The 114,242-nt window shown below is 75.0% G+C and carries 105 protein-coding genes (1 of these 105 running past the window's edge); 24 read left to right on the top strand and 81 right to left on the bottom strand.

Annotated elements, in window-relative coordinates; translation table 11 throughout:
* From E1O70_RS16615 to E1O70_RS16605, 3 genes are all read right to left on the bottom strand, one after another.
* Positions 1-473, bottom strand: the 5' portion of a protein-coding gene (locus E1O70_RS16615) for a CinA family protein (RefSeq protein ID WP_061267559.1). Its footprint begins 67 nt before the window's first position; 473 of the gene's 540 nt are visible here — the first part of the coding sequence; its start codon is at positions 471-473; its stop codon lies beyond the left edge, outside the window.
* A complete protein-coding gene (gene pgsA, locus E1O70_RS16610) occupies positions 470-1,099 on the bottom strand; it encodes a CDP-diacylglycerol--glycerol-3-phosphate 3-phosphatidyltransferase (protein WP_021483781.1) in 630 nt (209 codons plus the stop codon). Before pgsA ends, E1O70_RS16615 begins: the two co-directional genes overlap by 4 nt.
* Before the next feature lie 63 nt (positions 1,100-1,162).
* Entirely contained in the window at positions 1,163-3,997 is a 2,835-nt protein-coding gene (locus E1O70_RS16605) for an FtsK/SpoIIIE family DNA translocase (RefSeq protein ID WP_240696744.1), read from the bottom strand.
* 121 nt (positions 3,998-4,118) lie between these two features.
* Between E1O70_RS16605 and E1O70_RS16600 the strand changes: the two genes are divergently transcribed.
* Positions 4,119-5,024 (top strand): MBL fold metallo-hydrolase, encoded by a 906-nt coding sequence (locus E1O70_RS16600; RefSeq protein ID WP_061267557.1) that lies wholly within the window; start codon positions 4,119-4,121, stop codon positions 5,022-5,024.
* 80 nt (positions 5,025-5,104) lie between these two features.
* Here the strand turns inward: E1O70_RS16600 and E1O70_RS16595 are convergent, their stop codons facing one another.
* Positions 5,105-5,470, bottom strand: coding sequence for an Imm51 family immunity protein (locus tag E1O70_RS16595; protein ID WP_061267556.1), 366 nt, complete (start codon positions 5,468-5,470; stop codon positions 5,105-5,107).
* Positions 5,471-5,516: 46 nt separating this feature from the next.
* Complete coding sequence (locus E1O70_RS16590; RefSeq protein ID WP_061267555.1) at positions 5,517-5,927, bottom strand: hypothetical protein; 411 nt, start codon at positions 5,925-5,927, stop codon at positions 5,517-5,519.
* Between the two features lie 102 nt (positions 5,928-6,029).
* Here E1O70_RS16590 and E1O70_RS16585 point away from each other — a divergent pair, with 102 nt between their 5' ends.
* Positions 6,030-6,620: a TetR/AcrR family transcriptional regulator gene (locus E1O70_RS16585; RefSeq protein WP_061267554.1), complete on the top strand. Its 591-nt coding sequence runs from the start codon at positions 6,030-6,032 to the stop codon at positions 6,618-6,620.
* Positions 6,621-6,669: 49 nt separating this feature from the next.
* Here E1O70_RS16585 and E1O70_RS16580 read toward each other — a convergent pair whose 3' ends face one another.
* From E1O70_RS16580 to dapA, 3 genes are all read right to left on the bottom strand, one after another.
* On the bottom strand, positions 6,670-7,530 hold the full coding sequence (locus tag E1O70_RS16580) for a DUF4328 domain-containing protein (protein WP_061267553.1): 861 nt from the start codon (positions 7,528-7,530) through the stop codon (positions 6,670-6,672).
* Positions 7,531-7,613: 83 nt separating this feature from the next.
* Positions 7,614-9,299, bottom strand: coding sequence for a ribonuclease J (locus E1O70_RS16575; RefSeq protein ID WP_034655491.1), 1,686 nt, complete (start codon positions 9,297-9,299; stop codon positions 7,614-7,616).
* Positions 9,300-9,349: 50 nt separating this feature from the next.
* Positions 9,350-10,294: a 4-hydroxy-tetrahydrodipicolinate synthase gene (gene dapA / locus E1O70_RS16570; protein ID WP_021482387.1), complete on the bottom strand. Its 945-nt coding sequence runs from the start codon at positions 10,292-10,294 to the stop codon at positions 9,350-9,352.
* A gap of 137 nt (positions 10,295-10,431) precedes the next feature.
* On the opposite strand from dapA, the gene E1O70_RS16565 reads away from it, so the two are divergent.
* The 6 genes from E1O70_RS16565 to E1O70_RS19975 all read left to right on the top strand — a co-directional run bounded on the left by E1O70_RS16565 (position 10,432) and on the right by E1O70_RS19975 (position 15,086).
* A complete protein-coding gene (locus E1O70_RS16565) occupies positions 10,432-11,916 on the top strand; it encodes an NAD-dependent succinate-semialdehyde dehydrogenase (protein ID WP_061267552.1) in 1,485 nt (494 codons plus the stop codon).
* Positions 11,917-12,248: 332 nt separating this feature from the next.
* A complete protein-coding gene (locus E1O70_RS16560) occupies positions 12,249-12,815 on the top strand; it encodes a TIGR00645 family protein (protein WP_009862975.1) in 567 nt (188 codons plus the stop codon).
* Positions 12,812-13,681: an AzlC family ABC transporter permease gene (locus tag E1O70_RS16555; protein WP_082774400.1), complete on the top strand. Its 870-nt coding sequence runs from the start codon at positions 12,812-12,814 to the stop codon at positions 13,679-13,681. Before E1O70_RS16560 ends, E1O70_RS16555 begins: the two co-directional genes overlap by 4 nt.
* Positions 13,678-13,998 carry an AzlD domain-containing protein gene (locus E1O70_RS16550; protein ID WP_043658086.1) on the top strand — a complete coding sequence of 107 codons (321 nt, stop codon included), beginning with the start codon at positions 13,678-13,680 and terminating at the stop codon, positions 13,996-13,998. The genes E1O70_RS16555 and E1O70_RS16550 overlap by 4 nt, the downstream gene beginning before the upstream one ends.
* 40 nt (positions 13,999-14,038) lie before the next feature.
* On the top strand, positions 14,039-14,548 hold the full coding sequence (locus E1O70_RS16545; RefSeq protein ID WP_061267551.1) for a GNAT family N-acetyltransferase: 510 nt from the start codon (positions 14,039-14,041) through the stop codon (positions 14,546-14,548).
* A gap of 79 nt (positions 14,549-14,627) precedes the next feature.
* Positions 14,628-15,086 (top strand): hypothetical protein, encoded by a 459-nt coding sequence (locus E1O70_RS19975; RefSeq protein ID WP_061267550.1) that lies wholly within the window; start codon positions 14,628-14,630, stop codon positions 15,084-15,086.
* Positions 15,087-15,105: 19 nt separating this feature from the next.
* Here the strand turns inward: E1O70_RS19975 and E1O70_RS16535 are convergent, their stop codons facing one another.
* The 8 genes from E1O70_RS16535 to E1O70_RS16500 form a co-directional block, all read right to left on the bottom strand.
* Positions 15,106-15,636 (bottom strand): hypothetical protein, encoded by a 531-nt coding sequence (locus E1O70_RS16535; protein WP_370670909.1) that lies wholly within the window; start codon positions 15,634-15,636, stop codon positions 15,106-15,108.
* 2 nt (positions 15,637-15,638) lie between these two features.
* Positions 15,639-16,394 carry a 4-hydroxy-tetrahydrodipicolinate reductase gene (dapB, locus tag E1O70_RS16530; RefSeq protein ID WP_034656111.1) on the bottom strand — a complete coding sequence of 252 codons (756 nt, stop codon included), beginning with the start codon at positions 16,392-16,394 and terminating at the stop codon, positions 15,639-15,641.
* Between the two features lie 204 nt (positions 16,395-16,598).
* A complete protein-coding gene (locus E1O70_RS16525; RefSeq protein WP_061267549.1) occupies positions 16,599-17,930 on the bottom strand; it encodes a M16 family metallopeptidase in 1,332 nt (443 codons plus the stop codon).
* 1 nt (position 17,931) lies between these two features.
* Positions 17,932-20,157 carry a polyribonucleotide nucleotidyltransferase gene (locus E1O70_RS16520; protein ID WP_021479898.1) on the bottom strand — a complete coding sequence of 742 codons (2,226 nt, stop codon included), beginning with the start codon at positions 20,155-20,157 and terminating at the stop codon, positions 17,932-17,934.
* Between the two features lie 311 nt (positions 20,158-20,468).
* Positions 20,469-20,738 carry a 30S ribosomal protein S15 gene (gene rpsO, locus E1O70_RS16515; protein WP_021479897.1) on the bottom strand — a complete coding sequence of 90 codons (270 nt, stop codon included), beginning with the start codon at positions 20,736-20,738 and terminating at the stop codon, positions 20,469-20,471.
* Positions 20,739-20,890: 152 nt separating this feature from the next.
* Positions 20,891-22,837 (bottom strand): peroxidase family protein, encoded by a 1,947-nt coding sequence (locus tag E1O70_RS16510; RefSeq protein WP_061267548.1) that lies wholly within the window; start codon positions 22,835-22,837, stop codon positions 20,891-20,893.
* 306 nt (positions 22,838-23,143) lie between these two features.
* On the bottom strand, positions 23,144-23,782 hold the full coding sequence (locus E1O70_RS16505; RefSeq protein ID WP_061267547.1) for a response regulator: 639 nt from the start codon (positions 23,780-23,782) through the stop codon (positions 23,144-23,146).
* On the bottom strand, positions 23,779-25,266 hold the full coding sequence (locus E1O70_RS16500; protein ID WP_240696743.1) for a sensor histidine kinase: 1,488 nt from the start codon (positions 25,264-25,266) through the stop codon (positions 23,779-23,781). Before E1O70_RS16500 ends, E1O70_RS16505 begins: the two co-directional genes overlap by 4 nt.
* Positions 25,267-25,504: 238 nt before the next feature.
* Here E1O70_RS16500 and E1O70_RS16495 point away from each other — a divergent pair, with 238 nt between their 5' ends.
* Positions 25,505-26,626 (top strand): ABC transporter permease, encoded by a 1,122-nt coding sequence (locus E1O70_RS16495; RefSeq protein ID WP_061267546.1) that lies wholly within the window; start codon positions 25,505-25,507, stop codon positions 26,624-26,626.
* Positions 26,627-26,667: 41 nt separating this feature from the next.
* Entirely contained in the window at positions 26,668-27,414 is a 747-nt protein-coding gene (locus E1O70_RS16490) for an ABC transporter ATP-binding protein (RefSeq protein ID WP_061267545.1), read from the top strand.
* Positions 27,415-27,438: 24 nt separating this feature from the next.
* Here E1O70_RS16490 and E1O70_RS19970 read toward each other — a convergent pair whose 3' ends face one another.
* The 9 genes from E1O70_RS19970 to rimP form a co-directional block, all read right to left on the bottom strand.
* A complete protein-coding gene (locus tag E1O70_RS19970) occupies positions 27,439-28,980 on the bottom strand; it encodes a DUF6297 family protein (RefSeq protein WP_061267544.1) in 1,542 nt (513 codons plus the stop codon).
* A gap of 2 nt (positions 28,981-28,982) precedes the next feature.
* Positions 28,983-29,675, bottom strand: coding sequence for an ABC transporter ATP-binding protein (locus tag E1O70_RS16485; RefSeq protein ID WP_061267543.1), 693 nt, complete (start codon positions 29,673-29,675; stop codon positions 28,983-28,985).
* Between the two features lie 2 nt (positions 29,676-29,677).
* Positions 29,678-30,712, bottom strand: coding sequence for a bifunctional riboflavin kinase/FAD synthetase (locus E1O70_RS16480; protein ID WP_061267542.1), 1,035 nt, complete (start codon positions 30,710-30,712; stop codon positions 29,678-29,680).
* Positions 30,713-30,862: 150 nt separating this feature from the next.
* The gene (truB, locus tag E1O70_RS16475; RefSeq protein ID WP_061267541.1) at positions 30,863-31,843 is read right to left on the bottom strand and encodes a tRNA pseudouridine(55) synthase TruB; all 981 of its coding nucleotides are present in this window, start codon (positions 31,841-31,843) and stop codon (positions 30,863-30,865) included.
* A 4-nt stretch (positions 31,844-31,847) separates the two neighbouring features.
* Entirely contained in the window at positions 31,848-32,300 is a 453-nt protein-coding gene (gene rbfA, locus E1O70_RS16470; protein ID WP_043659091.1) for a 30S ribosome-binding factor RbfA, read from the bottom strand.
* 187 nt (positions 32,301-32,487) lie between these two features.
* Positions 32,488-35,337, bottom strand: coding sequence for a translation initiation factor IF-2 (gene infB / locus E1O70_RS16465; protein WP_061267540.1), 2,850 nt, complete (start codon positions 35,335-35,337; stop codon positions 32,488-32,490).
* A 157-nt stretch (positions 35,338-35,494) separates the two neighbouring features.
* Entirely contained in the window at positions 35,495-35,818 is a 324-nt protein-coding gene (locus E1O70_RS16460) for a YlxR family protein (RefSeq protein ID WP_076406459.1), read from the bottom strand.
* Positions 35,819-35,899: 81 nt separating this feature from the next.
* Positions 35,900-36,961, bottom strand: a complete 1,062-nt coding sequence (gene nusA, locus E1O70_RS16455; protein ID WP_021482697.1) for a transcription termination factor NusA — start codon at positions 36,959-36,961, stop codon at positions 35,900-35,902.
* Positions 36,962-36,963: 2 nt separating this feature from the next.
* On the bottom strand, positions 36,964-37,569 hold the full coding sequence (gene rimP / locus E1O70_RS16450) for a ribosome maturation factor RimP (protein ID WP_061267538.1): 606 nt from the start codon (positions 37,567-37,569) through the stop codon (positions 36,964-36,966).
* A gap of 147 nt (positions 37,570-37,716) precedes the next feature.
* Here rimP and E1O70_RS16445 point away from each other — a divergent pair, with 147 nt between their 5' ends.
* Positions 37,717-38,811, top strand: a complete 1,095-nt coding sequence (locus E1O70_RS16445; protein WP_128957526.1) for a DUF4439 domain-containing protein — start codon at positions 37,717-37,719, stop codon at positions 38,809-38,811.
* A gap of 168 nt (positions 38,812-38,979) precedes the next feature.
* On the opposite strand, the gene E1O70_RS16440 is transcribed toward E1O70_RS16445, so the two are convergent.
* On the bottom strand, positions 38,980-40,860 hold the full coding sequence (locus E1O70_RS16440; protein ID WP_061268940.1) for a proline--tRNA ligase: 1,881 nt from the start codon (positions 40,858-40,860) through the stop codon (positions 38,980-38,982).
* Positions 40,861-40,893: 33 nt separating this feature from the next.
* On the opposite strand from E1O70_RS16440, the gene E1O70_RS16435 reads away from it, so the two are divergent.
* Positions 40,894-41,817, top strand: a complete 924-nt coding sequence (locus tag E1O70_RS16435) for an Fpg/Nei family DNA glycosylase (protein ID WP_061268939.1) — start codon at positions 40,894-40,896, stop codon at positions 41,815-41,817.
* 40 nt (positions 41,818-41,857) lie between these two features.
* Here E1O70_RS16435 and E1O70_RS16430 read toward each other — a convergent pair whose 3' ends face one another.
* The 12 genes from E1O70_RS16430 to rpsB all read right to left on the bottom strand — a co-directional run bounded on the left by E1O70_RS16430 (position 41,858) and on the right by rpsB (position 53,675).
* Positions 41,858-42,823, bottom strand: a complete 966-nt coding sequence (locus E1O70_RS16430; RefSeq protein ID WP_082774741.1) for a GNAT family N-acetyltransferase — start codon at positions 42,821-42,823, stop codon at positions 41,858-41,860.
* Positions 42,824-42,830: 7 nt separating this feature from the next.
* Positions 42,831-43,970, bottom strand: a complete 1,140-nt coding sequence (ispG, locus tag E1O70_RS16425) for a flavodoxin-dependent (E)-4-hydroxy-3-methylbut-2-enyl-diphosphate synthase (RefSeq protein ID WP_021482273.1) — start codon at positions 43,968-43,970, stop codon at positions 42,831-42,833.
* 165 nt (positions 43,971-44,135) lie between these two features.
* The gene (locus E1O70_RS16420; RefSeq protein WP_061268938.1) at positions 44,136-45,446 is read right to left on the bottom strand and encodes a M50 family metallopeptidase; all 1,311 of its coding nucleotides are present in this window, start codon (positions 45,444-45,446) and stop codon (positions 44,136-44,138) included.
* A 58-nt stretch (positions 45,447-45,504) separates the two neighbouring features.
* A complete protein-coding gene (dxr, locus tag E1O70_RS16415) occupies positions 45,505-46,704 on the bottom strand; it encodes a 1-deoxy-D-xylulose-5-phosphate reductoisomerase (RefSeq protein ID WP_061268937.1) in 1,200 nt (399 codons plus the stop codon).
* 53 nt (positions 46,705-46,757) lie between these two features.
* A complete protein-coding gene (locus E1O70_RS16410) occupies positions 46,758-47,507 on the bottom strand; it encodes a class I SAM-dependent methyltransferase (protein WP_061268936.1) in 750 nt (249 codons plus the stop codon).
* A gap of 16 nt (positions 47,508-47,523) precedes the next feature.
* Positions 47,524-48,075: a DivIVA domain-containing protein gene (locus E1O70_RS16405; RefSeq protein ID WP_021482018.1), complete on the bottom strand. Its 552-nt coding sequence runs from the start codon at positions 48,073-48,075 to the stop codon at positions 47,524-47,526.
* Positions 48,072-49,217, bottom strand: coding sequence for a dual-specificity RNA methyltransferase RlmN (gene rlmN / locus E1O70_RS16400; RefSeq protein ID WP_061268935.1), 1,146 nt, complete (start codon positions 49,215-49,217; stop codon positions 48,072-48,074). The genes E1O70_RS16405 and rlmN overlap by 4 nt, the downstream gene beginning before the upstream one ends.
* Positions 49,218-49,276: 59 nt before the next feature.
* Positions 49,277-50,134, bottom strand: a complete 858-nt coding sequence (locus E1O70_RS16395; protein ID WP_061268934.1) for a phosphatidate cytidylyltransferase — start codon at positions 50,132-50,134, stop codon at positions 49,277-49,279.
* Between the two features lie 32 nt (positions 50,135-50,166).
* Positions 50,167-50,724 (bottom strand): ribosome recycling factor, encoded by a 558-nt coding sequence (gene frr, locus E1O70_RS16390; RefSeq protein ID WP_021482015.1) that lies wholly within the window; start codon positions 50,722-50,724, stop codon positions 50,167-50,169.
* A 75-nt stretch (positions 50,725-50,799) separates the two neighbouring features.
* The gene (gene pyrH / locus E1O70_RS16385) at positions 50,800-51,555 is read right to left on the bottom strand and encodes a UMP kinase (RefSeq protein ID WP_061268933.1); all 756 of its coding nucleotides are present in this window, start codon (positions 51,553-51,555) and stop codon (positions 50,800-50,802) included.
* A gap of 163 nt (positions 51,556-51,718) precedes the next feature.
* Complete coding sequence (gene tsf / locus E1O70_RS16380; protein WP_034652463.1) at positions 51,719-52,558, bottom strand: translation elongation factor Ts; 840 nt, start codon at positions 52,556-52,558, stop codon at positions 51,719-51,721.
* Positions 52,559-52,691: 133 nt separating this feature from the next.
* Entirely contained in the window at positions 52,692-53,675 is a 984-nt protein-coding gene (gene rpsB, locus E1O70_RS16375; RefSeq protein ID WP_034652460.1) for a 30S ribosomal protein S2, read from the bottom strand.
* Between the two features lie 431 nt (positions 53,676-54,106).
* On the opposite strand from rpsB, the gene E1O70_RS16370 reads away from it, so the two are divergent.
* Entirely contained in the window at positions 54,107-54,796 is a 690-nt protein-coding gene (locus E1O70_RS16370; protein ID WP_240696742.1) for a murein hydrolase activator EnvC family protein, read from the top strand.
* Between the two features lie 61 nt (positions 54,797-54,857).
* Here the strand turns inward: E1O70_RS16370 and E1O70_RS16365 are convergent, their stop codons facing one another.
* The 12 genes from E1O70_RS16365 to rpsP all read right to left on the bottom strand — a co-directional run bounded on the left by E1O70_RS16365 (position 54,858) and on the right by rpsP (position 64,413).
* A complete protein-coding gene (locus tag E1O70_RS16365) occupies positions 54,858-55,754 on the bottom strand; it encodes a tyrosine recombinase XerC (protein WP_061268943.1) in 897 nt (298 codons plus the stop codon).
* 252 nt (positions 55,755-56,006) lie between these two features.
* Positions 56,007-57,386: a DNA-processing protein DprA gene (gene dprA, locus E1O70_RS16360; RefSeq protein ID WP_240696741.1), complete on the bottom strand. Its 1,380-nt coding sequence runs from the start codon at positions 57,384-57,386 to the stop codon at positions 56,007-56,009.
* Positions 57,387-57,411: 25 nt separating this feature from the next.
* Positions 57,412-58,950, bottom strand: a complete 1,539-nt coding sequence (locus tag E1O70_RS16355) for a YifB family Mg chelatase-like AAA ATPase (RefSeq protein ID WP_061268931.1) — start codon at positions 58,948-58,950, stop codon at positions 57,412-57,414.
* A complete protein-coding gene (locus E1O70_RS16350; protein WP_061268930.1) occupies positions 58,950-59,309 on the bottom strand; it encodes a YraN family protein in 360 nt (119 codons plus the stop codon). The genes E1O70_RS16355 and E1O70_RS16350 overlap by 1 nt, the downstream gene beginning before the upstream one ends.
* A 113-nt stretch (positions 59,310-59,422) precedes the next feature.
* Positions 59,423-59,722, bottom strand: a complete 300-nt coding sequence (locus tag E1O70_RS16345) for a DUF2469 domain-containing protein (RefSeq protein ID WP_024840525.1) — start codon at positions 59,720-59,722, stop codon at positions 59,423-59,425.
* Positions 59,723-59,772: 50 nt separating this feature from the next.
* Positions 59,773-60,603: a ribonuclease HII gene (locus tag E1O70_RS16340; protein WP_370670925.1), complete on the bottom strand. Its 831-nt coding sequence runs from the start codon at positions 60,601-60,603 to the stop codon at positions 59,773-59,775.
* On the bottom strand, positions 60,600-61,415 hold the full coding sequence (gene lepB, locus E1O70_RS16335) for a signal peptidase I (RefSeq protein WP_240696740.1): 816 nt from the start codon (positions 61,413-61,415) through the stop codon (positions 60,600-60,602). Before lepB ends, E1O70_RS16340 begins: the two co-directional genes overlap by 4 nt.
* Positions 61,416-61,557: 142 nt before the next feature.
* A complete protein-coding gene (rplS, locus tag E1O70_RS16330; RefSeq protein WP_021483307.1) occupies positions 61,558-61,917 on the bottom strand; it encodes a 50S ribosomal protein L19 in 360 nt (119 codons plus the stop codon).
* Positions 61,918-62,190: 273 nt separating this feature from the next.
* Complete coding sequence (gene trmD / locus E1O70_RS16325; RefSeq protein ID WP_061268929.1) at positions 62,191-63,009, bottom strand: tRNA (guanosine(37)-N1)-methyltransferase TrmD; 819 nt, start codon at positions 63,007-63,009, stop codon at positions 62,191-62,193.
* A 1-nt stretch (position 63,010) separates the two neighbouring features.
* Positions 63,011-63,601: a ribosome maturation factor RimM gene (rimM, locus tag E1O70_RS16320; RefSeq protein ID WP_051876589.1), complete on the bottom strand. Its 591-nt coding sequence runs from the start codon at positions 63,599-63,601 to the stop codon at positions 63,011-63,013.
* A gap of 135 nt (positions 63,602-63,736) precedes the next feature.
* On the bottom strand, positions 63,737-63,976 hold the full coding sequence (locus tag E1O70_RS16315) for an RNA-binding protein (RefSeq protein ID WP_061268928.1): 240 nt from the start codon (positions 63,974-63,976) through the stop codon (positions 63,737-63,739).
* Complete coding sequence (gene rpsP, locus E1O70_RS16310; protein WP_021482888.1) at positions 63,976-64,413, bottom strand: 30S ribosomal protein S16; 438 nt, start codon at positions 64,411-64,413, stop codon at positions 63,976-63,978. The genes E1O70_RS16315 and rpsP overlap by 1 nt, the downstream gene beginning before the upstream one ends.
* A 258-nt stretch (positions 64,414-64,671) precedes the next feature.
* Between rpsP and E1O70_RS16305 the strand changes: the two genes are divergently transcribed.
* The gene (locus tag E1O70_RS16305) at positions 64,672-66,225 is read left to right on the top strand and encodes a M16 family metallopeptidase (protein ID WP_061268927.1); all 1,554 of its coding nucleotides are present in this window, start codon (positions 64,672-64,674) and stop codon (positions 66,223-66,225) included.
* 15 nt (positions 66,226-66,240) lie between these two features.
* On the opposite strand, the gene E1O70_RS16300 is transcribed toward E1O70_RS16305, so the two are convergent.
* The 20 genes from E1O70_RS16300 to E1O70_RS16205 all read right to left on the bottom strand — a co-directional run bounded on the left by E1O70_RS16300 (position 66,241) and on the right by E1O70_RS16205 (position 92,915).
* Positions 66,241-67,362: an amidohydrolase family protein gene (locus tag E1O70_RS16300; RefSeq protein WP_061268926.1), complete on the bottom strand. Its 1,122-nt coding sequence runs from the start codon at positions 67,360-67,362 to the stop codon at positions 66,241-66,243.
* 149 nt (positions 67,363-67,511) lie between these two features.
* Positions 67,512-69,125, bottom strand: a complete 1,614-nt coding sequence (ffh, locus tag E1O70_RS16295) for a signal recognition particle protein (RefSeq protein ID WP_061268925.1) — start codon at positions 69,123-69,125, stop codon at positions 67,512-67,514.
* A gap of 111 nt (positions 69,126-69,236) precedes the next feature.
* Positions 69,237-71,084, bottom strand: a complete 1,848-nt coding sequence (locus E1O70_RS16290) for a [protein-PII] uridylyltransferase (RefSeq protein WP_061268924.1) — start codon at positions 71,082-71,084, stop codon at positions 69,237-69,239.
* A 16-nt stretch (positions 71,085-71,100) separates the two neighbouring features.
* Complete coding sequence (locus E1O70_RS16285; protein WP_021483028.1) at positions 71,101-71,439, bottom strand: P-II family nitrogen regulator; 339 nt, start codon at positions 71,437-71,439, stop codon at positions 71,101-71,103.
* The gene (locus E1O70_RS16280; protein WP_021483029.1) at positions 71,436-72,749 is read right to left on the bottom strand and encodes an ammonium transporter; all 1,314 of its coding nucleotides are present in this window, start codon (positions 72,747-72,749) and stop codon (positions 71,436-71,438) included. The genes E1O70_RS16285 and E1O70_RS16280 overlap by 4 nt, the downstream gene beginning before the upstream one ends.
* 281 nt (positions 72,750-73,030) lie before the next feature.
* Positions 73,031-74,212, bottom strand: a complete 1,182-nt coding sequence (gene ftsY / locus E1O70_RS16275; RefSeq protein WP_061268923.1) for a signal recognition particle-docking protein FtsY — start codon at positions 74,210-74,212, stop codon at positions 73,031-73,033.
* 29 nt (positions 74,213-74,241) lie between these two features.
* Positions 74,242-74,625, bottom strand: coding sequence for a hypothetical protein (locus tag E1O70_RS16270; RefSeq protein WP_055725692.1), 384 nt, complete (start codon positions 74,623-74,625; stop codon positions 74,242-74,244).
* A gap of 151 nt (positions 74,626-74,776) precedes the next feature.
* Complete coding sequence (gene smc / locus E1O70_RS16265; RefSeq protein WP_205688664.1) at positions 74,777-78,331, bottom strand: chromosome segregation protein SMC; 3,555 nt, start codon at positions 78,329-78,331, stop codon at positions 74,777-74,779.
* Between the two features lie 135 nt (positions 78,332-78,466).
* A complete protein-coding gene (gene ndk, locus E1O70_RS16260) occupies positions 78,467-78,919 on the bottom strand; it encodes a nucleoside-diphosphate kinase (RefSeq protein ID WP_031317103.1) in 453 nt (150 codons plus the stop codon).
* Between the two features lie 76 nt (positions 78,920-78,995).
* Positions 78,996-79,490: a DUF4233 domain-containing protein gene (locus E1O70_RS16255; RefSeq protein WP_306303334.1), complete on the bottom strand. Its 495-nt coding sequence runs from the start codon at positions 79,488-79,490 to the stop codon at positions 78,996-78,998.
* A 4-nt stretch (positions 79,491-79,494) separates the two neighbouring features.
* The gene (locus E1O70_RS16250) at positions 79,495-81,216 is read right to left on the bottom strand and encodes an MDR family MFS transporter (protein ID WP_061269008.1); all 1,722 of its coding nucleotides are present in this window, start codon (positions 81,214-81,216) and stop codon (positions 79,495-79,497) included.
* A gap of 134 nt (positions 81,217-81,350) precedes the next feature.
* Positions 81,351-82,049, bottom strand: coding sequence for a TetR/AcrR family transcriptional regulator (locus E1O70_RS16245; RefSeq protein ID WP_082774758.1), 699 nt, complete (start codon positions 82,047-82,049; stop codon positions 81,351-81,353).
* Positions 82,050-82,115: 66 nt separating this feature from the next.
* The gene (gene dhaM, locus E1O70_RS16240; RefSeq protein WP_051028644.1) at positions 82,116-82,853 is read right to left on the bottom strand and encodes a dihydroxyacetone kinase phosphoryl donor subunit DhaM; all 738 of its coding nucleotides are present in this window, start codon (positions 82,851-82,853) and stop codon (positions 82,116-82,118) included.
* Complete coding sequence (gene dhaL / locus E1O70_RS16235; protein ID WP_061269007.1) at positions 82,850-83,494, bottom strand: dihydroxyacetone kinase subunit DhaL; 645 nt, start codon at positions 83,492-83,494, stop codon at positions 82,850-82,852. Before dhaL ends, dhaM begins: the two co-directional genes overlap by 4 nt.
* Before the next feature lie 69 nt (positions 83,495-83,563).
* Positions 83,564-84,559, bottom strand: coding sequence for a dihydroxyacetone kinase subunit DhaK (gene dhaK / locus E1O70_RS16230; protein ID WP_043658407.1), 996 nt, complete (start codon positions 84,557-84,559; stop codon positions 83,564-83,566).
* Between the two features lie 144 nt (positions 84,560-84,703).
* Positions 84,704-86,125: a bifunctional folylpolyglutamate synthase/dihydrofolate synthase gene (locus tag E1O70_RS16225; protein ID WP_061269006.1), complete on the bottom strand. Its 1,422-nt coding sequence runs from the start codon at positions 86,123-86,125 to the stop codon at positions 84,704-84,706.
* A complete protein-coding gene (gene ileS, locus E1O70_RS16220) occupies positions 86,122-89,583 on the bottom strand; it encodes an isoleucine--tRNA ligase (protein ID WP_061269017.1) in 3,462 nt (1,153 codons plus the stop codon). The genes E1O70_RS16225 and ileS overlap by 4 nt, the downstream gene beginning before the upstream one ends.
* Before the next feature lie 246 nt (positions 89,584-89,829).
* Complete coding sequence (locus E1O70_RS16215; RefSeq protein WP_061269005.1) at positions 89,830-90,078, bottom strand: hypothetical protein; 249 nt, start codon at positions 90,076-90,078, stop codon at positions 89,830-89,832.
* 340 nt (positions 90,079-90,418) lie between these two features.
* Positions 90,419-91,987, bottom strand: a complete 1,569-nt coding sequence (locus tag E1O70_RS16210; protein WP_061269004.1) for a molybdopterin-dependent oxidoreductase — start codon at positions 91,985-91,987, stop codon at positions 90,419-90,421.
* Between the two features lie 88 nt (positions 91,988-92,075).
* The gene (locus E1O70_RS16205; RefSeq protein WP_061269016.1) at positions 92,076-92,915 is read right to left on the bottom strand and encodes an SDR family oxidoreductase; all 840 of its coding nucleotides are present in this window, start codon (positions 92,913-92,915) and stop codon (positions 92,076-92,078) included.
* A gap of 196 nt (positions 92,916-93,111) precedes the next feature.
* Between E1O70_RS16205 and E1O70_RS16200 the strand changes: the two genes are divergently transcribed.
* Genes E1O70_RS16200 through E1O70_RS16190 form a run of 3 tightly spaced genes read left to right on the top strand, consistent with a single transcriptional unit; the run spans position 93,112 to position 96,076 of the window.
* The gene (locus tag E1O70_RS16200) at positions 93,112-94,167 is read left to right on the top strand and encodes a putative F420-0 ABC transporter substrate-binding protein (protein WP_061269003.1); all 1,056 of its coding nucleotides are present in this window, start codon (positions 93,112-93,114) and stop codon (positions 94,165-94,167) included.
* A complete protein-coding gene (locus tag E1O70_RS16195; protein WP_174526034.1) occupies positions 94,164-95,258 on the top strand; it encodes a putative F420-0 ABC transporter permease subunit in 1,095 nt (364 codons plus the stop codon). The genes E1O70_RS16200 and E1O70_RS16195 overlap by 4 nt, the downstream gene beginning before the upstream one ends.
* A complete protein-coding gene (locus E1O70_RS16190; RefSeq protein WP_441545325.1) occupies positions 95,234-96,076 on the top strand; it encodes a putative F420-0 ABC transporter ATP-binding protein in 843 nt (280 codons plus the stop codon). The genes E1O70_RS16195 and E1O70_RS16190 overlap by 25 nt, the downstream gene beginning before the upstream one ends.
* 7 nt (positions 96,077-96,083) lie before the next feature.
* Here the strand turns inward: E1O70_RS16190 and E1O70_RS16185 are convergent, their stop codons facing one another.
* The 4 genes from E1O70_RS16185 to E1O70_RS20180 form a co-directional block, all read right to left on the bottom strand.
* The gene (locus E1O70_RS16185; protein ID WP_076406409.1) at positions 96,084-96,509 is read right to left on the bottom strand and encodes a TIGR03667 family PPOX class F420-dependent oxidoreductase; all 426 of its coding nucleotides are present in this window, start codon (positions 96,507-96,509) and stop codon (positions 96,084-96,086) included.
* A 2-nt stretch (positions 96,510-96,511) separates the two neighbouring features.
* Positions 96,512-96,955 carry a CoA-binding protein gene (locus E1O70_RS16180; protein WP_174526033.1) on the bottom strand — a complete coding sequence of 148 codons (444 nt, stop codon included), beginning with the start codon at positions 96,953-96,955 and terminating at the stop codon, positions 96,512-96,514.
* Between the two features lie 67 nt (positions 96,956-97,022).
* Positions 97,023-97,490: an anthrone oxygenase family protein gene (locus tag E1O70_RS16175; RefSeq protein WP_061269012.1), complete on the bottom strand. Its 468-nt coding sequence runs from the start codon at positions 97,488-97,490 to the stop codon at positions 97,023-97,025.
* On the bottom strand, positions 97,487-98,422 hold the full coding sequence (locus tag E1O70_RS20180) for a Rossmann-fold NAD(P)-binding domain-containing protein (RefSeq protein WP_240696739.1): 936 nt from the start codon (positions 98,420-98,422) through the stop codon (positions 97,487-97,489). The genes E1O70_RS16175 and E1O70_RS20180 overlap by 4 nt, the downstream gene beginning before the upstream one ends.
* A 69-nt stretch (positions 98,423-98,491) precedes the next feature.
* Here E1O70_RS20180 and E1O70_RS16165 point away from each other — a divergent pair, with 69 nt between their 5' ends.
* On the top strand, positions 98,492-99,502 hold the full coding sequence (locus tag E1O70_RS16165; RefSeq protein WP_240696738.1) for an AraC family transcriptional regulator: 1,011 nt from the start codon (positions 98,492-98,494) through the stop codon (positions 99,500-99,502).
* Between the two features lie 4 nt (positions 99,503-99,506).
* Here the strand turns inward: E1O70_RS16165 and E1O70_RS16160 are convergent, their stop codons facing one another.
* A complete protein-coding gene (locus E1O70_RS16160) occupies positions 99,507-100,010 on the bottom strand; it encodes a metallophosphoesterase family protein (RefSeq protein WP_061269002.1) in 504 nt (167 codons plus the stop codon).
* Positions 100,011-100,060: 50 nt separating this feature from the next.
* Here E1O70_RS16160 and E1O70_RS16155 point away from each other — a divergent pair, with 50 nt between their 5' ends.
* The 4 genes from E1O70_RS16155 to E1O70_RS16140 all read left to right on the top strand — a co-directional run bounded on the left by E1O70_RS16155 (position 100,061) and on the right by E1O70_RS16140 (position 102,824).
* Positions 100,061-100,483 carry a PNPOx family protein gene (locus E1O70_RS16155; RefSeq protein ID WP_061269001.1) on the top strand — a complete coding sequence of 141 codons (423 nt, stop codon included), beginning with the start codon at positions 100,061-100,063 and terminating at the stop codon, positions 100,481-100,483.
* Between the two features lie 7 nt (positions 100,484-100,490).
* Positions 100,491-101,084, top strand: coding sequence for an HhH-GPD-type base excision DNA repair protein (locus E1O70_RS16150; protein ID WP_061269000.1), 594 nt, complete (start codon positions 100,491-100,493; stop codon positions 101,082-101,084).
* A 61-nt stretch (positions 101,085-101,145) separates the two neighbouring features.
* Positions 101,146-102,357 carry an AI-2E family transporter gene (locus tag E1O70_RS16145; RefSeq protein WP_082774757.1) on the top strand — a complete coding sequence of 404 codons (1,212 nt, stop codon included), beginning with the start codon at positions 101,146-101,148 and terminating at the stop codon, positions 102,355-102,357.
* 101 nt (positions 102,358-102,458) lie between these two features.
* Complete coding sequence (locus E1O70_RS16140) at positions 102,459-102,824, top strand: VOC family protein (RefSeq protein WP_061268999.1); 366 nt, start codon at positions 102,459-102,461, stop codon at positions 102,822-102,824.
* A 28-nt stretch (positions 102,825-102,852) separates the two neighbouring features.
* On the opposite strand, the gene E1O70_RS16135 is transcribed toward E1O70_RS16140, so the two are convergent.
* The 4 genes from E1O70_RS16135 to E1O70_RS16120 form a co-directional block, all read right to left on the bottom strand.
* Positions 102,853-103,242, bottom strand: a complete 390-nt coding sequence (locus E1O70_RS16135; RefSeq protein ID WP_043654766.1) for a hypothetical protein — start codon at positions 103,240-103,242, stop codon at positions 102,853-102,855.
* Between the two features lie 66 nt (positions 103,243-103,308).
* Positions 103,309-104,232: a coenzyme F420-0:L-glutamate ligase gene (gene cofE, locus E1O70_RS16130; RefSeq protein ID WP_061268998.1), complete on the bottom strand. Its 924-nt coding sequence runs from the start codon at positions 104,230-104,232 to the stop codon at positions 103,309-103,311.
* Positions 104,229-105,227, bottom strand: a complete 999-nt coding sequence (locus tag E1O70_RS16125; protein WP_021482522.1) for a TIGR03557 family F420-dependent LLM class oxidoreductase — start codon at positions 105,225-105,227, stop codon at positions 104,229-104,231. The genes cofE and E1O70_RS16125 overlap by 4 nt, the downstream gene beginning before the upstream one ends.
* 101 nt (positions 105,228-105,328) lie before the next feature.
* The gene (locus E1O70_RS16120) at positions 105,329-107,257 is read right to left on the bottom strand and encodes a DUF4914 family protein (RefSeq protein WP_061268997.1); all 1,929 of its coding nucleotides are present in this window, start codon (positions 107,255-107,257) and stop codon (positions 105,329-105,331) included.
* Positions 107,258-107,463: 206 nt separating this feature from the next.
* Here E1O70_RS16120 and valS point away from each other — a divergent pair, with 206 nt between their 5' ends.
* Entirely contained in the window at positions 107,464-110,271 is a 2,808-nt protein-coding gene (gene valS, locus E1O70_RS16115) for a valine--tRNA ligase (protein WP_128957528.1), read from the top strand.
* 75 nt (positions 110,272-110,346) lie between these two features.
* On the opposite strand, the gene E1O70_RS16110 is transcribed toward valS, so the two are convergent.
* Both E1O70_RS16110 and E1O70_RS16105 read right to left on the bottom strand, forming a co-directional pair.
* Positions 110,347-111,546, bottom strand: coding sequence for a baeRF2 domain-containing protein (locus tag E1O70_RS16110; RefSeq protein WP_061269477.1), 1,200 nt, complete (start codon positions 111,544-111,546; stop codon positions 110,347-110,349).
* Between the two features lie 185 nt (positions 111,547-111,731).
* Complete coding sequence (locus E1O70_RS16105; RefSeq protein WP_021482739.1) at positions 111,732-112,082, bottom strand: chorismate mutase; 351 nt, start codon at positions 112,080-112,082, stop codon at positions 111,732-111,734.
* 107 nt (positions 112,083-112,189) lie between these two features.
* On the opposite strand from E1O70_RS16105, the gene E1O70_RS16100 reads away from it, so the two are divergent.
* The gene (locus E1O70_RS16100; RefSeq protein ID WP_061269476.1) at positions 112,190-114,007 is read left to right on the top strand and encodes an AMP-dependent synthetase/ligase; all 1,818 of its coding nucleotides are present in this window, start codon (positions 112,190-112,192) and stop codon (positions 114,005-114,007) included.
* The last annotated feature ends 235 nt before the right edge of the window (positions 114,008-114,242 follow it).

Raw genomic sequence — 114,242 nt, 5'->3', positions numbered from 1 at the left:
GCGCGGACGGCCGCGCGGTCGCCCGCCAGGTGCAGCTCTCGCACCTTCGTGCCCCCCGGTCCGCTCGCGGCGACGAAGACGGTGCCCGGATCCTGGCCGTCCTGCGGGTCGGGACCCGCGACGCCCGTGGTCGCGATCCCGACGTCGGCCCCCAGCACGCCGCGCACGCGCTCGGCCATCTGGCGCGCGACCTCCGGGTGCACGGCCCCGTGCGCGGCGAGCAGGCCGCCGTCGACGCCGAGGACCGACTCCTTGACGTCGGTCGCGTACGCGACGACGGCGCCCCGGAGCACGCGCGAGGCGCCGGGCACGTCGACGATCGTCGCGCTGAGCAGGCCGCCCGTGAGCGACTCGGCCGTCGCGAGGGTCCACCCGCGGGCCTCCAGAGCGCCGAGCAGCTCGACGACGTCGGACCGGACGTCCGGGCCGGTGACCGACGAGCTCCCCGGCGCGACGGGAGCGTGGTCGGTCACGAGACGGGCGCGCCGTCCGTGCTCGGACCCCGCTCGACGACCCGGGCCGCGCGCACCGCGTCGCGGCGCAGGCGCCAGCCCTGGTACGCGTACTCCAGGCCGGTCACGACGGTCACGAGGATGGCCGCGGCGAGGACGATCCAGGCGACGACGCCGACGAACGCCGGCAGGTGCGCGAGCGGCAGCACGAAGAGCGTGATCGCGACGGTCTGCAGCACGGTCTTGAGCTTCCCGCCGCGGGACGCGGGCATGACCGCGTACTTGAGGACGGCGAACCGCAGGAGCGTCACGCCCAGCTCGCGCGCGAGCACGACGACGGGGACCCACCAGGGCAGCTCGCCGAGCGGCCACGCGAGCAGCACGAGGGCGGTGCCCACGAGCAGCTTGTCCGCGATGGGGTCGAGGAGCTTGCCCAGGTCCGTGACGAGGTCGTAGCGCCGCGCGAGGTAGCCGTCGAGGCGGTCCGACGTGGCGGCGAGGACGAAGATGCCCGTCGCGACGAGGCGCCACGTGACGGACTCCCCGCCGTCGACGAGGAGCGCCCACGCGAAGAACGGGACGAGCAGGATCCTCGCCATGGTGACGAGGTTCGCGGAGTTCCACGGCGAGGGGACGGCGTTGACCACGTCACCAGCCTAGGGGGTCGTCCGGGGTGCGCCGACCGTCGGCGGCACCACCGGGTGCCCGGGTCACCGCCAGCCCGACTCCACGTCGGCGCCGTCGTGGTACTCCGTCGCGGCCGGGGGCATGTGCCCGTCGGTGCCCTCGCCGTAGTCGTGGCCGCCCCCTGCGCCCGACGGCGCGGCGGCCGCGGCGGGCGCCTGGCCGTCGAAGACGTCCTGCGCGGGCTCGCCCCGGATGAGGGCGAGCGCCGACGGCAGCTCCTCGGGCGTCACGAGCACCTCGCGGGCCTTGGACCCCTCGGACGGGCCGACGATCTCGCGCGACTCCAGGAGGTCCATGAGGCGACCCGCCTTGGCGAACCCGACGCGCAGCTTGCGCTGGAGCATCGACGTCGAGCCGAACTGCGACGTCACGACGAGCTCGGCCGCCTGGAGCAGCAGGTCGAGGTCGTCGCCGATGTCCTCGTCGATCTGCTTCTTCGTGGCCGCCTGCGTGACGTCCTCGCGATAGACGGGCTTGAGCTGGCTCTTCACGTGCTCGACGACGGCGTGCACCTCGGACTCCGAGACCCACGCGCCCTGCACGCGCATGGGCTTGGCCGCGCCCATGGGCAGGAACAGGGCGTCGCCCTGGCCGATGAGCTTCTCCGCGCCCGGCTGGTCGAGCACGACGCGCGAGTCCGCGAGGGACGACGTCGCGAACGCGAGCCGCGACGGCACGTTCGCCTTGATGAGGCCCGTCACGACGTCGACCGACGGTCGCTGCGTCGCGAGCACCAGGTGGATGCCTGCCGCACGCGCGAGCTGCGTGATGCGCTGGATCGAGGCCTCGACGTCGCGCGGGGCGACCATCATGAGGTCGGCGAGCTCGTCGACGACGACCAGCAGGTACGGGTACGTCGCGATCTTGCGCTCGGAGCCGGGCAGCGGCTTGACCTTGCCGGCGCGGACGGCGGCGTTGAAGTCGTCGATGTGCTTGAACCCGAACGCGGCGAGGTCGTCGTAGCGGGCGTCCATCTCGCGGACGACCCAGTCGAGGGCCTCCGCGGCCTTCTTCGGGTTCGTGATGATGGGCGTGATGAGGTGCGGGATGCCCTCGTAGATCGTCAGCTCGACGCGCTTGGGGTCCACGAGCACGAGCCGCACCTGCTCCGGCGTCGAGCGCATGAGGATCGACGTGATCATGGAGTTGATGAAGCTCGACTTGCCCGCGCCCGTCGCGCCCGCGACGAGGATGTGCGGCATCTTCGCGAGGTTCGCGACGACATAGCCGCCCTCGACGTCCTTGCCCACGCCCATGACCATGGGGTGCTCGGTGCGCCGCGCGGCCGACGACCGCAGGACGTCGCCGAGCACGACCGTCTCGCGGTCCGTGTTGGGGATCTCGATGCCGATGGCCGACTTGCCGGGGATCGGCGCGAGGATGCGCACGTCGGCGCTGGCCACCGCGTACGCGATGTTGTTGGACAGCGACGTGATGCGCTCGACCTTGACCTTGGGCCCGACCTCGACCTCGTAGCGCGTGACCGTCGGGCCGCGCGTGAACCCGGTGACCTTCGCGTCGACCTCGAACTGCTCGAACGTCTGCGTGAGCGCCTCGACCACGCGGTCGTTCGCGGCGGAACGCACCTTGTGCGGCGCGCCCTTGACGAGCGCGTCCTCGTCCGGGAGCAGGTAGACCGTGTCGCCCTCGAGCATGGGCTGCACGCCCCGGGGCATCGGGCCGGGCGGGGGCGGCGGCACGCTGCCGACGCCGTCCTCCGGGGAGGGCGCGACCGCGCCCATCGCGGCCGCCGCCGTGTCCTGCGCGGCCCCCTGCCCGACGGCGGGGACCACCTCCGTGGCAGCGGTACCGGCGGCCGGCTCCTCCGCGCGACGCTTCTTCCCCCGACCGCGCGGCACGTCGTCCTCGTAGTCGAGGAACGCGGCCGTCTCGAAGGCCTCGTCGCCCGAGAAGCCGCCCTCGGGCTTCTCGATCTCGGCCGCCTCCGCCGCGCGCTGCGCCTTGGTGCGCCGCGGCTTGCGCGGTCGGCGACCCGTCGGCGGCTCGCTGCCGTCGTGGCGCGAGACGCCCTCCGCGAGCGGGAGCCCGTCCTCGTCGAGCGCGTCGTCCTCGGTGCGGTGGTTGCCGGTCAGCACATCGTAGAGGCCGCGCAGCCGGCTCGGGATGCGGTGCACGGGCGTCGCGGTGACGACGAGCAGCCCGAAGAACCCGAGCAGCAGGAAGATCGGCACGGCAAACCACGGTGTCAGCCCGGCGGTCACGGGTGTCGCCGCCAGGTAGCCGACGATGCCCCCCGCGTCCTGCACCGCCGCGAAGCCGTCGCGCGGCGCGGGCAGGTCCTCCGAGATGTGCACGAGGGAGCACACGGACACGACGATGAGCGTGAGCCCGATCGCGACGCGCGAGTTCGCCTGGGCGCGCTCGGGGTGCCGCATGATGCGCACCGCGAGCCAGAGCAGCAGGACCGGGACCGCGACGCCGGCGAGACCGAACGTCCCCGCGACGACGCCGTGGACGACCTTGCCGAACGTGCCCTGGATGCCCCACCACTCGCGGGCCGCGACGACGACCGCGAGGGCGATGAGGGTGAACGCGACGCCGTCGCGCCGGTGTGCCGGGTCCAGCTCTCTTGCTCCTCTTCCGATGGTGCGCACGAGCGATCCCACGCCGTGCGCGGCGCCGAGCCAGACCCCCCGCACCGCCCGGACGGGCCACGGCGGCCCTGCCGCCGGGCGACGCGCCGGGCGGCGCGCGCTGGACGAGGAGGACCGTCCGCGACCGGTTCCGGCGCGCGACGTGCCGCGGGCCGTGGACGAACCGCCGCGCGCCGCGGTGCGGGGCGCTGGTGTGCGGTTGCTCGCGGTCCGACGTGCCTGCGGGGACGTGCGGGTCGCCATAGTGGTCCTAACCTACCTGCGGGGGACGACGGCGCCCGGGACCCCGGGGCGCGTGTCCCCGGCGGACCGGGGTCCGGGCACGGGCCCGCGACCCGGTCCCGCGAGGACGAGCGGAGGACCGATGGACGATCACGCGGGCGTGCGGCGCAGCACCGCCGACGCGACCACGGACGGCGAGCAGGCGCACGCGCGCGACCTCGTGGAGGTCCGCCCGTGTGTCTGGGTGGCCACCGCGACGATCTGGGCCACGACGTCGACGGTCGTGGTCGCGCCCGACGGCGCGGCGCTCGTCGTCGACCCCGCGGTCACGGTCGAGGAGGTCGAGGCGCTGGCAGCCGCCATCCACGGCCGTGGCTGGCGCGTGACGGCCGGGTTCGCGACCCATCCGCACTGGGACCACGTGCTGTGGTCCCGCTCCTTGGGCGACGCCCCACGCTACGCCACGGCCCGCGGCGCCGACGCCGTCCGGGCGCGGGGAGGGGACCTGGTCACCGCGACCGACGCCGCCGCGCCCGGCCACGACCCGACGCTCGTCGGCGCGCTCACGCCGCTCCCCCGCGGCGCACGACGCCTGCCGTGGCCGACAGCACCGGACCCCGGGCAGGCCGAGGAGCGAGCCGACGCGCAGGCCGACGGGAAGACCGACGTCGTCGTGGTCGAGCACGACGCCCACGCGCCGGGCCACGCGGCCCTCGTCGTGCGGGGCGTGCTGCTCGCGGGCGACATGCTCTCGGACGTGGAGGTGCCGCTCGTCGACACCGGGTCGCGCGACCCGGTGCGCACGTACCGCGGGGCGCTCGACGCGCTCGAGCTCGCGGCGCGCGACGTCGACGCGCTCGTCCCGGGCCACGGGAGCCCGGCCGTCGGCCGTGCCGCCGTCGCCGCGCGCTTCGCGGCCGACCGCGCCTACCTCGACGCGCTGGAGCACGCGGTCGTGCACACGGACGCCGTGGTGGCCGACGACCGGCTCACCGGCTACGTCGCGACGTGGCACGACGAGCAGCTCGCCGCGCTGCGCGCGCGCTGAGGCCGCCCGAGCGGTCGTGCCCGGATCGCGGAACCGCGGTCCGACGACACGAGGCCTCCTGGACCCGCCGCGCTCCGCGCTCAGTCGTCGAGCCCGAGCTCGACCGACCGGGCGAGCGCCGCGTCGAGGGCCCGCTCGTCGGTGACGAGGCGGTGCAGGTGCCGCGCCGCGACGTGCAGGGCGTCGAGGTCGGAGCCGTAGACGCTCACCATGCCGCCCTCGGGGTCGAACCCGACGGCCCCCAGCACGTCCGGCTCGTGGTCGGTCAGCGTGGCCTGGAGCGCGCCGGAGAAGTCGTAGCCCGAGCCCTCGACGCCGTGCCGCTCGAGCGCACCCTGGTGGTGGTGCCACTCCGGCCCGCCGGGCGAGTAGATGATGCTCCACCCCTGGGCCAGCGTGACGAGACGGACGGGGTCGAGCGGGACGAAGTCCTCGGCGGTGGTCATGCCGGAACCGTAGCGAGAGCCACCCACGTCAGGCTCCCGGGGTCGGTCAGCCGAGGAAGAGGCCGACGGCGAGGGTCACGACGCCCGCCGCGAGGACGACGGCCCCCGCGGGCAGCAGCGCGACGGCCCGGTTCGGCGTCTCGCGACCGGGGCCGACGGCCGACAGGAAGAAGCCGGCCGGGAGCAGGATCGCCGCGACGAGCACGCCGGTCGCCGCGAGCCAGCGCCAGGGGCCGGCGAGGCCCGTGGCCTCCGTGAGGAGTAGGCACACCAGACCGAGGATGACGAGAACCCCCGCGTGCGCGTGCCCGGCGCGAAAGAACGACGTCTGGAACGCGGTGGCCGGGACCCGCCGTGTCACGACCCGGACGAGGAAGGCCCCGCCGGACTCGATGCCGACGACGGTGAGAAGGACGATGCCGGCGGTGAGGCGGGCGGCGTCGGTGAGCTCGAGCACGGGGACCTCCGAGGGAGCGGCGCGAGAGCTCGCGCACCGGTTTGCGAACACTGTTATAGAACATCGTTCGCGACCGCTCGTCAAGGCCCCTAGACTCGGCGCGTGGCACGACCCCGACTGCACGACGACGCCCTGCGCGACCGCCTCCTCGACGTGGCGTCGCGCGCCGTCTCCACGCACGGGGAGGCCGCGGTGACGGTCCGGTCGGTCGCGACCGAGGCCGGGACGAGCGCGTCGGCGGTCTACGCGCTCTTCGGCAGCCGCGACGAGCTCGTCGCCGCCGTCTCCGCGGAGGGCTTCCGGCGCTTCGCCGCACGCCTCGCGACCGTCCCCCGCACCGACGACCCCGCTGCCGACCTGGCGGCCCTCGGTCGCGCGTACCGCGACTTCGCGCTGGCCGACCCGCACTTCTACGCCGTGATGTTCGCGCGCGGCGTCCGGCCGGGGCCGGACCGGCCCGAGGCGGTCGAGGAGCCCACGTTCCGCGTGCTGCGCGACGCCGTCGCGCGCCTCGTCCCCGAGGACGCGGGTGCCGCCGACGTCGCGCTCGGCCTCTGGGGGCTCGTGCACGGCCTGGTCTCGCTCGAGCTCGCGGGCCTCGTGCCCGGCGGGGACGACGCCCGGGCGGCGCGCTACGCCGCGACGCTCGCCGCCGTCGGTCCGGGGCTCGTGCGACGCGACGCCGACACCTAGGCCAGGAGCAGCAGGCCCGTCCGCCTGCCCACGGCGAGCGGACGCGCGGTCACCGGGCGTCGACTCCCGTGGCGGCACGCTGGCCCGCGGTGATCTCGCGGACGGTGCGCACCCACAGGACGAGCGCGAGGACGACGCCCGCGGTGCCCACCGTCTCCGCGACGGGCAGCAGCGCGAAGGTCCCGGCCGCACCGGCCGAGGAGAGCGTCGTCAGCTGCGTGGCGACGTTCGTCGCGACGCTCCACAGGATCCACCCGGCCCACCACCACCCGAGGCCGCGGCGCGGGGCGACGACGGTCGCGGCGCGCACGTCGCGCACGACCTGGTACGGGAACCACAACGCGACGACCGGCACGATCCACCCGAGCCAGACCCACACCCGGCTGCGCGCGTGCCCGTGCGCGGGCGACACGGCCTCGGCGAGCACGCGGCTCTGCCACAGCCACAGGCACGTCACGATCGCCGCGGCGAGCTGGACGGGAAGGAGCAGCAGGCCCACGGCGTCGTACCCGGTGAGGACCTCGGCGCTCGGGGTGCCGGCGCGGGCGGCGCGCTCGAACTCCTCGGCCGCGCCGAACGACGTGACCCAGGCCAGCACCTGCACGGCGGTGACCGCGACCGCGAGCGCGATCGTCCCCGTCGCGAGGCCCCCGGGGACGGGCGGTCGCGGGACGTAGCCGTACCCGCCGCCGTACGCCGGGGCCGTCGGCTGCCCGTACACGGGTGCCGAGGGCGGCGTCAGCGCGGAGGGACCCGCGGGCGAGGGAGCCGCCTGCCCGTACGCGGGGACGGGCGCGGTGCCGTACGCGCCGTACTGCGGTACCGGCCGGCCGGGCGCCGAAGGCTGACCGGGGACGGGGCCGCCGGGCTGTCCGTAGGGCGGGACCCCGGAGGGGTCGTGGTGCGTCAAGGGGTGCCTCCTGCGCTGGTCGGGGCGCCAGCATACTGGCGCCCCGACCTGGGCGGAGACCGGTCCGACGCCGGTCGCGGAGGCTACGCCTCGACGACGACCGGGACGATCATCGGACGACGGCGCAGGCGGTTGGAGACCCACCGGCCGATGACGCGGCGCATGACCTGCTGGAGCTGGTGCGTGTCCGTCGCGCCGCCGGCGATCGCGTCCTCGAGCGCCTTGACGACCTCGGGCTGGATGTCCTGGAACACCTTGTCGTCCTCGGCGAACCCGCGCGCGAGGATCTGCGGCCCCGCGAGGACCTTGCCCGTCGCGGAGTCGACGACGGCGAACACGGAGACGAAGCCCTCCTCGCCGAGGATGCGGCGGTCCTTGAGCTCGGCGTCCGTGATCTCGCCGACGCTCGACCCGTCGACGTACACGTACCCGCACGGCACGGCCCCCACGACGGACGCGCGCCCGTCGACGAGGTCGACGACGACGCCGTCCTCGGCGAGCACGACCCGGTCGGCCGGCACGCCCGTGCGGACCGCGAGCGCCCCGTTGGCGACGAGGTGGCGGACCTCGCCGTGCACCGGCATGACGTTCTTGGGCTTGAGCACGTTGTAGCAGTAGAGGAGCTCGCCCGCGCTCGCGTGGCCGGACACGTGCACCTTGGCGTTGCCGCCGTGCACGACGCGCGCGCCGAGGCGCGTGAGGCCGTTGATGATGCGGAAGACGGCGTTCTCGTTGCCCGGGATGAGCGACGACGCGAGGATGACGGTGTCGCCGTGGCCGACCTGGACCTTGTGGTCGCCGTTCGCCATGCGCGACAGGGCGGCCATCGGCTCGCCCTGCGAACCCGTGCACATGAGCACGATCTCGTCGTCGCGCAGCGAGTCGACCTTCTTGAGGTCGATGAGCACGCCCTCGGGCACGTGGAGGTACCCGAGCTCGGACGCGATCGTCATGTTGCGGACCATCGAGCGCCCGACGAGCGCGACGCGGCGGCCGTGGTGGTGCGCGGCGTTGAGGACCTGCTGCACGCGGTGCACGTGCGACGAGAACGACGCGACGATGATGCGCTTCTCGGAGGCGGCGAAGACGTTGTCGAGCACCGGGCCGATCTCGACCTCGGGCGTGACGAACCCGGGCACCTCGGCGTTGGTCGAGTCGACCATGAACAGGTCGACGCCCTGCTCGCCCAGGCGCGCGAACGCGCGCAGGTCGGTGATGCGCCCGTCGAGCGGGAGCTGGTCCATCTTGAAGTCGCCCGTGTGCAGCACGGTCCCGGCGCCGGTCGTCACCGCGACCGCGAGCGCGTCGGGGATCGAGTGGTTCACGGCGACGAACTCGCAGCGGAACACGCCGAGCTGCTCGACCTGCCCCTCCTTGACCGCGAGGGTCACGGGCGAGATGCGGTGCTCCTTGAGCTTCGCCTCGACGAACGCGAGCGTGAGCTGCGACCCGACGAGCGGGATGTCGCGACGCAGGCGCAGGAGGTAGGGCACGGCGCCGATGTGGTCCTCGTGGCCGTGCGTGAGGACGATCGCCTCGATGTCGTCCAGCCGGTCCGCGATGTAGTCGAAGTCCGGGAGGATGAGGTCGACGCCGGGCTGGTTGTCCTCGGGGAAGAGGACGCCGCAGTCGATGACGAGCAGGCGCCCGTCGTACTCGAGGACGGCCATGTTGCGGCCGACCTCACCGAGACCGCCGAGGGCGACGATGCGCAGCCCTCCGGCGGGGAGCTCGGGAGGCAGGGAGAGTTCGGGGTGGGGATGGCTCACGGGGCCTCCTGTCGTGGCTGAGCCGGGGGTTTCGAGGGCTCCTGCCCTCGCTAGTTCGTGGGTGCGGCAGCGTCTGCCGCGGTGGTCGCGCCCGCGAGCACGCCCGCGGCGGCGAGGGCGTCGCGCACGAGCGCGACGTCGTCCTCGGTCGCCGCGACGTTCGGCAGGCGCAGGAAACGGTTGTCGGTGACGCCGAGCAGCTCGACGGCGGCCTTGGCCATGACGGCCTGGAAGCCGGCACCGTTGAGCGCGTCGATGACGGGCGTCGTGGTGAGGAAGACCTCGAGCGCGCCCGCCGGGTCGCCGGCGTCGAAGCGGCGCACGACCTCCGCGAACTGCGGCGCGACGGCGTGCGCCGACACGGAGACGATACCCGCGGCGCCGTGCGCGAGGAACGGGAGCAGCAGCCCGTCGTCGCCGCTGTAGAAGGCGAGGCCCGTCGAGGCGGCGAGCTTCGCGGCGGCGTAGACGTCGCCCGTCGCGTCCTTGGTCGCCACGACCCGCTCGTGCGCCGCGAGGCGCGCGTACGTGTCGGGAGCGATGCGCACCCCGGTGCGGCCGGGGACGTCGTACAGCATGACGGGGAGGTCGGCCGCCTCGGCGATCGCGACGACGTGGCGGTAGACGCCCTCCTGGCCGGGGCGCGAGTAGTACGGGGTGACGACGAGGAGCCCGTCCGCCCCCGCCTCGGCCGCCTGCTCGGCCATGCGCAGCGCGTGGTCGGTGTCGTTGGACCCGGCGCCCGCGAGGACCGCCGCGCGGTCGCCGACCGCCTCGACGACGGCGCGCACGAGGTCCTGCTTCTCGGGAGCGTGGGTCGTGGGCGACTCGCCCGTCGTGCCGCTCAGCACGAGGCCGTCGTTCCCGTCGTCCACCAGGCGCTTCGCGAGCCGGGCCGCCGCCTCGAGGTCGACGGCGCCGTCGGGCGTCATCGGGGTGACCATGGCCGTGAGGACGGCACCGAACGGGCGCGCGGGGGTGGCGGGAAGGACCATGTGCACAAACTACCGTGCGGCGGGTCGTCGCACCGCGCCCGTCCGGCAGCGGCCGGGCGGCGTACGCGGCGGGGGCCCGGCGCTCCGCACCGCTCGCCCGGGTGCGTCCCCGCGACCCCCAGGGCGATACTCGGAGCATGTCCCGCCCCGCCTCGACGTCGAACCTCTCCCCCGCGCTCGTCGCCCACGTGCCCACCGGGCTGCTCGTGGACGGCCACTGGGGTCCTGCGGAGGGCGGGCGGACCTTCGAGGTCGAGGACCCGGCGACCGAGGAGTCGCTGTTCGACGTCGCGGACGCGAGCCCGGCGGACGCGCTGCGCGCGCTCGACGCCGCGCACCGTGCGGCGCCCGCGTGGCGCGCGACGCCCCCGCGCGAGCGGGGGGAGGTGCTGCGCGCCGTCTACGACCGGGTCGTCGCGCGGGCCGACGACGTGGCCGCGCTCATCACGGCCGAGTGCGGCAAGCCGCTCGCCGAGGCGCGCGCCGAGGTGCTCTACGGCGCGGACTTCCTGCGCTGGTACGCGGAGCAGGCGGTCCGCGCCGACGGGCTCGCGCGGACCGCGCCCGCGGGCGGCAACCGCCAGCTCGTCTTCCGCCGGCCCGTGGGGCCCGCGCTGCTCGTCACGCCGTGGAACTTCCCGATCGCCATGGCGACGCGCAAGATCGGCCCGGCGCTGGCCGCCGGGTGCACGGTCGTCGTCAAGCCCGCGCGGCTCACCCCGCTGACGACGGCGCTCGTGGCGGAGGTGATCCGTTCCGAGCTCGCCGACCGCGGGCTGCCGACGGGCGTCGTCAACGTCGTCCCGTCGTCGCGCGCCGCCGACGTCACCGAGCCGCTCCTCGCGGACGAGCGCCTGCGCAAGCTGTCGTTCACCGGCTCGACGCCCGTCGGGCGCACGCTGCTCGAGAAGGCGTCCGCCCAGGTGCTGCGCACCTCGATGGAGCTCGGCGGCAACGCCCCGTTCCTCGTCTTCGCGGACGCCGACCTCGACGCGGCGGTCGAGGGCGCCGTCGTCGCGAAGCTCCGCAACGCGGGGCAGTCCTGCGTGGCGGCGAACCGCTTCCTCGTGCACGACGCCGTCGCGCGGGAGTTCTCCCAGCGCCTCGCCACCGCGTTCGCGGACCTGCGGGTCGGGCCGGGCGCCCAGGACGGGACGCAGGTCGGGCCGCTCATCGAGGCGAAGGCCGTCGACAAGGTCGCCGAGCTCGTCGACGCGGCCGTCGACGGCGGGGCCCAGGTGCTCACCGGCGCGGAGCGGCCCCGCTCCCCCGGGTACTTCTACTCCCCCACCGTCCTGTCGGGCGTCGACCCGGACGCGCGCGTCGTCACCGAGGAGATCTTCGGCCCGGTGGCCCCCGTCGTCGCGTTCGGCGACGACGACGAGGGCATCGCGCTCGCGAACGCGACCGAGTACGGGCTCGCCGCCTACGCGTACACGACGTCGCTCGACCGGGCCGTGCGCGTCTCCGAGGAGGTCGAGGCCGGCATGATCGGCGTCAACCGCGGCCTCGTCTCCGACGCGAGCGCCCCGTTCGGCGGGCTCAAGCAGTCCGGCCTCGGCCGCGAGGGCGGCGAGGCCGGCCTCGAGGAGTACCTGGAGACGGTCTACGTCGCCCTCTGACGTCACCCCCCTCCCTTCTCCCTTCTCCCCTGCCGCCGTCGAGCACGGGGTCACGGACCGGGATCCGACGATCCCGGTCGCCCTCCCCGTGCTCGACGGCGCGTGGGCCGTCCTCGTCACCGGCAGGACGGGCGGGCCTGCGGGGCCCTCACGCGGCGTTGGTACCCTGACGCCCCGGTGACGACCGGTGACCGGTGCCACGCGCGCCGCACGGTCGTCGCCGTCAGCCGTCACCGACTCCCGGAGAGCCCACGCCCGTGCCCTCGACGCCCGCGTTGACCACCAGCCCGAACGTCCCCTCGCCCAGCGCCCGCGTCACCACCGTCGGGTACATGATCTTCGCGTCGCGCTGGCTCCAGGCGCCGCTGTACTTCGGCCTCATCGTGGCCCAGGTGGTCTACGTGTGGCAGTTCCTCAAGGAGCTGTGGCTGCTCGTCGTGGGCGGCTTCACGGGCCGTGCGACGGACCACGCGACGCACGAGGTGGTCAGCTTCGGCGCCGAGGAGATCATGCTCGCGGTGCTCGGGCTCGTGGACGTCGTCATGATCTCCAACCTGCTCATCATGGTCATCGTGGGTGGCTACGAGACGTTCGTCTCGCGCATCCGGCTCGAGGGCCACCCCGACCAGCCCGAGTGGCTGAGCCACGTCAACGCGAACGTGCTCAAGACGAAGCTCGCGATGTCCATCGTCGGCATCTCGTCGATCCACCTGCTGCGCACGTTCATCGACAGCAGCCGGTACACGCCGACGCAGCTCATGTGGCAGACGCTCATCCACCTCGCGTTCGTCCTCTCGGCGCTCGCCCTCGCGCTCATCGACCGCATGTCCCTCACCGCGCACCAGCGCGCGGCGAACGCCGCCGCCGCGGGCGAGGGCCCGGCCGACCCGCACGCATGAGCCGGCCCGACGACGTCCCCCGCCCCCGCGCCGACCCCGCGCCCGACGTGGCGCGGGCGGCCGCCGCGGACGTGCCGGACGTCGTCGGCGTGCCGGACGCCGAAGAGGTTCCGGACGTCGTCGAGCACGTGGCCGAGCAGGCCGTCGAGGACGAGGTCCGCGCCGCGGTCCGCCAGGCCGTGTCCGTCTCCGTCGCGACGGGCCTGTACGGCATCTCGTTCGGCGCGCTGTCGGTCGTCGCGGGCCTCGACGTCGCGCAGACCATGGCTCTGAGCCTGCTCATGTTCTCGGGCGGCTCGCAGTTCGCGCTCATCGGCGTGGTGGGCGCCGGGGGCGCGCCGGTCGCCGCGATCACCACGGCGGGCTTCCTCGGCGTCCGCAACGCGCTCTACGGCGCGCAGCTCGGCCCGCTGCTCGCGCTGCGCTCGTGGCACAAGGTCGTCGCGGCCCAGTTCACGATCGACGAGTCGACCGCCGTCGCGACCGCGCAACGGTCCCGGCGCGCCGTCCGGGCCGGTTTCTGGTGGACGGGCGTCGGCATCTTCGTCCTCTGGAACGCGATGACGCTCGTCGGGGCGCTCGCGGGCGACGCGCTGGGCGACCCGCGCGCCTGGGGGCTCGACGCCGCCGCGGCGGCCGCGTTCCTCGGCCTGCTGTGGCCGCGGCTCGCGACGCGCGCGATGCAGCTCACCGCGGCCGCGGCGGTGGTCGTCGCCGCGGCGCTCGTCCCGGTCGCGCCGGGCGGCGTGCCGGTGCTCGCGGCGGCCGCGGTCGCCGTCGTCATCGGTCAGGTCGACGCGCGGCGCCGACGGGCCGCCGACCGTGCGGGGACCGCGGCCGGTCCCCGCGGAGAGGAGCCCTCGTGACCTCAGCGACCGTCTGGGTCGTCGTGCTCACCGCGTCCGCGGTGTGCTTCGCGCTCAAGCTCGCCGGCCACCTCGTGCCCGAGCACTGGCTCGCCGACGAGCGCGTCGCGCGCACCGCCGCGCTCGTCACCGCCGCGCTCCTCGCGGCGCTCGTCACGGTGCAGACCGTCGGCGACGGGCAGGCCCTCGTCGTCGACGCGCGCCTGCCCGCGCTGGGCGTCGCGGCCGTCGCGCTCGCGCTGCGCGCGCCGTTCATCGTCGTCGTGGTCCTCGCCGCGGTCACGGCCGCGGGCCTGCGCGCGCTCGGCTGGGGCTGAGGCCGTCCCGGCGCCCGGCCGGGTCTCGTAGGGTGAACCCGTGAGCCTCTTCCGCGAGACCGCCGACGTCTCCGTCCGCCCTGCCGTGCCCGGCGACGACGTCGCGATGACCGCGATCCAGGTCGGGGCGTGGCGCTCCTCGCACGCCGACGTGCTCGGCGACGACGTCCTCGACGCGCTCGACACCGTGCGGATGCGCGAGCAGTGGGCCGCCGCGATCTCCTCGCCGCCCGGTCCCGGCTTCGCGGTGCTCGTCGCGTGCGCGGGGGCCGACGTCGTGGGGTTCGCCGCGGTCGCGCCCGGTCAGGTCCTCGCGCTCGAGGTGGAGCCGCGCCACCAGCGCGGCGGGCACGGGTCGCGCCTGCTGGCGGCGGCCGTCGACCGGCTGCGGCGCGACGGCGCGGACGAGGTCGTCATGTGGGTCCTCGACGGCGACGCCGCGCGCGAGGCGTTCCTCGCCGGGTCCGGGCTCGGTCCCGACGGGCGCACCCGGACACTCGCGACCGGGCTCCGGGACGTCGTCGAGCGGCGCTGGACGGCCGAGATCTGAGGACCGCGGGACCCCGCGTCACGCAGCCGTGACACGCCCGTGACCCGTTCGTCCCCGTGACCTGCGAGGATCGTCCGCCATGGGCATCCTCACCGACTACTTCGCCGCGCCGGACGACGCACGGGCCGCGCTCGCCGCCCAGGCGGGACCGGCCTCCCCCGACCCGCTGACCACGCAGCCGGGCTTCGCGACCGTGGAGCTCAAGGGCATCGACCCGTTCGTCGTCCTCGGCACCCTGGCGAGCCTGCTCACCGACCGCCCGTACGCCGAGGTCACGGCGGACGCCCGCCACGGCTCGCTCGTCGCGACCGGAGGTGACGAGGGGCCGTGGGTGGTCTCCGTGACGGACGTGCTCGTCGGGGCGCTCGCCTCCGCGGCGCCCGCCGCGCTCGACGAGGTCGCCGTGCGGTGGGCGGCGACGGAGGAGCTCGAGGGGTCGGACCCCGCGGGCCTCGCCGACGCGCTGCACCGGCTCGCGGCGCTGTGCGTCCGCGCCGACGACGCGGGGCACCGGCTCTACTGCTGGACGAGCCTGTGACGCGCGTGCCCGGGCGCCGTCAGGCCCGGCGCCGCGCGCGGTAGAGCGCCGCGGCCTTGCGCAGCGCCTCCCGGGCCCGACGGCGGTCGCGCGCCGCGTCGTAGGCGAACGCGAGGTGGTACCACGCCTCCCAGCTCGTCGGGTCGGCGTCGACCGCGTCCCGGTACGGGCCGAAGGCCGCGTCGGCGGCGTCCCGGTCGATCCGGCCGCCCGGCGAGCGCGGCAGGTCGTCGACGGGCAGGCGGCCGCGGTCCGCGAGGTCGTCGGCCATGCGCTGCACGGTGCCGGCGAGCAGGAACTCGCGCCCGACCAGGCCGACGACGAGCAGCGGCAGCACGAGCACGCCGGCCCCGATCGCCATGGCCACGGGCTCGCCCGTGCCGATGAGGGCGGCGGACCGCCCCGCGACCTGCCACACGTAGAGCGCGAGCAGGAGCGTGACGAGGACCGCCCCGACGATCGCCTTCCACGGGCGCCCGGCGCGCGACCGCGCGCGCGAGCCGCCGTCCCCGGGTCCGGAGGCGTCCGGGCCGCTGGACCCGCCGGGCACGCTCACGCGAGGTCCAGCACGTTCTCGAGGCCGACGGTCAGCCCGGGCCGGCCCACGACCTCGCGCACCGCGAGCAGGACGCCCGGCATGAACGAGACCCGGTCGAACGAGTCCTGCCGGATGACCAGCTGCTCGCCCGTGTTGCCGAACAGGATCTCCTCGTGCGCGACGAGGCCGCGCAGCCGGACGGCGTGCACGCGCACGCCGTCGACGTCGGCGCCGCGCGCCTCCCAGCCCGTCTCGGTCGCGTCCGGGCCCGTCCCGAGACCGGCGTCGGCCCGTGCGGCGGCGATCGCCGCGGCGGTGTGCCGCGCGGTGCCGGACGGCGCGTCGACCTTGTCCGGGTGGTGGAGCTCGATCACCTCGGCCGACTCGAAGTACCGCGCGGCCTTGGCGGCGAACGTCATCGCGAGGACGGCGGACAGCCCGAAGTTGGGTGCGATGAGCACGCCGAGCCCCGGCGCGCCCGCCGCGGCAGCACGACCGAGGTGCGCGACGACGCGACCGCGGCTCTCCTCCGTCCAGCCCGTGGTCCCGACGACGGCGTGCACGCCCGCGTCGATCAGCGCGTGGACGTTCGCCTCGGTCGCGGCCGGGACCGTGAAGTCGACGGCGACGTCCGCGCCGCCGAGCGTCGCGGCGGCGACCTCGTCGCCCGCGTCGAGGCGCGCGACGAGCTCGAGGTCCGCCGCGCCCTCGACGGCGGCGCAGACGGTCGCGCCCATGCGCCCGGCGGCGCCCAGGACGGCGACCCGCAGCGGGCGACCGGGCTCCCTGCCGGGGGCGGTCGGTGCGGGATCGGGCGCGGGGGTGCTCTGCTCGCTCACGCCCGTCACCCTATCGCCGCAGCGCGCGTCGACCGGTGCCGCGTCCGCCGCACCGGGCAGTGGGTCTGCCCACAGCACGACGACGGCCGCCCTCCGCGAGGAGGACGGCCGCCGCGAGACGCTGTGGAGGCGGGCTCAGTCGCCGAACGGCCCGACGCGCACCACGGAGCGCGGGCGCGACGCGAGGTCGTCGGCGAGCTTCTGCACGTCGTCGGCCGTGACGGAGCGGATCGCGTCGAGCGACTCCTCGACGCTCAGGAGCTCGCCGTAGACGAGCTCGGCCTTGCCGAGCCGGCTCATGCGCGAGCCGGAGTCCTCGAGGCCGAGGACCATGCCGCCCGAGAGCTGGCCGATGCTGCGGTCGAGCTCCGCGCCGGTGATGCCGTCGGCCGCGAGGCGGTCGAGCTCGCTGTGCAGCAGCGCGGTCACCTCGTCCACCTTCGACGGCGCGCACCCGGCGTAGAGGCCGAACGTGCCGATGCCGCCGTGGCCGGACGCGAACGAGTAGGTCGAGTACGCGAGGCCGCGCCGCTCGCGGATCTCCTGGAAGAGCCGCGAGCTCATGCCGCCGCCGAGGACGGCGCTGAGCACGGAGAGCGTGAAGCGACGGTCGTCCGTCGCGGCGAGACCGGTGCCGCCGATGACGACGTTCGCCTGCTCGACCGCACGGTGGACCGACAGCTCGACGCTCGCGGCCCCGACGCCCACCAGGGCGGGGTCCGCGGGGTCGCGCCGCGCGCGGGGTGCGCCGGACGCGTCGAGCGTCCAGCCGCCGTCGCGCAGCGCCGTGCCCACCTGCTCGACCAGCGTGTCGTGGTCGACGCCGCCCGCCGCCGCGACGACGAGCGTCTCGGGGCGGTAGTGCCAGCGGTAGTGCTCCCACACGGCGTCCCGGGGCACGGCGTTGATCGTGTCCGGGGTCCCACCGATGGGCCGCCCGAGCGGGTGGCCGGCGAGGACCGCCGCGGCGAACTCCTCGTGCACGACGTCCGAGGGGTCGTCGTCGTTCATCGCGAGCTCTTCGAGGATCACGCCGCGCTCGGTCTCGAGCTCGTCGGGGTCCAGGCGCGCTGAGGTCACCATGTCGGTGATGACGTCGACCGCCATGGGGAGGTCGGCGTCGAGCACGCGCGCGTAGTAGCACGTGTGCTCCTTGCCCGTCGCCGCGTTGGCCTCGCCGCCGACGGCGTCGAACGCCTCGGCGATGTCCATCGCGGAGCGGCGGGCCGTGCCCTTGAACAGCAGGTGCTCGAGGAAGTGCGTCGACCCGAAGTGGCCGTCGGTCTCGTCGCGCGAGCCGACGCCGACCCACGCGCCCACCGTCGCCGAGCGCAGGCCCGGCATCGACTCGGTGAGCACGCGGACCCCGCCGGGCAGGACGGAGCGACGGATCGTCGCGCCGTCCTGCCCGGCGGTCAGCTCGGCCCCGGCGTCACCCGCCGGGACGAGCGGAAGGTCCCACGGCACGTCAGGCGTCCGCGTCCTCGGTCGCGGGAGCGTCGGCCGGAGCCTCGTCCTCGACCACGGCGTGCAGCGAGAGCTTGCCGCGCGGGTCGATCTCGCCGATCTCGACCTGGACCTTCTGGCCGATGGACAGCACGTCCTCGACGTTCTCGACGCGCTTGCCGCCCACGAGCTTGCGGATCTGGCTGATGTGCAGCAGACCGTCCTTGCCCGGGGAGAGCGAGATGAACGCACCGAACGACGTCGTCTTGACGACCGTGCCGACGAAGCGCTCGCCGATCTCGGGGACGTGCGGGTTGGCGATCGCGTTGATCGCCGCGCGGGCGGCCTCGGCCGACGGGCCGTCGACGGCGCCGATGTACACGGTGCCGTCGTCCTCGATGGAGATGTCCGCGCCCGTCTCCTCCTGGATCTGGTTGATCATCTTGCCCTTGGGGCCGATGACCTCGCCGATCTTGTCGACCGGCACCTTCACGGAGATGACGCGCGGGGCGTTCGGGGACATCTCGTCGGGCACGTCGATGGCCTCGGCGAGCACGTCGAGGATCGTCAGGCGCGCGTCGCGCGCCTGCGTCAGCGCACCGGCGAGCACCGAGGCGGGGATGCCGTCGAGCTTGGTGTCGAGCTGGATGGCCGTGACGAACTCGCGCGTGCCGGCGACCTTGAAGTCCATGTCGCCGAACGCGTCCTCGGCACCGAGGATGTCGGTGAGCGCCGCGTAGCGGGTCTCACCGTCCACCGTGTCGGAGATGAGGCCCATCGCGATGCCCGCGACGGGGGCGCGCAGCGGCACGCCCGCGTTGAGGAGCGAGAGCGTCGAGGCGCACACAGAGCCCATGGACGTCGAGCCGTTGGAGCCGAGAGCCTCGGACACCTGGCGGATCGCGTAGGGGAACTCCTCGCGGCTCGGCAGCACCGGCACGAGCGCACGCTCGGCGAGCGCGCCGTGGCCGATCTCGCGGCGCTTCGGGCTGCCCACGCGGCCGGTCTCGCCGGTCGAGTAGGGCGGGAAGTTGTAGTTGTGCATGTAGCGCTTGCGCGTCTCCGGACCGAGCGAGTCGATCTGCTGCTCCATGCGGAGCATGTTCAGCGTGGTGACGCCCATGATCTGGGTCTCGCCACGCTCGAAGAGCGCGGAGCCGTGCACGCGCGGCAGCACCTCGACCTCGGCCGAGAGGGTGCGGATGTCCGCGAGCCCACGACCGTCGATGCGCACGCCGTCGGTGAGCACGCGCTGGCGCACGAGCTTCTTCTGGAGCGCGCGGTACGCGGCGGAGAGCTCCTTCTCGCGGCCGTCGAACCCGGCCTGGAGCTTGCCCACCATCTCGTTCTTGATCTCGTCGAGACGGTTCTCGCGGTCCTGCTTGTCCGCGATGGCGAGCGCCTCGCGCAGGTCCGTCGCGACCTCGGCCTCGACCGCGGCGAACGCGTCGTCCTGGTAGTCCAGGAAGACCGGGTACTCCTTGACGGGCTTCGCGGCCTGCGCGGCGAGCGCCGACTGCGCGTCGCACAGCGCCTTGATGAACGGCTTGGCCGCCTCGATGCCCTCGGCGACGACCTCCTCGGTCGGCGCGGCCACGCCCTCGTCCTTGACGAGGCCCCAGGCGCCGTCGGTCGCCTCGGCCTCGATCATCGCGATCGCGACGTCGTCGCCGACGACGCGACCGGCCACGACCATGTCGAAGACCGCGCGCTCCTTGTCGGAGTACTTGGGGAACGCGACCCACTGGCCGTCGACCAGCGCGATGCGGACCGCGCCGACCGGGCCGGAGAACGGCAGGCCGGAGATCTGGGTCGACGCCGACGCGGCGTTGATCGCGAGCGTGTCGTACGCGTCGTCCGGGTGGAGCGCGAGGACCGTGATGACGACCTGGACCTCGTTGCGCAGGCCCTTGACGAAGAGCGGGCGCAGCGGGCGGTCGATGAGGCGGCACGCGAGGATCGCGTCCGTCGAGGGGCGGCCCTCGCGGCGGAAGAACGAGCCGGGGATGCGGCCCGCGGCGTACATGCGCTCCTCGACGTCCACCGTCAGCGGGAAGAAGTCGAACTGCTCCTTGGGGTGCTTGCCGGCCGTCGTGGCCGACAGGAGCATGGTCTCGTCGTCGAGGTACGCGGCGACGGAGCCGGCGGCCTGACGGGCGAGGCGCCCGGTCTCGAACCGGACGGTGCGGGTGCCGAAGCGACCGTTGTCGATCGTGGCCTCGGCGAACTGGATCTCGGGACCCTCCACGGGTGCCCTCCCTTTCTCGAAGCGCCGCCCGGGTAGCCCTGTCGAGGGTTCCGGTCCGTGCCCCGGCGCGTGGCGCAGGGGCTCCGGTCGCACTCGACGCTCGGCGGTCTTCGATCGAGGTCCACGGCGGTTCCCGCACCGGTCCGTCCGAGGACGGTGCCGTGGGGGTCCGTGAGCCACTACCGAGGACCGAACGAGAGGCCGGCGGCGCGGTGGGTGGTGTGCGGCTGGGTGGTGCTCAGCCGGGGTGTGACGGGTACATCACACCAGACCAGCCCGGTCCCTGCAGGGACCGGGCTGGCGGTGTCGTGTCAGCGACGCAGACCGAGGCGCTCGATGAGGCTCCGGTAGCGGTTGATGTCGACCTTCTGCAGGTAGCCGAGCAGGCGACGGCGCTGGCCGACGAGGAGGAGCAGACCACGACGGCTGTGGTGGTCGTGCTTGTGCTCCTTGAGGTGCTCGGTGAGGTCCTTGATGCGCTGCGTGAGGAGCGCGACCTGGACCTCGGGCGAACCGGTGTCGCCCTCGCTCGTCGCGTACTCGGTCATGATGCGCTGCTTCGTGGCAGTGTCGAGCGGCACGGTTCTCCTTCGGGTTCGTTGCGCGGTGCGCCGGGACGGATCTCCCGGGCTCTCTCTGTCCGCGGCCGGTCAGACGGCGCATCCATCTTACCAGGTGGACGCGCCGTCGCCCGCCGCGGCCCCGTCGTCCCGGCCGGACCGCGCGTCGTGCCTCAGGGGGCGCCGTCGTGCCCGGCCGTGCCGTCACCGCGGAACCGGCCCGCGGCGTCGGGCAGCACCCCGGCGAACCGGAGCAGGTCCGGCAGCGTGAGGACGAGCGACCCGTCCTCGAAGTGCACGCCCTGCGCGGGCGTCCAGTGGTTGCTCGTGCGCACGTACGACGTGTCGTCCTGCCGCAGCAGGTACACGAACGTCTCCGCGAGCACGCGGCTGCCGACCTCGCCGAGGAAGCTGCCGTCGCCCTGGAGCTCGGCCTCCTTGAGGACGTAGTACCACAGCGGGGTGCCGCCGTGCTCGCCGTCCCGCAGGGCCGCGAGCGCCTGCTTCACGTCGTCGCTCGCCCGGTCCTCGAGCTGGGCCGGGGTGAGCGGGACGACGCCGAAGGCCGCCGCGACGGCCTCGCCCGTGGGCAGCGCGAGCATGTAGCCGCGCAGCAGGTTGCGCTGCGCGAGCTGCTTCTGGAGCGCGCTCGCGACGAGCTGGGCCGGCGTGTGCGCGGGCGGCTCGGGCGGCAGGTTCCCCTCCTTGACCATCGTGCCCAGGCTCGGCGCGAGGAACGTGTCGATCTTCTCCGCCGCGCGGAACGTCCGCGGGTCGCCCTTGTCGACGAACCGCGCCCACTCGATCGGCCAGTTGGACGGCAGGACGGGGGTGCCCTGCGGTCCCGGGCGCAGGCTGCCGCCGTTCCCCGTGAACTGAAAGAGCTGCGTCAGGCTCGCGTTCGCGGGCGGCGGGCCCGTGAAGTTGACGTTGAAGTCGTAGGAGTCGCGGATCATCGAGTGCCCGAACCGGAACGCCGCGACCGCGAACTCGAGCGGCATGGAGATCGGGTACCGGGGCCGGAAGAACGACGTGTCGCGCAGGAGCGTCGCGTCGAGCACGCCCGGCTTGGTGAGGGTGCGCAGGTAGTCGTTGACCACGAGCCACTGGTAGTGCCATCGCACGAGCTGGCTCGCGCGCTCGAACACGCCGCGCTCCCCGCCCGTGAGCCGGGTCCAGGGCTCGACGTCGTCCACCCAGTCCACGACGGCGTTGTGGAACCGGATCATCGCGAGGTGGAGCTGGGCGACCACGAGGTTCTCGTCGTTGCGCCCGTCCGGGATCAGCGGCGCGCCGCCGTCGTCGCGCGGCAGGTCGCGCTGCGCGTCGTCGCCGGGCGCCACGAGCGAGAACGACGGACCGCCCGGGATGACGAGCGGCTCGGTCGAGATGCGGCCGAGCCGCAGCTTCGCCGAGCCCGGCACGTACGACGCCTCGCTGCGCGTCGTGCGGTACCCACGCTCGCCCTCGAACCGCGGCCCGCTGCCGTACAGGGAGTCGAGGTTGAGCGCCGGGTGGCGCCCGTTGTGGAGCGAGCGCACCACGACCCACGGCGCGAAGACCCGGAAGGGCACCGCGTCGACGTCGCCGAGCGCCTGGTCCCCGTCGCGGCCCGTCGTCGTGTCGGGGCCGTTGGTGTTGAGCGTGATGTCGTGGTCGATGAACTGGCCCCAGTACGTGTACACGGCCGGCACGTGGGAGTCGAGGCTGCGCGGCAGCTGCCCGGGCGGGGTGACGGGCCGGGCGACCATCGCCGCCCCGAGCGTCTTCAGCGCGGCGACGGTCGCGGCCGTCGCGCCGTTCCCGACCGGGAGGTGGAACCGGGGGAAGCGCTCCGCGAGCTGCGGGAACAGGTAGTCGAACGCGGTCGTGGAGTCGTACCGGTGGTGCTCGAGGTCTCGCGCCACCGCGGCCTCGGCCGCGGGCAGGAGCGGTGCGTCCGACTCCGCCGGGTCCTCGTCCGCGTCGGTCGCGACCTCGTCGGGGACGACGGCCGACCCGTGCCCGACGCTGCGGACGGTCCGGCCGACCGGGGTGGACGCCTGGTCGACGGCGTCGGGTGCGACGTCGTCGACGACGGTCTCGGCGACGGGAGCCGCCGTGTGCTGCTGAGCCTCCATGGCTCTGCCCTCTCTGTCGGAGGTCTTCGTGCGGCCCGCGCGGCGGGCCGCCGGCGCCCCCGCGGGCTGCGCGCGCGGGGACGGGTGCGACCGCCCCCGGGCCGCAGCCCGAGGACCCCGCGGCCGCCTGGGCGCCGTGCACGACGGCGCCGCTCACCCGGAGGGAGGGCCTGGCGCCGGTGTCGTGACACGGCCGGGCAGCGCCCGCAGGACGGTGCGGTGACGGTCTCGAGGACGGTCCCGACGACGCCCGCACGACGTCTCGGGCGAGGACCCCGCGGACGCGCCGCGACGGCCCGGCCGGGCTCAGCCCCGCAGGAGGCCGCGGCGCCGGGCCTCGGCGACGGCGGCCGTGCGCGACGGCGCGCCGAGCTTGTCGTAGACGTGCACGAGGTGCGTCTTCACGGTCGCGCGCGAGAGGAACAGCTCGTGCGCGATCTCGTCGTTCGTGCGCCCCTCGGCGACGAGCGCGAGGACCTCGAGCTCGCGCGCCGTGAGCGCCGTGCCCGGGCTGCGCAGCCGGCCGAGCAGCCGCCGCTGCACCGCCGGGCCGAGGGCGACCTCGCCCGCCGTGGCCGCGCGCACGGCCGCGACGAGCTCGTGGGTCGGCGCGTCCTTGAGCAGGTATCCGCGAGCGCCCGCCTCGACCGCGGCGAGGATGTCGGCGTCCGCGTCGTAGGTCGTGACGACGAGCACGGGCGGACCGTCCGTCGCGACGATCTCGCGGACCGCGTCCACGCCCCCGAGTCGGCCGGGGCCGAACTGCAGGTCGAGCAGCACGACGTCGGCCCGCAGCCCGCCGCGCAGCCGCGCGAGCAGCTCCTCGGCGGAGCCGACCTCGGCGACGACCCGCACGTCCGGCTCGGCCTCCAGCACGGCGCGCAGGCCGGTCCGCACGACGGGGTGGTCGTCCGCGAGGACGACGTCCACGGCGGTCCCGGTCATCGCTCCTCCTCGGTGCAGGCGTCGGTCTCGGTCCGGGTGTCGGCCGGGCGGTCGGCGGGGCGGTCGGCCGGGTCGTCGGCCGGGTCGTCGGCCCGGTGGTCGGCAGCCGCGCCCGACCGGGTCCCGGTGGTCGCCGCGAGCGGCACCCACGCGGCCACCGCCGTGCCCGCCCCCGGCGCGGACTCCACGGACAGCGTGCCCCCGAGGTCCGCGACCCGCGCGCGCATGGCGCCGAGGCCGAAGCCGCCGGGCCGGTCCGCCGCCGGCGCGGGGACGGCGTCCGGGTCGAAGCCGCGCCCGTCGTCGACCACGTCGAGCGCGACCGCGTCGTCCCCCGGCCCGGTGCCCGCGAGGAAGCTCACGGTGACGGCGGCGCGCGTCGCACCGGCGTGCCGCTCGACGTTGGCGAGCGCGGACTGCGCCACGCGCAGCAGGGCGGCCTCGACCTCGGTCGGCAGCGGGACGGGCTCGCCGCTCACCCGCACGACGACGCGCGGTCCGCCCTCGGCGGCCCGGCCGGACGCGCGGTCCGCGACGCGGCGCAGGGCCCCGACGAGGTTCGACGACGCGAGGTCGGCCGGCGCCAGCGCGCGCACGACGCGGCGCGCCTCGGCGAGGTTGTGCCGCGCGACCTCGCGCGTCTGCTCGACGTACCCGCGCGCGGTCTCCGCGTCGCCGGCGTCGAGCGCGGTCCGGGCCGCGCGCAGGAGCAGCTCGGCGGACGAGAACCCCTGGGCGAGCGTGTCGTGGATCTCGCGCGCCAGGCGCTCGCGCTCGGCCGCCACCGCCCGCTCCCGCTCCGACGCCGCGAGCTCGTCCCGAGTGCGCACGAGCTCGTCGAGCGTGCGCTGGCGCTCCTGGGACTCCCGCACGACCGCCTCCAGCGCGAGGACGACGACGACCGCGACGGCCCCGCCGATGGCCGGCCCGAGCACGAACGGCAGCGCGACGCGCGCGGTCCACACGGCCATGACGCCCACGACGAGCACGACGACCACCGCGACCGCGACCGGGCCCCGGCGCGGGCCGAGGACGTGCATCGCCACGAACATCAGGGGGAACGCGACCCAGACGGCGGTCGTCGTGACGAGCGACAGCCCGACCCAGAGGGCCACGAGACCGGTCACCCACGCGCCCGCGGGCCACCACGCACCGCGCGGCGCGCGCACGTCGACGGGCACGGGGACGCGACGACGGCCCACCACGTACAGCGCGAGCAGGGCCGCGCCGAGCAGCACGGCGCCCACGCCCCGCGCCGTCGACGTGACGAGCGCGCCCGCGACCGCGAGCGCGACCAGCCCGACGAGCAGCACGTCCAGGCCGCGCCGCAGCCACCGCGTCGCGGCCGGCACGACCGGCGCGACGCGACCGGCCGCCGATGTCGCACGGTCGACCGATGCACGGCCCGACGACGCACGGCCCGTCGGCGCAGCACGGCCCGCGAGCGCGGCAGGCTCGGCGGGCTCGGGTCCGGGCGGGGTCACGCCGTCACCCTAGCCACGGCGCCGCGGCCCGGCATCGTCCGAACGGTCGATCCCGGGCTCGTCCCTGCGGCGCCCCAGGACCGGTCGGACCGGTGATCCGCGGCGCGCCCTGACGCGGGACGGTGGACGGGACGTCGGGACGAGTCCTGCGACGCACGACCGCTCGTGCTCGCCGGAGCGCGTCCCCGCCCCCGCACTCTGTCCCACTCGCTGCCCTCGAACCCCGGAGGTCTCCCCCGTGTTCCTCGCCCTGCGCGACCTGCGCCACGCGCGTGGTCGCTTCGCGCTCATGACGGTCGTCGTCGCGCTCATCACGTTCCTCGTCGCGTTCCTCGCGGCGCTCACCGCGGGCCTCGGCCGCGCGAGCACCTCGGCGGTCACCGACCTGCCGGTCGACCGCGTCGTCTTCTCGCCCCCGGAGGAGGGTGCGTCCCCCTCCTTTACCGAGTCCGAGGTGACCGCCGCGCAGACGGACGCCTGGGCCGCCGTCCCCGGGGTCGACGCCGCGGAGCCGCTCGGCGTCGCGACCGTGCGCGCGTCCGGCGACGCGACCGCCGCCGTCACCGCGTTCGGCGTGCGGCCCGGTTCGGGGCTCGTGCCCGGCACCGACGACGGCGGCGCCGACGTCTCCCCCGGCGCCGTCGTGCTCTCCCGCGGCGCGGCCGACGCGCTCGGCGCCGACGTGGGCGACCCGGTGGACGCCGGACCGCTCGACCTGACGGTCTCCGCCGTCGCGGACGTCGAGGCGGACTACGCGCACACGCCGGTCGTCTGGGTGTCCCTCGACGACTGGCAGGCCGTCGGAGCGCGCGGCGGCGCCTCGTCCGACGACGCGGCAGCCGGGCAGGTGGCCACCGTCGTCACCCTGCGGTTCGGCGACGACCCGCCGACCGCGGACGTGCTCGCCGCCACGGACGCGCGCCTCGGCACCGTGACCGCGACGCCGCGCGAGGCGCGCTCGGCCATCTCGTCGTTCACCGCCGAGAACCTCTCCCTGACCCTCATGCAGGTCTTCCTCCTCGCGATCTCGGCGCTCGTCGTCGGCGCGTTCTTCACCGTCTGGACCATCCAGCGCGCGGGCGACGTCGCCGTGCTGCGCGCGCTCGGTGCCTCGACGCGCTACCTGCTGCGCGACGCGATCGGCCAGGCCGGCGTCGTGCTGGGCGTGGGCGTCGGCGTCGGCACGGCCCTCGCGGCCGGCGCGGGACTGCTCGCGTCCCAGGTCATGCCGGTCGTCGTCGACCTCTCGACGACCCTCGTGCCCGCCGTCGTGCTCGTCGTGCTCGGCGGCCTCGGCGCGGTCCTCGCCGTGACGCGCGTCGCGCGCGTCGACCCGCACGCGGCGCTCGCGGCCCGCTGACCCTTCTCCCTCTCGTCCGTACCGACCCTCAGGAGCTCCCCGTGGACCTCGTCCTCGACCGTGTCCGTCTCACCTACCCCGACGGCGACGGCGTCCTCGTCGCCGTCGACGACGTCTCCCTCACCGTGCCCTCGGGCACCACGACGGCGCTGCTCGGCCCGTCCGGCGCCGGCAAGTCCAGCCTGCTCGCCGTCGCGGCGACGCTCACGCCGCCGACGTCGGGCGTCGTGCGGGTGGGTCCCGACGTCGTCAGCGCACCGCTCGACCCCGGCACCGAGCCCGGGGACGCGGCCGGACGGCGTGGCCGGCGGCGCGCGCGGCGCGCGGCGGACAGGGCGGCGGCGCTGCGCCGCGAGCGCATCGGGCTCGTGTTCCAGCAGCCGCAGCTCGTCGCGTCGCTCACCGTGCTCGAGCAGCTCGAGCTCATGAGCCACCTGCGGGGCCGCTCCCCCGCGTCACGCCGGGCGCACGCGCTGGAGCTGCTCGACGCCGTCGGGGTCGCCGACCGCGCGGACCGCCGGCCCGAGCACCTCTCGGGCGGGCAGCGCCAGCGCGTCGCGATCGCCCGCGCGCTCATGAACGACCCCGAGGTGCTGCTCGTGGACGAGCCGACGTCGGCGCTCGACCACGAGCGCGGCGTGCAGGTGGTGGAGCTGGTCGTGCGCCTCGCGCGCGAGCTCGACGCGGCGACGCTCCTCGTCTCGCACGACGAGGCGACGCTCGACCCGGTCGACGCGCGCGTCCATCTCGCGGACGGCCGCCTCGTCCCGGCGCCCGCGGCGGCCTGACGGCGCGCTCGGGCCGCCGTCGGGTCAGCGGACCGCGCGCACGCGGGTCGCGACCGCGACCGCCACGACGGCGGCCAGCGCCTGGGCCACCACGACGCCCCACCCGGGCGTACCGACGAGCAGCGCGACCCCGAGCGGGACCGCGCCGAGCACCGCGACGTCGGGCCCCTTGCGCAGCACGGCGGCAGCGCCCGTCGGCAGGCCGCCCGAGGGTGTCGCGAGCAGCGGCCCGCCCCAGTCCGGCGGCTCGCGGTAGGCGCTGCGCACGGCGGCGGCGCCCTGGACGACCGCCGCGAGCACCGCGACCCCGAGCCAGCGTGCGTCCCCCGTCCCGAGCGCGAGCGGGGCCGCGCCCGCGACGAGGCAGGCCGTCGCGGTGAGCGTCGGGACGACGCCGCGCGCGAGCCGCGTCCAGCGCGCGCGGAGGGGCACGAGCGCGTCGACGACCGGGGCCATCTCGGCCGTGCGCGCCCCCTCCGCGCCGAGCACCGCCGCGCCGAGGCCCGCCGCGACGAGCAGGGCGAAGAGACCGAAGCCGGAGCCCAGCCCGGGCACCTGCTGCGCGACGACCGTGAGGGCGGCGAGGCCGACGAGCTGGGCGAGCGCCGACGGGCTGCGGCCCAGCAGCAGGAGGTCGGCCGCGACCACCGCGCCGACGGGACCGCGCACCGCGGCGAACCGGTGCGGCCGGCGGACCCGGACCCGGGCGGCGCCGGCCCGGCGCAGGGCCCGGCCGAGGTCGCGCGTGTCGAAGGACAGCACGGCGCCGCCCACCTGGTCCGCGACCGCGCTCTGCGCGCGCAGCACCGACGCGCCGAGGGACTCCAGCCCGCGCCACCACCGCAGCACGAGCAGCGCCGCGACGGCGAGCAGACCGAGCACGACGACGAGCGGCGCACCGAGCGGCGGGAGACCCGGGCGCCCGGCGACGACGAGCGCGAGGCCCGCGACCGGCACGGCTGCGACCGCGACGTCGCTCGCCCGCGCGAGCAGCCCGGCGGCGCGGGCCGACGGCTGGGCGAGGCCCGCGACCGCGACGAGGAGCAGGCCGAGGGCGCCGCCGGTCGCGCCGGCCCGCAGCGCGGGCACCGCGTCCAGCCCGGCGGCGACGGCCACGACGGCGCTCCCCAGCGCGCCGAGCCCGGCCCCGAGCACGAGGGCGCGCGCGAACGACGGCGACACGAGCCCCCGCCGGTCGGCGGGCGTCGGCACCCACCACCGCACCCCGCCCCCGCCGGCGCCGACCGGGCCCAGGCGCACGGCGGTGCCGGTGAGGAACGCGAGCAGCGCCGTCGTGCCGAGCGCCTGGACGGCCCCCGGTCCCAGCACGGGCGGCCCGCCCGCCGGCGCGGCGGTCGCGAGCGTCGAGCGCAGCATCGAGGCGAGCCCGACGACCCAGCCCGTCGCGAGCGCGACGGACACCACGGCGTAGGCGACGTCGACGACGATCTCGCCCGGCCCGGCGTCGGCCCGCGCGGCCGCGGCACGGGCGGTGAGACGGCGCAGCTCGCGGCCCGTCAGCAGCTCGTCCGGGTCGGAGCGCAGCGCGCTCGGTGCGTGCGGCACGGTCAGCGCACCGCCAGGAGCGCCGCGTGGACGTCGGCCGGGGCGAGCGGGACGCACCGGTCGTCGCCGACGAGCAGCCCGCGCGCGCCCGTGCGCTCGACGAGCTCGGGGTCGTGCGTGGCGAGGACCACGGCCACGCCGCTGCGCGCGTCCTCGACGAGCAGCGCGGCGAGGCGCTCGCGCATCCCCGGGTCGAGCCGCTGCTCGGGCTCGTCGAGGACGAGCAGCTCACGGGGCCGCACGAAGCCCGAGGCGAGCAGGAAGCGTCGACGCTGGCCGGAGGAGAGCGCCGACGGGAGCGATCGACCCTGCTCGGCGATCCCGAACCGGTCGAGCAGCTCGTCCACGACGGACCCGGCCCCCGGCACGCCGTGCCCCCGCGCGACGAGGACGAGGTGCTCGCGGACCGTGAGGGCCGGGAAGTACGCGTCGTCGTCGAGCACGCCCGCGACGCGCGCCCGGAAGTCGCGCTCGCGCTCGTCCACGTCGCGCCCGAACGCGCGCACCGCACCACCGAGCGGCGCCTGGAGACCGAGCAGCGTGCGCAGGAGCGTCGACTTGCCGCTCCCGTTCGCGCCGATCACCACGACCAGCTCGCCCGGCGCGACGGCGAGGTCGACGGGCGCGCACACCGCGACGTCCGCGTAGCCGACGCGCAGCGCGCGCGCCTCGAGCACGGGTGCCGGGGCGGCCACGGTCAGGCGCCCGGCGTCGTCGCGACCGGCTCCCCGCCCGGGGCGGCGAGGATCTGGCGGGCGCGCGCGACGTCGTCGTGCATCTGCGCCACGAGCGGCTCGATGCCGTCGAAGCGCAGCGTCGGGCGCAGCCGCTCGACGAGCTCGAGGACCACGTCCTCGTCGTACAGGTCGAGGTCCGCGCGGTCCAGCACGTATGCCTCGACGCGGCGCTCGACGCCGTCGAACGTCGGGTTGGTGCCGATCGAGATCGCCGCCGGCAGGCGCACGTCCGCGTGGCGGGGATCGGCGCCCGCGAGCTGCGGTCGCTCGAGCCAGCCCGCGTAGACGCCGTCGGCGGGGACCATGCCGCTGATCGAGCCGAGGTTGGCCGTCGGGAAGCCGAGCTCGCGCCCCCGCGCGTCGCCGTGCACGACGGTGCCGCGCACGCGGTGGGACCGGCCGAGGATGCGTGCCGCCTCGCGCACGTCGCCCGCCGCGAGCAGCGCGCGCACGCCCGTCGAGGACCAGCGCACCTGCGAGTCGCCCGGCGTCTCCTCGTCGGTGACCGGCACGCCCTGGTGCTGGCCGACGTCGTCGATCGCCACCACGTCGAAGCCGTACCGCGCGCCGAGCGCGACCATCGTCTCCATGGTGCCCGCGTTGTCGCGGCCGAATCGGACGTCGTGCCCGACGACTACCGCCCCCGCGTGCAGGCCGTCGACGAGGTAGGTGCGCACGAACTCCTCCGGCGTCTGCCGCGCGAACTCGAGCGTGTACTCCACGAGCAGGACCGCGTCCAGGCCCGTCGCGGCGAGCAGCTCGACCCGGTCCGCGATGCCCGTGATGAGCTCGGGCGCGCTGTCCGGGCGGTGCACGGCCGACGGGTGCGGGTGGAACGTCACGGCCACGGCGCGGGCGTCGCGCTCGCGCGCCAGGTCGACGATGCGCCCGAGCACCTGGGCGTGCCCGCGGTGGACGCCGTCGAAGTTGCCGATCGTCACGACCGACGGGCCGAAACCCGGGGGAACCTGGCTCAGGTCCGTCCACAGGTGCACGCGAGAACTCCTCAGGTGAGCAGGAAGGCCGCGGGTGCCGCCCGGGGGCGGCCGCCCGTGCCGACGGGGGGCGGCGGACCGGACGGGGAGGCACCGGGACCGCGCTGGACAAGACTGCCACGCCCCGGGCACGACGCCGAACCGGACGCGTCAGGCGGGAGCGAGCACGAGGACCGGCCGAGCGAGGTCCTTGCCGCCGCGGCGGGTGTCCTCCACGAGCGCCACGAGCTCGCCCGTCGGGGAGATCGCCGCCGTCGTGCCGGGCGTCCCGGTCGCGTCGACCCACTGCCCGTACGACAGCGCGGTCGCCTGCTCCGGGGTCAGCTCGCGCACGGGGAACGTCGCACGGGCCGCCTGCGCGAGCGGCAGGGTCGCGAGCACGCCGTCGCGGTCCGCCTGGGCCTCGAGCTCCTCGAGCGTCGAGGCGACGTCGAGCCCGTACCCGCCCACCCGCGTGCGCCGCAGCGCCGTGAGGTGGCCGCCGACGCCGAGCGCCGACCCGAGGTCGCGCGCGAGCGCGCGCACGTACGTCCCGGACGACACGGTCACGGTGACGTCGACGTCGAGCGCGGGCGGCGCATCGTCGGGGAGGCCCTGCTCCCCCGGCGCCACGGGCCGCACCGCGAGCACGTCGAAGCGCGAGACGACGACGGGCCGCGCCGCCAGCGCGACCTCCTCGCCCGCACGGGCGCGCGCGTACGCGCGCTGCCCGTCGACCTTGATCGCGCTCACCGTGCTCGGCACCTGGAGGATCTCGCCGGTGAGACCGGCGATCCCCACGTCGAGGTCGGCCCGCACGACGGCGGACGCGTCCGCCCGCGAGAGCACCTCGCCCTCCGCGTCGTCGGTCGTGGTCGCCGCACCGAGGCGGATCGTCGCGTCATAGTCCTTGTCGGCGCCGACGACGTACGTCAGCAGCTTCGTCGCGCGCCCGACGCCGAGCACGAGCACGCCCGTGGCCATGGGGTCGAGCGTGCCCGCGTGGCCGACCTTGCGCGTGCCGGCGAGGCGTCGGCCACGGCCGACGACGTCGTGGCTCGTCCAGCCGGCGGGCTTGTCGACGACGACGAGACCGTCGGGAGCGACGGGGCGTCGCTCCCGACGGTCGGTCGCGGACGGGCGTGCGCCCACGCGGTCAGGCCCGGTCGTCGTCGGCGACGGCGTCTGCGTCCTCCGACGTGCGGTACGGGTCGGCGTCCCCGGCGAAGGGCTTGCCCTCGCGCAGGGCGGCGAGCTCGGCGTCGCGCCGGCGGGCCTCGACGAGCGCGGCGTCGAGGTGCGCCGCCGTCTCGGGCACCGCGTCGAGGTGGAACTCGATCGCCGGCGTGAGGCGGATGCCGGTCTGCTTGCCGACCTCCGACCGGATGAGGCCCTTCGCGCTCTCCAGCGCGGCGGCCGTCCCGGCCCGCTCCTCGTCCGTCCCGTAGACGGTGTAGAACACCGAGGCGTTCTGCAGGTCGCCCGTGACACGGACGTCCGTCACGGTGACGAACCCGAGGCGCGGGTCCTTGATCCGCGTGTCGAGCATCTGCGCGACGATCTCCTTGATGCGGTCGGCGAGCTTCCTCGCCCGGGGGTGGTCGACCATGTCTTCTTCCTTTCGTGCCGAGCCTTCCGGCGACGGTCCCGACGACCGTACGTCGAACGGCGCCCACCGGCCGGGTGGGTGACCGCGGTGGGGTGCTGACTGACGACTGCGGGTGATGACGACCGCGGGGTGACGAACGCCCGGGGGCGGCCACGATGACCGTGACCGCCCCCGGGCGTGACGAGCGTCAGGAGCGCGGCTTCTCGCGCATCTCGAACGTCTCGATGGTGTCGCCGACCTGGAGGTCGTTGAACGAGCCCAGACCGATACCGCACTCGAAGCCCTCGCGGACCTCGGTGGCGTCGTCCTTGAACCGCTTGAGCGACTCGACCGTGAGGTTGTCCCCCACGACCTTGCCGTCGCGCAGGACGCGCGCCTTGGCGTTGCGGCGGATCTCGCCCGACCGGACGATCGAGCCGGCGATGTTGCCGAACTTGGAGGAGCGGAAGATCTCGCGGATCTCCGCCGTGCCCAGCTGGGCCTCCTCGTACTCCGGCTTGAGCATGCCCTTGAGCGCGGCCTCCACGTCCTCGATCGCCTGGTAGATGATCGAGTAGAAGCGGACGTCGACGCCCTCGCGCTCGGCCAGGTCCTCGACGCGCTCGCCGTACTTCACGTTGAAGCCGATGATGATCGCGTTGTCGACCGTCGCGAGGTTGACGTCGTTCTGCGTGATCGCACCGACACCGCGGTGGATGACGCGCAGCTCGACCTCGTCGCCCACGTCGATCTTGAGCAGCGCGTCCTCGAGGGCCTCGACGGCACCGGACACGTCGCCCTTGAGGACGAGGTTGAGGGTCTCGACCTTGCCCTGCTGGAGAGCCTGCGTGAAGTCCTCGAGGCTGATGCGCTTGCGGCGCTTGGCCAGGAGGGCGGCGCGCTCGGCGGCCTCGCGCTTCTCGGCGATCTGGCGGGCCGTGCGCTCGTCGGGCGCCACGAGGAACGTGTCGCCCGCGCTCGGCACGGACGCGAGACCCAGCACGAGGACCGGACGGGCGGGACCCGCCTCGGTCACGGCGTTGCCGTGCTCGTCGAACATCGCGCGGACACGGCCGTGGGCCGTGCCGGCGACGATCGCGTCACCGACGTGCAGCGTGCCGGACTGGACGAGGACGGTCGCGACGGCGCCGCGGCCCTTGTCCAGGTTCGCCTCGATGGCGACGCCGCGCGCGTCCTTGTCGGGGTTCGCACGCAGGTCGAGCGAGGCATCGGCCGTGAGCAGGACGGCCTCGAGGAGGTCGTCGATGCCCATGTTCTGCTTCGCGGAGACGTCGACGAACATCGTGTCGCCGCCGTACTCCTCGGCCACCAGGTTGTACTCGGTGAGCTGCTGGCGGATCTTGGCCGGGTTCGCCGACTCCTTGTCCACCTTGTTCACCGCGACCACGATCGGCACGTTCGCCGCCTGGGCGTGGTTGAGCGCCTCGATGGTCTGCGGCATCACGCCGTCGTCCGCGGCCACGACGAGGATCGCGATGTCCGTCACCTGGGCACCACGGGCACGCATGGCGGTGAACGCCTCGTGACCCGGGGTGTCGATGAAGGTGATGGCGCGGTCGACGCCCTCGTGCTCGTGGCGCACCTGGTACGCACCGATGTGCTGGGTGATGCCGCCGGCCTCGCCCGCGACGACGTCCGTCTGGCGGATGGCGTCGAGGAGCTTGGTCTTTCCGTGGTCGACGTGACCCATGACGGTGACGACCGGCGGGCGGGCGGCGAGCTCGTCGTCGCCCTCGGCCTCGAGCTCCGCGTCCAGGTCGATGTCGAACGACCCGAGCAGCTCGCGGTCCTCCTCCTCGGCCGAGACCATCTCGATGACGTAGCCGAGCTCGGACGCGAGGGCACCGAACGTGTCCTCGTCGAGCGACTGCGTCGCCGTGGCCATCTCACCGAGGTGGAACAGCACGGTCACGAGGCTCGCGGGGTTCGCGTCGATCTTGTCGGCGAAGTCGTTGAGCGACGAGCCGTGACGCAGCCGCACGACGGTCGAACCGTTCCCGCGGGGAACCTGCACGCCGCCGAGCGACGGCGCCTGCATCTGCTCGAACTCCTGGCGCTTCGCGCGCTTCGACTTCCGCCCACGGACCGGGCGACCGCCGGCGCGCCCGAAGGCGCCCTGCGTCGAGCCACGACCGGCGCCACCGCGGCCACCGCCACCGGGACGGCCGGCGAAGCCGCCGCCACCGCCGGGAGCGCCGCCACCACCGGGACGACCGCCGAAGCCGCCGCCACGACCGCCGCCACCGCCACCGGGACGACCACCGGGAGCAGGACGCTCACCGGGACGGCCGATCGAGGTGCGGCCGGGCATCATGCCCGGGTTGGGGCGCGGGCCGCCGGGACGCGGCGCGGGACGCGGGCCGCCCGGGCGAGGACCGCCCGAGCGCTCGCCGGACGCCGCCGCCGCACCCTCGGTGCGCTCGGGGCGCGACCCGGGCCGGGGCATGCCCTGGCTCGGGGCGAACGGGTTGTTCCCCGGGCGCGGGGCGCCCGGACGCGGGCCGCCCTGCCGGGGCATGCCCTGGCTGGTCGCGAACGGGTTGTTCCCCGGACGCGGTGCGCCGGGACGCCCGCCCGAGCCACCGGGGCGCGGGGCGGACGCGTTCGTGCCGCCGCCCGGCTTGGGCGAGGCGGTGGGCTTCTGCGCAGGCGCGGGCGTCGGACGCTGAGCCGCGGGAGCCTGGGGTGCCGGAGCCTTCGGGGCCGGCGCCGCGGGCGCGGCGGGTGCCGGAGCCTTCGGGGCCGGCGCGGCGGGGGCCGCGGCCTGCGGGGCCTGCGGAGCCGGCGCGGCCGGCTCGGCCTTGACCTCCGGCTTCGGGGCCGGCTTCGGCGCGGCCGGACGCGCGGCGGGTGCCGCGGGCTTGCTCGCGCCGCCGCCTCCGGCGGGGAAGGCGTCGCGCAGCTTGCGGACCACCGGTGGCTCGATGGTCGAGGATGCCGAGCGGACGAACTCACCGAGCTCCGTCAGCTTGGTCATGATGGTCTTGCTTTCCACCCCGAGCTCCTTCGCGAGCTCGTAGACGCGGACCTTTGCCACAACTCTCCTGTCTCGGCCCGCCCCGGACAGGGAGGACCGTCGTTAGTGCTGGGTGCTCATCGCTGGGTACTCATCGGGTGCCCATCGGCTTCTAACCCGCTTCCTTGTCGACGTGTCGTGCTGGCGGCCCCGTACGGACGGGGCCGTGACGCATGGCTCAGAGGTGCTCTCCCGGACGGGCCTCGATCGCGGCGCGGACCGCGGCGAGGTCGAGGGGCCCGGCGACACGCAGGGCCCGCGGGACGGCCCGCCGGCGTTCCGCCGTCTCGAGGCACCGGGTCGACGCGTGGAGCCACGCACCGCGACCCGGCAGCGACCGCCCGGCGTCCACCACGAGCCGTGGCTCGTCGGTGCCCGCGCCGGACCGGTCGAGGACCAGACGGAGAAGAGCTGACCGCAGGTCGCGCTGCCTGCACCCGACGCACGTGCGGACCGGACCCGATCCCGTGGGAACGGGGTGGGTCGTGGAGTCCGGGGGCATGGTCGAGGTGCGGGCTCGCGGCCCGGTCGATGACAGTCTACCGCGCCGGTCCGTCATCCGTGACCGTCCCACGCCCCGCGGCTACCGGTCGGCAGCGCGAGGACCTGCGGGAGCGGCACCGTCCGACCCCTCGGCCGGGGCGCCGCCCTCGTCCGAACGGATGTCGATGCGCCACCCCGTGAGCTTCGCGGCCAGGCGGGCGTTCTGCCCCTCCTTGCCGATCGCGAGGGAGAGCTGGAAGTCCGGGACGACGACGCGCGCGGCGCGCGCCACCTCGTCGACCACCGTGACCGACGACACACGCGCCGGGGACAGCGCGTTGGCCACGAACTGGGCCGGGTCGTCGCTGTGGTCGACGATGTCGATCTTCTCGCCGTGGAGCTCCGCCATGACCGCGCGCACGCGCGAGCCCATGGGCCCGATGCACGCGCCCTTGGCTCCGAGACCCGGGACGCGCGAGCGGACGGCGACCTTGGTGCGGTGCCCCGCCTCGCGCGCGATGGCCGTGATCTCCACCGAGCCGTCGGCGACCTCGGGGACCTCGAGCTCGAAGAGCTTGCGGACGAGGTTCGGGTGCGTGCGGCTCAACGTGATCTGCGCGCCCTTCATTCCCCGGGCGACCTCGAGCACGTAGGCGCGCAGGCGCTCGCCGTGCACGTACTCCTCCGTGGGGACCTGCTCGTGCGGTGGGAGCACGGCCTCCGTGCCGCCCACGTCCACGAGCACGACGCGCGGGTCGCGGCCCTGCTGGATGACGCCCGCGAGGACCTCGCCCTCCTTGCCGCGGAACGTGCCGAGGATCTGGTCGTCCTCCGCGTCGCGCAGGCGCTGGACGATGACCTGGCGTGCGGTCGAGGTCGCGATGCGCCCGAAGTCGGCGGGCGTGTGATCGAACTCGGGGCCGTACTCGACGGGGCCGCGCGGGGCGTCCTCGTCGTCGGTCTCGGGAGCCGGCAGCTCCTCGCGCGCCCACACCGTCACGTGGCCCGTCTTGCGGTCGAGCTCGACGCGTGCACGGGTGTACGCGTCGGGGGTGCGGTGGTACGCCGAGAGCAGGGCCTGCTCGATCGCGGCGACGAGCACGTCGAGGCTGATGTCCCGCTCGCGCTCCAGCAGGCGCAGCGCGCTCATGTCCACGTCCATCGTCAGGCCTCCTCGTCGTGGTCGGTCGTCTCGTCGGCGGCGCCGTCGAGCTCGGGCAGGTCCTCCTCGAGGGCGCGATTGAGCTCGACCTGCACCTCGCCGCGCACGACGTCGGCGAGCGGCACCACGCGCTCCGTCACCGCGCCGCGCGCGCCGGGGACGTCGAGGACCAGCTCGGTCTCGACCGCAGAACCGGAGCGCAGGCGACCCTCGAGCGTGCCGCCGTCGGTCAGGACGAGCCGCACGAGACGGCCGCGGGCGCGCCGGAAGTGGCGCGGCTCGGTGAGCGGACGGTCCGTGCCCGGCGTCGAGACCTCGAGCGTGTACGCGCCGTGGAGCGGGTCCACCGTGTCCAGCGCCGCGGAGATCGGGCGCGTGGCCTCGGCCACCGCGTCCAGGTCGAGGCTGCCCTCGACGTCGTCGGGGAGGTCCAGCACGACGCGCACCACCGAACGGGCACCCGCGCGCGACACCGTGACGTCCTCGAGGTGGAGCCCGGCGTCGCGGACCGCGGGCTCGACCGCCTCGCGGACGCTCTCCCGGAGCGCGTGCGCCGCCGCGTCGCCTCCGGACCCTCTGCCGGACTGACCGCCCGCCTGCCCTGCCATGACTCAGCTCCTGTCCGTGTCCCACGCCGGGTACGCCAGACGACCGGTGTGTTGTTGTCTCGGGTGCTCCGACCCCCGCTCGCGGGACGTCGGAACGGGGACCAGCCTAACGACTCGCGGGCCCCGGACGTGACATCATCGCCCCCGATGACTCCCCACGCGACCGCGGCCGACGCCGCCCCCCGAGCCCGGCGGACCCGTCCCGCGGCCCGTGCCCGCCGTCTGCTCGCGGTGGTCACGGTGCTCGCGACGGGCGTCCTGGCGGCCGGGTGCGGCGTCCGGCTGGACACGCCGCCGCCCACGGAGCCCTCCCCCGACACGGTCGAGGTGCTCCGCTCCGGGGCCGTCGACGACGCGCTCGCGGTCGCCGCGCTGGTGGCGGACGTCACGCCCCGGGTGACCGACCCGGCCGCGCTCGCCGTGCTGGGCGAGGCCGCCGCGTTCGCCGACCGGCACGTCGACGCGCTCGGCGGGGTCTACGACTCGGGCCTCGAGGAGCCCACGGAGCCCGAGGGCGACGTCGCGGGCGACGCCGAGACCGGCACCGCGGGGACCGACGCCCCGGGGACGGGCACGGACGCGGCGGGCACGGACGCGGCGGGCACGCCCGCCCCCGGCACCGCGACGAGGGAAGACGTCGTCACCGCGCTCGTGGGCGCGGCCGAGCGCACGGGCGCGGCGGCGGACGCCTCGCCGGACGCGCGGCTCGCGCGGCTCCTCGCGTCGGTCGCCGCCTCGGAGCACGTCTCGGCGCAGCGGCTCGCCGCGGCCACGGGCTCGACGGCCGCGGCGGGCCTCGCCGAGCCGCCGCCCGTCGACGAGGCGCCCGGCGGGGTCGGCGCCGCGGACCTCGCGACGCTCGTCGAGGCGGAGGACGCGGCCGGGTACGGCTACGAGGTGCGCGCCGCGCAGTCGGAGGGCGACGTGCGCACCGCCGCGGTCGCGCGCGCCGCCCAGCACCGCGCCCGCGCGCAGGGCTGGGCTCTCGGCGCGGGCACCGACGGGACGCCGCAGGACCCGCGTCGCGTCGCCTACGCGCTGCCCGACGGCACGGACGCGGCCGCGCTCGCACGCCAGGTCGAGTCGGGGCTCGCGCAGACGTACGCGAGCCTCGTCGCCGCGGCGGCGCCGACGTCCCGGGCCGAGGCCGTCGCGCTCCTCGCGGACGCGTGGGCGAGCGCCGTCGCGTGGGGCGAGGCGCCCGTCGCGTTCCCGGGCCTGCCGGAGCAGACGGCAGGCTGAGCGCGCCCGGCTCGCACGCACGGGCGCGACGCCGACTCCCGCGGGCGGCCTGGTGCACCGACGACCCCGCGCAGCGCGCACCCGGAGCGCCACACCGCACGGCCGTGAGCGCAGCAGAGCGCCCCGGCCCGGAGGTCCGGACCGGGGCGCCCGAGGCTGCGCGGACGGTCAGCCGAGGAGCTCGGCGACCCGGCCCGCGACGTGCTCGACGGCGTCCTCGACGGTGACCTGCGCCGCCTCGCCCGCGCGCGGGCGGACCTCGACGACGCCGTCGGCCAGGCCGCGGCCCACGACGAGCAGGAGCGGCACGCCGAGGAGCTCGGCGTCCTTGAACTTCACGCCGGGCGAGACCTTGGGCCGGTCGTCGTAGATCACCTCGACGCCTCGACCTGAGAGCTCGGTCGCGAGGCGCTCGGCCTCCTCGAACACGCTCGCGTCCTTGCCCGTCGCGACGACGTGCACCTGCGCGGGCGCGACGTGCGCGGGCCACGCGAGCCCGGCGTCGTCGTGGTTCGCCTCCGCGAGCGCCGCGAGGACGCGCGTGACGCCGATCCCGTAGGAGCCCATCGTCACGACGACCTGCTTGCCGTTCTCGTCGAGCACCGTGAGGCCGAGGGCCTGAGCGTACTTGCGGCCGAGCGCGAAGATGTGGCCGATCTCGATGCCGCGCGCGAGCTCGAGCGGGCCCGAGCCGTCGGGCGCGAGGTCGCCCGCGCGCACCTCCGCGGCCTCGACCGTGCCGTCGGCGGCGAAGTCGCGCTCGGCGACGAGGTCGAACACGTGGCGGCCGGGCGCGTTCGCGCCGGTGATCCAGCGCGTGCCGGCGACGACGCGCGGGTCGAGCAGGTAGCGCACCGAGTGCCGCTCGGGGGTCTCCCCCGCCGGCGCGTCGGGCGCGCCGTCCGCGGGCGCCTCGCGGCGCGCGTTCGGTCCGAGCACCTGCGGGCCGATGTAGCCCTTGACGAGCTCGGGGTGGGCGGCGAAGTCGGCGTCCGTGGCCGGCTCGACCTCGGCGGGCTCGAACGCCGCGCCGACGCGCTTGAGGTCGACCTCGCGGTCGCCCGGCAGCCCGACGACGACGACCTCGCGGCGGCCGTCCGGGTGCGTCAGCGCGAGCACGACGTTCTTCAGCGTGTCGGCCGCCGTCCACGCGCGGTCCTGGCGGGGGTAGCGCGCGTTCGCGAGCTCGACGAGCGAGGCGATGGTCGGGGTGTCGGGCGTGTCCTCGACGTGCGCGGCTGGCGCGTCGGCGTAGTCGACCGCCTCGGGCACCGGCGTGACGACGGCCTCGACGTTCGCGGCGTAGCCCCCGGGCGAGCGCACGAACGTGTCCTCGCCGATCGCGGTCGGGGTGAGGAACTCCTCGGAGCGCGACCCGCCCATCGCGCCGGACGTGGCGGCGACGATGACGTACTCGAGCCCGAGCCGGTCGAAGATGCGCCGGTACGCCGCGCGCTGCGCCTCGTACGAGCGCTCGAGGCCCTCGTCCGTCGTGTCGAACGAGTACGCGTCCTTCATGACGAACTCGCGCCCGCGGATGAGGCCCGCGCGGGGACGCGCCTCGTCGCGGTACTTCGTCTGGATCTGGTAGATCGTCAGCGGCAGGTCCTTGTACGACGAGTACAGGTCCTTGACGAGGAGCGTGAACATCTCCTCGTGGGTGGGCGCGAGGAGGTAGTCGCCGTCCTTGCGGTCCTTGAGGCGGAAGATGTTCGGCCCGTACTCCGTCCAGCGGCCCGTCGCCTCGTACGGCTCCTTGGGCAGCAGCGCCGGGAAGTGCACCTCCTGCGCGCCCGCGGCCGCCATCTCCTCGCGGACCACGTCCTCGACCTTGCGCAGCACGCGCAGGCCGAGCGGGAGCCAGGTGTAGATGCCGGGGGCGGCGCGACGGATGTAGCCCGCCCGCACGAGGAGCCGGTGGCTCGCGACCTCGGCGTCGGCCGGGTCCTCGCGCAGCGTCCGGACGAACAGGGTGGACAGGCGCAGGAGGTCGGCGCCCCGGACGCGGGTGGAGGCCGCGGCGGGCGCGCCGGACGTGACGGAAGACATGCGCCCCACCCTACCGGCGGGGAGGATGTCCCCATGCCCGAGCTGCCCGAGGTCGAGGCCCTCGTCCGGTTCCTCGACGACCGCGCGACCGGCCGCACGGTCGTGGCCGCGGACGTCGCGCAGATCGCCGCGCTCAAGACGTTCGACCCGCCGATCTCGGCCCTGGTGGGGCGGGTCGTCACGGGCGCCCGACGGCACGGCAAGTGGCTCGACCTCGTGCTCGCCGAGGCCGCCGACGGGACCGGTGCGCCCGGGCCCGACGCCGAGGTCCACCTCGTGTTCCACCTCGCCCGGGGCGGGTGGCTGCGCTGGTCCGAGAAGGCCCCGACGACGCCCGTCCGCCCGCGCCTCGGCGGCAGCGGTGGCGGGAAGGCCGCGGTGCTCGCGCTGCGCGTGCGGTTCGACGACGGCTCCGGGTTCGACCTCACGGAGGCCGGGACGCGCAAGCGGCTCGCGGTGCACGTCGTGCGCCACCCGGAGGAGGTCCGAGCGATCGAGACGCTGGGCGTCGAGCCGCTCGACCCGGCCTTCACGCCCGAGGCGCTCGGGGCGCTCATGGCGGCGCGCAACCAGCAGGTGAAGGGGCTGCTGCGCGACCAGTCGTCGATCGCCGGGATCGGGAACGCCTACTCGGACGACATCCTGCACGCGGCGCGCACGAGCCCGTTCAAGCTCACGCGCTCGTTCACGCCCGACGAGGTCGCGCGCGTGCACGCCGCCGTGGGCGAGGTGCTCGCCGAGGCCGTGGCGGCGGCGTCGGGCAAGCCGGCCGCCGAGCTCAAGGACGCGAAGCGCGCGGGGATGCGCGTGCACGGGCGCACGGGGCTGCCCTGCCCCGTGTGCGGCGACACCGTGCGCGAGGTGAGCTTCGCCGACCGCAGCCTCCAGTACTGCCCGACGTGCCAGACCGGGGGCCAGGTCCTCGCCGACCGGCGGATGTCGCGCCTGCTCAAGTGAGGACCCGCCGGGCGGGGCGCGCGCTCCGGGGCGGGCGCCGTCAGAACAGCACGGTCGCGTAGGTCCCGACCTGCTCGAACCCGACCCGGCGGTACGTCGCGAGCGCGGCCGCGTTGTAGTCGTTGACGTACAGCGACACCACGGGAGGCGCCGCACCGCGCGCCGCGTCCGCGGGCCCGGGCTCGCGCGCGAGACGCACGACGGCGGCCATCCCCGGAGCGGCGAGCCCTTGCCCGCGGTACCGCGGGTCGACCCACACGCCCTGCACCTGCGCGACGCGCGGCGTCACCGCGCCGAGCTCCGCCTTGAAGACCACGTGCGGCGAGCGGCCGGGCTCCGCGGCCATGCGGACGAAGGACCGGCCCGCGAGCACGAGCGAGCGGACGCGCTCCTCGTACGCGCGGCCCCCGCCCTCGACCGGCGAGTAGCCGACCTCCTCGGTGAACATGCGCACGCACGCGGGCAGCACCACGGGGACCTCCGCCGGGACGGAGCGGCGCACGTGCGGGTCGGGCTCGACGTCCGGGTCGCGGTCGATCGCGAGCGACGGCTGGTTCGCCCGGATCTCGCGCGGCGCCGGCCAGTGCGGGGCGAGCAGGTCCCACAGGGCCAGCACGGCGTCGCGCTCGCCCACGACCGACGACGACCGCCGCCCCGCGTGCCGCGCGAGCGCGGCGAACGCCGCGACCGCCGTGCGGGCGCGGTCGGCGTCGAGCGACGCCGGGACGACCGGCACGAGGTTCGCCCCGGCCCAGCACACCGCCTCGAGCGGACCGACGGCGGGAAAGCCCCACGCCTGGCCGCCCGCGGCGTGCAGGCCGGCGTGCTGCGCGACGGCGAGCCGCGCCGCCGCGAGCGTCGACGCGACGGGGTCGCCCGCGCACACCGCGAGCGCCTCGGGGACGTCCGCGTCGGAGAGCACGCGGGCCCGCTCGGCCGCGTCGTCGCCCGACCCGGCGCGCGCCCGTGGCCGCAGTGCCGGGACGGACGGGCGCCAGCGGCTCACGAGGGCGTCAGCCGACCGTGACGACCGGCGGACCGGCCTGCGCGTCGTTCTCCGGCGTCATGGTCTCCGCGATGCGCAGCGCCTCCTCGATGAGGGTCTCGACGATGAGCGACTCGGGGACCGTCTTGACGACCTCGCCCTTGACGAAGATCTGCCCCTTGCCGTTGCCCGACGCGACGCCGAGGTCCGCCTCGCGCGCCTCGCCCGGGCCGTTGACGACGCAGCCCATGACGGCGACGCGCAGGGGCACCTCCATGCCCTCGAGCCCGGCCGTGACCTTCTCCGCGAGCGTGTACACGTCCACCTGGGCGCGGCCGCACGACGGGCAGGAGACGATCTCGAGCTTGCGGGGGCGCAGGTTGAGCGCCTGGAGGATCTGGTTGCCGACCTTGACCTCCTCGACCGGGGGCGCGGACAGCGAGACGCGGATCGTGTCGCCGATGCCCTTGCTCAGCAGCGCGCCGAACGCCGTGGCCGACTTGATCGTGCCCTGGAACGCGGGGCCGGCCTCGGTCACGCCGAGGTGCAGCGGCCAGTCCCCCGCCTCCGCGAGCAGCTCGTACGCGCGCACCATGACGACCGGGTCGTTGTGCTTCACCGAGATCTTGAAGTCGTGGAAGCCGTGCTCCTCGAACAGCGACGCCTCCCACACGGCCGACTCGACCAGCGCCTCGGGCGTCGCCTTGCCGTACTTCGCGAGCAGGCGCGGGTCGAGGGAGCCGGCGTTCACGCCGATGCGCAGGGACACGCCCGCGTCGGACGCCGCCTTCGCGATCTCCTTGACCTGGTCGTCGAACTTGCGGATGTTGCCCGGGTTCACGCGCACCGCGGCGCAGCCCGCGTCGATCGCGGCGAACACGTACTTGGGCTGGAAGTGGATGTCGGCGATCACCGGGATCTGCGACTTCTTCGCGATCGCCGGCAGCGCGAGCGCGTCGTCCGCGCTCGGCACCGCGACTCGCACGATGTCGCAGCCCGACGCCGTGAGCTCCGCGATCTGCTGGAGGGTGGCGTTGATGTCCGTCGTCGGCGTCGTCGTCATGGACTGGACGCTGATCGGCGCGTCGCCGCCGACGTCCACCTTGCCGACCTTGATCTTGCGGCTCTTGCGGCGCGGCGCGAGGACCGGCGGCGGCGCGGCAGGCATTCCGAGACTGATGGGTACGCTCACGCCCCTAGTATCCCCCGGCGAGCGTCGAACGGGGCACCGCCGGGTGTCCGGGACGTCACCTTTCCGCGCGGTCCCGCACATCTTCGCGGCACCTCCACGCACGCCTCCCGGTGGAGCAGAGGCCTCGGGCGACGCGCCGGGCTACGTGAGGCGGACGGGGTCGATGATGTCGGCGAGGATCAGCAGGGCGCCGACGCCGACGAGGACCACGAACATCACGTACGCGACCGGCATCATGCGCGCCAGGTCGGCCGGTCCCGGGCGCGGGCGACCGCGGACGCGCGCGACGGTGCGCTTGGCTCCCTCGTAGAGCGCGTTGACCACGTGCCCGCCGTCGAGCGGCAGGAGCGGGATGAGGTTGAAGACGAACAGCGCGACGTTCAGCGCGGCGAGCAGCAGGAGCATGGTCACCACGCGGTCGAGCACCGGGCTCTCCGCGCCCGCGACGTCCACCGCGACCCGGCCGACCCCGACGACGCTCATCACGGAGTCCTGCCCGCGGGGCGCGTCGGTGAACGCGGCCTGGGCGGCCTCGTAGACCTTGACCGGCAGGGTGACGATGATGCCCGCCGTGCCGCTCACCTGCTGCCACGTGGCCTCCGCGGCCACGCCGATCCCGGCGGGCGTGCGCTCGACGGTCGGGGCGAACCCGACGAACCCGGCGGGCTTCGTGACGGGCTCGCCGTCGTCGTCGACGACGGGCGTGCCGTCCTCGGCGACGACCTGGCGCTCGACCTCGACCGGCGTGATGGTGAGGTCGACCTGTTCGCCGTCGCGCTCGACGACGACCGGCGTGGCCTGGCCGGCGGCGCCGCGGATCATGCCGGAGAGCTGGTCCCACGAGGTGACGTCCTCGCCGTCGAACGCCACGATCGTGTCGCCCGGCTGGAGCCCCGCGGCGGCGGCCGGCGAGGGGTCGGCGTCGGCGGCGCACTCCTGCTCCTCGTCCGTCACGGCGGACGGGACGCACGCGTTCACCGAGCCGACCGTGGTGGTGACCGCGGGCAGGCCGATGCCGACGCACACGATCGCCATGAGGACGAACGCGATGAGGAGGTTCATGAAGGGACCGCCGAGCATGACGACGACCTTCTTGGGCGCGGAGAGGTTGTAGAACGCGCGGTGCTCCTCGCCCGGCCGGATCTCCTCCGTGCTGGCGTCCCGCGCGTCGGCCACGACCTGGGAGAAGAACCCGCTGCCGCGGGGGCGGGCGCCCGCGGGTGCGGGCGGGTACATGCCCACGAGGCGCACGTAGCCGCCGAGCGGGATCGCCTTGAGGCCGTACTCGGTCTCGCCCTTCGTGCGCGACCACAGGGTCGGGCCGAAGCCGACCATGTACTGGCTCACGCGGACGCCGAACTTCTTCGCGGGCACCATGTGCCCGACCTCGTGCAGCGCGATCGAGACGACGATCCCGACCACGATCACCAGGATGCCGATCAGCGTGGCCATCGTTCCCTCTGCTCCCTCTCGACGTCCAGGGCGGTCGTCCCGCCCCGACGGTTGCTCGTCACCGGCGGTCCAGCAGCTCGTGGGCTCGCGCGCGCGCCCAGGTCTCCGCCTCCGCCACGTGCTCCAACGTCAGCGCGTCCGCGGGGGTTCCGTCGTGCGCCGCGAGCACGCGCTCGACCGTCGCCACGATGTCACCGAAACCTGCGCGTCCGCTGAGGAACGCCGCGACGGCCTCCTCGTTCGCCGCGTTGTACACCGCCGGGTGCGTGGCGCTCGCCGCCACGGCCGCGCGCGCGAGCCTCACCGCGGGGAACGCCGCGTCGTCGAGCGGCTCGAACGTCCACGACGTCGCGGCGGACCAGTCGCACGGCGGCGTCACGGGGTCGAGCCGGTCGGGCCACGACAGCCCGAGCGCGATGGGCAGGCGCATGTCCGGCGGCGACGCCTGCGCGATCGTCGAGCCGTCGACGAACTCGACCATGGAGTGCACGACGGACTGCGGGTGCACGACGACCGTGATGTCGTCGGCCGGGACGTCGAAGAGCAGGTGCGCCTCGATGAGCTCGAGACCCTTGTTCATGAGGCTCGCGGAGTTCACGGTGACGACCGGACCCATGGCCCAGGTGGGGTGCGCGAGCGCCTGGTCGACGGTCGCGGCCTTGACCGCGTCGGCCGCCCAGCCGCGGAACGGGCCGCCCGAGGCGGTGAGGATCAGCCGGCGCACCTCCGGTCGCGTCCCGGACCGCAGGGACTGGGCGATGGCCGAGTGCTCGGAGTCCACCGGGACGATCTGGTCCGGGCGCTGTTGGGCCGCGTGGACGAGCGCTCCCCCGGCGACGAGCGACTCCTTGTTCGCGAGGGCGAGCGTCGACCCGGCGCGCAGCGCGGCGAGCGTCGGGCCGAGGCCCACCGACCCCGTGACCCCGTTGAGGACGACGTCGCTCCCCCGCGCCGCGAGCTCGGCCGCGGCATCGGGTCCGGCGAGCACCTCGGGGACCTCCTCGCGACGGGCGCAGGCCGCCGACAGCGCCTCGGCCAGGGCCGCCGCACGGGTCGCGTCCGCCACGCCGACCGCGCGCACGCCCAGGTCGGCGGCCTGGCGCGCCAGCAGGTCCACGTCGCCGCCGCCCGCCGAGAGCGCCTCGACCCGGAACCGGTCGGGGTGGGCCCGGACGACGTCGATCGCCTGCGTGCCGATCGACCCGGTCGAGCCGAGGATCGTCACGGTGCGCGGGGTGGGTGCAGGTCCGTCGGGCATGGTTCCCATCCTTCCAGGCCGCGGGCGGTGCACCGCACCGGGAGGTCGTGCGGTCAGCGCGGCGCCGTCCACTCGAGCGTGTACCGAAAAAACAGCCGACGGCGCACGCGCGCGCCCGGCAGCAGCACCCGGGCCGTGCGGGCGACCTCGTCCACGGTGTGCCGCGGGTCCCGGACGGGCATGCCCGGCGCGTCGGGCCCGGGGTCGTCGGGTCGGGCGCGGCGGGGGTGCTTCACGAGGCCCACGAGCGGGTTGAGGAGCGCGGACGCGAGGTCGACGGCGAGGTCCCGCGCCGTGGCGACCCGGGCGAGCCCCACGACCAGCAGACGGCCGCCCGGCGCGAGGAGGTCCCGCGCGTGCCGGAGCGCCTCGTCGAGCTCGAGATGGTGCAGCACCGCGACCATCGTCACCGCGTCGTACCCGCGGTGCTCCGGGGAACCGGTCCCCGGCCCGGGCGTCCCGCCCGGCGAGCGGACGTCGTCGGGCGAGCGGACGTCGTCGAACCGGAGCCGGCGCACCGTCACGGCGGGGTCGGCAGCGTGCCGCGCCCGGGCCTGCGCGACCATGCCCGCGTCGGCGTCGATCCCGTGCACCTCGGCGGCCCGGGCCCGCAGCCGGCCCAGGAGCACGCTGGCGCCGCAGCCGACGTCGAGCACGACGCGGGCGTCGTGCGGCACGCGCCGCACGACCCAGCCGTGGAAGTGCTCGTTGTGGTTCCAGGGGTGGCGGGCGTTGAACGTCGCGAGCGACGCGACCGCGCGCCGCAGCGGACGGATCGGCGTCGCCCGGGGGTCGAGGCTCACGCGCGGCGGGGCGTCGTCACTCGACGCCGAGCAGCACCTCGATGGCGCGCGCGAAGAACGCGTCGACCGGACCCTCCGCGTAGCCGTCGCGCCCGCGCGCCCGGCCGAACGTCGCGGACCGGATCTCGGCCGCCGTGATCGGGACCTGGCGGTCGAAGTAGGCGACGAGCCGGTCGCACAGGTCGTCGACGTCGTCGATGTCGTAGGCCGGCTTGCCGCGCTCCGCGAGCGCGAACTTCTCGCCGTCGGGACGACCGAGGCGCCCGTAGAGCGTCCGCGCGCGCTCGGCGAGCGCGTTCATCCACGCCTGCTGCCCGTGCGCCGCGACGTACTCGGCCCGCTGGCGCGCGATGAACGCGCCCTCGAGCCGGTCGAGGGCGGCGTCGACCTCGTGCGTGTCGTAGCCGCCACGGACCAGGTCGAAGACCGACGCCTGGATCTCGGTGCTCGTGAGCCGCTCCGACACCCGGCCCTCGTAGACGTCACGAGCGTGCTCGAAGAAGTCGTCGACCTCCTCGGGGTCGTACCCGTTCCGGGTCTTCGACACCGTGGTGAACAGCGAACTCACTCGTCCTCCTCTGCAGCGAGCTGCCCGCAGGCGCCGTCGATGTCGCTGCCGCGGGTGTCACGGATCGTCGTCGGGATCCCGTGACCGCGCAATCGTGCCACGAACTCCGCCTCGACGGCAGGGTCGCTGGCCGTCCAGATCGATCCGGGCGTCGGGTTGAGCGGGATCGGGTTGACGTGGACCCAGCCGCGGCCGCGCGCGTTGAGCTTCTCGCCCAGGAGGTCGGCGCGCCACGCGTGGTCGTTCATGTCCTTGATGAGCGCGTACTCGATGCTCACGCGGCGGCCCGTGACCTCGAAGTAGTGCCGGGCCGCGTCGAGCGTCTCGTCGACGCTCCACCGGGTGTTGATCGGCACGAGCTCGCTGCGCAGGTCGTCGTCCGGGGCGTGCAGCGACAGCGCGAGGGTCACCGGGATCCCCTCGTCGGCGAGCTTGCGCATCGCGGGCACGAGCCCGACCGTCGACACCGTGATGTTGCGGGCGGACATCCCGAGCCCGTCGGGCGCGGGGGCGACCAGACGGCGCACCGTGCCCATGACGGCCTTGTAGTTCGCGAGCGGCTCGCCCATGCCCATGAACACGAGGTTGTTGAGGCGCGCCGGGCCGCCCGGGATCTCGCCGTCCGCGAGCGACCGGGCCGCGGAGCGCACCTGCTCGACGATCTCCGCGACCGAGAGGTTGCGCGTCAGGCCGAGCTGCCCCGTCGCGCAGAACGGGCACGCCATGCCGCAGCCCGCCTGGCTCGACACGCACAGGGTCGAGCGCTGCGGGTAGCGCATGAGGACCGACTCGACCTTCGCGCCGTCGAAGAGGTGCCACAGCGTCTTCACGGTCGTGCCGCCGTCGGCCTCCATGCGCCGCGCCGCCGTGAGCAGCGGCGGGAAGAGCGCCTCGGCGAGCACGTCCCGGGTCGCCTTCGGCAGGTCCGTCATCGCCTCGGGGTCGCGCGTGAGGTGCGCGTAGTAGTGCGTCGCGAGCTGCTTGGCGCGGAACGGCTTCTCGCCGAGCTCGACGACGACGTCCCGCACCTCCTCGGGCGCGAGGTCGGCGAAGTGGCGCGGCGGCTTGCCGCGGCGCGGGGCCGACATGACGAGCGGCAGCGGCTTCGACTCCGCGGACGGGCGGACGGAACGGACGGTCATGAGGAGGTCCAAGCGTGGGGGGCGGTGCGGACGGGTGCGCCGCGCCGTGAGCCGGGCCGTCAGACGGCCAGGGCGAGCAGCACGTACACGAACGGGGCGGTGAGGAGCATGGAGTCGAGCCGGTCGAGGATGCCTCCGTGGCCGGGCAGGAGCGACCCCATGTCCTTCAATTCTAGGTCCCGCTTGATCATGGACTCGGCGAGGTCGCCGATCGTCGCCGTGAGCGGCGCCAGGACGCCCAGCGCGACGCCGAGCAGCGGGCTCGCGCCGAGCCCCACCACCGCGCCGACGACCCCGACGGCGGTCGCCAGCACGAACGACCCGGCGAGCCCCTCCCACGACTTCTTGGGGCTGACGGACGGGGCGAGCGGGTGCCGTCCGAACAGGACGCCCGCGACGTACCCGCCGACGTCGTTCGCCACCGCCAGCAGGATGAAGAGCAGGACCCGCACGCGCCCGTCCGGTGCGGCGAGCATGAGCATGACGAAGCCCGCCATGAACGGCAGGTACGCCGCCGCGAAGGTCGCGGCGGCGGCGTCGCGCACGGCGGCCGTGCCCGACCCGTCGATCACGCGCCAGACCACCGCCCCCGCCACGGTGAGCATGAAGGAGACGAGCAGCGCCTCGGGCCCCGAGTAGTACGAGGAGACGAGGATGCCGACCGTGCCCACGAGGAGCGGGAGCAGCGGGAGGTGCAGGTCGCGGCGCCGGAACGCCTGGGCGAGCTCCCACAGCGCCGCGCCCACCGCGACGGTCGCGAGCAGCACGAAGAGCTCGGGCCGGAAGGCGAGGCTGACCGCGACGAGCGCGAGCAGGCCGAGGCCCACCGCGATCGCCACGGGGAGGTTGCGGCCCGCCTTGGGTGCGCGCGCCGCGGTCGTGCCTTCGCCTGCGGACGTCGAGGAGGTGTCGGTCATCGGTGCGTGGAGGAGCTCGCCGGACGAGGTGCTCAGACCTCGAGCAGCTCGCTCTCCTTGCCCGCGAGCAGCGCGTCGACCTGGTCGACGTGCGCCTTCGTGAGGACCTCGAGTTCCTTCTCGGCGCGCGCGACCTCGTCCTCGCCGGCCTCGCCGTCGCGCGCGATGCGGTCCAGCTCCTCCTTCGCCCGACGGCGGACGTTGCGGATCGCGACGCGCGAGTCCTCCGCCTTCGACTTCGCGAGCTTCACGAAGTCACGACGACGCTCCTCCGTGAGGGCGGGCAGGACGACCCGGACGACGTTGCCGTCGTTCGAGGGGTTCACCCCGAGGTCGGAGTCGCGCAGCGCCTTCTCGACCGCGGTCATCGAGCTCTTGTCGAACGGCGAGACGAGGATCGTGCGCGCCTCGGTCACCGTGAACGACGCGAGCTGCTGCAGCGGGGTCGGGGCGCCGTAGTAGTCGACCGTGATCTTGTTGAACATCGCGGCGTTCGCACGGCCCGTGCGGATCGCGGCGAAGTCCTCCTTGGCCACCTCGACGGCCTTGTCCATCTTCTCCTCGGCCTCGAGGAGGGTCTCGTCGATCACCAGTGCTCCTTCGTCGTTCGTCGTGGGTCGGTCCGTGCGGTCGTGGCCGGGGTCACCGGCCTGGTCGCACCGGTGTCAGTCGGTCGTGACCAGTGTGCCAATATTCTCGCCGACCAGGGCGCGCGTGACGTTCCCCGGCTCGCTCATGCCGAACACGCGCATGCGCACGTCGTTGTCCCGGCACAGGCTCAGCGCCGTCGCGTCCATGACCCCGAGGTCGTTGACGAGCGCGTCGGTGTACGTGAGGTGGTCGAGCTTGGTGGCCGACGGGTCCGTGCGCGGGTCCGCCGTGTAGACGCCGTCCACGCCGTTCTTGCCCATGAGGACCTCCTGGCAGTGCGTCTCGAGGGCGCGCTGCACGGAGACCGTGTCGGTCGAGAAGTACGGCATCCCGGCGCCGGCGCCGAAGATGACGACGCGGCCCTTCTCGAGGTGCCGGATCGCGCGCAGCGGGATGTACGGCTCGGCGACCTGGCCCATCGCGATGGCGGTCTGCACGCGCGTCTTCACCCCGGCCTGCTCGAGGAAGTCCTGGAGCGCGAGGCAGTTCATGACCGTGCCCAGCATGCCCATGTAGTCGGCACGCGCGCGGTCGAGCCCGCGCTGGGAGAGCTCCGCCCCGCGGAAGAAGTTGCCGCCACCGACCACGATGGCGACCTGGACGCCCTGCTCGACCGCGGCCGCGATCTCCTGGGAGACGCGCTGGACGACGTCGGGCGCGAGGCCGATCTGCCCGCCGCCGAACGTCTCGCCCGACAGCTTGAGGAGCACCCGCCGGTGCTCGGTCCCCGTCCGGGGCTCGGTCTGCTCGCCTGCCGTCACTGTCGACACCTGTCCTTCGTCCTGGCCCGGTGGGGCGGGGTGGTCCTGCTCCGCCGTCGTCCACCTGATGGTGCGGCACGTCGGCGGTCGTCGCGCGCCCGGGCCGGGCCCGGGTGCGCGGTCGGCCCGGACCCGCCGTCCACGAGACGACGGGGCCGGGCCGACGGGGGCGTCAGGCGCCGACGCGGTAGCGCACGAACTCCGTGATGGTGCCGCCGGCCTCGGAGACGACCTGGCCGACCGTCTTCTTCGGGTCCTTCGCGAGCGGCTGGTCGACGAGGACGACGTCCTTGAAGAAGCCGTTGAGGCGACCCTCGACGATCTTCGGCAGCGCGGCCTCGGGCTTGCCCTCGTTGCGCGAGGTCTCCTCGGCGATGCGGCGCTCGTTCTCGACCGTCTCGGCCGGGACCTCGTCGCGCGAGAGGTACGTCGGGGACATCGCGGCGACGTGCTGCGCGACGTCCTTCGCGACGGCCTCGCCCGCGGCGTCCGTGGCGACGACGACGCCGATCGACGGCGGCAGGTCGCGCGCGGTGCGGTGGAGGTACGCGGTGACGCGCTCGCCCGCGACGCGGGTCACGCGGCGCAGGACGATCTTCTCGCCGAGCGTCGCGGCCTGGTTGTCGATGACCTGCTGGACGGTCTCGCCGTCCGCGTCCGCGGCGAGCGCCGCGTCCGCGTCGCGCGCACCGGCCTCGGCCGCGGCCTTGAGCACGCGGTCCGCGAGGGAGATGAACGTGTCGTTCTTCGCGACGAAGTCCGTCTCGGAGTTGAGCTCGATGAGCGTCGCGACCTGGCCACCCTCGGTGTCGCGGATGTCGACGGCGACGAGGCCCTCGGAGGTCGAGCGGCCCTCGCGCTTGGCGACGCCCTTCAGACCCTTCACACGGATGATCTCGAGCGCCTTGTCCGCGTCGCCGCCCGCCTCGTCGAGAGCCTTCTTGACGTCGAGCATGCCGGCGCCGGTGCGCTCGCGCAGGGCCTTGATGTCAGCGGCGGTGTAGTTCGCCATGGTGGTTCCTCACTCGTGGTTCGTCACGGGTACTTCGTCACAAGCGACGTGCTGGCGGCACCGCGTGGGTGCCCGGTACGCCGGTGGTACGGCACGGGGTGCGCGACGGTCGCCCGTCGCGCACCCCGGGACGTCACTTGGTCTCGTCGGCCTCGGCGTCGGCGACCACGGCCTCGGCGTCCGCGACGACGGCAGCCTCGGCGGCGGCCTCCTCGACGACCTCGGCGGTGGCGTCACCCGGCTCCTCGGCGGCGACCTCGGCGGCAGCCTCGGCCACGCCCTCGGCCGCGGCGGCCTCGACGTTCGCCTCGGCGGCCTTCTCGTCCGCCTCGAGCTGCTGCTCGGCGCCGGCGAGGAGCTCGCGCTCCCACTCGGCCAGCGGCTCGGCGGAGGCGCCCGCCTCGGCCTCGGCGCCCGAACGGCCCGAGTGACGCTGGAGCAGACCCTCGGCGACGGCGTCCGCGATGACCCGCGTGAGCAGCGTCACGGAGCGGATCGCGTCGTCGTTGCCCGGGATCTTGTAGTCCACGACGTCCGGGTCGCAGTTCGTGTCGAGGATCGCGACGATCGGGATGTGGAGCTTGCGCGCCTCGTCGACCGCGAGGTGCTCCTTGTTCGTGTCGACGATCCACACGGCGGAGGGGACCTTCGCCATGTCGCGGATGCCGCCGAGCGTGCGGGCGAGCTTGTCCTTCTCGCGACGCAGGACGAGGAGCTCCTTCTTCGTGAGCGCCGAGCCGGCGACGTCGTCGAAGTCGATCTCCTCGAGCTCCTTGAGGCGCTGGAGACGCTTGTGCACCGTGGTGAAGTTGGTGAGCATGCCGCCGAGCCAGCGGTGGTTCACGTAGGGCATCCCGACGCGCGCGGCCTGCTCGGCCACGGGCTCCTGGGCCTGCTTCTTGGTGCCGACGAAGAGGATGGAGCCGCCGTGCGCGACGGTCTCCTTGACGAACTCGTACGCGCGGTCGATGTACGACAGCGACTGCTGGAGGTCGACGATGTAGATGCCGTTGCGCTCGGTGAAGATGAAGCGCTTCATCTTCGGGTTCCAACGGCGGGTCTGGTGTCCGAAGTGGACACCGCTCTCGAGGAGCTGGCGCATGGTCACGACGGCCATGACACGTCCTTTCGCCGTGCGGCCCGGGATCCACCCGGTGCGCGCACGCTTCTGGCGGCCCCTCCCGGGGGACGGACCGCGGTGCGGTTGTCGGTGACGACCCTGGTGGTCGCACCCCTGGCGCCACCCGTGCCGACGCCTGCGACGCACCGTGGACGGTGCGAGCAGGACCGACGCCGGACGCGGCCCCACCCCGACCCGGACGAACCGGGAGACGAGGGCGAGGACGTGACGCGCGAAGTCGACCGGCTCCGTCCTCGGCCGAGGTGGTCCCTCGGGCCGGGCACGGCGAACGCGCCGGTCGCAGCGGCAAGTCTACCCGACGGCAGGGCCGACCACAGCCGCCGTCGTGCGCCGTCGCGCGGGCCGCTCGTCCACAGCCGAGCCCGACGCGTCCGCGCCCGTCGGCGTGACTCCGGCACCCTGACCCCGTGACCCTCGACCGCGCTCGTCTCCCGTCCGCTCACCCGCCCGCCCGCCGTGCGGTCCGTCTCGCCGACGGGCCGTCCGGCCGCACGACCGATCACCTGCCCGGGCACCCGGCCGTCGGGCAGTCTGGCGGCACGACCACGCGTCCTGCCCGGTTCCGCGGCGCCGTCCTCGTGCTCGGCGCGCTCGTGGTACTCGCCGCACCCGTGGCAGGAGCGGCGTCGACTCCCGGGCCCGGGCAGGGAGCCGCGTCGCGCGGGTGGGTTCCCCCGCTCGACCGGGAGGTCGCCGACCTGGACGTGCTCGCGCCGTTCGACCCGCCGGAGCACGACTGGCTGCCGGGGCACCGGGGCGTCGACCTCGCGGCCGCCCCCGCGGAGACCGTCCGCTCCCCTGCCCCCGGCGTGGTCTCGTTCACCGGGCCCGTCGCGGGGCGCGACGTGGTCGTCGTCCTGCACGACGACGGGCTGCGCACCTCCCTCGAGCCCGTGACGGCGTCGGTCGGGCGCGGCGAGCGCGTGACGTCCGGGTCCGTGCTCGGCACGGTGCAGGCCGCGGAGAGCGCCGCGGGGAGCCACTGCGCCGCCACGTGCGTGCACTGGGGCGTGCGACGCGGCGAGCGCTACCTCGACCCGCTGGCTCTCCTCGGCGACCGGCCGCCGATCGTGCTGCTTCCCCTCGGGGAGGCCTGACCGCGCGGGCCGCGGCGGGTCACGGCGGACCACGGCGGACCACGGCGGACCACGGCCAGCGTCAGGCGCGCGGGAACGCCTGCTCGAACGAGGTGCGCAGCCGCTCCGCGGTCACGTGCGTGTAGCGCTGCGTCGTCGCGAGCGAGGAGTGCCCGAGGATCTCCTGCACGCTGCGCAGGTCCGAGCCCCCGGCGAGGAGGTGCGTGGCGGCGCTGTGCCGCAGGTCGTGGGGGGCGACGTCGTCGACGCCCGCCGCCGCGGCGAGGCGGTGCACCGCCTCGCGGACCTGCCGCTGCCCCCAGCGTCCCCCGCGGTCGCCCAGCAGGAGCGCGGGGCCCGAGCGCGCGGTGACGAGGGCGGGCCGTCCCACGTCGAGCCAGCGGGTCACCGCCCGCGCCGCCGGCACGCCGAACGGCACGACGCGCTCCTTGTCGCCCTTCCCGAGCACCCGGACCACGCGCTGCGCGAGGTCCACGTCGTCGACGTCGACCCCCGCGAGCTCGCCGACGCGGATCCCGGCCCCGTAGAGGAGCTCGACGGCGGCCCACTCGCGCAACCGGGCCGGCTCACCCTCGACGGCGGCCTCGCGCGCGTCGTCGAGCAGGCGCGCCGCCGCGTCGACCGCGAGGACGGTCGGCAGGGTGCGGGGCACGCGCGGGCTCGCGAGCCGCGCCGCCGGGTCGGAGTCGACACGCCCCGTGCGCCGCGCCCAGTCGAAGAACGCGCGCGCCGCCGCGCCGCGTCGGGCGAGGGTCGCCCGGGCCAACCCGCGCTCCGACTGCGTCGTGAGCCACGCACGCAGCGCGGCGAGGTCGACGTCGCGCGGGGCCGCCGCGCCGTGGCGGACGGCGTGCCGCAGCAACGACTCGACGTCGCCGGTGTAGGCGCGGACCGTGTGCGCCGACGTCCCCTGTGCCACCTCGAGGTGGACCGCGAAGTCCGCGAGCGCCGCACGCATCGCCTCGGGCAGCGCGACGGCGGGTTCCGCGACGCGCTCGTCCGCGGGGTGCTCCTCGGAGGTGTCTGCTCGTGTCACGCCCCCAGTCTCGCGCGCGGCGAGCGCTGGCCCGGGGAGGCGCTCCGCTCTGCTCGCCGCTCAGGGCCGACGCACTCTCAGCGCACCTCGCACGGCTCATGACTCATGACTCATGACTCATGACTCATGACCCATGACTCACGCATGCTCAGCACATCCCGCACCGCTCCCGACTTAGGGCTCACGCACGCGCCGCCAGCCGACGGGCGCCCGCTCGGCGAGCCCTCGGGCCTCGAGCCTTCCGAGCGCACCGACCACGTCCGCCACGGCAAGACCTGCGGCGCGGGCCATCGCCTCGGTCGAGGCTCCCACACGCAGCGGGAGCGCGTCCCACGTGCGCGTCTCGACGGGGTCCAGGTCGTCGTACGGGGCGTCGTGGGGTGCTCGCCACGAGGTCGCGGCCGGCGCGGCGGGCGCCGCGTCCCGCGCGAGGTCGCCCGCGAGCTCGACGACCTCGTCCGCGTCGGTGACGCACACCGCCACGCCGTCGCGCAGCAGCCGGTGGCACCCGGTCGACGCCATCGACGTCACGGGGCCCGGCACGGCACCGACCGGCCGGGAGAGCTCCGCGGCGCGCGACGCCGTGCTCAGCGAGCCCGAGCGCCAGGCCGCCTCGACGACGACCGTCGCCCGCGCGAACGCCGCGATGAGCCGGTTGCGCAGCAGGAACCGCACCCGGCTCGGGACGGACCCGGGCGGGACCTCCGAGACGACCGCGCCGCCCGACTCGACGACCGAGCGGAGCAGCTCGACGTTCCCGGCCGGGTAGAACCGGTCCACGCCCCCCGCGAGGAACGCGACCGTCGGTCCACCCGAGAGGATCGCCGCCCGGTGCGCCGCCGCGTCGATCCCGTACGCGCCTCCGGACACGACGGTGAACCCTCGCGCCGCGAGGCCTGCTGCGATCTCGCCCGTCACGTGGCGGCCGTAGTCGGTGCAGGCGCGGGCGCCGACCACCGCGACCGAGCGCGCCGCGAGGTCCTGCACCGCTGCGCTCCCCCGCACCCACAGCGCGAGCGGGCGGACGGGCCCGAGGTCGTCGAGGCCGGACGGCCACCGGTCGTCGCCCGGCACGACGAGCGTGCCGCCGAGGCGCTCGAGCACGCGCAGCTCACGGCGCGGGTCCAGCCCGTCGAGGCGGGGAGCCCAGCGCCCGACGGCCCGCAGGAGCCGCGCCACCGACCGGGCGCGCGGGTCGTGGTCCGTCACGCGTGCGTCGGTCGACCGTCCCACCGCGTGGCGCTCGGCCACGCGCCGGCCGGCCGACCGTGCCGCCGGGTCGGGCTCGTCCTCCCGGGTGCCGCGAGCGGGACCGACCGCAGGGACGCTCGTCGGGCCTTCCCGCACCGGAGGGGCACCGCCCGGCGCGCCGTCGTCGGCGAGACGGACCAGCGCGCGGCGCGCACCGGCCGGGTCACGCGCCGCCTCGTGGAGCCACTCGAGCGCCGGACCGGCGCCGAGCTGGTCGACGAGCGCGACCGCGACCTGGTCCCCCGGTTCCGCGATGCGCGACCACGCCGCGCGCGCGAGGCGTTCGTCGAGGACGTCGAACACGGGGCGCCCGTCCCCGGACCCGCGCTCAGGCACGGTAGCCCCGCGTGCGCAGCGCGAGCCCGGTCCCGACGTCCGCCCTCGTGGGCGCGGCGCGCCCGGCGAGGTCGGCGACAGTCCAGGCGAGGCGCAGGACGCGGTCCGCGCCGCGCAGGCTGAGCGTGCCGCGGTCGAGCGCGCGGTCCACGTCGGCCAGGAGGCCCGCGTCGGGGCCGAGCCGCTCGCGCAGCCACGTGCCGGGCACCTCGCCGTTCGTGCGCCACGGCGTGCCGGCGAGCCGGGACGCGGCTGCCTCCCGGGCCGCGGCGACCCGGGCCGCGACGACCGCGCTCGGCTCCGGGGCGGCGGCCCTCGCGCGCTCGACCCGCGTCACCGGCCGGACCTCGACCTGCACGTCCACCCGGTCGAGGAGCGGGCCGGAGAGCCGACCGAAGTACCGTCGCTGCGCCACCGACGAGCACGAGCACTCGAGCCCCTTGCCGACGCCCTGGCCGCACGGGCACGGGTTGGCGGCGAGCACGAGCTGGAACCGGGCGGGGTAGCGCGCCGTCCCGCCCGCCCGGTGGATGACGAGCTCGCCGTGCTCGAGCGGCTGGCGCAGCGTCTGGAGCACGCGCGCGCCGAACTCGGGCGCCTCGTCGAGGAAGAGCACGCCCCGGTGCGCCCGCGACGCGGCCCCGGGCCGGGGCAGGCCGCTGCCCCCGCCGACGATGGCGGCGGGCGTCGCGGTGTGGTGCGGGTCCTCGTAGGGTGGGCGGTGGACCAGTCCCGCGCCCGGGTCGAACACCCCGGCCACGGAGTGGACGGCGGTGACCTCGACCGCCTCGCTCTCCGTGAGGTCCGGCAGGATCCCGGGGAGCCGTGAGGCGAGCATCGTCTTGCCCGCGCCCGGAGCCCCGACGAGGAGCAGGTGGTGGCCGCCCGCGGCGGCCACCTCGAGCGCGTGCCGCGCCTCGTCCTGCCCGACGACCTCCGCGAGGTCCCCGGGGCGGGCCACGGGCACGACGGGGCGCGGGACCACGACCGGCGCGGCCGCCTCGTCAGCGCCCTCGAGCGACGCGCCGTGGAGCCGCGCGACGTCCGCGAGGCTCGCCGCCCCGACCACCCGGGCCCCGGGCACGAGGCGCGCCTCCGCCACGTCGGCCGCCGGCACCACGACGTCCGGGAACCCCGCCGCGACCGCGGCCGCCACGGCCGGCAGGACGCCGCGCACGGGCTGGAGCCGACCGTCGAGGCCCAGCTCGCCGAGGTGCACGACGCCGTCCGCCGCGCCCGCGGGCAGCACCTGGGCACCGGCGAGCAGCGCGACGGCGATCGCGACGTCGAAACCCGTCCCGGACTTGGGCAGCGCCGCCGGCGAGAGGTTGATCGTGACCTTGCGCTGGGGCCACGCGATGCCCGACGACGTCACGGCCGCGCGCACACGGTCGCGCGACTCGCTGAGCGCGGTGTCCGGCAGCCCGACGAGGACGAAGCCGGGGACGGACGCCGCGAGGTGGGCCTGCACCTCGACGACGTGACCGGAGAGCCCGACGAGCGCGACGGCGCGCGTGGTCCCGAGCCCCATCAGGCGCTCACCCCGACGAGATGCTCGACCCGTGCCGCACCGGCGCGCGCCACGAGGACCGCGACGACGTCGATGCGGACCGACCGGGCGCGGACGTCGTGCGTCGCGAGCCACTCCCCCGTGAGCCGGCGCAGACGGCCGAGCTTCGCGGGCGTGACGGCCTGCGCCGGGTGCCCGAACCCCGTGCCGCGCCGGGTCTTGACCTCGACGGCCACGAGCACGTCGCCGTCGAGCGCGACGACGTCGAGCTCGCCGCGCGTCCCGCGCCAGTTGCGGTCGAGGAGCGTCCAGCCCGCCTCGACCAGGTGGGCCGCGGCCACCCTCTCCCCGTACCGCCCGACGGCGTCGTTCGCTCCCATGGGCTCACCTCCGCGGCCCACCGTGGGGCACGGCGCGGGAGCGGCGCCAGGGGCGCCGGGCGGCCTGTGGGACCGCCGTCAGGCAGCGGTCCTGTGCACGGCCACGAAGGGCGTCAGAGCTGGAGCTCGGCCTTCGCGAGCTCCTCGACGTTGACGTCCTTGAACGTCACGACGCGCACCGACTTCACGAACCGCGCGGAGCGGTACACGTCCCAGACCCACGCGTCGGCGAGCCGCAGCTCGAAGTAGACCTCACCGGCGGCGGAACGCACCTGGAGGTCGACCTGGTTCGCCAGGTAGAAGCGGCGTTCGGTCTCCACGACGTACGAGAACAGGCCCACCACGTCGCGGTACTCGCGGTACAGCGCGAGCTCCATCTCGGTCTCGTAGTTCTCCAGGTCTTCGGCGCTCACGGCTCCATCATGGACCATCGGCGGCCGCCGGACCGGACGGAGGACCCCGGTCAGCTCGTCGGCAGCCCGGCCTCGGGGTCGAGCTCGAGCACGTCGACCGGGTCGCCGTACGCCGGGACGCCGATGCCCTCGTCACCGCGCTCGGGCAGGCGCCAGGACCGCCGGTGCTGCGGCGTCGGGCCGTGCTCTCGCAGGGCCTCGACGTGCGCCGCCGCCCCGTAGCCCTTGTTCTGGTCCCACCCGAAGGCCGGATACTGGCGCGCCAGGCTCGTCATGAGGCCGTCGCGCTCCGTCTTCGCGAGCACGCTCGCGGCGGCGACCGACGCGCACTGCAGGTCCGCCTTCACGAGCGTGCGCACGCGCGGGTCGACGAGCCGGACGTCGTCGTGCGGGTCGAGGTCGAACGCCTCGAAGAGATCCACCGCCGAGGGGCGGCTCAGCCAGTCGTGCTTGCCGTCGAGCAGGACCGCGTCGACGTCGCCGACCGTCCGGCGCACCTGGGCGAGCGCACGGCGGCCCGCGAGCCGCAGCGCGCCCACGATCCCGTGCGCGTCGATCTCGGCCGGACCCGCGTGGCCCACCGCCCACGCGACGCACCACGACCGCGCGAGGGGCACGAGCGCCTCGCGCGCTGCCGCGGTGAGGAGCTTGGAGTCCGTGAGCCCGGGCGGGCACGGCTTCGTCGCGAGGTCGACGATCACGACCCCGACCGACACCGGCCCGGCGAGCGCGCCGCGACCGACCTCGTCCATCCCGGCGACGAGGCGGGCGCCGTCGCGCAGCATGGCGCGCTCCTGGCGCAGGTCGGGCCGGCGACGCGCGGGTGCCCGGCGCGCCGGTGCCCGCGCGGGCTCCGGACGCGCGACGGCGTCGAGCGTCACGGCTCCACCTCGGGGACGTCGGCGAACACGTCGCCGGGGTTGCGCAGCATACCGACGTGCGACAGCGGCCACACCTTGACGAACGCCGTCCCCACGACGTTGCTCATCGGCACGAACCCGCCTCCGGGCTTGCCCTGGTTGTAGCGAGAGTCCGCGGAGTTCTGCCGGTTGTCGCCCATGACGAACAGCATGTCGGCGGGGACCGTGCGGTCGAACGCGTCCTGGCTGGGGATCGACCCCGGCTTGATGTACGTCTCGTCGATCGGCACGTCGTTGACGCTCACGCGGCCCTCCGCGTCGCAGCACACGACGTGGTCGCCCGGCACGCCGATGACGCGCTTGATGAGGTGCTCCCCCGTGTCCTGCGGCAAGAGGCCGACGAACGTCAGCGCCGCACGGACCGCCTCGGACACCGGGCTCTCGTCCTGGGGCTCCTGCGGCGGCAGCCAGCCGCCCGGGTCCTTGAACACGACGATGTCGCCCCGGTGCACGTCGAACGCGCCGGGCACGAGACGGGACACCATCACGCGGTCGCCTTCGACGAGCGTGTCCTCCATCGAGGCGCTCGGGATGAAGAACGCCTGGACGAGGAACGTCTTGATGAGCAGGGACAGCACGAGCGCGCTGACCACGATGATCGCGGTCTCGCGCAGCAGCGACGACCTGCGCGGGCGCTCGCGCGGGGCGACCTCGTCCCCTTCGGCCGCGAGGTGCTGGCCGTGCGGGGGGCGCCCGTCGTCCTCCGGGCCGAGCGCCGCACGCTCGGTGCCGGCGTCGGGGTGCGGGCCGCGGGGCGGGGCGCTGTCGGTCACGCGTTCACAATGCCACCTCGGGAGGCGATCCGGGAAACGGAACCGGCCCGCGGACAGCGGCCCCGGGTACGCCGACGGCGGCCGCCCCGGGAGGGACGGCCGCCGTAGGAACGAGCGGAGCGGCGGTGTCGCCGACAGCCGATCAGCGGTTGGGCGCGGTCTCGCGCTTCTCCTTGATCTTCGCCTTCTTGCCGCGCAGCGCGCGCAGGTAGTACAGCTTGGCGCGACGCACGTCACCGCGCGTCACGACCTCGACGGACTCGATGGACGGCGAGTGCACGGGGAACGTGCGCTCGACACCCACGCCGAAGCTGATCTTGCGGACCGTGAACGTCTCGCGGACGCCGCTGCCCTGACGGGCGATGACGACACCCTGGAACGCCTGGACGCGGGAGCGGGTGCCCTCGACGACCTTGACGTTGACCTTGAGCGTGTCACCGGGGCGGAACTCCGGGACGTCGCTGCGCAGCGATGCTGCGTCGACGCTGTCCAGCGTGTGCATGGTGCTTCTCCTCGCCCGCCACAGGTCGGACGCGTGCTCGTGGCCCGGGCAGACCGGGCCGTCGTCGTATCGGTGGGGTGTGCCGTGCTGGGCGTGGACGGTCGTCGACCTCGCGGTCGTCGGGTCCGTCGTGCCAGTCCGCCCGAGGATCGGGCGCGGGCTCCCCTGTGGCAGAGGTCCGGGGCGGCACACACCGATCGACCATTCTGCCACACCCGTCGACCCCGGCGGCAGCCCTCGCGGGTCACGGGCGCGCGCCGGGAGGGTCCCCGCTCAGCCGTCGGCAGGCTCGGTGCGCTCCAGGTGGCCGTCGACGACGCCCCAGCCGGCCCCCGCGAGGACCTCCAGGTCGTGCCGGTCGAGGGCGGCGACGTCGAGCGCGCGCACCATGTCCGGGCGGCGGCGGGCGGTACGACGCAGGGCCTGGTCCCGGCGCCAGCGCCGGATCCGGGCGTGGTGCCCGGACAGCAGGACGTCGGGCACCTCGAGGTCGCCCCACACGGGCGGCTTCGTGTAGACCGGGTACTCCAGGAGCCCCGCGGCCCCGTGCGACTCCTCGACGAGCGACTCCGGGTTGCCCACGACGCCCGGCAGCAGGCGCCCGACAGCCTCGATCATCACGAGCGCCGCGACCTCGCCGCCGTTGAGCACGTAGTCGCCGATCGAGAGCTCGCTGACGCGCATCCCGGCGGCACGGTAGTGCTCCGCCACGCGCGCGTCGATGCCCTCGTAGCGTCCGCAGGCGACGACGAGGTGCTCCTCCGTCGCGAGCTCCTCGGCGGTGCGCTGGGTGAAGGTCGCGCCCGACGGCGTCGGCACGACCAGGTGCACCGCGCTCGCCTCTCCCGCGACCGCGGCGGTCGACAGACCGGACACGTCGTCGATCGCCCGCCCCCACACGTCGGGGCGCATGACCATGCCCGCGCCGCCGCCGAACGGCGTGTCGTCGACCGTGCGGTGCCGGTCCGTCGTCCAGTCGCGCAGGTCGTGGACGCGCAGGTCGAGGATCCCGGCCGTGCGGGCCTTGCCGACGAGCGACAGGTCCAGCGCGGCCAGGTAGTCGGGGAAGATCGTGACGACGTCGATCCGCACGTCAGGCCTCGCCGTCGGCGGAGGCGTCCTGCGACCCGGGCTCGCCCGCCGCGTCGCCGGCGCTCGGCGCCGCGACCTCCAGGTGCTCCGCGTCCGACGCGAGCAGCCCGCCGGGCGGGTCGAGCACGACCCGGCCCCCGGCCACGTCGACGACCGGCACGATCTGCCGGACGAAGGGCACGAGCGTGCGGGCGCCGTCGGGCTCGCGCAGCACGAGGACGTCGTGCGCGGGCAGGTGCTCGAGGCCCTCGACGCGGCCCAGCACGCGACCGTCCGTGCCCTCGGCGCGCAGCCCGGCGAGCTCGTGCGGGTACCACGCGTCCTCCTCGTCGGACGCCTCGGCCTCGACGACGAGCTCGACGCCGCGCAGCGCCTCGGCGCCCGTGCGGTCGCGCACGCCCTCGAACCCGACGAGCCAGCGGCCCTGGTGGACGCGCACGGTGGCGACGGTCAGGGGGCCGGCGTCGGCGGGCCGCGTCTCCAGACGCTCGCCCACCGCGAGGCGTTCCTCGGGGTCGTCGGTGCGCAGGTCGAGGGCGACCTCGCCCCGCAGCCCGTGCGCCTTGCCGACGCGCGCGACGGTCAGCTCCATCGTCGTGACTCCTCGTGTGGTGCTGGATGGGACGGTGCGCGCCGGTCCTCCGGCGACGGACGCAGGAAGGCCCGGCCCGCCGGTGGCGGGCCGGGCCTTGCCCGTCGCCCCTCGCGGGGCGTCGTCGTGCGGGCCTCAGCGGCGGTCGACGTCCACGACGTCGACACGGACCGGCCCGTCGGTCGCGAGCGCGCCGATGACCGTGCGCAGGGCACGGGCGGTGCGCCCGCCGCGACCGATGACGCGGCCGAGGTCCTCCGGGTGCACCCGGACCTCGAGCAGGTCACCGCGACGCAGCGTCTTCGTGGCCACGCGGACGTCGTCCGGGTTGTCCACGATGCCGCGCACGAGGTGCTCGAGGGCCTCGGCGATCATCAGGCCTGCTCGTCGGCAGCGGCCTCGTCGGCCGCGTCGGCGGTCTCCTCGGCCGGAGCCTCGGTCTTCTTCTCGGCAGCCTTGGCCTTGACCTTCTCGGCGTCCGCGGCGGCGGCCTCGATAGCGGCGGTCGGGTCGACCTTCTCGCCCTTGACCTTGAGCGTGCCCTCGGCGCCGGGCAGGCCCTTGAACTTCTGCCAGTCGCCGGTGACCTTGAGGAGCGCGAGCACCTGCTCCGTCGGCTGCGCGCCGACGCCGAGCCAGTACTGGGCGCGGTCCGAGGTGATCTCGATGAACGAGGGCTCCTCGGTGGGGTGGTACTTGCCGATCTCCTCGATCACACGACCGTCGCGCTTGGTGCGCGAGTCGGCGACGACGACACGGTAGTACGGCGCACGGATCTTGCCGAGACGCTTCAGACGAATCTTGACGGCCACAGTGGTGGTCTCTCCTGGTTCTGTTTCGGGCGAACCCGCGATCGTCCCGTGGGGACAGGACGAGGAAGGGGTTCAGGACACGGCACGCGCCGGAGAGAGGGGCCGGGGCACGCCGAGTACCGGGACATTGTGCCAGACCCTCCGGGCGCTGACCAACATCGCCCGCTCCCGCACGTCCGACCACGGTGTAGAGTCCCGCCTCACGTGGCCACCGCCGCGGGGCGCCGGGGCCGGTCCCGGACCGTCAGAAGGAACCGCATGGCCGAGCCCCACGGCGCACCGCAGCGCCCGTACCACCGTACCGTCGTCGACGGTGTCCCCGTCCTCTGGGCGGACCTCGCCACGGACCCGACCGTGACCCTCCTCTTCGGGGTCGGCCTCCAGGACATGGACCCCCGGACGGTGGGCATCACGCACCTCGTGGAGCACCTCGTCATGCGCCGCGTGGGTCGCGTCGACATCCCCCACAACGCGGAGTCGACCCTGCGTTCCACCTCGTTCTACGCGACCGGCCGGCCTGACCAGCTCGTCGACTTCGTCGACCGCGTGTGCCGCGCGGTCCGAGAGCTCAGCACGGTGACTCCGGAGGAGGTCGACCTCGAACGGCGGACCGTGCTCGCCGAGGTCGGGCGCGAGAGCCTGTACGCGGCGCACGACGCGTTCACGGTCCGCTACGGACCCTCCGGCACCGGGGTCGCCGCGCTCTCGCACACGCGGCTCATGGACTGGACGATCGACGAGGTGCGGGAGGCCGCCGCACGGTGGTTCCACCGGGACAACGCCGTGCTCGTGAGCACCGCCCCCCTGCCGGCGGGCCTGCGCCTGGACCTTCCCTCGGGGCCGCCGGTCGCCCGGCTCCCGCACCCTCCGTCGGTGCTCCCGGGCCCCTCGTGGGCCGAGCACAGCAGCGACGAGCTCGTGCTGTCCGGCGAGTGCTCGACGGACCACGACGACGCCACCCGCATCCTCGCGACCGCCGTGCTCACCGAGGCCCTCAACGCGACGCTGCGGACGGCTCAGGGAGACGTCTACACGGTCCAGTCGATGGCGGTCCAGGTCGACGACGCGCGCGAGGTCCTGACGGTCGCGGCCGACCCCGGACCCGAGCGGGTGTGCGACGTCCTCGTGGCCACCCTGGACGTCCTCGAACGTCTCGCGGTCTCCGGGCCAGGTCCCGACGAGCTGGAGCGCGCCCGGGCCGTGCTCGCGAACGAGCTCGACCTCGTGGCCTCCCACGCCTGGTGGCTCGACCTCGCGGCGTCCTACGAGCTGCGCGGATTCACGGCCTCCTCGCCGGCCGAGGTGAGCGCCCGGCTGCCCGAGGTGTCCGGCCAGGCCGTCGCCGCCGTGCTCACGGAGCTCCGCAGCACCCTCCTCGTCTGCTTCCCCGCGGGGCACGTCCCGCACGACGAGGCGCTGGCGCGGCTGGCGAAGGACCGCCTCGGCGCGGTGTCGCTCCTCGACGACACGTCGCCGGTCCCGCGCCGCGGGGGCTCCCGCCACAAGGCGCGGTTCTTCTCGCCCGCCCGGGGATCCAGCGTCCGGCTCCTCGAGGACCGGTTCGTCCTGACCGACCCCGGTGCGACGTACACGATCCGCCACCAGGAGGTCCTCCTCGCCGGGGTCGACGAGGACGGCGACGTCGAGCTGGTCACGGCACGCGGCGCCAGCGTCGTCCTCGTGCCGGCCCTCTTCCGGAACCTCGCCGCCCCGCTCGCCCGCACGGTCGACCGGCTCGGGCCCACGGTGCGCTACGTCAAGTCCACCGCCGCGGGGACGACGGGCGACCCGGCACCGGTCCCCGCCCGCTGACCTCTCGTCGCGCGGTCAGCCTGCAGGCGCCACGATCTCGCCGCGCAGCACGACGGCGGTCGGGGCGCGCAGGACCCCGACGTCCTGGCGCGGGTCCTGCGGGTAGACGACGAAGTCGGCCGACGCGCCCTCGACGAGCGACGTGTAGCCGAGGTACTCGCGACCCTGCCAGCTCGCGGCCGCGACGACGGCGGCGTCGGGGATGCCCGCGGCGACGAGCTCGGCGCACTCGTCGGCGAGGCGGCCGTGCCCGATCGTCCCGCCCGCGTCCGTGCCGACGAGGATCTGGATGCCGGACTCGTACAGCGCCCGGGCCTGCTCGTACCGGCGCTCGTGCAGGCGCCGCATGCGCGCCGCGAACACCGGGTACCGGGCGTCCGCCTGGCGCGCGATGTTCTCGAACTGCCCGATCTGGAGCAGCGTCGGGGTGACCGCGACGCCGCGCTCGGAGATCTCGTACATGAGGTCGGGGTGGATCCCCGTCCCGTGCTCGATGCCGTCGACGCCCGCGGCGAGGAGCGACGGGATCACCTCGTCGGAGAACGCGTGAACGGTCACACGGGCGGCCTCGGCGTGCGCGGCCGCGACCGCCTCGGCGAGGACGTCGTCGGGCCACAGCGGCCGCAGGTCGCCCTGGGCACCGAGGTCACGGTCGATCCAGTCCCCCACGATCTTGACCCACCCGTCGCCCTGGCGCGCCTCGCGGCGCACGGCCTCGGGGAGCTGGGCGACGTCGTCGAGCTCGAGCCCGTAGTGGCGCAGGTAGCGCTTGGGCCGGGCGAGGTGGCGCCCCGCCCGCACGAGGCGCGGCAGGTCGCGACGGCCGTGCACCCACCGCGTGTCGAGCGGGGAGCCGGCGTCGCGCACCAGGAGCACCCCGCTGTCCCGGTCCGTCAGCGCCTGCTCCTGCGCGGTCGTCGCGTCGACGGCGCCCTGGGCGCCCAGCCCGACGTGGCAGTGCACGTCGACGAGGCCCGGCAGGGCCCAGCCCTCGAGCTCGACCATGTTGGTGCCCTGCGCGGACGGCCGGGTGAGGCTGATCCGCCCGTCCTTGACCCACAGGTCGCCCACCTCGCGGTCGTCGCCGACGATGACGTGGCCGCGGACGTGCAGCGTGGGGCCTTCCAGCGCGGACATGCGGCTCCTGGGTGAGGACGGACGGGACGGGGAGACGGCCCGGTCGGGGGCGCGGTGCGGCACCGGGCGGTGCCACGGACATAACCTAGCGCCCGGGCGGCTGCGGGTCGCACCCGGGCTCGAGGACGGCCGTCCGGGACGGCCGCTGCTCAGCGGCCGCCGAGCAGCTTCTCGAAGCCGGGCGGGAGCTGGAGGTCGTCCGGCGTCGGGGAGGACGGCGCGTCCGTGCCCCGCACGCCGAACGCGGAGCCCGACGGCGCCGCGGGACCGGTGAGCTCGCCCGCCGCGCGCGCGGCGGCCGCGCGCTCCTGCGCGGCCCGCTTCGCCGGGTTGCCCGACTTCCCCTTGACCTTGCGCTGCGGCGCCTGGCGACCCCGCGCCTTCTTGCCGCCCATGCCCGGGAGGCTGCCCATCCCCGGCATCCCCGGCATGCCGCCGCCACGGCTCATCTGCCGCATCATCTTCTGCGCGCCCGCGAAGCGCTCGAGGAGCTGGTTCACGTCGCTCGTCGTCACGCCGGAGCCGCGGGCGATGCGCGCGCGCCGCGAGCCGTTGATGATCTTCGGGTTGTCCCGCTCCGCGGGCGTCATCGACCGGATGATGGCCTCGATGCGGTCGACCTCGCGCTCGTCGAAGTTCTCGATGGCCTCGCGCATCTGGCCCATGCCCGGCAGCATGCCGAGCATCTTCTTCATCGAGCCCATGTTCTTCATCTGCTGCATCTGCACCAGGAAGTCCGCGAGCGTGAAGTCCTGCCCCGTGGCGACCTTCTCGGCCATCCTCGCGGCCTGCTCGGCGTCGAACGCCTTCTCGGCCTGCTCGATGAGCGTGAGGACGTCACCCATGTCGAGGATGCGCGACGCCATCCGGTCCGGGTGGAACGCCTCGAAGTCGGTGAGCTTCTCGCCCGTGGACGCGAAGAGGATCGGGCGACCGGTGACCCCGCGGACCGAGAGCGCGGCACCGCCGCGCGCGTCGCCGTCGAGCTTCGTGAGCACGACGCCCGTGAAGTCGACGCCCTCCTCGAAGGCCTTCGCGGTGGCGACGGCGTCCTGACCGATCATCGCGTCGATGACGAACAGGACCTCGTCGGGCTGCACGGCGTCGCGAATGTCCGACGCCTGCTGCATGAGGACGGCGTCCAGGCCGAGGCGGCCCGCGGTGTCGACGATGACGACGTCGTGCTGGCGCTGCCGCGCCGTCTCCACGCCCTCGCGCGCGACGGCGACCGGGTCGCCGATCACGTCGTCGACCTCGACGCCGCTCTGGTTGCCGGGGTGCGGCGCGAACACGGGGACGCCGGCCCGCTCGGCGACGACCGAGAGCTGGGTGACGGCGTTCGGGCGCTGCAGGTCGGCGGCGACGAGGAGCGGCGTGTGCCCCTGCTCGCGCAGGTGCAGCGCGAGCTTGCCCGCGAGCGTCGTCTTTCCCGCGCCCTGGAGGCCCGCGAGCATGATGACGGTCGGGGGCGTCTTGGAGAAGCGCAGCCCGCGGCTCTCGCCGCCGAGGATGCCGACGAGCTCCTCGTTGACGATCTTGACGACCTGCTGCGCCGGGTTGAGCGCCCCCGAGACCTCGGCCGAGAGCGCGCGCTCGCGCACGGTCGCGCTGAACTCACGCACGACGGGCACCGCGACGTCGGCGTCGAGCAGCGCGCGCCGGATCTCCCGGATCGTCGCGTCGATGTCCGCCTCGGACAGCCGGCCCTTCGCACGCAGGTTCTTGAAGGTCGAAGTCAGTCGGTCCGACAGCGTGTTGAACACCGCGTCATCCTCACCAGTCGTCGGAATTCTCGTGCGCGTCGGCCCTCCGTCGTCCCCGCTCCCCGGCAGACGTGGGGCGGGCACGGGACGGGCCGTCCGCGAGGGTCCAGCCTACCCGGCGGCGCCCGGTCCCCCCGGCACGGCGCCCAGCGCACGGAGCGTCTCGCCCACGAGGTCGTCCACGAGACGCGCGCGCCACGCCGTCCACGCGCTCGGGCCGAGCGACGACGCGTCCGCCTCCGTGAGCGCGCGCAGCACCACGAGCAGGTCGGCGCGGTGGTCGACGGCGTCCGCGAGCTCCGCGACCGTCGCCGGGTCGTCGGGGTCCTCGCTCACGGCGAGGCGCGAGAGGGTGAGGTGGTGGCGCACGAGGCGCTCGACGTCGGCCACGACGTCCGGCTCGAAGCCCATGCGGCCGAGGATCGCGGGCACGAGCCGTGCGCCCTCGACGGAGTGGTCGGTGGCGCCGGCCCGCTTGCCGATGTCGTGCAGCACCGCGGAGAGCAGCAGCAGGTCGCTGCGCTCGACCTCCTTGCGGGCGCGCGCGGCGCGCGCCACGACCTCGACGAGGTGCCGGTCGACGGTGTGCCGGTGCACGGCCGCGCGCTGCGGCCGGTTGCGCACGCCCGCCCACTCGGGGATCCACGTCGTGACGACGCCCGCGAGGTCGAGCGCCTCCCACACCGCGACCTGCGCCTGGCCGGACCCGAGCAGGGCGAGGAACGCGGCCCGCGCGGCGCGCGGCCACGGCTCCGGCAGGGCGGGGCAGCGCGCGAGGCTGGCGACGGACACGGGCGAGAGCGTCAGACCCGTGCGCGCCGCGGTCGCCGCGGCGCGCAACGACAGGAGCGGGTCGGACTCGGGGTGGGCGTCCACGGCGAGCACGAGCTCGCCGTCGTGCTCGACGAGGCCGTCGCCGACCGGCCGCAGCCGTGGCGCCGCGCGGCGTCCCCGCACGAGCACCGGGCGCCGGGCGACCGACGGCCGCTGGAGCGCCTGGCGGGCCCGGCGGACCGTGGTGTCGAGCGCGTAGGAGATCTCGCGGCCCGCCGCGGCGAGGCTCGCGAGCAGCTCGTCGGGGTCGTCGTCCCCGGACAGCGCGGCGACCTCGTCGAGGTCGGCGAGCAGGAGGCGGCTCGTGTGCCGGCCCGTGACGACCTGGAGCGTGTCGCGGACGTCGAGCAGGTGAGCGTGCGCCCGGTCGACGGACCCGTGCGGGCGGTCGGTGAGCCACGTCGCCGCGAGCGCCGAGAGCACGACCGCGTCCCGGATGCCGCCGCGCGACTCCTTGAGGTCGGGCTCGATGAGGTAGGCGAGCTCGCCGGACCGCTCGGCGCGCTCGCGCGTCGAGGAGAGCAGGTCGGGCAGGCGGCGGCGCGACGCGGAGCGCCAGTCGGTGAGCACCGCGGACGAGGCGCGGTGCACGACGAGCGCGTCCCCCGCGACCGCCCGCACGTCGAGCCACCCGACGGCGGCGGGGACGTCCTTCGACGCCACCTGGCGGCACTGCGAGAGGGAGCGCACCGCGTGGTCGAGGTCGACGCCCGCGTCCCACAGCGGGTACCAGAGCCGCTCGGCGACGCGCGCGACGTCGTCGGCGGTGTGGGTGCGGCCGTCGTGGACGAGGACGAGGTCGAGGTCGCTCGCGGGGCCCATGTCGCCCCGCCCGAGGCTGCCGACCGCGGCGAGCGCGAGCCCCTCGGGCGCGACGCCGTCGGTCGCGTCGAGCCAGAGGCCCGCGAGCGAGGAGGTGACCAGGTCGACGACGGCGGCGCGGCGCGCGACCCCGCTGCGGCCCGGTCCGCTCATGGACCGCGCGACGTCGAGCATCCGCGCACGCAGGTCCCGCACCCCGTCGGGGTGCGGGACCTGCGTGCCGTGCTCTCCCGGCCCTGCCGGGCGCCCCGCCGATTCCCCTGCGACCCCGCCCGTGGTCGGGGTGTCGGCGTGGTGGGTCATCCGAGGGTCCGTCTCCTCACAGGGCGCCGGGGCCGTGCTCGCCCGTGCGCACCCGGGCGACGTCGTCCACGGTCACCGTCCAGACCTTGCCGTCGCCGATCTTGCCGGTCTGCGCCGCCTTGACGATCACCTCGGTGACCGCGGTGGCGTCGGCGTCGTCGACGAGGACCTCGATGCGGACCTTCGGGACCAGGTCCACCGTGTACTCGGCGCCGCGGTAGACCTCGGTGTGGCCCTTCTGGCGGCCGTACCCGCTGGCCTCGCTGACCGTCATGCCCCGCACGCCCGCGGCCTCGAGCGCCGACTTCACGTCGTCGAGCCGGTGCGGCTGGATGATTCCCGTGACGAGCTTCATGCCCGCACCTCCCTGATGACGCTGCCCTGCTGGATGGACTCGTACGCCGTCTCGCCGTGGACCGCGAGGTCGATGCCGCCGACCTCCGCGTCCTCGCTCACGCGCCAGCCCATCGTGACCTTGAGGATCAGGCCGATGACCGTCGTCGTGATCGCGGTGAAGACGATCGCGACCAGCGCGATGAGCACCTGGACGACGAGCTGCTGCGCGCCGCCCCCGAAGAAGAGGCCCGTGTCGGTCGCGAGGAAGCCGATCGCGACGGTACCCCAGAGGCCGGAGACGAGGTGGACGCCGACGACGTCGAGCGAGTCGTCGTAGCCGAAGCGGTACTTCAGGCCGACCGCGAGCGCGGAGAGCGCGCCGGCGACGAGGCCCAGGACGATCGACGTGACCGGGTTGAGCGCGCCGGCGGCGGGCGTGATCGCCACGAGGCCCGCGACGACGCCGGACGCGGCACCGAGCGACGTGGCGTGACCGTCGCGGATCTTCTCCGTGACGAGCCAGCCGATGATGCCGGCCGCCGTGGCGCTCGTGGTGTTGATCCAGGCGAGGCCGGCCGTCTCGTTCGCGCCGAACGCGGAGCCCGCGTTGAAGCCGAACCAGCCGAACCACAGCAGGGCCGCGCCCAGCATGACGAACGGCAGGTTGTGCGGGCGCATCGGCTCGGTGCCGAAGCCCTTGCGCTTGCCGATGAGGAGCGCGAGCACGAGCGCCGCGACACCGGCGTTGATGTGGACGACGGTGCCGCCCGCGAAGTCGATCGGCGCGACCGTGGCGGCGCCGTCGGTCACCCCGAACACCTTCGCGGCGAGACCGTTCTCGTTGGCCGAGAGGAAGCCGCCGCCCCACACCATGTGGGCGAGCGGGAAGTACGTGACCGTGACCCAGATCGCCGTGAACGCCAGCCACGTGCCGAACTTGACGCGGTCGGCGAGCGCACCCGAGATGAGCGCGACCGTGATGATCGCGAACGTCACCTGGAACGCGATGTCGACCACGTTCGGGTAGTTGCCGAGCGTGCTCGCGACGGCGCTGCCGTCGGCGTCCGTGATCGCCCCCGAGAGACCGAACTGCGCGAACGGGTTGGCGAACAGGCCACCCGTCCCGGCCTCGCCGTAGGACATCGACCAGCCCCACAGCACGTAGACGACGCCCACGACGGCCATCGCGCCGAAGGACATCATCATCATGTTCAGCACGGACTTGGCGCGGACCATGCCGCCGTAGAAGAACGCCAGTCCGGGCGTCATCAGGAGCACGAGGGATGCTGAGGTCAGCATCCACGCGGTCGCCCCGGTGTCCCACTCCATCGGATCATCTCCCCTCGCCGGCCGGGCGGCCGGTCGGGGACTACGGTGGTGCGGGCGGGTTTCCCCGGCGGTGTCGCCGCGTTACGCCAGCGTGACAAGGGCGGCCCGGACGTAAACGTTCGGTTTCGCCGCACCGCGCGGGCGCCCGGAGCCCGTCGCCGCGACCGGGCCGTGATCGCGCCGTGACACGACCGTGACCCGCCGGGCGACCCGGACCGGCACCCGGCCGGGCACCCTGCCGGGCACTGCGGCCGGGCGTCGCACCCGGCCGCGCCCGTGCCTCAGGCGCCGAGGAGCCCGTCGACGAACTGCTCGGGGTCGAACGGGGCGAGGTCGTCGGGCCCCTCCCCCAGGCCGACGAGCTTGACGGGCACGCCCAGCTCGCGCTGGACCGCGACGACGATGCCGCCGCGCGCGGTGCCGTCGAGCTTCGTCAGGACGATGCCCGTGACGCCCGCGACCTCGCCGAAGACGCGTGCCTGGTTGAGGCCGTTCTGCCCCGTCGTCGCGTCGAGCACGAGGAGCACCTCCGACAGCGGGGCCTCCTTGGTGATGACGCGCCGGATCTTGCCCAGCTCGTCCATGAGGCCCTGCTTGTTCTGCAGGCGCCCGGCGGTGTCGACGAGCACGACGTCCGCGCCCTCGGTGCGGCCGCGCCGCACGGCGTCGAACGCGACCGCCGCCGGGTCGGCGCCGTCGCGGTCGGACCGCACGGTCGGGACCCCGACGCGCGAGCCCCAGGTCTCGAGCTGGTCGGCGGCCGCGGCGCGGAACGTGTCCGCCGCGCCCAGCACGACGTTGCGGTCCTCGGCGACGAGCACGCGCGCGAGCTTGCCGACGGTCGTCGTCTTGCCGGTGCCGTTCACGCCGACGACCAGCACGACGGCGGGCACCGTGGACCCGTCCTCGGCGGTGCGCGGGGACGTCGCGAGCGAGCGGTCGAGCGTCGGGTCGACGAGCGCGACGAGCTCGGTGCGCAGGAGGTCGCGCACGCTCGCGGCGTCGCGCACCCCGAGGACGCGGACCTTGGTGCGCAGCGCGTCGATGAGCTCGCCGGCCGGCCCGGCGCCGACGTCCGCGAGGAGGAGGGTCTCCTCGAGCTCGTCCCAGTCGTCCTCGGTGAGGTGGTCCCGCGAGAGGACGGACAGCAGGCGGGCGCCGAGCGGCGACCCGGAGCGCGCGAGGCGCTCGCGCAGCCGGACGAGCCGGCCACCGACCGGCTCCGGGCGCTCGAGCGCGGGCGGGGCGGCGACGTCGGGCTCCGGCGGTGCCTCCACGGTCGCCGTTCCGGGCGGCGCCTCCACGGCGTCCGGCGCGGTCGCGGGGGGCGCGGCAGGGGCCGAAGGCGGGGGTTCGACGAGGTCGCGGCGACCGCGGCGACGGGCCGACACGGTCCCGGCGGTGACGAGGCCGACGACCAGGAGGACGCCGAGGACGATCCAGAGCGGGAGGAGGTCGTTCACCCCGGAAGTCTCTCAGACCGACGCGGTGCTCACGCCTCGGGAGGGCGCTCCCCCGGGTGCAGCGGGCGCACGCGCTCGCGCGCGCGGTGCAGGACGTCGGTGAGCTCCTCGGCGTCGACGTACGCGTTGGACGACACCTGCGTGGCCGTGAAGAAGTCGTCGATGCTCGTGTCCACCGGCCGCGGCATGCGCACGGTCGCGACGTGCTGGCCCGGGTTGTCGCCGCGGCGGCGACGCCGCCGCAGCCCCGAGCGGAAGTCGCGCCAGAAGGCGCGCATGCCCTGCTCGCCGTCCCGTCGGTCACCCGCCGCACCGGTCGACTGCGCCTCGGCGCGCGCGACGACGCTCGCGAACAGGAACACGACGGCGGCGACGCCGAGCGTGAGCCCCAGCCACACGAACATCCAGACCATGCCCTCCAGTATCCGGGCGCCCGAACGCGTCGCGACCGCAGCCACGCCGGGACTCGGCGATCAGCACCACATCTTCACAAGGCCCGGAATTGCAACGATCCTGGAGGTTCCGCCCAGGTGCGGACGAGGCGGACGGACCGCCCCGCGCGGGTTACGCGGGGACCTCCTCGCGCGCCTCGGACATGCGCTGGCTGATGACCGTCGTGACGCCGTCGCCGCGCATCGTCACGCCGTAGAGCGCGTCGGCGATCTCCATGGTGCGCTTCTGGTGCGTGATGACGATGAGCTGCGAGTCCTCCTGGAGCTCGCGGAAGATCTCGAGCAGGCGGCCGAGGTTCACGTCGTCCAGGGCGGCCTCGACCTCGTCCATGACGTAGAACGGCGAGGGCCGCGCCTTGAAGATCGCGACGAGGAGCGCGACCGCCGTGAGCGAGCGCTCGCCGCCGGACAGCAGGGACAGGCGCTTGACCTTCTTGCCCGCGGGGCGGGCCTCGACCTCGATGCCCGTGGTCAGCATGTCGTCCGGGTCGGTGAGGACCAGGCGCCCCTCGCCGCCCGGGAACATGCGCGCGAACACGCGCTCGAACTGCTCCGCGGTGTCGCGGTACGCGTCCGAGAACACCCGCTCGACGCGCTCGTCGATCTCCTTGACGATCTCCAGCAGGTCGGCGCGCGACTTCTTGAGGTCGGCCAGCTGGTCGGCGAGGAACTTGTGCCGCTCCTCGAGCGCGGCGAACTCCTCGAGCGCGAGCGGGTTCACCTTGCCGAGGCGGCCCAGGTCGCGCTCCGCGGCGCGCAGCCGCTTCTCCTGCTGGGCGCGGTCGTACGGGACCGTGCGGGGCTCGCCGTCGTCGGAGGGGACGGGGACCTCGCGGTGCGGGCCGAGCTCCTCGACCAGGACGGCCGGGTCGAGCCCGAGCTCGTCGACGCTGCGCGCCTGGAGCTGCTCGATGCGCAGCTGCTGCTGCGCGCGCGCCACCTCGTCGCGGTGCGCGACGTCCGTCAGCTCGCGCAGGCGCGCCGCCAGGTCGTCGACCTCGCGGCGCGCAGCGGTCACCGCGGTGTCGCGCTCGGCCCGCGCCGCCTCCGCGGCGTCCCGCTCCGCGCCCGCCCGGGCCAGCGACCGGTCGATCGCGGCGAGGGCGTGCGTCGCGCCGTCGCGCACCGCGGACGCGCGGCCCGCCTGCCGCACCCGCGCCGCCTCGCGCCGCGCGGCCCGCTCGCGCGCGTCGCGCTCCGCGGCGGCAGCCCGGGCCAGCGACTGGGCCCGGCCCGCGACCGCCCGCGAGCGCTCCTCGCTCGTGCGCAGGGCGAGCCGTGCCTCGGTCTCGGCCGTGCGCGCCGCCGAGGCACGTGCGAGGAGGCGGTCGCGCTCGGCGCTCGCCTCCGCCACCGCGTCCTCGGACTGCTCCGGCGCCGCCTCCGCGACCTCGAGCCGCTCGACGAGCCCGGCGAGCGTCTCGCGTGCGTCGTCGAGACCCTGGGACGCCCGCTCCAGCGACGCGCGCACGCGCTCGGCCTCCGCGGCGGCCGAGCGCGCGGTCGCCCCCAGGTGCCCGAGCTGCTCCGCGACCGCGGCGAGCTGCGCGTCGGACTCGTTGAGCCGGTCGAGCGTGTCCTCGTACCGGGCGCGCGCCTCCTGCGCCGCCTCGCGCGCGCCCACGAGGGCGAACCGGGCGCGCTCGGCGCGGGCCGTCGCGTCGGCGTGCGCCGTGCGCGCCTCGTCGAGCGCCGACTGCAGGTGCAGCACGCTCGGCGCCGACGCCGACCCGCCCCACGCGCGCGTCGTCGCGAGGAGGTCACCGCCCCGCGTCACGACGGCGACGCCGGGGTGCCGCGCCACGAGCGCGCGCGCCTGGCCCAGGTCGTCGACGACGGCCACGCCCGCCAGCAGGGACCGCACCGCCTGGCCGACGCCCCCGGCGGCGGTGACGACGTCGACGGCCCAGCGTGCGCCGTCGGGCAGGTCGACGGCGGCGGGGCCCGGACCGGGCTCCGCGGTCGCCACGACGAGGCCCGCGCGCCCGGCGTCCTCCGTGCGCAGGTACCGCAGCGCGTCGACCGCGGCGTCGACCGACTCGACCGCGACCGCGTCGGCGGCCGGGCCCAGCGCCGCGGCCACCGCGTCCTCGTAGCCCGCCTCGACGCCGAGCAGGGCCGCGAGCGACCCCACGACGCCGACGCCGTCCGCCGCGAGCAGCGCGCCCGCGCCGTCCTTGCGGTCGAGGCTCAGCTCGAGCGCCTCGATGCGCGCGCTCCACGTCGCGCGCTCCTGGTCCGCGGCCGTCGCGTCCGCCTCCAGGCCGGTCACGGCGGCGCTCGTGCGCTCGACCGCGTCCGCCGCGGCCTCGTGCTCGGCGTCGAGGCCCTCCTCGCCCTCCTCGGCGCCGACCACCTGGGTCTCGAGCACCGCGAACTCGGTGCGCGCCTGCGTGCCCCGGTGCTCGGCCTCCGCGAGCGACTCGCGCAGCCGTCCGATCTCGGCCTCCGCCGCCTCGACGCGCGTGCGCTGCGCCGCGACCTGCCCCGCGAGCCGCGCGAGACCCTCGCGGCGGTCCGCGGCACCGCGCAGCAGCGTCGCGACGGCCCGCTCCGCCTCCCCCGCGGCCTGCTCGGCGTCCTCCCGGTCGGTGACCGCGGCGGCGAGCGCGTCGCGCGCGCGGGCGACCTCCGCCTCGAGCTCCGCCTCGGTCGCGCGCACGCGCTCGGCCTGCGCCTCGAGCTCGTCCGGGTCCTGCCCGCGGGGCGCCGCCTCGGGGCGCCCGAGGAGACGCACGCGCTCCTCGGCGAGCGTGCGCGTGCCGCGCAGCCGCTCGCGCAGCGACGAGAGCCGGAACCAGACGTCGGTCGCGGCCCCGAGGGCGGGCGCGGCCTCCGCGGCCTCGCGCTCGAGCCGGCCGAGCGTGTCGCGCGCCGTCGCGAGCGCGCGCTCGACCTCCGCCTGCTGCGTGCGCAGGGCCGCCTCGTCGGCCATCTCCTGCTCGAGCGTCGCGGTGAGCTGGGCGAGGTCGTCGGCGAGGAGCCGGGCCCGCGCGTCGCGCAGGTCGGCCTGGATCGTGGCGGCCTTGCGCGCGATCTCCGCCTGCCGCCCCAGCGGGCCGAGCTGGCGCCGGATCTCCGTCGTGAGGTCCGCGAGCCGCGTGAGGTTGGCCTGCATCGCGTCGAGCTTGCGGAGCGCCTTCTCCTTGCGCTTGCGGTGCTTGAGGACGCCCGCGGCCTCCTCGACGAAGCCGCGGCGGTCCTCGGGCGTCGCGCGCAGGACGGCGTCGAGCTGTCCCTGGCCGACGATCACGTGCATCTCCCGGCCGAGGCCCGAGTCGGAGAGGAGGTCCTGGATGTCGAGCAGGCGGCACGCGCTGCCGTTGATCGCATACTCGGACCCGCCGCTGCGGAAAAGCGTGCGGGAGATCGTCACCTCGGTGTAGTCGATCGGCAGGGCGCCGTCGGTGTTGTCGATCGTCAGGGACACCTCGGCGCGCCCGAGCGGGGGCCGGCCGGAGGTGCCGGCGAAGATGACGTCCTCCATCTTGCCGCCGCGCAGGGTCTTGGCGCCCTGCTCCCCCATCACCCACGCGAGCGCGTCGACGACGTTCGACTTGCCCGAGCCGTTCGGCCCGACGACGCACGTCACGCCGGGCTCGAAGCTCAGCGTCGTCGCGGACGCGAACGACTTGAAGCCGCGCAGCGTCAGGGTCTTGAGGTGCACGGACCCGAGCCTAGTGCGGCGCTCCCACGATCCTGCGGACGTCCGCGACCGGCCGTGGCGGACCGCGCACACCGCGGCGGGCACGCGAACGCCCCGCCCCGGAGGCCCGGGACGGGGCGGACGTGCGCGTGCGGGTCAGCCGAGCTCGGGGAACCAGAGCGCGATCTCGCGCGCGGCGGACTCGGGCGAGTCCGACCCGTGCACGAGGTTCTGCTGGACCTTGAGGCCCCAGTCGCGGCCGAGGTCGCCGCGGATCGTGCCGGGCAGCGCCTCGGTCGGGTTGGTCGCGCCGGCGAGCGAGCGGAAGCCGGGGACGACGCCCTGGCCCTCGGCCACGACCGCGAGGATCTTGCCCGAGAGCATGAAGTCGACGAGCGGCTGGAAGAACGGCTTGCCCTCGTGCTCGGCGTAGTGGGCGGCGAGCAGCTCGGGCGTCGCGTCGAGCAGGCGCACGGCGGCCAGCGTGTAGCCCTTGGCCTCGACGCGCCGGAGGATCTCGCCGGACAGGCCGCGGCGGACGCCGTCGGGCTTGACGAGGATGAGGGTGCGCTCGATGGTCTCGGTCAGTGCGGGTGCGACGTCGGTCATGGTCGCCGAGCCTACCGGCCGCAGGCCGGTGCGCCGCGCCCGGCGGGCGGCCGCGGGGCCGCGCGCGCCGTGCGGGTCAGCCGGCGTTGGGCGCGGTCTCGGGGTGCTCGGCGTCGTAGGCCGCGCGCTCGCGGTCGATGCGCCCGCCGAGGCGGATCGAGACGATCCACAGGACGACGAAGAGGCCGCCCACGAGGAACATCATGGGAACGACCAGCCCGAGCGCGAGCACGGGCACCTGGACCACGGACCCGGCGACGTACCCGCCGGGCGTGCCCACCATGCGCGACAGCACGACGAGCACGACGGCGAGCACCCCGCCCACGACCCAGATCGACGTCGCGGACGGCAGCTCGAGCGGGCCGCGCGAGTACGGCACGTCGCGCAGGCCGTAGGCCACGAGCGTCGCGAACACGACGAGGAACGCCTCGAGCAGGAGCGTGGTCGACGCGAACTGGACCTTCGCGGGCTTCTTGGGCTTGATGCGGTCGCCCGGGGACGGGCGCACCGGGCCCGCCGCGCGGCCGTGGCGGGACGGCTGCGCGGCGGGCTGCGACGGTGAGGTGCTCACCCGGTCAGGATACCGGCGCGCCGTCGCGCTCCCGGCTCCCGGGGCGCTCGTCGTCCGGTCCACCGCCGCCCGCGGGCACGACGACCGCGGCACCGTCGACCTGGCCCGTCGCGGGGGCGTCCTCGCGCAGGTCGCCGTGGTCCGCGACGGCCTCGCCGCGCGCGACCATCCCGGCGACGTCGGACAGCTTGACCTCGCGCAGGAACAGCGCGAGCACGAACCCGACGAGGACGAGGGGGACCAGGTACCAGAACGCGGGGGCGAGCGCGTCGGTGAACGCGTCGACGACGCCCGTGTGGATCGGCTCCGGGAGCTGCTGCACCAGCTCGGGCGTGAGCGAGGAGCCCTCCGCGCCGGCGGGGGCCGCACCGCCCGGCACGCCCGCGAAGACGCCCTCGAGGTTGTCGGCGAGCCGCGACGTGAAGATGGTGCTGAACAGCGCCGTCCCGACGGCCGCGCCGATCTCGCGGAAGAAGTTGTTCGCGCTCGTGGCGGTCCCGATCTCGTGCGGGTCGACCGAGTTCTGCACGGCGAGCACGATCGTCTGCATGACGAGGCCCATCCCGGCGCCCATGACGAAGATCATCGCGCCGAAGAGCCACATCGACATGTCGCCCGTGATGCGCGTGAGCCAGACCATCCCCGCCGCGGTGATCGCGAGACCCACCACCGGGTAGATCTTGTACCGCCCGGTCTTGGTGATGGCGATACCGGACCCGATGGCCGTGATCATGACGCCGACCATCATCGGGAGCATGAGGAACCCGGACTCGGTGACCCCGGCACCCGTGGACATCTGCAGGAACGTCGGCAGGAACGCGAGCGCCGAGAACATGCCCATGCCGAGCACGAGACCGATCAGCGTCGCGATGGTGAAGGTCCGGTTCTTGAACAGGTGCAGCGGGAGCAGCGGCTCCTCGGCGCGGTTCTCGACGAGGACGAACGCGACGACCGACACCACGACGGCCGCGACGAGGCCGAGCAGCCACGGGTCGGACCAGTCGTAGCCGGACGACGTCGTCAGCGACTCCCAGCTCGTGACCAGGACGATGCCGGACGTCGCGACGACGAGGAAGAAGATGCCCGCGACGTCGATCTTGCGGCCCGCGCGGTGCGAGGGGAGCTTGAGCGCGACCCACGCCACGACGAACGCGGCGACGCCGATGGGCACGTTGATCCAGAACGCCCAGCGCCAGCCCGGGCCCTCGGTGAACCAGCCGCCGAGGAGCGGCCCGATGACCGCGGCGATGCCGAAGAGCGCGCCCATGGGGCCCATGTACTTGCCGCGGTCCTTGGCGGGGACGATGTCGGCGATGATCGCCTGCGACAGGATCATCAGGCCGCCGCCGCCGAGGCCCTGCACGCCGCGCCAGGCGACGAGCTCGGGGAACGACTGCGCGAACCCGGCGCCGGCCGACGCGACCGTGAAGAGGCCGATCGCGACGAGGAACGGCCAGCGGCGGCCCCAGAGGTCGCCGAACTTGCCGTAGAGCGGCATGACGATGGCGATCGCCAGGATGTAGGCCGTGATGACCCAGCCCTGGTGCTCGACGCCGTGGAGCTCGCCGACGATCGTCGGCATCGCGGTGCCGACGATCGACTGGTCGAGCGAGGACAGGAACATCGACGCCATGAGCGCGCCGAAGATCACCCACACGGTGCGCGGGGTGAGCACGACGAGCGGCTTGCCGCCGTCGACGGGCGGTGCTGCGGTGGAGGAGGCCATGAGGATCCGGTTCGGTCGGGACGGGCGGGCGCGCGCCGACGGGCGCGGCCCGTCGTCGGGTGGAGGCTGGAGGTGCGGCCGGTCGGGTGGGAGGCCCGAGCCGGTGGAGTCCTCGCGCGGGGCGAGGGGTGCGGTCAGGGGGCCGCGGGATCGGGGGCGCGCGTGTCGCGGAGCAGCGCGCGGAGCTGGTCGACGACGCCCGGCAGGTGGTCCACCGGCTCGCCCTCGCGGCCCCGCTGCTGCCACTCGACCGTGCTCGCCCGCAGGAGGCTCATGACGACGAGCGCCAGGAGCTCGGGGTCCGGGACGAACGGCCGGACCGCGCGGCGTGCGACGAGCATCTCGACGAGCTCCGCACGGTGGCCCTCGACCCACGCGACGTGACGCGCGACGAGGTGCGGCTCGCGCTGCACGAGCTCGAGCGTGCGCGCCATGCGCTCGGGGGTGACGACCTCGTGCGCGAGCACGTCGGCCACGACGACCTCGAGGTCGTCGAGGAGCGCGCCCGTCGGACCGCCGGCGACGAAGGCGGCGACGACGTCGGCTCGGACCGAGAAGTCCTCGAGGCCGAGCACGGCGTCGTCCTTCGCGGGGAAGTAGTTGAAGAACGTGCGGGGCGAGACGCCGACGGCCGCGCAGATGTCCTCGACCGTCACGGCGTCGAGGCCGCGGTCGAGGACGAGGGTCTGCGCGGCGTCGACGAGGGCCTCGCGGCGCGCGCGCTTCTTGCGCTCCCGCAGCCCGCCGGGCGACGGCGCGACGCACGCCGCGGCCCGCTCGGCCACGGAGGGGCGAGCGGGCACGTCAGGCGGAGTCGTCGGCACGAGGACCATTCTTGCATCCTCTGCAATTTTGCATCAACTGCAATATCGGGTGACGGAGGTCACACCCCCGCGTCGTCAGACCTCGCCGAACCCGCCCTCGACGGCCTCGACCACCGCGCGCACCGCGTCCGCGGCCTGCGGCCCCTCCCCCGTGACCGTGAGCTCCTGCCCGCCGGTCGCGCCGAGCTTCATGAGCTCGAGGACGCTCGCCCCGTTGACGCCGTCGATCGCGACGCTCGCGTCGAACCCCGCGACCAGGCGCGCGAGCACCGCGGCGGGCCGGGCGTGCAGGCCGAGCGGGTTGCGCAGCGTCACGACGGCGCGGGCCTCCCCCGCCGGCGGGGCGCCGTCCGCAGCGTGCTCCTCCCCGGCCTCCGGTGCCGCGGCGGGGACGGCGAACGTGCCGCCCGCGTGCTCCGCGGACGCGAGGACCTCGGCCACGTCGCCGCCGCCGTGCGCGGTGACGGCCGCCGCGACGGCACCCTCGACGAACGGCGCGTCCGCGAGCAGCACGCGCCCGTCGAAGCCGTCCTCCAGGTCCAGCACCGACTCGACCGTCATCACGGCCGAGCCCAGGTCCGCGAGCACGACGACGCCGTCCGCGACGCGCAGCGCCTCCTCGATCGCCCCGGAGACGCGGTCGTAGCTCGTGCCGAGACCGCCGTCGTCCGTGCCGCCCGCCGCGAGCAGCAGGACGCCGGGCGCCATCTGCGCGGACAGCTCGACGGCCCCCTGCGCGAGGCGCTGCGAGTGCGAGACGAGGACGAGCGCGACCCGGGCCCGCGTGCCGACCGGTCCGGCCACGCCGCTCACGCCGCCGCCGCGTCGCGCGCGGCCTCGAGCAGGATCGCGGTCGACGTCGCGCCCGGGTCCTGGTGGCCCGCGCTGCGCTCGCCGAGGTAGCTCGCCCGGCCCTTCGTCGCCACGAGCGGCACGGTCGCCTCGGCGCCCTCGCGCGCGGCCCGGGCGGCGGCCGCGAGGACGTCGGCCGTCGAGCCGCCCGCGTCGGCCGCGGCCTCCGCCGCGTCGACCGCGGGCTGCCAGGCGTCGACCATGGTCTTCTCGCCGACCTGCGCCTTGCCGCGCGCGGAGATGCCCTCGAGCGCGCCCTCGAGCAGCGCCACGACGCCGTGCGCGTCGAGCTCCGCGAGACCGGTCACCTTCGCGGCACGGAGGTACGCGGTCCCGTAGAGCGGGCCCGAGGCGCCGCCGACGGACGACATGAGCGTCGTGGCCACGAGCTTGAGCACGTCGCCGATCTGACCGGGCGGCTGCTCCCCGGCGGCCGCCCCGTCGAGCTTGGCGACCACCGCGCGGAAACCCCGGTCGAGGTTCTCGCCGTGGTCGCCGTCACCGATCTGGCGGTCCAGCTCCGTCAGCTCGTCCCGTGCCGCCGCGATCCGCTCCGCGCTCAGCCGGGTCCATCGCTCGGCCCAGGCCACGTCCAGCGTCATGCCCCACCTCTCCTCGCCGTCGAGCCGGCGGTGCGCCGGCTCCCGGAGACTGCACGAAAGGGCACCCGCTCACCAGCGCAGCGCGGCCGTGTGGACGGGAGCGTCCCACAGGGCGGTGAGCTCGTCGTCCAGGCGCAGCACGGTGACCGACGCACCCTGCATCTCCAGCGACGTGACGTAGTTGCCGACGAGCGAGCGCGTCACGCGTACGCCGCGCCCTTCGAGCAGCCTCCTCGCCTGACGATAGACGACGTACAGCTCGGACAGCGGGGTACCGCCCATTCCGTTAACGAACAGCAACACGTCCTCGCCGTCGGCGAGGCCCAGGTCGTCGGCCACGGGATCGACCAGCCGCTGCGTGATCTCGTCCGCCGACGCGAGCGGGATCCGGTGCCGCCCGGGCTCGCCGTGGATCCCGATGCCGATCTCGACCTCGTCGTCGCCGAGGTCGAAGCTCGGCCGGCCCACGTGCGGCACGGTGCACGCCGTGAGGGCGACGCCCATCGAGCGCACGTTCGCCACGACGCGCCCGGCGATCTCCGTCACGGTCCCGAGGTCGTCACCGCGCTCGGCCGCCGCGCCCGCGATCTTCTCGACCGCGACCGTCCCCGCCACGCCGCGCCGGCCCGCGGTGTAGAGCGAGTCCTCGACCGCGACGTCGTCGTTGACGAGGATGCTCGTGACCTGGGTGCCCTCGGCCTCGACGAGCTCGACCGCCGTCTCGAAGTTCAGCACGTCGCCCGTGTAGTTCTTGACGATCGCGAGCACGCCGGCGCCCGAGTCGGCGCCGAGGATCGCCGGGACGATCTGGTCGGGCGTCGGCGAGGTGAACACGGCGCCCGGCACCGCGGCGTCGAGCATCCCCGGCCCGACAAAGCCGGCGTGCAGCGGCTCGTGGCCCGAGCCGCCGCCCGAGACCAGCCCGACCTTGCCGGCCACCGCGCCGCCGGCACGCGACACGTACGGGGGCGCGAGGTGCACCTGCACGAGGTCGGCGTGCGCCTGGCCGAAGCCCTCGAGGGACTCCGTCACCGCGTCCTGGGGATCGTTGAGCAGCTTCTTCACCGGTCATCCCTCCATCGGTCCGTGCGCCCGGTGCTCCGGGCGCCGACAGCCCCCGCGACGTCGGCAGGCCGCGCCCGGCGCGCCCGCCGCCGTCGTCGCCTCCATCAAACACCCGGCCGCCGCGCGCCGCGCGGCGTCCGGGCGTCAGCCGCGACCGAGCAGGACGCGCGCGTCGGCCACCGTCACGACCGAGCCCGTGACCAGGACGCCTGTGCCCGTGCCGACGCCCACGGCGTCGTCGCGCTCGACGAGGTCGACCGCCACCTGGAGCGCCTCGTCGAGGCGCTCGGTGCTGTGCACGCGGTCCTCGCCGAAGACGTCGGCGGCGAGCTCGGCGAGCTCCGTCGGGTCGGCCGAGCGCTCCGAGCTGTTGCGCGTCACGACGATCTCCGCGAGCACCGGCTCGAGCGCCGCGAAGAGCGGCTCGGCGTCCTTGTCGGCCATGATCGCGACGACGCCGACGAGGTGGCGCAGGTCGAACGCCTCGCCGAGCGCCGTCGCGAGCGCCTCGGCCCCCGCGGCGTTGTGCGCCGCGTCGACGAGGACGGTCGGGCTGGACCGCACGACCTCGAGCCGTCCCGGCGACGTGACGTCCGCGAAAGCCGCCTCGACGAGCGTGCCGTCGAGCGCCCGGCCGCCGAGGAACGCCTCCACCGCGCCGAGCGCGAGCAGCGCGTTGTGCGCCTGGTGCTCGCCGTGCAGCGGGAGGAACACCTCGGTGTAGAGCGCAGCGGGCGTGCGCAGGTCGAGGAGCTGGCCGCCGACCGCGACCTGGCGCGCGGCGACGTCGAGGTCGACGCCCTCGCGCAGCAGGCGCGCGCCGACGCGCTCCGCCCGGGCCCGCAGCACCTCCTCGACCTCGGGGCGCTGCGCGGCCGAGACGACGGTCGCGCCCTCCTTGACGATGCCCGACTTGACCGTCGCGATCTCCTCGAGCGTGCTCCCGAGCCACCGCTCGTGGTCGAGCGCGACGGGTGTCACGACGGCGACCTCCGCGTCGACCACGTTGGTCGAGTCCCACTCGCCGCCCATGCCGACCTCGACGATCGCGACGTCGACGGGCGTGTCCGCGAACGCGGCGAACGCCACGCCCGTGAGGACCTCGAAGAAGCTGAGCTGTGACTGCCCGCTCTCCGCGAGCTCCGCGTCGACGACCTGCACGTAGGGGTAGACGTCCTCCCACACCTCGACGAACCGGCGCGCCGAGAGCGGCTCGCCGTCGACGACGATCCGCTCGGTGACGCTCGTCAGGTGCGGGCTCGTGAACAGGCCGGTGCGCAGGCCGTGCTCACGCACGAGACGCTCCGCGACGCGCGCGGTGCTCGTCTTGCCGTTGGTCCCGGTGAGGTGGATCGTCCGGAACGCGTGCTGCGGGTCGCCGAGCAGCTCGAACAGGCGCCGCACCCGGTCGATCGTCGGGTCGAAGTCGTGCTCGGGAGCACGGGACACGATGTGCTGGTAGACGCGCTCGAGGTCCGCCTGCGCGGCGGCGTCCTCCGCCGCCGCGCGGGCGTCCTTCGCGCTCTGCCGTCGTGCGGCGCCGGAGTCCTTGCGTGCGGCGCTCACAGGTTCGCCTCCTCGACGGTGCCAGCGTCCGGAACGGTGCCGTCGGCCTTCTCGACGCGCACGGAGCGCACGTCGGTCGGCGACGTCTCGACGACGACCTCGACCGCGAGCGTCTCGCGCGCGACGAGGTCGCGGTGCTCCTCGACCGCCGCGAGCCACTCGCCCGGCACGTCGAGCGAGAGCCGGATGCGGTCGGCGACGTCGAGCCCGGCGGCCTTGCGCGCGTCCTGCACGTCGCGGATCACGTCGCGCGCGTAGCCCTCGGCGAGCAGCGCGTCGTCGAGCGCGAGGTCGAGGACGGCGAACCCGCCGCTCGCGAGCACCGCGGCGGCGATGCTCGGCGCCTCCCCCTCGGCGACGCCGCGGTCGGCGACCACCGTTGTCAGCTCGTACTCCGCGGGCAGGAGCGCGACGTCGCCGTCGTCCGTCGTCACGACGACCTCCCCGGCGTCGTCCACGCGCCACGCACCGGCCTTGGCGGCCTTGATGACGGCCTGGACGCCGCGGCCCAGGCGCGGGCCCGCGGCGCGGGCGTTGACCGCGAGGCGCTGCGTGATGCCGAAGCGCTCCGCGGCGTCCGAGTCGGTGGACTCGAGCTCGACGGCCTTGACGTTGAGCTCGCGCGCCAGCAGGTCCGTGTACGGCGCGAGCGCCCCCGGGTCGTCCACGACGACCGTGAGCCGCGCGAGCGGCTGGCGCACCCGGAGCTGGTGCGCCTTGCGCAGGCCGAGCGCGGCCGACGCGACGGCGCGGACCTCGTCCATCGCGGCGACGAGCGCCGGGTCGGCGACGAGGGACGCGTCCGGGACGTGACGCACGGCCACCGCGGACGAGCCGTCCTCGCCGACGAACCGCTCGCCGACCTCCTCGGTGGACGCCGGCCAGTCGGTGAGGTGGACCGAGCGCCCGCCGGTCAGGCCGCGCCACACCTCCTCCGCGAGCAGCGGGGCGAGCGGCGCCATGACGCGCGTGAGCGCCTCGAGCGCCGTGTACAGCGTGTCGAACGCGTCGGCGTCCTCCGCCCAGAACCGGTCGCGCTGGGTGCGCACGTACCAGTTGGTCAGGACGTCGAGGTGCTCGCGCACGGTCTCGCACGCGCCCGCGATGTCGTACGCGTCGAGCTGCCCCGTGACGCGCACCACGAGGTCGTGGGTGCGCGCGAGCAGGTAGCGGTCGAGCGCCGGGAGCCCGGCCACGCGCTCGGGCGCGACCTTCTGCGCGACGTACCCGGCGGGCTCGACGGGCTCGCCCGCCCGCGCCTGCGCCTTCGACGTGTTCGCGTACAGGGTGAAGAAGTAGTACGTGCTCCACAGCGGGAGCAGCACCTGGCGCACCGCGTCGCGGATCCCGTCCTCGGTGACGACGAGGTTGCCGCCGCGCAGGATCGGCGAGCTCATGAGGAACCAGCGCATCGCGTCGGAGCCGTCGCGGTCGAAGACCTCGTTGACGTCCGGGTAGTTGCGCAGCGACTTGCTCATCTTGCGGCCGTCGGAGCCCAGCACGATGCCGTGCGAGACCGCCGAGCGGAACGCCGGGCGGTCGAACAGCGCGGTCGCGAGGACGTGCAGCGTGTAGAACCAGCCGCGCGTCTGGCCGATGTACTCGACGATGAAGTCGCCGGGGTTGTGGTGCTCGAACCAGTCGGTGTTCTCGAACGGGTAGTGCACCTGCGCGTAGGGCATGGACCCCGAGTCGAACCAGACGTCCATGACGTCCTCGACGCGGCGCATGGTCGAGCGGCCCGTCGGGTCGTCCGGGTTGGGGCGCGTGAGGCGGTCGACGAAGGGCCGGTGCAGGTCCGGCTCGCCCTTCTCGTTGCGCGGGAGGGTGCCGAAGTCCCGCTCGATCTCGGCGAACGAGCCGTACACGTCGACGCGCGGGTGCTGCGGGTCGTCCGAGCGCCACACCGGCACCGGGCTGCCCCAGAACCGGTTGCGCGTGATCGACCAGTCGCGCGCGTTCTCCAGCCACTTGCCGAACTGGCCGTGCTGGATGTGGTCGGGCGTCCAGGAGATCTGCTCGTTGAGCTCGACCATGCGGTCCTTGAACTTCGACACCGCGACGAACCACGACGAGACGCCCATGTAGATGAGCGGCTTGCGGCAGCGCCAGCAGTGCGGGTAGGAGTGCGCGTACGACTCGCGGCGCAGCAGCACCGTGCCGGGGCTCGTGGCGCCGAGCGGGAGGTCCGGCGTCTCCTCCCCCTGCGCGGCCGCGGCGTCGTGGCGCGTGCGGCCCTTGAGGTGGTCGATGATGAGCGCGTTCGCGTCGAAGACCTGGAGGCTCTCGTAGTCGACGACGGGGAAGACGAACTTGCCGTCGGACGCGACCGGGAGCACCGGCTCGACGCCCTCGCGGTCGGAGACGACCTTGTCCTCCTCGCCGAACGCGCCGGCGTTGTGCACGAGCCCGGTGCCGTCCGTGGTCGTGACGAAGTCCGCCTCGACGACCCGGTGCGCACCGGCGTGCCCGGCGAAGTAGGAGAACGGCGGCGTGTACGACCGCCCGACGAGGTCGGCGCCCGTGAGCCGCTCGACGACCTGCGTCGTCACGTCCTCGACGCCCTCGTCGGCGAGCTCGCGCGCGTACGCCTCGAGACGCTCCGCGGCGATCACGTAGCGCTCCTTGACGCCCGTGAACGACGACTCTACGACGACGTACTCGACGTCGGGGCCGACCATGACGAACAGGTTCGACGGCAGCGTCCAGGGCGTCGTCGTCCAGATGAGCGCGAGCTCGCCCGTCTCGAGCCGGAAGCCGACGGTGACCGCCGGGTCCTGGCGGACCTGGTACACGTCCTCGTCCATGCGCAGCTCGTGGTTCGACAGCGGCGTCTGGTCGTTCCAGCAGTAGGGCAGCACGCGGAAGCCCTCGTAGACGAGGCCCTTGTCGTAGAGCTGCTTGAACGCCCACAGGACCGACTCCATGAACGTCGGGTCGAGCGTCTTGTAGTCGTGCTCGAAGTCGACCCAGCGCGCCTGGCGGGTCACGTAGTCCTGCCACTCGCTCGTGTACTTGAGCACCGACGCGCGGCACGCGTCGTTGAACCGCTCGATCCCCAGCTCGAGGATCTCCTCCTTGGTCTTGATCCCCAGCTGGTCCATCGCCTCGAGCTCGGCGGGCAGGCCGTGCGTGTCCCAGCCGAAGCGACGCTCGACGTGCTTGCCGCGCATCGTCTGGTACCGCGGCACGACGTCCTTCGCGTAGCCCGTGAGCAGGTGCCCGTAGTGGGGCAGGCCGTTGGCGAACGGGGGGCCGTCGTAGAAGACGAACTCGTTGCTGCCGTTCTCCCCGGCGGGGTTGCGCTCGACCGAGGCGCGGAACGTGTCGTCCGCCTCCCAGTAGGCGAGGACCTCGCGCTCGATCGCGGGCAGGTCCGGGGAGGCGGGGACGCCGAACGCGGCTCCGGGGTGCGCGTCGGCGGCGGACGAGGGTGCGCGGTGCAGCGGGTAGGCCATGGTCTCGAGGACTCCGGTGAGGTAGCGGCCGGCGGGGTGTCCGCCGTGGTGGTACGGGTCGGTCGTGCTCTCCTGCGAGGACGACTCCCCCACCTGGGGCGGGCTCGCCGCGGTACCACCTCGCTTGCCGGCGCCCGTCCCCGCAGGTGCCCGACGTCGTCGGGCACCACGGGCGGTCGCCGACCGCTCGTCGCAGGCTGTGACGGGCCCACCCGTCCGGGTCTAGTGAGGACCTGCCGCGGGCCGTCAGGCCTGCCCCGCGGCGGGGTTCCCGTTCTTCCGGAGGCTCGCCGGTGATGGCCGGGTCGACGCCTGTGCCTCCATGGTAGCCGCCGCCCGGCGGCGCGCGGTGTAGGCGTCGATGTCGCGAGCGACGAGCCACTCGAGCGTGAGCGGGGGCCCGGCGGCAGCCGACGCGGGGAGGGCGGGGAGGGCGGGTGCCGACGACGGCACGGTGGTCGGGCGGTAGCGGGGGAAGTGCGGGGGAACGTACATGGTGGTCTCGCGTCCTGTGCTCGGCTGGCGTCCGTGGGTGCAGACCCGGTCGTGGCGTCGGACTCATCGCTGAGCCGTGGCGCGGGACCGGCGACCGTCACGCCCCGTCGCAGGGAGGGAGGGGCGGGAGGCTGCTCGCGGACACCAGGTCGAGGCTGCGCAGGGCGCCGCGAGCCCTCAACAACAGGTGGCGGGGAGGACCCGCGGGCGCGCGAGGACGAGCATGCTGCTCGTGGGGCGCGCGGAGGTCACCCGCACATGGTGCCAGCACGCCCGTCGCGGGACAACCTCCGGTCCAGGACCCGGGCCTCTCACCTGGCCCCTCGTCGGGCCGGGCCGGTCACCGGACGCGGACGGCGACCTCGTGCCAGCCCGAGGCGCCGTCGGGCGCGGGCGGGGCGACGTCGGCCGTCTGGGTGCGCCCGTCCGCGTCGGTCGCGCGGACCGTCAGCCGGTGCTCCCCCGGCGTCGCGTCCCACGCGTACGACCACTGCCGCCACGTGTCCGGGCCGACCGTGGCGGCGAGCGTCGCGGCGCGCCACGGGCCGTCGTCCACGCGCACCTCGACGCCCTCGACGCCCGTGTGCTGGGCCCACGCCACGCCCGCGACGACGACGTCCCCCGCGTCCACGGCCGCGCCGTCGCGCGGGGTGTCGACGCGCGACGCGAGCTTGATCGGTCCCCGTTCCGACCACCCGCGCGTGGACCAGTAGGCGACGTCGTCGGCGAACGTCGTGACCTTGAGCTCGGTGACCCACTTCGTCGCGGACACGTAGCCGTACAGCCCGGGCACGACGAGCCGGGCGGGGAACCCGTGCTCGGCCGGCAGCGCCTCGCCGTTCATCCCGACGGCGAGCAGGCTCGCCCGGTCGGGGTCGGTGAGGGCGTCGAGCGGCGTGCTCGCCGTCCACCCGTCGGCGCTCGTCGAGAGCACCATGTCGGCGCCGTCCTGCACTCCCGCGCGCGCGAGCAGCTCGCGCACCGGGTACCCGAGCCACCGCGCGTTGCCCACGAGGTCCCCGCCGACCTCGTTGGACACGCACGTGAGCGTGAGGTGGTGCTCGACGAGCGGGAGCGCGAGCAGCTCGTCGAGCGTGATCTCGAACGGGTCGTCGACGAGTCCCGAGACGCGCAGCGTCCACGACGCCGGGTCCACCTGCGGCACGCGCAGCGCCGTGTCGATGCGGTAGAAGTCCGCGTTCGGGGTGACGTACGGCGCGAGCCCGGGGACGCGCAGGTCCGCCCCGGCGGGCACGGCGGGGGCCGGGGTCGCGGGGGCGGGCAGCCGCAGCGCGTCGCGCGCGGCCGTCACGGCTCGCGAGCCGGCGGACACCGCGCGCGACGTCGCGAGCGCGACGACGCCCGCCGCCGCGGCCAGTCCCGTGACGAGGAGGAACCGGCGGCGGTCGAGCCCGCCGGACGTCGTCGCCGCGTCGTCGGAGCCGGAGGGCGCGGCAGGGCCGCGCAGCGTCCGGAGCGTCGCGCGCAGCAGCAGCACGGCGACCCCCACGCCGACCAGGCTCGGCAGCGCCCAGGCCACGTCCCCGCCCGGCCGGGAGGCGGCGACGACCGCCCCGACCGCCCCGACGGCGGCGAGGAGCAGCGCGCCGGACGGCGGACGGCGCAGCTCGAGCCAGCCGCTGAGGGCCGCGCCCGCGGCGAGCACGACGCCCATGACCCCGAGCAGCACCGCCTTGTCCGCGGTGCCGAAGGTCGCGACGGCCCAGTCCTTGAGGGGCCCCGGCACCGCGTCGACGACCCCCGCCCCGGCGGCGAACAGCGGGCTCGACCCGGGCGCGACGACGGCCGCGGCGAGCTCGGCCACGGCGAACCCGACGGCCGCCGCGACGACGCCCGCGAGCGCCGCCCGTCCGCCCGCGTGCCCGGCTGCCTGCCGCTGCCCCGTCATGCGCGTCCTCCCGTGGTCCAGTAGACGCCGGGCCGGCCCCGGGCGCCATCGTCGGTTCGGAGCGGCTCTGCTCCCGGACGGGTCCCGGTCAGCGGGCGGACGCGTCGGCGTCGCGCGCGGGCTCCACGCCCTTCGGGACGAGCGGCGCGCGCCACAGGGAGTACGTCGAGGCCTGCGCGACGGGCCGCAGGATCAGCGAGTCGATGTTCACGTGGTGCGGGCGCGTGACGGCGAACGTCACGACGTCGGCGACGTCGTCGGCGGTGAGCGGGTCCACGACGCCCGCGTAGACGGCGTCGGCCCCGGCCTGGTCCCCGTGGTAGCGGTTGAGCGAGAACTCGGGCGTGTGCACGAGGCCCGGCGCGATCTCGATGACGCGGATCGGCTCGCCCACGAGCTCGAGGCGGAGCGTCTTCGCGACGCCGAGCAGCGCGTGCTTGGACGCGACGTAGCCGGAGCCGCCGACGTACGTGTCGTGGCCCGCGGTCGACGTCATGAGCACGATGTCGCCGCGGCGCGACGTGCGCAGGAGCGGCAGGAAGGCCTGGGTCACGCGCACGGTGCCGAGCACGTTCGTCTCGTACATCGCGCGCCACTCGTCGATCTTCGCCTCGTCGACGGGGTCGACGCCGAGGCCGAAGCCCGCGATGTTGAGCAGCGCGTGCACGGGCCCGCGGGCGCCCGCCTCGGCGACGAGGCGCGCGACGTCGTCGTCGGAGGTCACGTCGCCCACCACGGGGTGGGCGCCCGTGCGCTCCGCGACCTCGGCGAGCCGGTCCGCGCGGCGCGCGAACGCCACGACGTCCCAGCCCCGGGCGCGCAGGAACCGTACGCACGCCTCCCCGATGCCCGACGACGCGCCGGTCACCACGGCGCGCAGGGGCGAGGTCGCAGGGTCGGGGGCGGGTGGGTTCGACGGCTCGGTCACGACGCACACTCTGTCACGGTCGCGTGTGTAGGCTGGACGACGGACCGCGAACCCCTCGATCGTTCGCCGGAGCGACCTCGTCCTTGGGTCGCGGGTCCGCCCGACGCGAGATGGCGCGTCCGACCCTGGAGAGCCCGCGTCCCCGCCCGGGGACCGCCGTCCGGCTCTCTCCCCGTCTCGCCCCCGGAGCAGCTCCGTGCCCTCGCGTCCCACGCCGTCCCCTGCCTCTCGCCGATCCGTCCGCGCCGCCGTCGGCGCGGCGGCGCTCGCCCTCGCGCTCGCCGCCTGCTCGTCCGGCACGACGCCCGGGGGCGACCCGACCTCTGCGGGCGGCGCGACGTCGTCGAGCACGCCCGGGAGCACCGCGTACCCGCTCACGCTCGACGACTGCGGGTTCGAGGTGACGTTCGACGCCGCGCCCGAGCGCGTCGTGACGATCAAGTCGAGCACCACGGAGATGCTCCTGGCCCTCGGGCTCGGCGACCGGATCGTCGCGAGCGCGTTCGCCGACGGACCGGTGCCCGACTCGCTGGCCGACACCGCCGCGGACGTCCCCGCCGTCGTGGAGCCGCTCTCGGACCAGGTCCCGGGTGCCGAGGCGGTCCTGGAGACCGAGCCCGACCTCGTCTACGCGGGCTGGGAGTCCAACCTCACGGCCGACGGCGCCGGCGACCGCGAGACCCTCGCGCAGCTCGGCGTCGCGACCTACGTCTCCCCCGCCGCGTGCAAGGCGCCGGAGTACATGCCGGACCCGCTGACGTTCGACGACGTGTTCGCCGAGATCACCGAGGTCGGCACGATCTTCGACGCGCAGGACGCCGCGGCGGACCTCGTCGCGGAGCAGCGCGCGACGCTCGACGGCGTCGTCCGCGACGACCGCGGCCTGACCGCCCTGTGGTACTCGTCGGGCGACGACATCCCGTACGTCGGGGCGGGCATCGGCGCGCCGCAGATGATCATGGACGCCGTCGGGCTCGAGAACGTCGCGGGCGACGTGCACGACACCTGGACGTCGTACGCGTGGGAGGAGGCGGTCGCCGCCGACCCGGACGTGCTCGTCCTCGTCGACGCCGCCTGGAACACCGCCGAGGCGAAGATCGAGCGGCTCGAGTCCAACCCGGCCACGGCCGAGATGACGGCCGTCCGCGAGGGCCGCTACCTGACGATCCCGTTCCCGGCGACCGAGGCGGGCGTGCGCAACGTCGACGCCGTCGTCGACCTCGCCGCGCAGCTGGAGGCGCTCGACCTGTGACGACCCTGCGCACCCGCCCCGCGCCCGCCGTGGCCGACCGTCGCCCGGACGGCACCGGTCCGGCCGGTCGTGCGCGGCGCGGCGCGGCCTGGTGGGTGCCGGCCGGCGTCGTCGCGCTCGTCGCGACGGTGCTCGTCACGGTGACGATCGGGCCGGCCGACCTCGCCGTCGGCGAGGTGTGGCGCTCGGTCGCGACGCACCTCGGGCTCGGCGGGCTGCTGGGCCTGGAGCCGCTCGGTGCCCTGCAGGACGGCATGGTGTGGCAGCTGCGGCTCCCCCGCGTGCTCACCGCCGCGGCCGTGGGGGCCGGTCTCGCCGTGTGCGGCGTCGTCATGCAGTCGCTCACGCGCAACCCGCTCGCCGACCCGTACCTGCTCGGGCTGTCGTCCGGCGCGTCGCTCGGCGCGGTGCTCGTGCTGGTCGCGGGCTGGACGGTCCTGCTCCCCGTCGCGGCCTTCGGCGGCGCGGTGCTCGCACTCGTCGCCGCGCTCGGGCTCGCGGGCGCGCTCGGCGCGCTCACGCCCACGCGGACCGTGCTCGCCGGGCTCGCGGTGAGCCAGCTCGCGGCGGCCGCGACGAGCTTCGTCATCTTCTGGTCCGCGACCGGCGACTCGTACCGCGAGATCCTGTCGTGGCTCATGGGGTCCGTCGCGGGCGCGACGTGGACCTCCGTCGCGGTCGCGGGCGGCGCGACGCTCGTGCTCGGGACGCTGCTCGCGTCGACCGGCTCGGTGCTCGACGCCTTCACCTTCGGCGACACCGCGGCCTCCGCGCTCGGGGTCGACGTCGCGCGCGTGCGCTGGACGCTTCTCGTGGGCGTCGCGCTGCTCACCGGCGCGCTCGTGTCCCAGTCGGGGTCCATCGGGTTCGTCGGCCTGATCCTGCCGCACGCGGTCCGGCTCCTCACCGGCGCGCGGCACCGCCTGCTCCTCCCGCTCTCCGCGCTGTTCGGCGCGACGTTCCTCGTCTGGGCCGACACGCTCGCGCGCACGGTCTTCGCGCCGCGCGAGCTGCCCGTCGGCATCGTCACCGCCGCGATCGGCGCCCCGGTGTTCGCCCTGCTGCTGTGGCGCGGACGGAGGACCGCGTGAGCGCCCCCGCCGTCGTGGGCACGACCGGGCTCGACGCGGAGCGCGTGTCGTGGTCGGTCGACGGTCGCCTCGTCCTCGACGGCGTCGACTGCACCGCGCCTCCGGGTGCGGTGAGCGGGCTGCTCGGCCCGAACGGCTCCGGGAAGTCCACGCTCCTGCGCGTGCTCGCGGGCGTCCGGGCGCCGGCGGCGGACCCGGGCCGGGACGGCGCCCGCGTGCGGTTCGACGGCGCCGACCTGCTCGCGCTGCCGCGCCGGCAGCGGGCGCGGGTGCTCGCGCTCGTCGAGCAGGACGCGACGACCGACCTCCCGCTCTCCGTGCTCGACGCCGTGCTGCTCGGCCGCATCCCGCACCGCTCGCTCCTCGCGGGCGACTCCGCGACCGACCGCGACCTCGCCCGGGCGGCGCTCGCCCGCGTCGGGATGGCGGGGTTCGCGGACCGTGAGGTCGCGACGCTCTCCGGCGGCGAGCGCCAGCGCGTGCACCTCGCGCGCGCCCTCGCGCAGGAGCCCGCGCTCCTGCTGCTCGACGAGCCGACCAACCACCTCGACATCGCCGCGCAGCTCGACACGATGCGCGTCCTGCGCGACCTCGCGGACGACGGCGTCACCGTGCTCGCCGCGCTCCACGACCTCAACCTCGCGGCCCAGACGTGCGACCACGTCGTCGTGCTGGCGGACGGCCGCGTCGTGGCGGCGGGCGACGTCCACGACGTGCTCGTGCCCGACGTGCTGGACCCGGTCTACGGCGTGCGGTGCGAGGTGCTCACGCACCCCCGCACCGGCAGGCCGGTGCTGACGTTCGAGCCCCCGGCCTGAGGAAACTTCAGAATCCGCGCAGCCGTTCGAGGCGCACGCGCAGCGTCACGGCGTAGTCGTCGTGGAAGCCGTCGGGCGTCGTGCCGAGGCCGCGGATGCCGTCGTCGTACTTCGCGTCGTACGCCGCGCGCTCCGCGGCCGAGAGACCGTCGTCGTCGACCGACGCCGTGCCGGTGAGCACGACGACGTCGCCGCCCGACGGGGTGCTGTTGAGGTGCACCGCGACGCGGGGGTTCGCGCGGACGTTGCGCAGCTTGGCCGTGCGCGGCTGGGACTTCACGACGATCTCGTCGGCACCGTCCCAGCGGAACCAGACCGGCGTCGGCTGCGGCGTGCCGTGCGGGTCCACCGTGACGAGCCACACGACCTGCTCGTCGGCGAGCCGCGCCGCAGCGCGTGAGCCGAGGCGCGTCGTGGTGTCGACCGCGGGCACGGTCAGGCCTCCTCGGCCGCGGCGAGGCGCGGCAGCTCGATCGCGGGGCAGCGGTCCATGACCATGTCGAGGCCCGCGTCGCGCACGCGCCGCGCGGCGTCCTCGTCGATCACGTCGAGCTGGAACCACACCGCCTTCGCGCCGATCGCGATCGCCTGGTCGGCCACGTCGCCCGCGAGCTCGGACCGCACGAACACGTCGACGACGTCGACGGGGAACGGGACGTCCGCGAGGCTCGCGTACCCCTGCTCGCCGTGGACGGTCTCCGCCGACGGGTGCACGGGCACGACCCGCTTGCCGTGCTGCTGCAGCACGCGCGCGACCCCGTACGCGGCGCGCGCGGTGTTGTTCGACAGGCCGACGACGGCCCAGGTCTCGGTGCCCTCCAGGACCCGACGGACGGTGTCCTGCTCGTCGGCCGGCACGGCCGCTGTGACGTCGTTCATGTCGTGCGCAACCGGGTCCCGGCCGCGGCTATTCCGCGGCGGGACCCGGCGCGGGCACCCGCGCACCTCAGACCAGCGCGAGGGCGAGCAGCGCACTCGACGCCGCGCCGGCCACCGTGCGCACGTGGTTCCACGCGAGCCAGCGCGGGAGGAACGCCGTCCACGCCGCCGCCAGGTCGCCCTCGCGGGCCGCGGCGTCGAGCCGCTCATTGAGCGGGACGTTGCCCACGGCCGTCACGCCGAGGATCCCGACGACCGCGACGACCGCGCCCGCGAGCGCCCGCCCCGCCCCGGAGTCCCCGCCGACGAGCCCGACGACGGCCGCCGCCGCGGGGAGCAGGACGCTCGCGACGAGCAGGAGCAGGAGCGGCGGCCGGAGCGCGTCGCGGTTGATCGCGACCATCGCGGCGCCACCCTCGCGCGGCGGGAGGCGGCGCAGCCCGCCCATCACGAACGTCGAGAACGCGAAGAGCACCCCGCCCGCGAGCCCCGTCGCGACGGCGGCCGCCACGACGAGGGTCGCGAACGCGGTCACGGCGCGGTCTCCACCGTGCGTGTGCCGGCGCCGGTGCCCGCGACCCACGCGCCCGCCTCGCGCGCCGCGTACTCGTGGAAGTCCCGCGGCTCGCGGCCGAGCGCGGCGCGGACGCCGTCGGCCACGGGGGTCCCGCGCCCGTCGAGCACCTCCGTGAAGAGGTACCGCATGAGGTCGACGACGTCGTCGGGCAGCCCGGCCGCAGCGAGGCCCGCGACGAACGCCTCCATGGGGACGGGCTCGTAGCGGACGTCGCGCCCGCTCGCGGCGGCGATCTCCGCGACCGCTTCGTGGAACGTCAGCGCACGCGGCCCGGTGAGCTCGAGGACGCGCCCCGCGAGGGCATCGTCCGTGAGGGCCGCGACCGCGACGTCGGCCACGTCCTCGAGGTCGACGAACGGCTCCGCGACGTCGTCGACCGGGAGCGCGAGGACGCCGTCGAGCACGGGCCCGAGGAGGAAGCTCTCGCTGAAGTTCTGGTCGAAGAACGCGCACCGCACGACCGTGCGCGCCGGGAACGCCGCGCCGACGAGCTCCTCCGCGCGCTGCGCCTCCTCCTCGCCGCGTCCCGAGAGCAGCACGAGGCGGCGCGCGCCGGCGTCGTGCGCGCGGGCCGCGAGGCGGGCCACGGTCTCCGGGGCCCCGGGGACCGCCAGGTCGGGCGCGTACGCGACGTACACGGCCGCGGCGCCCGCGAGCGCGGGCTCCCACGTCGCGTCGTCGTCCCAGTCGAAGCGCACGTCGCCGGAGCGCGACGCCCGGCGCACGGGGACGCCGGCCGCGTCGAGCCGGTCCGCGACGCGGCGGCCGGTCTTGCCGGTCGCGCCGAGCACGAGCACGGTCCCGGGCGCAGGTGCCGGTGCGGCGGTCGGCGCCGACGTGCGGGCGGGCGCCGCCGACGGGGCGGCGGTGGGCGGGGTCGAGGCAGGCATGGTGTCTCCCGAGGTGCGAGTGGTGGAGCGGTACGAGTCCCACCCAACCGCCGCGCCGCGAGACGTTCCATGGCCGACCGGCTCGCGCGCATACGCGATCGTCTCGCCGCGCCCCGGCGTACGCTGGCGCGATGGACGTCGTCGCCGGGCTGCTCGACGGGCCGCGCGCCCGCGGGGCCTTCCTCCTGCGGAGCCACCTGCGCGCGCCGTGGGGCATGCATCGAGGACGAGGCGCCGCTGACGATCGTCCCCGTCCTGCGCGGGTCCGGGTGGGTCGGCCCCGGGGCCGGGGGCACGTCGTCCGACCCGGGCGAGCACGTCGCTGCGGGCGACGTCGTGCTCCTGCGCGGCCCGGACCACTACGTCGTCGCCGACGCGCCGACCACGGCGCCCCAGGTCGTCGTCGGCCCGGCGTCCGACATGTGCCGAGCGGTCGACGGCGGCCCCTCCCCCATGACCGTGCTCGGCGTGCGGTCGTGGGGCAACGACCCGGACGGCGAGACCGTCATCGTCACGGGCACGTACCCGCTCGACGGCGAGGTCGGGCGTCGGGTGCTGCGCGTCCTGCCCCAGCGCGTGGTCCTGCGCCGCGGGGACGTGGACGGGACGCTCGTCGAGATGCTCGCCCGGGAGGTCGTGCAGGACCTCCCCGGCCAGGAGGCGGTGCTCGACCGCCTCCTCGACCTCCTCCTCATCTCGTGCCTGCGCACGTGGCTCTCGCGCGACGACGCGCCGGGCTGGTACCGCGCCGACGCCGACCCCGTCGTCGGGGCCGCGCTCCGGCTCATCCACCACGACCCGGCGCGCGCCTGGACCCTCGACGCGCTCGCGCGGGAGGTGGGGCTGTCGCGGGCGGCGTTCTCGCGCCGCTTCACGGCGCTCGTCGGCGAGCCGCCCATGGGCTACCTCACCGGCTGGCGGCTCGACCTGGCCGCCGACCTCCTCCTCGAGCCGGACGCGACGCTCGCCGCGGTCGCGCGCGCCGTCGGGTACGCGACGCCGTTCGCGCTGAGCGCCGCGTTCAAGCGCGTGCGCGGCGTGAGCCCGGCGGTGCACCGGGCGCGCGCCGGCGCGGCGTGAGCACTCAGCGCGCGACGGGCACGAGCTCGAGGTCCCGCAGCGCGCCGTCGTCGACGACGGCCGTGAGGAACGTCCCGACCGGCTGCCGACGGCGGTCCGTCGGCGATCCGGGGTTGAGCAGGCGCAGGCCGCCCGGCGACGTGGTGTCCCAGGGGATGTGGCTGTGCCCGAACACGAGCACGTCCACGTCGGGGAACGCGGCGTCGGCGCGACGCTCGCGCCCGTCCTTCCCGCCCGTCTCGTGCACGACGGCGAGCCGCAGCCCCTCGACCGTGGTGCGCGCCACCTCGGGCAGGCGCGCGTGCAGGTCGGGGCCGTCGTTGTTGCCCGCCACCCCGACGAGGCGCGACGCGCGCGCCTCCAGCGCGTCGAGCAGGTCGACGCTCACCCAGTCGCCCGCGTGCACGACGACGTCCGCGTCGTCGACCGCGCGCCACACTTGGTCGGGCAGCGCCCGGGCGCGGACCGGGACGTGCGTGTCGCTGAGCAGGAGGAGTCGGGTGGGCACGCCGCCACGATAGGTCGCGGTCCGGGGGCACGCCGGGTGACGATGAGCCCATGCCGATCCCGAGCTGGGTGACCCGCAGCAACAGGCGCTTCCTCAACCCCGTCATGCTTCGCGTCGCGACGGGCGTCGGGCCGATGGCCGTCGTCCGCCACGTCGGGCGGCGCAGCGGGCGGGAGTACCGCACCCCGGTCTTCGCGTTCGCCTACCGCGACGACCCGACCGGTCCGGTCCGCGTCGCGTTCGCCCTCACGTACGGCCCCGACGTGGACTGGGTCCGCAACGTCGAGGCGGCCGGGGAGTTCGTCCTCGAGCGGCGCGGCGTGGAGTACGTCGTCGACGACGTGCGTCGCGTGACCGGCGCGGACGGCCTGCGGCTCCTGCCCGGCTGGACGAGCGCGGTCCTGCGGCGCGCGGGCGTCGACGAGTTCCGGACCGGACGGCCGCGCCGGGCACCCGGCGGCCGGCTGCCATGATGGGGGCATGACCGACCAGCTCTGGATCACCGGCGACCCCGACGCGGACGCGCTGCTCAGCGACGACGCGTTCGCGCTCCTCGTGGGGATGCTGCTCGACCAGCAGTACCCGATGGAGCACGCGTTCGCCGGGCCCCGCAAGATCCGCGACCGCCTCGGCTCGATCGACCCGCGCACCGTCGCGGACACCGACCCCGACGCGTTCGTCACGCTCGCCACGACGCCGCCCGCGATCCACCGCTACGGGCGTTCGATGGCCGGCCGGGTGCAGGAGCTCGCGCGCGTCGTCGTCGACGAGTACGACAGCGACGCGACCCGGATCTGGACCGCGCCGGGCGCGGACGGCGAGCCGACGGGCGAGGAGGTGCTCGCGCGCCTGCGGGCGCTGCCCGGGTTCGGCGACCAGAAGGCGCGCATCTTCCTCGCGCTCCTGGGCAAGCAGCGGGGCGTGCGGCCCGCGGGGTGGCGCGAGGCCGCCGGCCACTACGGGGACGAGGGCTCCCGCCGGTCCATCGCCGACGTCACGAGCCCCGAGTCGCTCGCCGAGGTGCGCACGTTCAAGAAGGCCCAGAAGGCCGCCGCCAAGGCCGCGAAGGGCTGACCCGCCGCGCCGCGCGCGGACGCCCGGGTGCGCGACGCACCCCGGCGGTTATCGTCGGCGCGTGACCACGACGACGCCTCCCGCCCCGGGGCTCCCTCCCGCCACGCGCACGCTCCTGGCCCTCGCCGCCGGCGTCGTCGTCCTCGCCGGGGTCCACGCCGCCCGCGAGGTCCTCGCCCCGATGTTCCTCGCGGCGGTCATCGTCATCATCTGCCACCCCGTGCGCTTCCCCCTGGAGCGTCGGGGCTGGCCGCGGTGGGCCGCGACGTCCGCCGTCGTCACGGTCGCGTACCTCATCCTCGCGGCGCTCGTCGCTATGCTCGCGTTCGCGGGCGTCCGGTTCGTGGATCTCGTCCGCGAGTATCTCCCCGCCCTCGTGCGCGCGGTCGACGACGTGGTGGACCAGCTCGCCGCGGTCGGCATCGACACGGACATCGCCGAGGCGGCCACGTCGTGGCTCGACCCGGGACGCGTCGTCAGCCTCGCGGGCAACGTGTCCGGCATGGCCCTGGGCATCGCGACCGCGTTCTTCTTCGTGCTCGCCTACGCGATCTTCATGGCCGCCGACGCCGCGCGGTACTCCACCGCCGGCTCGGTGTTCGGCGCCGAGCGCGCCGCGACGGTCGACCGGGCGACCCGGTTCAGCGGCGGGGTGCGGCGCTACTTCGTGGTCAACGCGTCGTTCGGCGCGGTCGTCGCCGTGATCGACGGCGTCGCCCTGTGGCTCCTGTCGGTCCCGGCCCCGACCGTGTGGGCGATCCTCGCGTTCGTCACGAACTTCATCCCGAACATCGGCTTCGTCCTGGGGCTCGTGCCGCCCGTCGTCATGGCGTTCGTGGTCGGGGGCTGGCAGCTCGCGCTCGCCGTCGTCGCGGTCTACTGCGTGGTGAACGTCGTGCTCCAGGTGCTCGTCCAGCCGAAGTTCGTCGCCGACGCGGTGAACCTCAGCCTCACGTTGAGCTTCGTGTCCGTCGTCTTCTGGACGTTCGTCATCGGGCCGCTCGGGGCGATCCTCGCGATCCCGCTCACGCTGCTCGTCCGGGCGCTCGTGCTGGAGCCCGACCCGGGCTCGGGCTGGCTGCGGTGGCTCTCCGGCGACGACGCGCCGCGGCCCGCCGAGGACCTGCGCGGCACGGACTCCCTTCCCGCCGCCGACGCCGTACCGGACGGGGACGACGCCGCTCCGTCGGAGCCCGCGGACCCCGAGGCCGACCCTCAGGTGGAGCCTGAGGGTTCCGCCGTCGAGCGCTCCCCGGCGCCGGACGAGCGCTGACCCCGGTCGCACGGTCCGGCCGGGCCCTGGTGCGCGCGGCACCGCCGTCCCTAGGCTGGTGCTCGGCGGGTGTCCGCCCGTCACCGGCACGGGGAGGAACCATGGCGCACGGAGACATCACGCACATCGACATCCCGGTGAGCGACAACGGCAGGGCCACGCAGTTCTACGGCGAGCTCTTCGGCTGGCAGATCGCGGAGGTTCCCGGCTTCGAGGGCTACCCCATGTGGCAGGCCCCGAACAAGATCAGCGGCGGCGGCCTCGCCCCACGTTCCGAGGGCTTCACAAGCCCGCGCAGCTACGTCGAGGTCGACTCCATCGAGGAGACGCTCGCCAAGGTCCGTGAGCTCGGCGGGCGCGTCGTGCTGGAGAAGTCGCAGATCAGCCCCACCTCGTGGTGGGCCGCGTTCGAGGACGCCGACGGGAACCAGATCGGCCTCTACGAAGGCACGACGGACGCGGGCTGACCGCGCGCGGCGCGCAGCCGCACGGCCGTCAGGGTCGGGACGACAGGACGCGGCCGTCCGGGTCGTCGGGCCGGCGCGGTCGCAGCGTGGGCGGGGGCGGCCACGGGAGGTCGTAGCGCTCGACGGGGACGTCGATCGCCCCGAAGTCGTCCGTCTGCACGACGACGCCGTCCGGCGTGACCTCGACGAGCCGGACCCGCAGCGGCGGCGCGTCGTCCTGCTCGAGCATCCAGACGTCGGCGAGCCACGCGAGGCTGCTCGCGTCGAGCGCCTCCTCGGCCTCGAGCCAGTCGACCGGTCCGGTGAGCTCGTGCCCGAGCAGCGACACGGCCACCCAGGCGTCGCCCTCGGGACGGATCCAGCCCACGTGCTCGCGGTCGTCGGGGCGGCGGTGCGCGATCCAGTCGGAGGGGAGCATCCGGGCAGGCTAGCGACGACGACGGGGCGCGCGCCAGGGGTTTCGCCGCCGCGGAAGCACCCCGCCTCAGTCCGCGACCGGCTCGTTCCCGGAGCCCTCGCGGTACCCCTCGGCGAACCCGGCGCGGTAGCCGTCGGCGTACGCGGCCTCCCGCGCGGCGTCGCCCTCCTGGTCGCGGCGGGCGTCGGCCTGCCCGCGGGCGTACGCCTCGGCGCTGCCCTCGCGGAACAGGTCGTCGCCCGAGCCGCGCACGAGCACGCGGGCGCCCGGACCGTCCTCGCTCCCGACGTACCGCCCGAGCCCGCGCACCACGGCGACGGGCCGCCCCGCCGCCTTGCCGCGCACGAGCTCGCTCGCGGCCGCCACCTCGTCGACGACGGCGGTCACGGTGACCGACAGCGGCCGCCCGTGGGAGTCCACGCCGCCGCGCAGGTCCTCCGCGACGACGACCCCGGCGGCCCCGATGCCGATGTCGACGAGGCCGTCGCGCCACGCCCGGCCGGAGGTGTCCGTCACGACGACGCCCAGCCGGTCGAGGCCGAACCGCTCGCGGAGCGCGCCCCGCAGCCCCCGCGCGGAGGCGTCGGGGTCGAGCGGGAGCAGCAGGACCGTGCCCTCCGGGGTGTTCGACGCGTCGACGCCCGCCGCGGCCATGACGAGGCCGAGCCGGTTCTCGACGATGCGCAGCGGCGGCTGCCCGGGACGCTCGCGCGTCGCGACCACGCGCACCGTCTCGTCCGTGATCGCCTGCTCGCGGTCCGCCGCGGCCACGACGCGACCCTCGGCCTTCGAGACGACCTTGCTCGTCACGACGACGACGTCGCCCTCCGCGAGCGCCTCGCTCGCGAGCAGGTCGCCCACGAGCGCGGCGAGGTCGTCGCCCGGACGGACCTCGCCGAGGCCCTCGGGCGCCCACACCGTGAGGCGCGCGGACCGGTCGGGGCCCGCGCCGCCGTCGGGCCCGCCGGGTGCGGTGTCGTGCTCGCTCATCGCGTGAGCTTCGGGAGCACCTCGCGGCCGAAGACCTCGATCCACTCGCGCTGGTTGCGGCCCACGTTGTGCAGGTAGATGCGGTCGAACCCGAGGTCGACGAACTTCTGGATGTACGCGCGGTGCTCGTCCGGGTCGGCGGAGATGACCATGCGACCCTCGAAGTCCTCCGGGCGCACGAGCTTGGCCATCTGCTCGAAGTCGTGCGGCGAGCGGATGTCCGCCTTGGGGAACTTCATGCCGCCGTTCGGCCACTCGGTCATCGCGTTCGCGAGCGCCTCCTCGTCGGTCGCGGCCCAGGAGAGGTGGAGCTGGAGCACCTTGGGCATCGCCTCGGGGTCGCGGCCGGACTCGCGCACGCCGTCGTCGAACTTGCCGAACAGCATGGAGATCTTCTCGAGCGGCGCTCCCACGGTGATGAGGCCGTCGGCGTGGCGGCCCGCGCGCTTCGCGGTCACGGGGCCGGCGGTCGCGACGAGGATCTCGGGGGCGACCTCGGGCATGGTCCACAGCCGCGTGGACTCCATCTTGTAGAACTGCCCGGAGTGCTTGACGTCCTTGTTGTCGAGCCCGGACTGGAACAGCTTCTTGATGACGTCGATCGCCTCGAACATGCGGTTGATGCGCTCGGGCGCCTCGGGCCAGTAGCCCGCGACGACGTGCTCGTTGAGCGCCTCCCCGGAGCCGAGCCCGAGCCAGTGCCGGCCGGGGTACATCGCGGCGAGCGTCGCCGACGCCTGGGCGACCATCGCGGGGTGCCAGCGGAACGTCGGCGCGGTGACCCCGGGGCCCAGGTCGCCCCGGGTCCGCTCGCCGAGCGCCGTGAGCACGTTCCACACGAACGACGACTCGCCCTGCGCCGGGACCCACGGCTGGAAGTGGTCGGCCGCCATGGTCCCGGAGAAGCCGTGCTCCTCCGCGTAGGCCGAGAGCGCGACGGCCTCGGTCGGGTGGAACTGCTCGAGCATGGCGGCGTAGCCGATCGTCAGACCCATGGGCCGACCTTAACCCTCCGCGCACCGTCCTGGGCGAGAGGGCGCCGGCGCCCGACCTGCACCGGTCCGGTCCTCGCGGGAAGAGGACCGGACCGGGCGCGTCAGACGTACAGCGGCGTCAGGTCCGCGTACTCCTCGACCGAGCCGCCGCGCAGGCAGACCTCGATGATCCGCCGACCCAGCGGGTCGAGGTCGTCCGTGAGGAACTGCCGGAGCTCGCTCGCGAAGAAGTCGGTGATGATCCGCGCCCCGGCGTCGTAGGCCTCGACCCCCACCTGGGACTGCAGCTCGGGCCGCAGGAAGGTCGGGCGCACGAGCTGGCCGTCGATCTTCATCTCCGTGAGCGTGTAGCCGAACAGCGGGCAGCGGGCGGGCGTGAGCTCGTCCGGCCGCAGCCGTCCCCCGCCGCGGCGCGCGAGGTACTCGCGCGTGAGCCACTCGGCCGCGAAGTCCACCCGGTAGGCGCCGATGTGCTGGTTGGGGGTGAGCACGTAGCGCGTCCGGTCCGTCTCCACGAGCTGGCGCAGGAGGAGGTTCGCCGCCGCGACCTTCGTACCCGTCGCGAACGGCCAGTACGACCCGACGCCCTCGGCGACCATGCCGCCGTGGGCGAGCGCCTCCGTCGCCGTGCGGGACTCGCCGATCGACGGGTTCTTGTCGCCGCGCGGCGCGACGAGCCGCCAGATCCAGGCGAGCGCCGCGGGCACCACGTGGGTCATGCCCATGATCCCGTAGGTGGGGTGGTCGCGCGTGCAGGCCGGCATGCGGGCGCCGAACGTGCGCACGTCGACCTCGGCCGGCCCGGCGACGTCGGTGAGCAGGTGCCGCGGCACCACGACGCGCGGGTTGGGGCACCGCCGGCCGTCGGCGTCGAGCGAGTGCTCCCAGGGCAGCACGGTCGCGTCGGGGACGCCGTCGATGTTGAAGAACACGAGCGGCACGTCGGGGTGGATGCACGCGCGCTCGAGGTGCGCGTCCTGCCCGTACCCGGTGAGGTTGTCGACGCGCACGAACCAGCCCTCCTCGGCGTCGGTCACCACGAGGCGGCCGTCGCCGGTCTGGAGCGCGGAGTGGCACAGGGTCATGTCGTCGGTGACCGGGGCGAGCGCGCTCGTCTCCCCCAGCGTGATGACGTACGGCTCGCGCGTGACGACGTTCGTGCCGAGCAGGATCCTGCCGTCCTCCTGGCGGCGCAGGTCCTGGCACATCTCCGACTTGCCGCCACCCGAGGCGCCCTCGTGCATGATCACGGTCTCGTTCTCGTACGGCGTGGTGACCCGGACCGACGACGCGTGCGCGGTGACCCAGCCCTCCCGCTCGCCGACGTCGAGCAGGACCGAGAACACGCCCTTCTTGGCGCTCGGCCCGGGGTAGAGGTTGTAGGCGAACACCTCGTGGAGCGTCTCGGAGCGGTCGTGCACGACGACCTGGCGCCCGTCGAACCGGGTGTGGCGCAGCGGAGGCGCGACGTAGAGGATCGAGCGCGGCGCGAACGGGCCGAGCTCGTCGAACGTGGCCCAGCCCTGGAGGTCGACGAGGGCGAGCGCGAAGAACGCCGCGTTGACGGGGCAGACGGCGAGCGACGGGTAGCCGTGCGTGCGCCCGCCGGCGCGGAACGGCACGACGACGAGCTCCTGCGCGGCGAGCCACGCGAGCGTCTCGTCCTTGACCGGGCCGAACTCCGCACCGAAGACGTCCCGGTAGCGCGGCTTGTCGGTCGGCAGGTCGTCGGCGATCCGCATGCAGTCCGGGTCCCGGCGGCGCATGTAGTCCTCGGGGTAGTTCACCGCGATCCCGTTGCGGCACCGCACGACCTCCGCCTCGACGACGCGCTCGCCCCCGGCGTCGTACTCGACGGCGAACCGCGGGCCGCCGTCGGGCCCGAGCGCGAGGCGGTAGAGCTCCTCGCGCGACGCCGGGACGACGAGGCGCGGGCACGCCGCGAGCGCGGCGGCGAGGGCGGGCGGCAGGACGACGCCGGGCGGGATCGCCCCGTCGGCGCGCGTGCGGTCGGTGGTTGTGGCGGTCATGGGTGCTCCAGGGGTCGGCGCGGGGATCGGGTCGAGGTGCGCCCACGAGCACCTGCCGCTTTGCGTGCAGATTACGACTCGATGACCATTCGACCCAGGGACCTTCGGCCCGTCTCGGTCCGCACGCCGCGGACGGCCGTCTCGACGCCCGCCGGACGCCGAGACGGCGTCCGGCACGGCCCCGGGATCTGGGAGAATGGGCGACCATGAGCGACTTCCCGACGAACGCGCCGACGGGCGCGGCCGAACCCGCTGCAGCAACGACCTCCTCCGCCGGGCACGTAGCCGGTGACGTCGTCCGCGCGGTGGTCGCGGGAGTACCCGACCGGGTGAGCCTCGACGGGCTCGAGGACACCTACGACGCGCGCTGGGCCGAGCAGGGGACGTACGCGTTCGACCGCTCGAAGACCCGCGAGCAGGTCTTCTCCATCGACACCCCGCCGCCGACCGTCTCGGGCTCGCTGCACGTGGGCCACGTGTTCTCCTACACGCACACCGACGTCGTCGCGCGGTTCCAGCGCATGCGCGGCCTCGAGGTGTTCTACCCCATGGGCTGGGACGACAACGGCCTGCCCACCGAGCGGCGCGTCCAGAACTACTACGGCGTCCGCTGCGACCCCACGCTCCCCTACGTCGAGGGCTTCGAGCCCCCGCACGAGGGCGGCGAGGGCAAGTCCGTCAAGGCCGCCGACCAGGTGCCGGTGAGCCGCCGCAACTTCATCGAGCTGTGCGAGCGGCTCACGGCCGAGGACGAGAAGCAGTTCGAGGCGCTGTGGCGCCGGCTCGGGCTCTCGGTCGACTGGGCGCAGCACTACCAGACGATCGACGCGCGGTCCCGCACCGCGGCGCAGCGTGCGTTCCTGCGCAACCTCGCGCGCGGCGAGGCGTACCAGGCCGAGGCCCCCGGCCTGTGGGACGTGACGTTCCAGACCGCCGTCGCGCAGGCCGAGCTCGAGGCACGCGACTACCCGGGCCACTTCCACAAGGTCGCGTTCCACCGCGTCGCGCCGGGCACCCCGGACGACGGCGCACCCGTCCTCATCGAGACCACGCGCCCCGAGCTGCTCGCGGCGTGCGTGGCGCTCGTCGCGCACCCCGACGACGAGCGGTACCAGCACCTGTTCGGCACCTCGGTGCGCTCGCCGCTGTTCGACGTCGAGCTGCCCGTCCTCGCCCACCCCGCCGCCGAGCGCGACAAGGGCGCGGGCATCGCGATGTGCTGCACGTTCGGCGACCTCACCGACGTGCAGTGGTGGCGCGAGCTGCAGCTCCCGACGCGCTCGATCATCACGCGCGACGGCCGGATCGTGCGCGAGACGCCGGACTGGATCACCTCGCACGCCGGCCAGGGCGTGTTCGCCGAGGTCGCGGGCAAGACGACGTTCTCCGCGCGCCAGGTCGTCGTCGACGCGCTGCGCGACGCGGGCGACCTCGACGGCGAGCCCGTGCCGACCCAGCGCAAGGCGAACTTCTTCGAGAAGGGCGACAAGCCCCTCGAGATCGTCACGTCGCGCCAGTGGTACATCCGCAACGGCGGCCGCGACTGGACGACGGCCGACGGCACGACGCGCGACCTGCGCCAGGAGCTGCTGAACCGCGGCAAGGAGCTCGCGTTCCACCCCGACTTCATGCGCGTGCGCTACGAGAACTGGGTCGGCGGCCTCAACGGCGACTGGCTCATCTCGCGCCAGCGCTTCTTCGGCGTCGCGATCCCGCTGTGGTACCCCGTGCTCGAGTCGGGCGAGATCGACCACGACCACCCGATCGTGCCGTCCGAGGACGCGCTGCCCGTCGACCCGTCGTCCGACGTGCCGGCGGGGTACACCGAGGACCAGCGCGGCGTGCCGGGCGGGTTCGTGGGCGAGAACGACATCATGGACACGTGGGCGACGTCGTCGCTCACGCCGCAGATCGCGGGCGGCTGGGAGGTCGACCCCGACCTGTTCGAGCGCGTCTTCCCCATGGACCTGCGCCCGCAGGGCCAGGACATCATCCGCACGTGGCTCTTCTCCACGGTCGTGCGCTCGCACCTCGAGTTCGGCTCGCTGCCGTGGAAGAACGCCGCGATCTCCGGCTGGATCCTCGACCCCGACCGCAAGAAGATGTCGAAGTCCAAGGGCAACGTCGTCACGCCCATGGGCCTGCTCGAGGAGCACGGGTCGGACGCCGTGCGGTACTGGGCGGCGTCGGCCCGCCTCGGCACGGACGCGGCGTTCGAGGTCGGCCAGATGAAGATCGGCCGTCGCCTCGCGATCAAGATCCTCAACGCGTCGAAGTTCGCGCTGTCGTTCGGGGTCGACGCCGAGACCGGGACGGGCGAGATCGTCCTCGACCCGGCGCTCGTCACCGAGACGCTCGACCGTGCGATGCTCGCGGGCCTCGCGACCGTCGTCGAGAAGGCGACCGAGGCGTTCGAGGCGTACGACCACACGCGCGCGCTCGAGGTCACCGAGACGTTCTTCTGGACGTTCTGCGACGACTACCTCGAGCTCGTCAAGGATCGCGCGTACGGTGCCGGGGCCGCGGCCTCCGACGTCTCCGCCGAGACCCGGTCCGCGCGCGTCGCGCTCGCGATCGCGCTCGACACGCTCCTGCGCCTGTTCGCCCCGTTCGTGCCGTTCGCGACGGAGGAGGTGTGGTCCTGGTGGCGCGCCTCGGAGGGCTCGATCCACCGCGCGCCGTGGCCCACGCCCGACGTCGCGCGCTCGGCCGCGGACGACGCCGACCCGGCCGTCCTCACCGCGGCGGGCCACGCGCTCGCGGCGCTGCGCAAGGTCAAGTCGGAGGCGAAGGTGTCGATGCGCACCCCGATCCTCGCGGCGCAGGTCGCGGTGCCGGCGGCGTCGCTCCCCGGCGTCGAGGCGTCGGTCGTCGACGTCCGCAACGGCGGGCGCGTCACCGGCACGCTCGACCTCGTCGCGGCGGCCGAGGGCCAGGGCGACCCGGCCGTCCAGGGCGGGATCGTCGTCGTCTCCTCCGAGCTCGGCGAGCCAGAGGCCCGCAAGAAGGGCTGACCCCGCACGACGACAGCACGACGACGCCCTCCCCGGCCGCGGCCGGGGAGGGCGTCGTCGTCGGTGACGGTGGGCCTAGATGATCTCGCCGCGCAGCCGCGAGTCGTCGCCGGACATCGTCGCCGCGACCTCGCGCGGCGTCCCCTCGTCCGCCCAGCGGAGCGTCGCGCCCACGCCCTCGATGAGCTCGACGCTTCCCTCCGGCGCGAACGTCAGCCCGGCGTCCTGCCCGACGGCGGCCCGCACGAGCGCGACCGTGGCGGGCAGCTTCTCCAGGCCGTCGGTCACGCCGAGCGACTCGATCTCCTCGCGGGTCGCCGCGATGTGCAGCGGGCTGGGCCCGATCCACAGCGAGCGTCCGTCGAGCGCGCCGTCCTGCCCGTACTCGTCGGCCAGCACGAGCTCCTTGACCTGGCCGCGCGCGAGCACCGCGACGACGTCCTCCACGGACGTCACCGCCCCCGACTCACGGCCCTGCTCCTGGCGGAACTCGGCGAGGACCTTCTCGCGGCGACGCTCCCGGTAGCTGTCGAGCGCGTCGGCCACGTTCGCCTCGAACGAGGCCTCGTTGATCCCCGCGCCCCGGCCGCCGCCCGGGACCTCGACCACGAGCTCGGAGATCGCGTGCCCGAGCGCGCCCCGCACGAGCGGCACGGCACGCACGTCACCGGTGAGCAGCAAGAGCTCGGGCCGGTACTCGGCCGCCTGGCGCTCCAGCTCCGCGGCGACCGCCTCGGCGTTGCGCTCCCAGGAGTCCTCCGCGCGGGACTCGATGCGCTTGTGCGAGAGCCCGCCCGTGCGGACCTTGTTGATGACGTCGTGGCCGCCCTCGACCGTCTCCGGCTCCGAGTAGGGCAGGTGGCCGCCTGCGACGGACCACGTGAGGTCCGCGCCCTGCCGGTCGACGACGACGCGCACGTAGTCGACCGACTCGTCCGCCGCGCGGGCCGCCTGCAGCAGCGCGGGCACGGGCCCCCAGGAGCCCTTCGTGAGCGCCGGCGGGTCCTTGACGACCCGGTCGACGAGCACGCCCGTGTCGTCGGCGATCAGCACGCGCCCGTGGGTGCCACCCACCCGCGTCGGCCGCAGCACCACCTCCTCGAGGTCGTCGAGGACCGCGTCCGGCGCGCCCTCCTGGTGCAGCTGGCGCCGCACTCCCTTCCAGCGGTTCTCGACCTCGCGGTCCCCGGCCTCGTTGGCGCGCGTCGCGTCGATGTACACCGTCGCGAAGGGGCCAGGATGGCCGAGGAGGGGCTTGAGCCAATCGATCTTCATGCGAACACCTCATGACGTCCGTCGGCGTGGCGGGAGGGCCGCCCGACGCGGCGGTGCCGACGCCGGGGGCCCGCCCTGGGTCCCCACCAGGGTCCGTCAGATCGACGGGGGTCGCCACCGCGCGTCGGGGCCGGGAGGCGCCTCGCGCCGGCCTCCGGACCCCCGCCCGGCCCGCTGCCGGGCCGTCAGGAGTAGGTGTCGAGGACCGGGGTCCCCTCGCCCGAGGCGGCGTGCTCGGCGGCGATGCGCTCGTGGTGGCGGATGACCTCGTGGACGATGAACGCGCGGAACTGCTCGGCGAACTCCGGGTCGAGACCGGCGGAGCTCGCGATGCCCGTGAGCCGGGCGATCTGCTGGCGGTCCCGGTCCGGGTCCGCGGGCGGGAGCCCGCCCTGCGCCTTGAGCTCGCCCACGCGGCGCGTGAACTTGAACCGCTCCGCGAGCAGGTGCATGAGCGCCGCGTCGATGTTGTCGATGCTGTCGCGCAGGCGGAGGATCTCGTCGGGGACGGCGGGCTGCCCGGGGTCGTTCGTCACCCACCGATCCTAGGGGTGCCCGTCGGGCGTCGAGGAACTCGATACTCGGAGTACGGAGTAAAGTGGCTCGCCGTCCCTCCCTACCGTCCCACTCAGCGGAGAGTTTCATGACGGAACACACGTCGCCGAGCCTCGTCGAGGTCTCCCCCACGGCGACCATCAGCACCCTCCTCACCGACCGTGTCGCGCGCGACCCCCGGGCGACGCTCGTCGAGCGCCGCACCACCGCCGACGGTCCGTGGGAGCGCGTCACCGCGCAGGAGTTCGAGGACGACGTCGTCGCGGTCGCCCGCGGCCTGCTCGCGCGCGGCATCGAGCCCGGCGACCACGTCGCGATCATGTCGCGCACCCGCTACGAGTGGACCCTCCTCGACTTCGCCGCCTGGGCCGTGGGTGCCGTACCCGTCCCCGTCTACGAGACGTCGTCCGCCGAGCAGGTGCACTGGATCCTGTCGGACGCCGGCGTCCGGCTCGCCGTCGTCGAGACGGCGGCCCACGCGGCCGAGGTCGCGACCGTGCGCGACCGCCTGCCCGGCCTGGAGGACGTCCTCGTCGTCGAGGACGGCGCCGTCGACGCCCTGCGCGCCGCCGGGGCCGACGTCCCGGCCGCGGAGGTCGAGCGCCATCGGGCCGCGCAGCGCGTCGACGACCTCGCGACGGTCATCTACACGTCCGGGTCGACCGGGCGCCCCAAGGGCGTCGAGCTCACCCACCGCAACTTCGTGCACCTCGCGCTCAACGGCCGGGCCGGCCTCGCCGAGATCCTCGACGCCGACGGCGCACGCACCCTGCTGTTCCTGCCGCTCGCGCACGTGTTCGCCCGGTTCATCCAGGTCGTCGTCGTCGCGTCGAACGCGGTCCTCGCGCACTCCTGGGACACGAAGAACCTCGTCGCGGACCTCGGCTCGTTCCACCCGACGTTCCTGCTCGCCGTGCCGCGCGTGTTCGAGAAGGTCTACAACACCGCCGAGCAGAAGACCGGGACCGGCGCCAAGCGCAAGATCTTCCACTGGGCGGCCAAGGTCGCCATCACCTGGTCCCGGGAGCTCGACACGCCGGGCGGCCCCGCGCTCGGGCTGCGCCTCCAGCACGCCGTCGCGGACCGGCTCGTCTACTCGACGCTGCGCGCCGCCATGGGCGGCCGGCTCACGTACTCCATCTCCGGCGGCGCGCCGCTCGGCGAGCGGCTGGGCCACTTCTACCGCGGGGTCGGGCTGCGCATCCTCGAGGGCTACGGCCTCACCGAGACCACGGCCCCCACTGCCGTGAACCTGCCCGGCCTGACGAAGATCGGGACGGTCGGGCCCGCGTTCCCCGGCACGTCCCTGCGCATCGACGCGGACGGCGAGCTCCTCGTCAAGGGCGACCACATCTTCCGCGGCTACCGCAACCAGCCCGAGCTCACCGCCGAGGCGCTCCAGGACGGCTGGTTCCGCACCGGCGACCTCGGCGCGTTCGACGACGACGGCTACCTGCGCATCACCGGCCGCAAGAAGGAGATCATCGTGACCGCCGGCGGCAAGAACGTCGCGCCGGCCGTGCTCGAGGACCGGCTGCGCGCGCACCCGCTCGTGAGCCAGGTCGTCGTCGTGGGCGACCAGCGCCCCTTCATCGGCGCCCTCGTCACGCTCGACGCCGAGATGCTGCCTGGCTGGCTGGCCACGCACGGCCTGCGTCCGATGGACGTCGAGACGGCCGCGCACGACGCCGACGTGCTCGCCGCGCTCGACCGCGCCGTCGCGCACGCCAACGAGGCCGTCTCCCGGGCCGAGTCGATCCGCAAGATCACCGTGCTCACGACGGACTTCACCGAGCAGAACGGCTACCTCACGCCGTCGCTCAAGGTGAAGCGCCGCCTGGTCATCGACGACTTCGCCGACACGATCGACACGCTCTACGGCTCGAAGGTCGGCGCCGACGCCTGACGACCCACCCCCGGCCCCGTCACGGCCTCCGGCACGGGTCGAGCAGGAGGTCCTGGTGCGTCCGGGTGACCCGACGGACCAGGACCACCTGCTCGGCCGAGCTACATCGCCTGGTCGACGGTCGTCGGGGTCAGGCGGACTTCTCGCGCGGGGTGCGTGCGCGCGCGGTCGTGGTGCGCGGCACGATCGTGGGATTGACGTTGTCCAGCACGACCTCACGCGTGATCACGACCCG

The organism is Cellulosimicrobium funkei (genome assembly GCF_004519295.1).
In the GTDB taxonomy this organism is placed as follows: Bacteria; Actinomycetota; Actinomycetes; order Actinomycetales; family Cellulomonadaceae; genus Cellulosimicrobium; species Cellulosimicrobium funkei.
Note: the sequence above shows the minus strand (reverse complement) of the source record. Positions and strands in the feature narration are given on the sequence as shown.

What these genes read in the sequence shown, in the direction of transcription:
- E1O70_RS16605 (WP_240696744.1), bottom strand. Translation starts at nt 3,997, where the DNA reads ATGGCGACCCGCACGTCCCCGCAGGCACGTCGGACCGCGAGCAACCGC.
- E1O70_RS16600 (WP_061267557.1), top strand. Translation starts at nt 4,119, where the DNA reads ATGGACGATCACGCGGGCGTGCGGCGCAGCACCGCCGACGCGACCACG.
- E1O70_RS16595 (WP_061267556.1), bottom strand. Translation starts at nt 5,470, where the DNA reads ATGACCACCGCCGAGGACTTCGTCCCGCTCGACCCCGTCCGTCTCGTC.
- dapA (WP_021482387.1), bottom strand. Translation starts at nt 10,294, where the DNA reads ATGGTCCTTCCCGCCACCCCCGCGCGCCCGTTCGGTGCCGTCCTCACG.
- E1O70_RS16565 (WP_061267552.1), top strand. Translation starts at nt 10,432, where the DNA reads ATGTCCCGCCCCGCCTCGACGTCGAACCTCTCCCCCGCGCTCGTCGCC.
- E1O70_RS16560 (WP_009862975.1), top strand. Translation starts at nt 12,249, where the DNA reads ATGATCTTCGCGTCGCGCTGGCTCCAGGCGCCGCTGTACTTCGGCCTC.
- E1O70_RS16555 (WP_082774400.1), top strand. Translation starts at nt 12,812, where the DNA reads ATGAGCCGGCCCGACGACGTCCCCCGCCCCCGCGCCGACCCCGCGCCC.
- E1O70_RS19975 (WP_061267550.1), top strand. Translation starts at nt 14,628, where the DNA reads ATGGGCATCCTCACCGACTACTTCGCCGCGCCGGACGACGCACGGGCC.
- E1O70_RS16510 (WP_061267548.1), bottom strand. Translation starts at nt 22,837, where the DNA reads ATGGAGGCTCAGCAGCACACGGCGGCTCCCGTCGCCGAGACCGTCGTC.
- E1O70_RS16505 (WP_061267547.1), bottom strand. Translation starts at nt 23,782, where the DNA reads ATGACCGGGACCGCCGTGGACGTCGTCCTCGCGGACGACCACCCCGTC.
- rbfA (WP_043659091.1), bottom strand. Translation starts at nt 32,300, where the DNA reads ATGGTCGACCACCCCCGGGCGAGGAAGCTCGCCGACCGCATCAAGGAG.
- E1O70_RS16460 (WP_076406459.1), bottom strand. Translation starts at nt 35,818, where the DNA reads ATGCCCCCGGACTCCACGACCCACCCCGTTCCCACGGGATCGGGTCCG.
- nusA (WP_021482697.1), bottom strand. Translation starts at nt 36,961, where the DNA reads ATGGACGTGGACATGAGCGCGCTGCGCCTGCTGGAGCGCGAGCGGGAC.
- rimP (WP_061267538.1), bottom strand. Translation starts at nt 37,569, where the DNA reads ATGGCAGGGCAGGCGGGCGGTCAGTCCGGCAGAGGGTCCGGAGGCGAC.
- E1O70_RS16445 (WP_128957526.1), top strand. Translation starts at nt 37,717, where the DNA reads ATGACTCCCCACGCGACCGCGGCCGACGCCGCCCCCCGAGCCCGGCGG.
- E1O70_RS16440 (WP_061268940.1), bottom strand. Translation starts at nt 40,860, where the DNA reads ATGTCTTCCGTCACGTCCGGCGCGCCCGCCGCGGCCTCCACCCGCGTC.
- E1O70_RS16435 (WP_061268939.1), top strand. Translation starts at nt 40,894, where the DNA reads ATGCCCGAGCTGCCCGAGGTCGAGGCCCTCGTCCGGTTCCTCGACGAC.
- ispG (WP_021482273.1), bottom strand. Translation starts at nt 43,970, where the DNA reads ATGCCTGCCGCGCCGCCGCCGGTCCTCGCGCCGCGCCGCAAGAGCCGC.
- E1O70_RS16420 (WP_061268938.1), bottom strand. Translation starts at nt 45,446, where the DNA reads ATGGCCACGCTGATCGGCATCCTGGTGATCGTGGTCGGGATCGTCGTC.
- dxr (WP_061268937.1), bottom strand. Translation starts at nt 46,704, where the DNA reads ATGCCCGACGGACCTGCACCCACCCCGCGCACCGTGACGATCCTCGGC.
- rlmN (WP_061268935.1), bottom strand. Translation starts at nt 49,217, where the DNA reads ATGACCGTCCGTTCCGTCCGCCCGTCCGCGGAGTCGAAGCCGCTGCCG.
- E1O70_RS16395 (WP_061268934.1), bottom strand. Translation starts at nt 50,134, where the DNA reads ATGACCGACACCTCCTCGACGTCCGCAGGCGAAGGCACGACCGCGGCG.
- tsf (WP_034652463.1), bottom strand. Translation starts at nt 52,558, where the DNA reads ATGGCGAACTACACCGCCGCTGACATCAAGGCCCTGCGCGAGCGCACC.
- rpsB (WP_034652460.1), bottom strand. Translation starts at nt 53,675, where the DNA reads ATGGCCGTCGTGACCATGCGCCAGCTCCTCGAGAGCGGTGTCCACTTC.
- E1O70_RS16365 (WP_061268943.1), bottom strand. Translation starts at nt 55,754, where the DNA reads ATGCGTGCGGCGCTCGCGGACTTCGCGGTCCACCTCGAGGTGGCACAG.
- E1O70_RS16355 (WP_061268931.1), bottom strand. Translation starts at nt 58,950, where the DNA reads ATGGGGCTCGGGACCACGCGCGCCGTCGCGCTCGTCGGGCTCTCCGGT.
- E1O70_RS16350 (WP_061268930.1), bottom strand. Translation starts at nt 59,309, where the DNA reads ATGGGAGCGAACGACGCCGTCGGGCGGTACGGGGAGAGGGTGGCCGCG.
- rplS (WP_021483307.1), bottom strand. Translation starts at nt 61,917, where the DNA reads ATGCACACGCTGGACAGCGTCGACGCAGCATCGCTGCGCAGCGACGTC.
- rimM (WP_051876589.1), bottom strand. Translation starts at nt 63,601, where the DNA reads ATGGAGCTGACCGTCGCGCGCGTCGGCAAGGCGCACGGGCTGCGGGGC.
- E1O70_RS16315 (WP_061268928.1), bottom strand. Translation starts at nt 63,976, where the DNA reads ATGATCGCCGAGGCCCTCGAGCACCTCGTGCGCGGCATCGTGGACAAC.
- E1O70_RS16305 (WP_061268927.1), top strand. Translation starts at nt 64,672, where the DNA reads ATGGCCGAGCCCCACGGCGCACCGCAGCGCCCGTACCACCGTACCGTC.
- E1O70_RS16300 (WP_061268926.1), bottom strand. Translation starts at nt 67,362, where the DNA reads ATGTCCGCGCTGGAAGGCCCCACGCTGCACGTCCGCGGCCACGTCATC.
- E1O70_RS16290 (WP_061268924.1), bottom strand. Translation starts at nt 71,084, where the DNA reads ATGACCCACCACGCCGACACCCCGACCACGGGCGGGGTCGCAGGGGAA.
- E1O70_RS16285 (WP_021483028.1), bottom strand. Translation starts at nt 71,439, where the DNA reads ATGAAGCTCGTCACGGGAATCATCCAGCCGCACCGGCTCGACGACGTG.
- E1O70_RS16280 (WP_021483029.1), bottom strand. Translation starts at nt 72,749, where the DNA reads ATGGAGTGGGACACCGGGGCGACCGCGTGGATGCTGACCTCAGCATCC.
- E1O70_RS16270 (WP_055725692.1), bottom strand. Translation starts at nt 74,625, where the DNA reads ATGGTCTGGATGTTCGTGTGGCTGGGGCTCACGCTCGGCGTCGCCGCC.
- ndk (WP_031317103.1), bottom strand. Translation starts at nt 78,919, where the DNA reads ATGACCGACGTCGCACCCGCACTGACCGAGACCATCGAGCGCACCCTC.
- E1O70_RS16250 (WP_061269008.1), bottom strand. Translation starts at nt 81,216, where the DNA reads ATGGCCTCCTCCACCGCAGCACCGCCCGTCGACGGCGGCAAGCCGCTC.
- E1O70_RS16245 (WP_082774758.1), bottom strand. Translation starts at nt 82,049, where the DNA reads ATGGTCCTCGTGCCGACGACTCCGCCTGACGTGCCCGCTCGCCCCTCC.
- dhaL (WP_061269007.1), bottom strand. Translation starts at nt 83,494, where the DNA reads ATGACGCTGGACGTGGCCTGGGCCGAGCGATGGACCCGGCTGAGCGCG.
- ileS (WP_061269017.1), bottom strand. Translation starts at nt 89,583, where the DNA reads ATGGCCTACCCGCTGCACCGCGCACCCTCGTCCGCCGCCGACGCGCAC.
- E1O70_RS16215 (WP_061269005.1), bottom strand. Translation starts at nt 90,078, where the DNA reads ATGTACGTTCCCCCGCACTTCCCCCGCTACCGCCCGACCACCGTGCCG.
- E1O70_RS16210 (WP_061269004.1), bottom strand. Translation starts at nt 91,987, where the DNA reads ATGACGGGGCAGCGGCAGGCAGCCGGGCACGCGGGCGGACGGGCGGCG.
- E1O70_RS16180 (WP_174526033.1), bottom strand. Translation starts at nt 96,955, where the DNA reads ATGAACGACGTCACAGCGGCCGTGCCGGCCGACGAGCAGGACACCGTC.
- E1O70_RS20180 (WP_240696739.1), bottom strand. Translation starts at nt 98,422, where the DNA reads ATGCCTGCCTCGACCCCGCCCACCGCCGCCCCGTCGGCGGCGCCCGCC.
- E1O70_RS16165 (WP_240696738.1), top strand. Translation starts at nt 98,492, where the DNA reads ATGGCCGACCGGCTCGCGCGCATACGCGATCGTCTCGCCGCGCCCCGG.
- E1O70_RS16155 (WP_061269001.1), top strand. Translation starts at nt 100,061, where the DNA reads ATGCCGATCCCGAGCTGGGTGACCCGCAGCAACAGGCGCTTCCTCAAC.
- E1O70_RS16150 (WP_061269000.1), top strand. Translation starts at nt 100,491, where the DNA reads ATGACCGACCAGCTCTGGATCACCGGCGACCCCGACGCGGACGCGCTG.
- E1O70_RS16140 (WP_061268999.1), top strand. Translation starts at nt 102,459, where the DNA reads ATGGCGCACGGAGACATCACGCACATCGACATCCCGGTGAGCGACAAC.
- E1O70_RS16135 (WP_043654766.1), bottom strand. Translation starts at nt 103,242, where the DNA reads ATGCTCCCCTCCGACTGGATCGCGCACCGCCGCCCCGACGACCGCGAG.
- cofE (WP_061268998.1), bottom strand. Translation starts at nt 104,232, where the DNA reads ATGAGCGAGCACGACACCGCACCCGGCGGGCCCGACGGCGGCGCGGGC.
- E1O70_RS16125 (WP_021482522.1), bottom strand. Translation starts at nt 105,227, where the DNA reads ATGGGTCTGACGATCGGCTACGCCGCCATGCTCGAGCAGTTCCACCCG.
- E1O70_RS16120 (WP_061268997.1), bottom strand. Translation starts at nt 107,257, where the DNA reads ATGACCGCCACAACCACCGACCGCACGCGCGCCGACGGGGCGATCCCG.
- valS (WP_128957528.1), top strand. Translation starts at nt 107,464, where the DNA reads ATGAGCGACTTCCCGACGAACGCGCCGACGGGCGCGGCCGAACCCGCT.
- E1O70_RS16110 (WP_061269477.1), bottom strand. Translation starts at nt 111,546, where the DNA reads ATGAAGATCGATTGGCTCAAGCCCCTCCTCGGCCATCCTGGCCCCTTC.
- E1O70_RS16100 (WP_061269476.1), top strand. Translation starts at nt 112,190, where the DNA reads ATGACGGAACACACGTCGCCGAGCCTCGTCGAGGTCTCCCCCACGGCG.